The 114,995-nt window shown below is 70.5% G+C and carries 99 protein-coding genes, 1 pseudogene and 1 riboswitch; of the genes and pseudogenes, 44 read left to right on the top strand and 56 right to left on the bottom strand.

From position 1 onward, the window contains the following. The first annotated feature begins 901 nt into the window (after positions 1-901). On the top strand, positions 902-2,065 hold the full coding sequence (locus Afe05nite_RS34905) for a site-specific integrase (RefSeq protein ID WP_203821556.1): 1,164 nt from the start codon (positions 902-904) through the stop codon (positions 2,063-2,065). Positions 2,066-2,070: 5 nt separating this feature from the next. Here the strand turns inward: Afe05nite_RS34905 and Afe05nite_RS34900 are convergent, their stop codons facing one another. After that, on the bottom strand, positions 2,071-3,180 hold the full coding sequence (locus Afe05nite_RS34900) for a hypothetical protein (RefSeq protein ID WP_203821555.1): 1,110 nt from the start codon (positions 3,178-3,180) through the stop codon (positions 2,071-2,073). A 253-nt stretch (positions 3,181-3,433) separates the two neighbouring features. Here Afe05nite_RS34900 and Afe05nite_RS44195 point away from each other — a divergent pair, with 253 nt between their 5' ends. The 4 genes from Afe05nite_RS44195 (at position 3,434) to Afe05nite_RS34880 (ending at position 8,390) form a co-directional block, all read left to right on the top strand. Next, positions 3,434-4,438: an SRPBCC family protein gene (locus tag Afe05nite_RS44195; RefSeq protein ID WP_239118425.1), complete on the top strand. Its 1,005-nt coding sequence runs from the start codon at positions 3,434-3,436 to the stop codon at positions 4,436-4,438. Next, on the top strand, positions 4,435-5,610 hold the full coding sequence (locus tag Afe05nite_RS34890) for a zinc-dependent alcohol dehydrogenase (protein WP_203821554.1): 1,176 nt from the start codon (positions 4,435-4,437) through the stop codon (positions 5,608-5,610). Before Afe05nite_RS44195 ends, Afe05nite_RS34890 begins: the two co-directional genes overlap by 4 nt. Before the next feature lie 134 nt (positions 5,611-5,744). Then, positions 5,745-6,566, top strand: coding sequence for an ATP-dependent DNA ligase (locus tag Afe05nite_RS34885; protein ID WP_203821553.1), 822 nt, complete (start codon positions 5,745-5,747; stop codon positions 6,564-6,566). Between the two features lie 540 nt (positions 6,567-7,106). Further along, positions 7,107-8,390, top strand: a complete 1,284-nt coding sequence (locus Afe05nite_RS34880) for a multidrug effflux MFS transporter (protein ID WP_203821552.1) — start codon at positions 7,107-7,109, stop codon at positions 8,388-8,390. A gap of 89 nt (positions 8,391-8,479) precedes the next feature. Here the strand turns inward: Afe05nite_RS34880 and Afe05nite_RS34875 are convergent, their stop codons facing one another. The 3 genes from Afe05nite_RS34875 to Afe05nite_RS34865 form a co-directional block, all read right to left on the bottom strand. After that, positions 8,480-8,920, bottom strand: a complete 441-nt coding sequence (locus Afe05nite_RS34875; protein ID WP_203821551.1) for a hypothetical protein — start codon at positions 8,918-8,920, stop codon at positions 8,480-8,482. A gap of 368 nt (positions 8,921-9,288) precedes the next feature. Then, complete coding sequence (locus Afe05nite_RS34870) at positions 9,289-10,116, bottom strand: Bcr/CflA family efflux MFS transporter (RefSeq protein WP_239118423.1); 828 nt, start codon at positions 10,114-10,116, stop codon at positions 9,289-9,291. A gap of 60 nt (positions 10,117-10,176) precedes the next feature. Further along, positions 10,177-10,944, bottom strand: coding sequence for a hypothetical protein (locus Afe05nite_RS34865; protein WP_203821550.1), 768 nt, complete (start codon positions 10,942-10,944; stop codon positions 10,177-10,179). A 175-nt stretch (positions 10,945-11,119) separates the two neighbouring features. Here Afe05nite_RS34865 and Afe05nite_RS34860 point away from each other — a divergent pair, with 175 nt between their 5' ends. Genes Afe05nite_RS34860 through Afe05nite_RS34850 form a run of 3 tightly spaced genes read left to right on the top strand, consistent with a single transcriptional unit; the run spans position 11,120 to position 14,509 of the window. Beyond that, positions 11,120-11,929, top strand: coding sequence for a PrsW family intramembrane metalloprotease (locus Afe05nite_RS34860; protein ID WP_203821549.1), 810 nt, complete (start codon positions 11,120-11,122; stop codon positions 11,927-11,929). A 10-nt stretch (positions 11,930-11,939) separates the two neighbouring features. After that, positions 11,940-12,857 carry an aminoglycoside phosphotransferase family protein gene (locus Afe05nite_RS34855; RefSeq protein ID WP_203821548.1) on the top strand — a complete coding sequence of 306 codons (918 nt, stop codon included), beginning with the start codon at positions 11,940-11,942 and terminating at the stop codon, positions 12,855-12,857. Between the two features lie 47 nt (positions 12,858-12,904). Then, positions 12,905-14,509: a methyl-accepting chemotaxis protein gene (locus Afe05nite_RS34850; protein ID WP_203821547.1), complete on the top strand. Its 1,605-nt coding sequence runs from the start codon at positions 12,905-12,907 to the stop codon at positions 14,507-14,509. Here the strand turns inward: Afe05nite_RS34850 and Afe05nite_RS34845 are convergent. Then, complete coding sequence (locus tag Afe05nite_RS34845; RefSeq protein WP_203821546.1) at positions 14,503-15,480, bottom strand: methyltransferase domain-containing protein; 978 nt, start codon at positions 15,478-15,480, stop codon at positions 14,503-14,505. The genes Afe05nite_RS34850 and Afe05nite_RS34845 overlap by 7 nt on opposite strands. A 101-nt stretch (positions 15,481-15,581) precedes the next feature. Here Afe05nite_RS34845 and Afe05nite_RS34840 point away from each other — a divergent pair, with 101 nt between their 5' ends. Genes Afe05nite_RS34840 through Afe05nite_RS34820 form a run of 5 tightly spaced genes read left to right on the top strand, consistent with a single transcriptional unit; the run spans position 15,582 to position 19,197 of the window. Then, on the top strand, positions 15,582-15,983 hold the full coding sequence (locus tag Afe05nite_RS34840) for a TOBE domain-containing protein (RefSeq protein WP_203821545.1): 402 nt from the start codon (positions 15,582-15,584) through the stop codon (positions 15,981-15,983). Then, entirely contained in the window at positions 15,980-16,756 is a 777-nt protein-coding gene (modA, locus tag Afe05nite_RS34835; protein WP_203821544.1) for a molybdate ABC transporter substrate-binding protein, read from the top strand. Before Afe05nite_RS34840 ends, modA begins: the two co-directional genes overlap by 4 nt. Further along, positions 16,753-17,541 (top strand): ABC transporter permease, encoded by a 789-nt coding sequence (locus Afe05nite_RS34830; RefSeq protein ID WP_203821590.1) that lies wholly within the window; start codon positions 16,753-16,755, stop codon positions 17,539-17,541. The genes modA and Afe05nite_RS34830 overlap by 4 nt, the downstream gene beginning before the upstream one ends. Before the next feature lie 28 nt (positions 17,542-17,569). After that, positions 17,570-18,604, top strand: coding sequence for an ABC transporter ATP-binding protein (locus Afe05nite_RS34825; RefSeq protein ID WP_203821543.1), 1,035 nt, complete (start codon positions 17,570-17,572; stop codon positions 18,602-18,604). 17 nt (positions 18,605-18,621) lie between these two features. Beyond that, positions 18,622-19,197, top strand: coding sequence for a DUF1684 domain-containing protein (locus tag Afe05nite_RS34820; protein WP_203821542.1), 576 nt, complete (start codon positions 18,622-18,624; stop codon positions 19,195-19,197). Here the strand turns inward: Afe05nite_RS34820 and Afe05nite_RS34815 are convergent. From Afe05nite_RS34815 to Afe05nite_RS34805, 3 genes are all read right to left on the bottom strand, one after another. Then, the gene (locus tag Afe05nite_RS34815; protein WP_203821541.1) at positions 19,188-19,889 is read right to left on the bottom strand and encodes an adenosylcobinamide amidohydrolase; all 702 of its coding nucleotides are present in this window, start codon (positions 19,887-19,889) and stop codon (positions 19,188-19,190) included. The two genes, Afe05nite_RS34820 and Afe05nite_RS34815, sit on opposite strands and share 10 nt — an antisense overlap. Further along, entirely contained in the window at positions 19,868-21,076 is a 1,209-nt protein-coding gene (locus Afe05nite_RS34810) for an MFS transporter (protein ID WP_203821540.1), read from the bottom strand. Before Afe05nite_RS34810 ends, Afe05nite_RS34815 begins: the two co-directional genes overlap by 22 nt. A 92-nt stretch (positions 21,077-21,168) precedes the next feature. Beyond that, positions 21,169-21,699 carry a GNAT family N-acetyltransferase gene (locus tag Afe05nite_RS34805; protein ID WP_203821539.1) on the bottom strand — a complete coding sequence of 177 codons (531 nt, stop codon included), beginning with the start codon at positions 21,697-21,699 and terminating at the stop codon, positions 21,169-21,171. 103 nt (positions 21,700-21,802) lie between these two features. Between Afe05nite_RS34805 and Afe05nite_RS34800 the strand changes: the two genes are divergently transcribed. Next, positions 21,803-22,819, top strand: coding sequence for a hypothetical protein (locus Afe05nite_RS34800; protein WP_203821538.1), 1,017 nt, complete (start codon positions 21,803-21,805; stop codon positions 22,817-22,819). On the opposite strand, the gene Afe05nite_RS34795 is transcribed toward Afe05nite_RS34800, so the two are convergent. Then, on the bottom strand, positions 22,820-24,478 hold the full coding sequence (locus Afe05nite_RS34795; RefSeq protein ID WP_203821537.1) for a sulfatase-like hydrolase/transferase: 1,659 nt from the start codon (positions 24,476-24,478) through the stop codon (positions 22,820-22,822). Positions 24,479-24,539: 61 nt separating this feature from the next. Beyond that, positions 24,540-26,732: a putative bifunctional diguanylate cyclase/phosphodiesterase gene (locus Afe05nite_RS34790; protein ID WP_239118422.1), complete on the bottom strand. Its 2,193-nt coding sequence runs from the start codon at positions 26,730-26,732 to the stop codon at positions 24,540-24,542. A gap of 112 nt (positions 26,733-26,844) precedes the next feature. On the opposite strand from Afe05nite_RS34790, the gene Afe05nite_RS34785 reads away from it, so the two are divergent. From Afe05nite_RS34785 to Afe05nite_RS34775, 3 genes are read left to right on the top strand one after another with little or no spacing between them, the layout of a single operon-like run. Next, positions 26,845-27,447: a TetR/AcrR family transcriptional regulator gene (locus Afe05nite_RS34785; RefSeq protein ID WP_203821535.1), complete on the top strand. Its 603-nt coding sequence runs from the start codon at positions 26,845-26,847 to the stop codon at positions 27,445-27,447. A gap of 2 nt (positions 27,448-27,449) precedes the next feature. Then, positions 27,450-29,183 (top strand): ABC transporter ATP-binding protein, encoded by a 1,734-nt coding sequence (locus Afe05nite_RS34780; RefSeq protein ID WP_203821534.1) that lies wholly within the window; start codon positions 27,450-27,452, stop codon positions 29,181-29,183. 55 nt (positions 29,184-29,238) lie between these two features. Then, positions 29,239-31,197 carry an ABC transporter ATP-binding protein gene (locus Afe05nite_RS34775; RefSeq protein ID WP_203821533.1) on the top strand — a complete coding sequence of 653 codons (1,959 nt, stop codon included), beginning with the start codon at positions 29,239-29,241 and terminating at the stop codon, positions 31,195-31,197. A gap of 61 nt (positions 31,198-31,258) precedes the next feature. Here the strand turns inward: Afe05nite_RS34775 and Afe05nite_RS34770 are convergent, their stop codons facing one another. From Afe05nite_RS34770 to Afe05nite_RS34760, 3 genes are all read right to left on the bottom strand, one after another. Continuing rightward, positions 31,259-31,768, bottom strand: a complete 510-nt coding sequence (locus Afe05nite_RS34770) for a GAF domain-containing protein (RefSeq protein WP_239118421.1) — start codon at positions 31,766-31,768, stop codon at positions 31,259-31,261. 7 nt (positions 31,769-31,775) lie between these two features. After that, a complete protein-coding gene (locus Afe05nite_RS34765; RefSeq protein WP_203821532.1) occupies positions 31,776-32,093 on the bottom strand; it encodes a hypothetical protein in 318 nt (105 codons plus the stop codon). A gap of 196 nt (positions 32,094-32,289) precedes the next feature. Continuing rightward, positions 32,290-35,604 carry a Calx-beta domain-containing protein gene (locus Afe05nite_RS34760; RefSeq protein WP_239118430.1) on the bottom strand — a complete coding sequence of 1,105 codons (3,315 nt, stop codon included), beginning with the start codon at positions 35,602-35,604 and terminating at the stop codon, positions 32,290-32,292. A gap of 561 nt (positions 35,605-36,165) precedes the next feature. Between Afe05nite_RS34760 and phoA the strand changes: the two genes are divergently transcribed. Continuing rightward, positions 36,166-37,512, top strand: a complete 1,347-nt coding sequence (gene phoA / locus Afe05nite_RS34755) for an alkaline phosphatase (RefSeq protein WP_203821530.1) — start codon at positions 36,166-36,168, stop codon at positions 37,510-37,512. Here phoA and Afe05nite_RS34750 read toward each other — a convergent pair. From Afe05nite_RS34750 to Afe05nite_RS34730, 5 genes are read right to left on the bottom strand one after another with little or no spacing between them, the layout of a single operon-like run. Beyond that, positions 37,505-37,699 carry a ferredoxin gene (locus Afe05nite_RS34750; protein WP_203821529.1) on the bottom strand — a complete coding sequence of 65 codons (195 nt, stop codon included), beginning with the start codon at positions 37,697-37,699 and terminating at the stop codon, positions 37,505-37,507. The two genes, phoA and Afe05nite_RS34750, sit on opposite strands and share 8 nt — an antisense overlap. Beyond that, a complete protein-coding gene (locus Afe05nite_RS34745; RefSeq protein ID WP_203821528.1) occupies positions 37,696-38,853 on the bottom strand; it encodes an NADH-ubiquinone oxidoreductase-F iron-sulfur binding region domain-containing protein in 1,158 nt (385 codons plus the stop codon). Before Afe05nite_RS34745 ends, Afe05nite_RS34750 begins: the two co-directional genes overlap by 4 nt. Beyond that, complete coding sequence (locus tag Afe05nite_RS34740) at positions 38,850-39,440, bottom strand: ferric reductase-like transmembrane domain-containing protein (RefSeq protein ID WP_239118420.1); 591 nt, start codon at positions 39,438-39,440, stop codon at positions 38,850-38,852. The genes Afe05nite_RS34745 and Afe05nite_RS34740 overlap by 4 nt, the downstream gene beginning before the upstream one ends. Next, positions 39,437-40,351 (bottom strand): FAD:protein FMN transferase, encoded by a 915-nt coding sequence (locus Afe05nite_RS34735; RefSeq protein ID WP_203821526.1) that lies wholly within the window; start codon positions 40,349-40,351, stop codon positions 39,437-39,439. Before Afe05nite_RS34735 ends, Afe05nite_RS34740 begins: the two co-directional genes overlap by 4 nt. 1 nt (position 40,352) lies before the next feature. Continuing rightward, entirely contained in the window at positions 40,353-40,661 is a 309-nt protein-coding gene (locus Afe05nite_RS34730; RefSeq protein WP_203821525.1) for a hypothetical protein, read from the bottom strand. Positions 40,662-40,859: 198 nt separating this feature from the next. Here Afe05nite_RS34730 and Afe05nite_RS34725 point away from each other — a divergent pair, with 198 nt between their 5' ends. Next, positions 40,860-41,708 carry an alpha/beta hydrolase gene (locus Afe05nite_RS34725; RefSeq protein ID WP_203821524.1) on the top strand — a complete coding sequence of 283 codons (849 nt, stop codon included), beginning with the start codon at positions 40,860-40,862 and terminating at the stop codon, positions 41,706-41,708. Positions 41,709-41,713: 5 nt separating this feature from the next. Here the strand turns inward: Afe05nite_RS34725 and Afe05nite_RS34720 are convergent, their stop codons facing one another. From Afe05nite_RS34720 to Afe05nite_RS34705, 4 genes are all read right to left on the bottom strand, one after another. Beyond that, positions 41,714-42,328, bottom strand: a complete 615-nt coding sequence (locus Afe05nite_RS34720; protein ID WP_438869413.1) for a response regulator — start codon at positions 42,326-42,328, stop codon at positions 41,714-41,716. Between the two features lie 184 nt (positions 42,329-42,512). After that, entirely contained in the window at positions 42,513-43,646 is a 1,134-nt protein-coding gene (locus Afe05nite_RS34715; protein WP_239118419.1) for a sensor histidine kinase, read from the bottom strand. Continuing rightward, positions 43,643-44,458 carry an ABC transporter permease gene (locus tag Afe05nite_RS34710; protein WP_203821523.1) on the bottom strand — a complete coding sequence of 272 codons (816 nt, stop codon included), beginning with the start codon at positions 44,456-44,458 and terminating at the stop codon, positions 43,643-43,645. The genes Afe05nite_RS34715 and Afe05nite_RS34710 overlap by 4 nt, the downstream gene beginning before the upstream one ends. Further along, positions 44,458-45,291, bottom strand: a complete 834-nt coding sequence (locus Afe05nite_RS34705; protein WP_203821522.1) for an ABC transporter ATP-binding protein — start codon at positions 45,289-45,291, stop codon at positions 44,458-44,460. The genes Afe05nite_RS34710 and Afe05nite_RS34705 overlap by 1 nt, the downstream gene beginning before the upstream one ends. A gap of 116 nt (positions 45,292-45,407) precedes the next feature. Here Afe05nite_RS34705 and Afe05nite_RS34700 point away from each other — a divergent pair, with 116 nt between their 5' ends. Then, positions 45,408-46,133 carry a mycothiol-dependent nitroreductase Rv2466c family protein gene (locus Afe05nite_RS34700; protein WP_203821521.1) on the top strand — a complete coding sequence of 242 codons (726 nt, stop codon included), beginning with the start codon at positions 45,408-45,410 and terminating at the stop codon, positions 46,131-46,133. Positions 46,134-46,166: 33 nt separating this feature from the next. Here the strand turns inward: Afe05nite_RS34700 and Afe05nite_RS34695 are convergent, their stop codons facing one another. After that, on the bottom strand, positions 46,167-46,913 hold the full coding sequence (locus tag Afe05nite_RS34695) for an ABC transporter permease (RefSeq protein ID WP_239118418.1): 747 nt from the start codon (positions 46,911-46,913) through the stop codon (positions 46,167-46,169). Further along, positions 46,910-47,824 carry an ABC transporter ATP-binding protein gene (locus Afe05nite_RS34690; protein ID WP_203821520.1) on the bottom strand — a complete coding sequence of 305 codons (915 nt, stop codon included), beginning with the start codon at positions 47,822-47,824 and terminating at the stop codon, positions 46,910-46,912. The genes Afe05nite_RS34695 and Afe05nite_RS34690 overlap by 4 nt, the downstream gene beginning before the upstream one ends. Before the next feature lie 101 nt (positions 47,825-47,925). On the opposite strand from Afe05nite_RS34690, the gene rnhA reads away from it, so the two are divergent. Beyond that, entirely contained in the window at positions 47,926-48,378 is a 453-nt protein-coding gene (gene rnhA / locus Afe05nite_RS34685; protein ID WP_203821519.1) for a ribonuclease HI, read from the top strand. Here the strand turns inward: rnhA and Afe05nite_RS34680 are convergent. Further along, positions 48,361-48,768: a MarR family winged helix-turn-helix transcriptional regulator gene (locus Afe05nite_RS34680; RefSeq protein ID WP_239118417.1), complete on the bottom strand. Its 408-nt coding sequence runs from the start codon at positions 48,766-48,768 to the stop codon at positions 48,361-48,363. The two genes, rnhA and Afe05nite_RS34680, sit on opposite strands and share 18 nt — an antisense overlap. Before the next feature lie 59 nt (positions 48,769-48,827). Between Afe05nite_RS34680 and Afe05nite_RS34675 the strand changes: the two genes are divergently transcribed. Then, entirely contained in the window at positions 48,828-49,382 is a 555-nt protein-coding gene (locus Afe05nite_RS34675; protein ID WP_203821518.1) for a TIGR03086 family metal-binding protein, read from the top strand. A gap of 67 nt (positions 49,383-49,449) precedes the next feature. Then, positions 49,450-49,626 carry a hypothetical protein gene (locus Afe05nite_RS34670; protein ID WP_203821517.1) on the top strand — a complete coding sequence of 59 codons (177 nt, stop codon included), beginning with the start codon at positions 49,450-49,452 and terminating at the stop codon, positions 49,624-49,626. Between the two features lie 383 nt (positions 49,627-50,009). Here the strand turns inward: Afe05nite_RS34670 and Afe05nite_RS34665 are convergent, their stop codons facing one another. From Afe05nite_RS34665 to Afe05nite_RS34650, 4 genes are all read right to left on the bottom strand, one after another. Beyond that, positions 50,010-50,567 carry a DUF3558 family protein gene (locus Afe05nite_RS34665; RefSeq protein WP_203821516.1) on the bottom strand — a complete coding sequence of 186 codons (558 nt, stop codon included), beginning with the start codon at positions 50,565-50,567 and terminating at the stop codon, positions 50,010-50,012. A 124-nt stretch (positions 50,568-50,691) separates the two neighbouring features. Beyond that, the gene (locus Afe05nite_RS34660; RefSeq protein ID WP_203821515.1) at positions 50,692-51,039 is read right to left on the bottom strand and encodes an MmcQ/YjbR family DNA-binding protein; all 348 of its coding nucleotides are present in this window, start codon (positions 51,037-51,039) and stop codon (positions 50,692-50,694) included. 28 nt (positions 51,040-51,067) lie between these two features. Beyond that, the gene (locus Afe05nite_RS34655) at positions 51,068-51,430 is read right to left on the bottom strand and encodes a hypothetical protein (protein ID WP_203821514.1); all 363 of its coding nucleotides are present in this window, start codon (positions 51,428-51,430) and stop codon (positions 51,068-51,070) included. Positions 51,431-52,827: 1,397 nt separating this feature from the next. Next, positions 52,828-55,641, bottom strand: coding sequence for a helix-turn-helix transcriptional regulator (locus Afe05nite_RS34650; RefSeq protein ID WP_203821513.1), 2,814 nt, complete (start codon positions 55,639-55,641; stop codon positions 52,828-52,830). An 82-nt stretch (positions 55,642-55,723) separates the two neighbouring features. Here Afe05nite_RS34650 and Afe05nite_RS34645 point away from each other — a divergent pair, with 82 nt between their 5' ends. The 4 genes from Afe05nite_RS34645 to Afe05nite_RS34630 all read left to right on the top strand — a co-directional run bounded on the left by Afe05nite_RS34645 (position 55,724) and on the right by Afe05nite_RS34630 (position 58,460). Then, positions 55,724-56,011: an SCO4226 family nickel-binding protein gene (locus Afe05nite_RS34645; protein ID WP_239118416.1), complete on the top strand. Its 288-nt coding sequence runs from the start codon at positions 55,724-55,726 to the stop codon at positions 56,009-56,011. Between the two features lie 77 nt (positions 56,012-56,088). Beyond that, complete coding sequence (locus Afe05nite_RS34640) at positions 56,089-56,931, top strand: NAD(P)-dependent oxidoreductase (protein WP_203821512.1); 843 nt, start codon at positions 56,089-56,091, stop codon at positions 56,929-56,931. Between the two features lie 54 nt (positions 56,932-56,985). After that, positions 56,986-58,011 carry a LacI family DNA-binding transcriptional regulator gene (locus Afe05nite_RS34635; protein WP_203821511.1) on the top strand — a complete coding sequence of 342 codons (1,026 nt, stop codon included), beginning with the start codon at positions 56,986-56,988 and terminating at the stop codon, positions 58,009-58,011. Positions 58,012-58,118: 107 nt separating this feature from the next. Next, a complete protein-coding gene (locus Afe05nite_RS34630; protein ID WP_203821510.1) occupies positions 58,119-58,460 on the top strand; it encodes a hypothetical protein in 342 nt (113 codons plus the stop codon). A 146-nt stretch (positions 58,461-58,606) separates the two neighbouring features. Here the strand turns inward: Afe05nite_RS34630 and Afe05nite_RS34625 are convergent, their stop codons facing one another. The 4 genes from Afe05nite_RS34625 to Afe05nite_RS34610 form a co-directional block, all read right to left on the bottom strand. Further along, positions 58,607-62,791 (bottom strand): GH92 family glycosyl hydrolase, encoded by a 4,185-nt coding sequence (locus Afe05nite_RS34625; protein ID WP_203821509.1) that lies wholly within the window; start codon positions 62,789-62,791, stop codon positions 58,607-58,609. A gap of 494 nt (positions 62,792-63,285) precedes the next feature. After that, positions 63,286-63,837 (bottom strand): AAA family ATPase, encoded by a 552-nt coding sequence (locus Afe05nite_RS34620; protein WP_203821508.1) that lies wholly within the window; start codon positions 63,835-63,837, stop codon positions 63,286-63,288. Between the two features lie 102 nt (positions 63,838-63,939). Next, positions 63,940-64,590 carry a response regulator gene (locus Afe05nite_RS34615; protein WP_203821507.1) on the bottom strand — a complete coding sequence of 217 codons (651 nt, stop codon included), beginning with the start codon at positions 64,588-64,590 and terminating at the stop codon, positions 63,940-63,942. Further along, positions 64,590-65,675 (bottom strand): sensor histidine kinase, encoded by a 1,086-nt coding sequence (locus tag Afe05nite_RS34610; protein WP_203821506.1) that lies wholly within the window; start codon positions 65,673-65,675, stop codon positions 64,590-64,592. The genes Afe05nite_RS34615 and Afe05nite_RS34610 overlap by 1 nt, the downstream gene beginning before the upstream one ends. A 134-nt stretch (positions 65,676-65,809) precedes the next feature. Between Afe05nite_RS34610 and Afe05nite_RS34605 the strand changes: the two genes are divergently transcribed. After that, positions 65,810-66,337 (top strand): hypothetical protein, encoded by a 528-nt coding sequence (locus Afe05nite_RS34605; RefSeq protein WP_203821505.1) that lies wholly within the window; start codon positions 65,810-65,812, stop codon positions 66,335-66,337. Positions 66,338-66,370: 33 nt separating this feature from the next. Here Afe05nite_RS34605 and Afe05nite_RS34600 read toward each other — a convergent pair whose 3' ends face one another. Then, positions 66,371-67,327, bottom strand: a complete 957-nt coding sequence (locus Afe05nite_RS34600; protein WP_203821504.1) for a DNA polymerase domain-containing protein — start codon at positions 67,325-67,327, stop codon at positions 66,371-66,373. An 80-nt stretch (positions 67,328-67,407) separates the two neighbouring features. Here Afe05nite_RS34600 and Afe05nite_RS34595 point away from each other — a divergent pair, with 80 nt between their 5' ends. Further along, entirely contained in the window at positions 67,408-67,827 is a 420-nt protein-coding gene (locus Afe05nite_RS34595; RefSeq protein ID WP_203821503.1) for a PPOX class F420-dependent oxidoreductase, read from the top strand. Positions 67,828-68,465: 638 nt separating this feature from the next. Here Afe05nite_RS34595 and Afe05nite_RS44705 read toward each other — a convergent pair. Beyond that, positions 68,466-68,594: a hypothetical protein gene (locus Afe05nite_RS44705; RefSeq protein WP_275407533.1), complete on the bottom strand. Its 129-nt coding sequence runs from the start codon at positions 68,592-68,594 to the stop codon at positions 68,466-68,468. A gap of 186 nt (positions 68,595-68,780) precedes the next feature. Here Afe05nite_RS44705 and Afe05nite_RS34590 point away from each other — a divergent pair, with 186 nt between their 5' ends. From Afe05nite_RS34590 to Afe05nite_RS34570, 5 genes are all read left to right on the top strand, one after another. Further along, positions 68,781-71,546 (top strand): putative bifunctional diguanylate cyclase/phosphodiesterase, encoded by a 2,766-nt coding sequence (locus Afe05nite_RS34590; RefSeq protein ID WP_203821502.1) that lies wholly within the window; start codon positions 68,781-68,783, stop codon positions 71,544-71,546. Next, the gene (locus tag Afe05nite_RS34585) at positions 71,543-72,697 is read left to right on the top strand and encodes a type III PLP-dependent enzyme (RefSeq protein WP_203821501.1); all 1,155 of its coding nucleotides are present in this window, start codon (positions 71,543-71,545) and stop codon (positions 72,695-72,697) included. Before Afe05nite_RS34590 ends, Afe05nite_RS34585 begins: the two co-directional genes overlap by 4 nt. Before the next feature lie 138 nt (positions 72,698-72,835). Next, complete coding sequence (locus Afe05nite_RS34580; protein ID WP_203821500.1) at positions 72,836-74,044, top strand: MFS transporter; 1,209 nt, start codon at positions 72,836-72,838, stop codon at positions 74,042-74,044. Between the two features lie 159 nt (positions 74,045-74,203). Continuing rightward, complete coding sequence (locus tag Afe05nite_RS34575) at positions 74,204-75,943, top strand: discoidin domain-containing protein (protein WP_203821499.1); 1,740 nt, start codon at positions 74,204-74,206, stop codon at positions 75,941-75,943. A 95-nt stretch (positions 75,944-76,038) separates the two neighbouring features. Then, the gene (locus tag Afe05nite_RS34570; protein WP_239118415.1) at positions 76,039-77,085 is read left to right on the top strand and encodes a LacI family DNA-binding transcriptional regulator; all 1,047 of its coding nucleotides are present in this window, start codon (positions 76,039-76,041) and stop codon (positions 77,083-77,085) included. On the opposite strand, the gene Afe05nite_RS34565 is transcribed toward Afe05nite_RS34570, so the two are convergent. After that, positions 77,069-78,034, bottom strand: coding sequence for an NADP-dependent oxidoreductase (locus Afe05nite_RS34565; RefSeq protein WP_203821498.1), 966 nt, complete (start codon positions 78,032-78,034; stop codon positions 77,069-77,071). The genes Afe05nite_RS34570 and Afe05nite_RS34565 overlap by 17 nt on opposite strands. A gap of 100 nt (positions 78,035-78,134) precedes the next feature. Here Afe05nite_RS34565 and Afe05nite_RS34560 point away from each other — a divergent pair, with 100 nt between their 5' ends. Next, the gene (locus Afe05nite_RS34560; protein WP_203821497.1) at positions 78,135-78,704 is read left to right on the top strand and encodes a TetR/AcrR family transcriptional regulator; all 570 of its coding nucleotides are present in this window, start codon (positions 78,135-78,137) and stop codon (positions 78,702-78,704) included. A 32-nt stretch (positions 78,705-78,736) separates the two neighbouring features. Here Afe05nite_RS34560 and dinB read toward each other — a convergent pair whose 3' ends face one another. Next, complete coding sequence (gene dinB / locus Afe05nite_RS34555) at positions 78,737-79,921, bottom strand: DNA polymerase IV (protein WP_203821496.1); 1,185 nt, start codon at positions 79,919-79,921, stop codon at positions 78,737-78,739. A 132-nt stretch (positions 79,922-80,053) separates the two neighbouring features. On the opposite strand from dinB, the gene Afe05nite_RS34550 reads away from it, so the two are divergent. Beyond that, positions 80,054-82,006 carry a S53 family peptidase gene (locus Afe05nite_RS34550; protein ID WP_239118414.1) on the top strand — a complete coding sequence of 651 codons (1,953 nt, stop codon included), beginning with the start codon at positions 80,054-80,056 and terminating at the stop codon, positions 82,004-82,006. A gap of 105 nt (positions 82,007-82,111) precedes the next feature. Further along, positions 82,112-82,513, top strand: a complete 402-nt coding sequence (locus Afe05nite_RS34545; protein ID WP_203821494.1) for an Hsp20/alpha crystallin family protein — start codon at positions 82,112-82,114, stop codon at positions 82,511-82,513. Here the strand turns inward: Afe05nite_RS34545 and Afe05nite_RS34540 are convergent. The 9 genes from Afe05nite_RS34540 to Afe05nite_RS34500 form a co-directional block, all read right to left on the bottom strand. Beyond that, entirely contained in the window at positions 82,488-83,111 is a 624-nt protein-coding gene (locus Afe05nite_RS34540; RefSeq protein ID WP_203821493.1) for a carbohydrate-binding protein, read from the bottom strand. The genes Afe05nite_RS34545 and Afe05nite_RS34540 overlap by 26 nt on opposite strands. After that, entirely contained in the window at positions 83,111-84,172 is a 1,062-nt protein-coding gene (locus tag Afe05nite_RS34535) for an ABC transporter ATP-binding protein (protein ID WP_203821492.1), read from the bottom strand. Before Afe05nite_RS34535 ends, Afe05nite_RS34540 begins: the two co-directional genes overlap by 1 nt. 13 nt (positions 84,173-84,185) lie before the next feature. Continuing rightward, a complete protein-coding gene (locus Afe05nite_RS34530; RefSeq protein ID WP_203821491.1) occupies positions 84,186-85,274 on the bottom strand; it encodes an ABC transporter ATP-binding protein in 1,089 nt (362 codons plus the stop codon). Positions 85,275-85,306: 32 nt separating this feature from the next. Beyond that, the gene (locus tag Afe05nite_RS34525) at positions 85,307-86,284 is read right to left on the bottom strand and encodes an ABC transporter permease (protein ID WP_239118413.1); all 978 of its coding nucleotides are present in this window, start codon (positions 86,282-86,284) and stop codon (positions 85,307-85,309) included. Between the two features lie 116 nt (positions 86,285-86,400). Continuing rightward, positions 86,401-88,143, bottom strand: coding sequence for an ABC transporter substrate-binding protein (locus Afe05nite_RS34520; RefSeq protein ID WP_203821490.1), 1,743 nt, complete (start codon positions 88,141-88,143; stop codon positions 86,401-86,403). 32 nt (positions 88,144-88,175) lie between these two features. After that, positions 88,176-89,198, bottom strand: coding sequence for an ABC transporter permease (locus Afe05nite_RS34515; RefSeq protein WP_203821489.1), 1,023 nt, complete (start codon positions 89,196-89,198; stop codon positions 88,176-88,178). A 694-nt stretch (positions 89,199-89,892) separates the two neighbouring features. Further along, positions 89,893-91,335, bottom strand: coding sequence for an Hsp70 family protein (locus tag Afe05nite_RS34510; RefSeq protein WP_203821488.1), 1,443 nt, complete (start codon positions 91,333-91,335; stop codon positions 89,893-89,895). A 98-nt stretch (positions 91,336-91,433) separates the two neighbouring features. Beyond that, positions 91,434-92,147, bottom strand: coding sequence for a tetratricopeptide repeat protein (locus tag Afe05nite_RS34505; RefSeq protein ID WP_203821487.1), 714 nt, complete (start codon positions 92,145-92,147; stop codon positions 91,434-91,436). 21 nt (positions 92,148-92,168) lie between these two features. Beyond that, positions 92,169-92,870, bottom strand: coding sequence for an SDR family NAD(P)-dependent oxidoreductase (locus Afe05nite_RS34500; protein ID WP_203821486.1), 702 nt, complete (start codon positions 92,868-92,870; stop codon positions 92,169-92,171). A 113-nt stretch (positions 92,871-92,983) separates the two neighbouring features. Between Afe05nite_RS34500 and Afe05nite_RS34495 the strand changes: the two genes are divergently transcribed. Both Afe05nite_RS34495 and cobF read left to right on the top strand, forming a co-directional pair. Continuing rightward, complete coding sequence (locus Afe05nite_RS34495; RefSeq protein WP_203821485.1) at positions 92,984-93,829, top strand: helix-turn-helix transcriptional regulator; 846 nt, start codon at positions 92,984-92,986, stop codon at positions 93,827-93,829. Then, positions 93,792-94,547 carry a precorrin-6A synthase (deacetylating) gene (gene cobF / locus Afe05nite_RS34490; protein WP_203821484.1) on the top strand — a complete coding sequence of 252 codons (756 nt, stop codon included), beginning with the start codon at positions 93,792-93,794 and terminating at the stop codon, positions 94,545-94,547. Before Afe05nite_RS34495 ends, cobF begins: the two co-directional genes overlap by 38 nt. A 20-nt stretch (positions 94,548-94,567) precedes the next feature. Here cobF and cobN read toward each other — a convergent pair whose 3' ends face one another. Next, entirely contained in the window at positions 94,568-98,185 is a 3,618-nt protein-coding gene (gene cobN, locus Afe05nite_RS34485) for a cobaltochelatase subunit CobN (RefSeq protein ID WP_438869379.1), read from the bottom strand. 53 nt (positions 98,186-98,238) lie between these two features. Continuing rightward, a riboswitch (cobalamin riboswitch) is annotated at positions 98,239-98,311 on the bottom strand. Between the two features lie 129 nt (positions 98,312-98,440). On the opposite strand from cobN, the gene Afe05nite_RS44700 reads away from it, so the two are divergent. The 4 genes from Afe05nite_RS44700 to Afe05nite_RS34460 all read left to right on the top strand — a co-directional run bounded on the left by Afe05nite_RS44700 (position 98,441) and on the right by Afe05nite_RS34460 (position 104,162). Beyond that, the gene (locus tag Afe05nite_RS44700; protein ID WP_275407532.1) at positions 98,441-100,138 is read left to right on the top strand and encodes a ferredoxin-like domain-containing protein; all 1,698 of its coding nucleotides are present in this window, start codon (positions 98,441-98,443) and stop codon (positions 100,136-100,138) included. A 9-nt stretch (positions 100,139-100,147) separates the two neighbouring features. Further along, positions 100,148-100,765 carry a precorrin-8X methylmutase gene (locus Afe05nite_RS34470; RefSeq protein WP_438869411.1) on the top strand — a complete coding sequence of 206 codons (618 nt, stop codon included), beginning with the start codon at positions 100,148-100,150 and terminating at the stop codon, positions 100,763-100,765. Positions 100,766-100,770: 5 nt separating this feature from the next. Next, positions 100,771-102,270: a precorrin-2 C(20)-methyltransferase gene (locus tag Afe05nite_RS34465; RefSeq protein ID WP_203821481.1), complete on the top strand. Its 1,500-nt coding sequence runs from the start codon at positions 100,771-100,773 to the stop codon at positions 102,268-102,270. Positions 102,271-102,665: 395 nt separating this feature from the next. Continuing rightward, positions 102,666-104,162, top strand: a complete 1,497-nt coding sequence (locus Afe05nite_RS34460) for a glycoside hydrolase 5 family protein (RefSeq protein ID WP_203821480.1) — start codon at positions 102,666-102,668, stop codon at positions 104,160-104,162. Here the strand turns inward: Afe05nite_RS34460 and Afe05nite_RS34455 are convergent. From Afe05nite_RS34455 to Afe05nite_RS34415, 9 genes are all read right to left on the bottom strand, one after another. Continuing rightward, complete coding sequence (locus tag Afe05nite_RS34455; RefSeq protein WP_239118412.1) at positions 104,096-105,295, bottom strand: glycosyltransferase; 1,200 nt, start codon at positions 105,293-105,295, stop codon at positions 104,096-104,098. The genes Afe05nite_RS34460 and Afe05nite_RS34455 overlap by 67 nt on opposite strands. A 64-nt stretch (positions 105,296-105,359) precedes the next feature. Next, positions 105,360-106,592, bottom strand: a complete 1,233-nt coding sequence (locus Afe05nite_RS34450) for a glycosyltransferase family 4 protein (RefSeq protein WP_203821479.1) — start codon at positions 106,590-106,592, stop codon at positions 105,360-105,362. Further along, the gene (locus Afe05nite_RS34445) at positions 106,589-108,085 is read right to left on the bottom strand and encodes a lipopolysaccharide biosynthesis protein (protein WP_239118411.1); all 1,497 of its coding nucleotides are present in this window, start codon (positions 108,083-108,085) and stop codon (positions 106,589-106,591) included. Before Afe05nite_RS34445 ends, Afe05nite_RS34450 begins: the two co-directional genes overlap by 4 nt. After that, positions 108,079-108,849, bottom strand: a complete 771-nt coding sequence (locus Afe05nite_RS34440) for a hypothetical protein (RefSeq protein ID WP_203821478.1) — start codon at positions 108,847-108,849, stop codon at positions 108,079-108,081. Before Afe05nite_RS34440 ends, Afe05nite_RS34445 begins: the two co-directional genes overlap by 7 nt. After that, positions 108,846-110,705: a hypothetical protein gene (locus tag Afe05nite_RS34435; RefSeq protein WP_203821477.1), complete on the bottom strand. Its 1,860-nt coding sequence runs from the start codon at positions 110,703-110,705 to the stop codon at positions 108,846-108,848. Before Afe05nite_RS34435 ends, Afe05nite_RS34440 begins: the two co-directional genes overlap by 4 nt. Next, positions 110,702-111,823, bottom strand: a complete 1,122-nt coding sequence (locus Afe05nite_RS34430) for a glycosyltransferase family 4 protein (protein WP_239118410.1) — start codon at positions 111,821-111,823, stop codon at positions 110,702-110,704. The genes Afe05nite_RS34435 and Afe05nite_RS34430 overlap by 4 nt, the downstream gene beginning before the upstream one ends. Beyond that, a complete protein-coding gene (locus Afe05nite_RS34425) occupies positions 111,820-112,641 on the bottom strand; it encodes a glycosyltransferase family 2 protein (protein ID WP_203821475.1) in 822 nt (273 codons plus the stop codon). Before Afe05nite_RS34425 ends, Afe05nite_RS34430 begins: the two co-directional genes overlap by 4 nt. A gap of 90 nt (positions 112,642-112,731) precedes the next feature. Further along, positions 112,732-113,466, bottom strand: coding sequence for an L-type lectin-domain containing protein (locus tag Afe05nite_RS34420; RefSeq protein ID WP_203821474.1), 735 nt, complete (start codon positions 113,464-113,466; stop codon positions 112,732-112,734). Positions 113,467-113,638: 172 nt separating this feature from the next. Further along, positions 113,639-114,406, bottom strand: coding sequence for a glycerophosphodiester phosphodiesterase family protein (locus Afe05nite_RS34415; protein ID WP_203821473.1), 768 nt, complete (start codon positions 114,404-114,406; stop codon positions 113,639-113,641). Between the two features lie 359 nt (positions 114,407-114,765). On the opposite strand from Afe05nite_RS34415, the pseudogene Afe05nite_RS34410 reads away from it, so the two are divergent. Further along, positions 114,766-114,995: pseudogene (locus Afe05nite_RS34410) on the top strand (hypothetical protein); the annotation flags it as partial.

Genomic DNA, 114,995 nt, shown 5'->3' with positions numbered 1-114,995 from the left:
AACGCCGACCCGCGAATGCGCCGGCTGCGGGCAGCTGCGCCGCTCGACCATACGGGACCAGAACGCCTCGTGGCGGTGTCCGCGGTGCCGGTCGTTGCCGGAGCAACCCGACTGGGCAGCATTGACGTCCGCGGTTCGGGGCATCGACCCGGGCGCTGAACCGACCGTCGTACGGACGGCGGCGCGACGGGTGGCTCCGGGTCTGTTCCGGCAGTGGGCACTTGTCGCCGCGGTGACAGCAGATCCTGATCTGTTGCGCGGTCGGGCTGCTCATGCGCCGGTGCGGACGGTGCTACGACTGGTCGACTCGCTGACCGAGGCCGGTGTGGCGGGAATGGTCCGGCCGGGATGTCCGCACTGCGGCCGTGTCGTGGCGTTGGTGAAGTGGCACGCGGAGGCGTGGCTCTGTGCCCGGTGCGACCGGCAGGTGCGGGCCGCGCCATGCGCCCAGTGCGGCAAGGTCCGTGAGGTGAGCAGCCGCGACCGGCGAGGCCAGCCGCTATGCGGGCCCTGCCACAGCCGGAACCCGGCAAACGCCGAACGGTGCGTCGGCTGCGGGCACCTGCGCCCGGTCAACAACCGGACCCCGCAGGGACCGCTCTGCGCGTCGTGCCGCCAGTCGCCGCTGCTCACCTGCACCTTGTGCGGGGAACGGGCCCCCGGGAACCGGTCGGCGTTGACCGGGCAACCCCGCTGCCGGTCCTGCCACGCTCGGCGGCTGCGCTGTGGCGGCTGCGGCAAGATCCGAGCCCCGCACAGCGGAACCCTGAAGGATCCACGGTGCGCCTTGTGCACACCCGCGCAGCCCGGCACGCCGAGACGCCGGCGGCATAAGTGCCCGTCATGTGGTTCGGCCCAACCGACTGAAAGTGCCTGCCCGAGCTGTCGGCTCATCGCGATCGTGCAGCCGCTGCTGACCGTCGGCGACCAGGTACGACCCGAGTTGGTACCGCTTCTGGTGTGGTGGCGGAGAGTCGATCGGCCCGGCAGCGTCCGAACCTGGTTGGCCCGGCGCCCTGCCGCAAAGGCCCTGCTGCGAGATCTGGCCGCCGGCGCCGTGGAGCTATCCCATGAAGGACTGGACCAGATCCCGGACACCAAGACCGTCCGATATGTGCGGCGGATACTGGTCGCTGCCGGAGTGCTGCCGACGCACGACGAACACCTCCGGCGTCTCGAGCAGTGGATGAACCGGGCTGTCGCCGCCATCGCGGACCCGAAGCAACGCACCATCTTGTACCGCTACGCCGTCTGGTACCACCTACGCAAGCTGCGGGCCCGGACCGGCCTGCAGAAGCCGGCAACCGACGGACAAGCCGCACCCATCCGTAACCACGTCCGAGCGGCGGCCGCAGTCCTGGCCACCCTCGCCGAATCCGGGCACACCCTCGCCGACCTACGACAGGCCGACATCGACGAGTGGCTCGCCGGCCACCGCGTTGCTCGGCGCGCCGAGCTCGGCCTGTTCCTGCGGTGGGCCCGCCGCGAGCGACTCACCACCGTGGCCATCCCCGTGCAGCAGTGGGCAGGACCCGGCAGCCGCATCGATCACGACCATCGATGGGCTCTGGCTCGCCGCCTGCTGCACGACGATGCCGTGCCCACCGAAGACCGCCTCGCCGGCCTGCTCGTCGTGCTATACGCGCAGACCGCGGCACGGATCCGGCTGCTGCGGTTCGACCATCTCGACAGCGGCTCCGGCGGTGTCCGGATCACCTTCGGCACCACTCCGATCGACCTGCCACCGGCCGTGGCCGACCTCTTCGCCCGGCTTGTGGCCGAGCGTGCCGGCACCGATCGCGCCGCGACGCCGTGGATTTTTCCCGGCCGTCCATGGAACCAGCCGATCAGTGCGGGCATGCTGCGCAAACGCCTCGCTGCGCTGAGCATGTCCACCCACGCCGCCCGCACCGCCGCCCTGTTCCAGCTCGCCGTCGACCTGCCCGCGGGTCTGCTCGCCCGCTGCCTGGGCATTGACATCAGTAGCGCCGTGGACTGGCAACGCGCGGCCGCGGGAGACTGGCACGCCTACGCCGCCAGGACCGCCGGCATCGCGTCGCCCTGACGGGGTTAGCGAGCCTTCTGGTCCTGCCAGCCGTCGGGTTCAGGGTGGTATCCGTAGGCGGCGGCCCGGACCGTTTCCTCGTCTTCGAGTCCTGAGCCGATCGCACCGCCGACGGTGGCCAGGGAGCTGATGATCCAGGCGAGGGTCAGGTAGTCGGTGGCATGGGCCGGTCGTTGCAGGGTCTGTTCCAGCACGGAGTTGTCGATCAGTAGTGCCGCGGCGAGTGCCGTTCCGACGAAAAGCACAACGTAGGACACCGCGGTGGCCAGAGCGAGGGTGAGGACGGTGCCCCAGTTGAACATCCGGGCCAGCTCGGGCGACGTGTCCCGGTCCGGCTTCTCCCACAGGTCGTGCGCGATGATCAGCCAGGCCACCAGCGCGATCAGACCGAGCAGCATGATCACGGTGAGGCGTAGGGGGCCGAGGGCATCGCCCATCTGCCAGATGGTGCTGGTGGTGAGCGCGAACGCAGCTGTGCCGAACGCGCCGACCAGCAGTTTGGACAGGCCCAACAGAGCGCGCCCGGGGCGGTTCGCGCGGACCATTCCGGCCAGTAGCCGCATCCGGCCGGTCAGCCGGGAGGCGACGTAGCGCCACTCTCCGGAGTCGCCCTCGCCGTGCGCCCGGTGCACGGCGGTGACCTGGCTTGCCAGCTCGGCCGGTTCCCGAGCGGACGGCGGCACCCGCTCATCGGAGGCGTCGGTGAGTATCCGTCCCACGAGGTCCGGGACGACCGCGCGGACGGCAGGCAATTGGCGCAGCCCGAGCGCGGGCAACGATACGAGAACGGCTCGGCGCCGGGCGGAGGTCTGCGCGACCAGCGGCATCCGGTCGGTGTGCAACGGCAGATCGGTGAGACAGACCGCGACGTCCCAACCATCGTCGGTATGCCGCTGAGCCAAGTCGTCGAGCAGCGCGTCGGCGCCACCGTCACGGCGCGGCGCCACGTCACCCCAGCCTTCCCGGACAATCCAACGCGCGTCGGCGTCCACCCGCTCGGCGAGTCGGCCGGCCAGCTCGGCGCGCAGCTGCGCGGTGACCCGAGCTGGGTGGTCCGGCGGGGTTGCCACCAGTCCGACGACGATCTCCGGACGGTGCGGTCCACCATGGGTCATCGTCGCTCCTCGCCGTCAGCTCGCCCTCGCCCGGCGACAGTCCGGTCCGGGCACATGCCCCGGTCTACCCGGGAAGGACCTTGCGGTCAACTTCCGAAAAGTCTGTCCATTTCGGCTCAGCACCACGGATGGGTCACGAGAGGATGCATCCGTTTCGGTGGCATTCGGAGGGGTACGCGAGTCAAATCAGACGCGCCCCGGGTCACGGTGCACCGGGACGTTCGGCAGGGTGCGATCGGATACGGAGGCTGCCATGACGCAACTGGCAACTCGAGAATCAGAGGCACGGCAGGACGAGGTGCAGCGGCGTGGCCGCGGACTGGGCTGGATGAGTCTCGGTCTGGGCGTGGCCCAGCTGGCCGCGCCGGACACGGTGCGCAGGATCAGCGGGGTGGACGACTCCGCCACGTCGAGGACTGTCGTACCACTGGTCGGAGCCCGGGAACTGGTCCATGGGGCCGGGCTCCTGACGAGCCGGCGCAAGAACGTCTGGGCGTGGACCCGGGTCGCCGGCGACGCGATGGACCTCACCGCGCTCGCCATGGCCATCGCCCACCGCGACGGGCACCGCCGACGGCGGCTCCTCGCCGTCACCGGCGCCATCGCCGGGATCACGGCGCTGGACCTGCTGACCGCGGTGCGGGCAACCCAGACGAGCAAGACCGGCTCCGCGCCGACGGCGCGGAGCGCGCGCAGAGAACGCGAAGGAGGATCCATGGATCTGACAGCCACGACAACCATCCGCAGACCCGCGTCGGAGGTGTACGCATTCTGGCGCGACCTGCAGAACCTTCCGACGTTCATGGCGCACCTCGAGCAGGTGCGTACCACCGGTGACCGGACCAGCCATTGGTCCGCCTCCGCACCGTTCGGCTCCGATGTGGAGTGGGACGCGGAGATTACCGAGGAGACGCCGGGCGAGAAGATCGCCTGGCGCTCGACCGGCGATGCCAAGGTGCCCAATGCCGGCACGGTTCGGTTCGTGCCCGCCCCGGACGGGGTGAGCACCGAGGTGCACGTCGTGCTGGTCTACGACATTCCCGGCGGCGCGGTCGGCAAGGCGGTCGCGAAGTACTTCGGCGAGGAACCGCACCAGCAGCTCGACGACGACCTGCGCCGGTTCAAGCAGGTCCTGGAGACCGGCGAGGTGGTCCGCTCCGACGGCGCCCCGTGGGGCAAACGCGCCCGCAAGGAATTCCCGCAACGCCCGGCGCAACCGCTGTCGGACGCCGAGCTGGAGAAGGGAGCAGAGGCATGAGGGCGAACACCTGGGCCGGCCGTAACAAGGTCGAGGTCCGCGACGTGCCGGACCCCAAGATCCTGAACAACCGCGACGCCATCGTCCGGATCACCTCCACCGCGATCTGCGGCTCCGACCTGCACCTGGTCGACGGCTACGTCCCCACCATGCAAGACGGGGACATCCTCGGCCACGAGTTCATGGGCGAGGTGATCGAGGTCGGATCCGGGGTGTCCGCGGACAAGCTGCGGGTCGGCGACCGGGTCGTCGTACCGTTCCCGATCGCCTGCGGCGCCTGCGGCGCCTGCGCCGCCGAGCTGTACTCCTGTTGCGAGAACACCAACCCGAACGCCGGCATCTCGGAGAAGATGTTCGGCCACCCCACCGCAGGAATCTTCGGGTACTCGCATCTGACCGGCGGCTTCGCCGGCGGGCAGGCGCAGTACGCGCGGGTGCCGTTCGCCGACGTCGGCCCGCTGAAAATCGAGTCCGACCTCACCGACGAGCAGGTGCTGTTCCTGTCCGACATCCTGCCCACCGGTTACATGGGCGCCGAGATGTGCGACATCCAGCCGTCCGACGTGGTGGCGGTGTGGGGCGCCGGCCCGGTCGGGCAGTTCGCCATGGACAGCGCCCGGGTGCTCGGTGCCGCGAAGGTCATCGCCATTGACAAGGAGCCCTACCGGCTGCAGATGGCCGAACGGGCCGGCCACATCCCGGTGAACTTCGACGAGGTCGACGTGCGCTCAACGCTGCTGGAACTGACCGGCGGCCGGGGGCCGGACAAGTGCATCGACGCGGTCGGTATGGAAGCCACCCATGGCAGTGCGCACATCGCCGCCTACGACCGGGTCAAGCAGGCCGTACGCTCGGAGACTGAACGCCCGCACGCGTTGCGCCAGGCGATCATGTCCTGCCGCAGCGGCGGCGTCGTCTCCGTGATCGGCGTCTACGGCGGACTGATGGACAAGTTCCCCACGGGCGCCTGGATGAACCGCTCCCTGACCCTGCGCACCGGGCAGTGCCACGTGCAGCGCTACATGAAGCCCCTGCTGCAGCGCATCGAACGCGGCGAGATCGACCCGACCCGGATCATTACCCACACCCTGCCGCTCGACCAGGCCGAACACGGCTTCGACATCTTCAAGAACAAGCAGGACAACTGCGAGAAGATCGTCCTCAAACCCTGACCACCCAACCGCATCCGGCCACCGCTAGCTCTCGGGTGGCCGGATGCGAACTCCATCCGGTAGCCCGTAGCTAAGCACCACCCGAGTCGGCACGGCCATCACGCTTTCAACTCCTGTACTTCCGATATCCGACGTTGCCAGCAGATGTCGCCACCGCGGTACGCGAGAGCTTGCCGCCGGGCACCGTGGTCGACGGCGAGCTTGTCATTTTTGACACCGAGGCGGGCAGCACGGTGTTCCCGGCACTGCTGGGCCGGATCACCGCCGGGCGCCGCCTTGCCCGTGAGGCCGTAGCCCGGCCGGCGAACCTCGTGTTGTTCGACGTGCTCGCCGACGCCGGAGACGATCTCACCGGCCTGCCGCTGCGCCAGCGGCGGTCGCGACTCGAGGACCTGCTCACCGACGCGCCGCCCACCCTGACGCTATGCCCGCAGACCCTCGACGTCGAGCTGGCCCGCACCTGGTTCGACGAGCTCGGCGTGACCGGCGCCGAGGGCCTGGTCGTCAAGGACCTGGCCTCGGTCTATCGCGTCGGCGGCCAGGGATCCTCCTGGTGGAAATACAAGAGAAGGGTCACCGTCGAGGCGATCGTCGGCGGGATCACCGGTGCCCTCGAAGACCCGCGGGCCCTGCTGCTCGGCCGCATCGACGGCCGCAGCCGCCGGCTGCGCTACATCGCCCGGACCGTGCCGCTCGCGCTGAGCCAGCGCCAGGAGATCGCCCAACTGCTCACCACTCCGACCGGCGCCCACCCGTGGCCGCAGCCGCTGCCCGCGGCCTGGATCGGCCAGCTCGATCGACGCGAGCCACAGCCCTACGTCCAAGTCAAGCCGTTGCTGATCGCCGAGATCGTGGTCGACCAGGCGTACGACCAGGGCCGATACCGCCATCCCGTCCGGTACCTGCGCATCCGCGCCGACCTCAATACTGCTGACGTGGAGCCGTGGCAGCCGTAGGCGATCAGCCACCGTCGCCGAACGATTCGACCACCGAAGGGTCCCGGCCCGGCCACTAGTTGCCGCCTGAACGCAACCGCCGAGTAGAGAGGCGGCGGGGCTGCCGCTAGCGGGGGCAGACTCACCCTTGAACCGCCGGGCTCGGATGTGGTCGACCGGAGCGCGAACTGACTGCCGACTAGCCCGATCCGGGAGCTTGAATGACCGCCAGGCTCGTCTCGCAGGCCTCGACGAGAGGTCGCCACAACGGGTGAGGCGTTGCTGGAACGACGATGTGGGCTTGGTGGCGGGCGCGGGTCATAACGACGTACAGCAATCACGAGCCAGACAAGATCCGCCCCGGCGGGAAATGAACCGAGCCCGTGCTCGCCACGACATCTTGACCGCTGCGATCACCCAGACGGCGCGCGGAGAAGTCCAGCGGCGGCAGCGCAAGCGGAATATCAGCTGCTAGGAGGCCATACTCCCGGTCTTGTGACCGTTATTACCATGATGGGTCCGGGAGGAAGAAACTGAGCAAGCAACGACTTGCGCTGAGGTGTGGCTGAGACTCGCACCGTAACCCCGCCCGAAGCCGACCCTTCTCCGGGAGAGCTGCTCCCCTCGGGACGACGCTTCCGGATTGTCCTCGTGCTCGGCTTCCTCACCGCGCTCGGTCCGCTCACCATCGACATGTACCTGCCCGCGCTACCCACCATCACCGAAGACTTCGGAGCCACCCCGGCCGCCGTTCAGCTCACCCTGACCGGCACCCTCGTCGGCCTAGCCCTGGGACAGCTGCTGATCGGCCCGCTGTCCGACGCCGCGGGACGGCGGGCGCCGCTACTCGCCGGCGTCGGCGTGCACCTGATCGCCTCACTGCTGTGCGTGATCGCACCGAACCTCGCGATCCTCGGCTCCCTGCGCGTGCTGCAGGGCCTCGGCGCAGCCGCAGCCGCAGTGGTAGCGATGGCGATCGTCCGCGACCTGTTCAGCGGATTCGCCGCCGCGAAACTGTTCTCCCGGCTGATGCTCGTGGTCGGCGTCGCCCCGATTCTCGCCCCCACCATCGGCGGACAAACACTGCAGTTCACCTCGTGGCGCGGCGTGTTCGTCGTGCTCACCGTCGCCGCCGCCGCGATCCTGGCGGCCACTGCAATCGTGCTGCCTGAGACCCTGCCGTCCGAGCGTCGGCGCAACGGCGGGATCACCGGCACCGTCCGTGACTACGGAAGGCTGCTGACCGACCGGGTGTACTTAGGGCTGATCCTGGTCGCCGGCCTCGCGATGGCCGCCCTGTTCGCCTACGTCAGCGGCTCATCCTACGTTTTGCAAGACGGCTTCGGCCTCAGCGAACAACAGTTCGCCTACGTGTTCGCCGGCGGCGCTGTGGGTCTGATCGGCGCCACCCAGTTCAATGTGCGGCTACTGCGCCGTTGGACACCCCAGCAAATCCTCGCCGGTTCCCTGGTCGCTGGGCTCGGCTTCGGCCTCGTGCTGCTGATCCTCGCCGCCACCAAAACAGGCGGCCTGGTCGGCATCCTGATCCCGCTCTGGCTGGTCCTGGCCATGGTCGGACTCGCCATGCCCAACGCCCCCGCCCTCGCCCTGTCCCGCCACGGTGAAGCAGCCGGCACCGCCGCAGCCCTGCTCGGCGCCGTCCAATTCGGCGTCGGAGCCCTCGCCGCACCCCTGGTCGGCATCCTCGGCGTCGGCGCGGTCGCCATGGCAGTCGTGGTGTTCGGTGGCATGCTCGCCGCCACCCTCGTCTGCTTCCTCGTCGTCCAACCGCACCGGCTTCCCGCCGAGCAGCCGGAAACGGTCGTCGTGGCTGTCGCCCACTAAAGTTTCTCGGAATCCTCGCGACCGTGATACGCCCGCTCCTCATTTGAGTAGGAGCGGGCGTATCGTGAGCCCGCTGGGTCCGTCGCTTTCTAGCTGTCGCGGTCGTTCATGCGACGTTCGATCGCGGAAATTACGTCGTCGTACATTGCCTTGCGGAGGGCGAGCAGGAGCTCGGGCGACGGACTCGGAAACTGCCGGTCAGACTGGACGTTCCACTTCACTGCCTTACCGCGCTCGATGCCAACTGCTTCGGCGACGTCCTCGACGTTCGCGAGTTTGGCGATCTTCCGCCACTGGGGCAATTCGTACGGCGGTAGTAACGCGAGACGCCCGCCGAATTGCAGATCGAGGAGGATCGGGGCGTCCGCGATCTTCGGCCAGCGTTCGGCGTTGTCGTCGAACGACATGATCAGCTCGCGAAGTACTTCCAGCTCGAACGTCCGGCGCCGCTCAGCCCCGATCGCGTTCTGCGCGTCGTTCGACTTCTTGAGTGCCCATCCCGCTATTGCGAGCGAGATCAGCCCGATCAATACACCCGAGGTGACCGCCGCGACGTCCCACGGGTTCGTAGTGCTGTCCTCGACGATGTGTACGGGAGCGGTCGTCGGTACGCCTACGCTCCCAGTAATGGCAGGCATGCTCGGCGAGGAAGCCGGAGTAGCCGATGGGGCCTGGTGTGTTGAACCAGGGGCGAGCGAGGAGAGGGGAAACGAGGCGGTCGACGCGCTGGGTGTCGGCGTGATTACGAAATGCACGGGCTTGATGTTGATGTATTAGGTCAAACACGGAAAATATTCACTGTCGCCGGCTCCTCTACCCGTCGCGCAAGCACGTTGCGTTTGGTCAAGCCCCAATACCTGCCGGGAGGGGTGTCTTCCAGCGCTCGCCCCAGCTCAGATCAGGCGCTGGCGGCCGCCAGCCCCCATGCCCGCGGCCCGGCGAGCTTCTGCACTTTGAAATCCTTCACGAAGCTGGAGCCGCTGACGTAGGCGAAGAGCGCCGAGAAGGCGAACCCGGCCACCAGGATCAGGCCGACGTAGGCCCGGTCGGTGAACATCCGCCCGTAGTCGCGCAGCACCTGGCCGCCGCGCCGGGCCGCCGGCGGCAGTGTTTCCGGCAGCACGAGCGCGGTCGCCGCCAGCCGCACGACGCCGATCACGGTCAGCACCACGAACACGCCGTGCCAGGACGTCCACTCCAGAACCAGTCCACCGACGGTCGGCGCGAGGATCGGCGCCACCCCGACGACAAGCATCAGCCGGGAGAACAGCCGGGCCGCCGCCAGCCCGTTGAACAGGTCACGCACGATCGCCATCGCGACCACGGAGGCCGCCGCCGCGCCGAGCCCCTGCAGCACCCGAAGCGTGCCGAGGAGGGGCAGGTTGGGCGCGATCACGCACAGCACCGACGCGAGGATGTGCACCGCGATGCCGGCCAGCAGCGGCAACCGCCGGCCGAGCGAGTCGGAGAGCGGCCCCACGATCAGCTGCCCGAGCGCCAGCCCGATGAGCGTGCCGGTCAGCGTGAGCTGCACCGAGGCCGCGCTCGCGTGCAGGTCGGTGGTGATCGTCGGCAGCGACGGAAGGTACATGTCGATCGTGAGCGGTCCGAGCGCGGTCAGGAACCCGAGCACGAGCACGATGCGAAAACGGCGCCCCCGGGGGATCAGTTCCCCCGGGGAAAGATCGACGGCGGGCAGCTGGGTGGGAGTCTCAGTCTTTGCCACGACTGGTGACAAGTCCGCCGGCCCGCGCGAGATTCCGCCCGGTCATCCTCCTCACAATTCCTATTTCCGCATGACGTACGGGCGGAACAGCTCGTACAGCTGCCGGTCGCTCACCGTCGACGCCAGCGGCTCCCCGCCCACCAGGAAGGCCACGCTCGGGCAGTCCTGGTCGGCGCCGTCGACCGCCGACTTGTCGAGCAGCTTCCGGCCGGTGGCCGTCTCGAAGAGCCGGACCCGGTAGGTCGCCTTCCGGAGCGCCGGCGTCTTCGGCTCCGGGTCGTCGAACTTGCAGGTCCGCACCGTCTCCCCGACGCCGGCCAGGTCGACACAGCCGACCAGCTGGGTCCGGGCCGGGTCGGCCGGGGTCCAGGCCCGCCAGTTCCGCAGGTCGGGCACGTCGACCGACGACTTGACGTGCCGGCTGGGCAGCGCCTTCGAATCGACCACCCCGACTGTGATCTGGTGCGGCGCCTTACCGGCGAACCTGGGCGACGTCGGGTAGAACCACCCGTCGCAGACCCGGCCGAGATCGTCGTCGCCACGAACCGCACCGGCGCCGGCCCGCGGCCCCACCGGGGTGGCCGACGCTCCGGGCGACGCCCCCACCGGCGGCGCCGACGGCACCGAGGCCACGCCGGCCGGCCCGGCCCGGCCCGCCTCGTCCCGCTCGGCCCCGAACGCCACCACCCGGGTGACGGCGAACGCCCCGCCACCCCCGCAGAGCAGCACCCCGGCCACCGCCGCCACCACGACCATCCACGGCCGGGCCTTGGCCCGTCCCGCCGGCTCGGTGCCGCCGGCGGGCGGCTGAGGGCTTTGCTCTTCCATGTGACACGGTCCCTGTTCGAAAAAGTGGACCGTGACTGTATCGAACCGGAGCGCCGGTGTCCGCGGCAGTCATTTTATTGCTGATGGCAACTGTTGCACCACGCACAGGTGTATCGAGAGCAGAACGAGGCGATCACCGATTGACGGGAGCGCCCCCGGCAAAAAGACTTTGGCCATGCGCGATCGTTCTCGCCGGTGGGCGTGGCTCGGTGTCCTGATCACCGGGCTGATTCTCTATGTCGTGGTGTTGCGGACCCTGGTCCACACGCAGAACCCCAACTTCGTCCCTGCCCTCATCCTGCTCGGCGCGACGGTCGTGCCGCTCTCCTTCCTCACCTTCGCGCAGGCGCGCACCGGGCGCTGGGAGGTGCCGGCGTCGGCGCTGGTCACGGCGGCGTTCTTCGGTGGGGTGATCGGCATCGTGGTGGCCGGCACGCTGGAGTACAACACCTTGCGCGGGCTCGGCGTGCTGCCGATGGTGCTGGTCGCGGTCATCGAGGAGTCGGCGAAGCTGATCGTGCCGGTCGTGCTGCTCTTCTGGATCCTGTCGCGGCATCAGCGCCGACTGCCGTCGGACGGGCTGATCATCGGGGTGGCGTCGGGCATGGGGTTCGCCGCGCTCGAGACCATGGGGTACGCGTTCACCGCGTTGCTCTCCTCCCAGGGCAACATCGGCGACGTCGAGGAGACGCTGTTCGTACGCGGCCTGACCTCGCCGGCCGGGCACACCGCGTGGACCGGGCTGACCGCGGGCGCGCTGTGGGCCCTGATCGCCGCCCCGAGCGGCAAACGACTGGTCCAGTTCCTGCTCACCTTCGTCGGGGCGGTCGCGTTGCACACCTGCTGGGACACGTTCAGCGGGCTGTGGGCGTACATCATCCTGGGTCTGATCAGCCTCGGCTGGCTGTTCATCGAGCTGGCGCGCTACCGCGCCTTCAGCGAGCACACGCTCGGCGGGCGATTCGGGCAGCCGGTGACCGTCTAGATTCACCAGCATGCGTAGCCCCACCCAGCCCGTGCTGTCCGAGACGGACATCGCCGCCATCGTCTCGCGGGGTCTCGGCGCCGGCCTGGCCGGCGCCGAGGAGCTCAGCGGGGGCACGTTCGCCTCGGTCTGGCGGGCGGACCTGGCCGACGGGCGGCCGGTGGTGGTCAAGGTGGCGCCGCCGGCGACGGCTCGCCTGCTCCGGTACGAGGCCGGGCTGATCCCGGCCGAGGCGGATTACTTCGCGTCGGTGGCCGCGGGGGCGCCCGGTGTGCCGGTGCCCGAGGTGCTGGCCGTCGAGCCGGGCTGGATCATCACGTCGATGCTGCCCGGCTCGCCGCTGGCGGGCCACGACTCGGTCCGCGCCCGCACCGAGCTCGGCGCCGCGATCCGCCGGGTGCACACGATCACCGGCCGCCACTTCGGCTACACCGGCGAGCGGGCCAGGGGCGACGACTGGCCGACCGCGTTCGCCGCGATCATCGACGACCTGCGGGCCGACGCCGCCGACTGGGACGTGCCGCTGCCCGCACTGGACGGGGTCGTCGCCCGCCACCACGACGTGCTGGCCGCGGTGACCCGGCCGGCGCTGCTGCACTTCGACCTGTGGGACGGCAACGTGCTGGTCGGCCCGGACGGCGCGCTGACCGGGCTGGTCGACGGCGAGCGCCACCTCTACGGCGATCCGCTGCTCGACTTCGTGTCGCCGGCGCTGTTCCACCGCATCGAGGAGGTCCCGGACCACCCGTTCCTGGCCGGCTATCAGCCCGAGCCGTTCGACGACTCGGCCCGCGTCCGGCTCGCCCTCTACCGGGTGCACCTCTACACGCTGATGATCGCCGAGGGACCGAGCCGGGGCATCGAGCGCGCCGACGGCCGGCACGACTATCTGACCGGCCTGCTCGAGCGGGAACTAGCCGACCTTTAAACACCTCTACCTCTCATCCGGCGCCATACGCGACCGAAGAGACGCATATGCAGACCCCCGCCGTCGCCACCCGCCGACGCACGTTCGCCGACCTCGGAGTCAACACCAAGATCATCGCCAGTGTGAGCGTGGCCGCCGCGGCGGCGGTGACGATCGGCGTCACCGGCATGCTCGAGCTCCAGGTGCTCAGCACGAACACCCAGTCGCTCTACACCGACGACGTGGCCCCGCTGACCAGCCTGTCCGCGGCCCAGCGCACCTTCAACGGCCTGCGCGCCCGCTACCTGGAGTACGGCGGGGCGTCCACCGCGACCCGTAAGGTCCTGCTCGACGAAATCGCCACGAAGAAGGCGACCCTGTCCGCGGACATTGCCTCCTACCAGCCCCTCGCGGCGAACGCCGAGGCGGTCGCGACCTTCACCACCAAGTCGGCCGCCCTGGTGCAGGAGGCCGAGCAGACGCTTCTGCCGCTGGCCGACAAGGGTGACGTCAACGGGTTCTACCGGGCCTACCGCTCGGACGCCAAGCCGTTGGTCGACGCGGCGGCCGACGCCATCGACACCGAGAACGCCACCGTGCTCGCCGAGGCGAAGCAGGCCGCCGAGACGAGCGCCGCCGCCGCCTCGACCGCCCGCACGCTGGTGCTCATCGTGCTGATCGTGGGCGTCCTGCTGGCCCTGGGCCTCGGCCTCTACGTGGCCCGGCTGATCGTGCGCCCGCTCGAACGGGTCAAGCGCTCGCTCGCCGCCCTCGCCAAGGGTGACCTGACCGTCGAGGCGGACGTCCGCCAGCGGGACGAGGTCGGGCAGATGGCCGTCCTGCTGAACGACGCCGTCCGGCAGACCCGCGACGTCATCGCGACGGTCGGCGCGGCGTCGCAGAGCCTGGCCGCGGCGGCCGAGGAGACCTCGACGATCGCCAACCAGATCAGCCGGAACGCCGACGACGCCTCGGCGCAGGCCCGCACCGTGTCCACCGCCTCCGAGGAGGTCTCGCAGAGCGTGAGCACCGTCGCGGCCGGCTCCGAGGAGATGGGCGCGGCGATCGCCGAGATCACCCAGAGCGCGAACGCGGCCGCCCAGGTCGCCGGCGAGGCGGTGGTGGTGGCCGAGGCGACCAACCAGACGATCGCCACGCTCGGCGAGTCCAGCCGGCAGATCGGCGACGTGATCAAGGTGATCACCGCGATCGCCGAGCAGACCAACCTGCTCGCGCTGAACGCTACCATCGAGGCGGCCCGCGCCGGCGAGATGGGCAAGGGCTTCGCCGTCGTCGCCAGCGAGGTCAAGGACCTGGCCCAGGAGACGGCGCGGGCGACCGAGGACATCTCCCGGCGGGTCGAGGCGATCCAGGCCGACAGCGGCCAGGCGGTGACCGCGATCGAGCAGATCGCCGACGTGATCGGCCGGATCAACGACTACACCACGACGATCGCCTCGGCGGTCGAGGAGCAGAGCGCGACCACCGCCGAGATGAACCGGAACGTGGCGGAGGCGGCCGGCGCCACCATCCAGATCAACTCCGGCATCGAGACGGTCGCCTCGAACGCGCGGCTCACCGCCGACTCGGTGGAGGACGCCAAGCGCTCCGCGGCCGAGCTCTCCCGGATGTCCCAGGAGCTCAACGTGACCGTGGCGCGGTTCGTCTACTGAGCTCGGATCCGCTCGGCGAGGGCCAGGAAGTGATCTTCCTGGTCCTCGTAGCGGGTCAGGTGCCAACCGGCCCCGGCCAGCAGGGGCGTCAGGATCTCCCGGTCGAGCGTCTCGTCCGGGCCCAGCTTGCGACCGTGCCGGGCGGCCAGCGCGGCCCGGCCGGTGGGGTGGAAGATCAGCAGCTTGCCGCCGGGCCGGGTCACCCGGGCCAGCTCGGTCAGGCCCGCACTGGGGCTCGGCAGGTGATGCACGAGGCCGGCCGCGAAGACCACGCCGGCCGCCGCGTCGGGCACGGGCAACCGGCGCGCGTCGGCGATGACCAGGTCGGCCACCTCGTCGCGGCCGGCGTCACGGGCGGCCCGCAGCATCGCGGGGGTCAGGTCGAGACCGAGCACCCGGCCGCCCGGTCCAACCGCGGCGGCCAGGGCGGGCAGGGCGCGGCCGGTGCCGCAACCCACGTCGAGGGCGAGGTCGCCGGGGCGCGGCGCGGCCGTTTCGACAGCCATCGCGTACGCCGGCAGGTCGTCGCCGAACTTCCTGTCCCACCCGGCGGCGCGAACGGCGAAGAACGCGCGACTCTCGGCCAAATACCACCGCTCGCGGTCGGCCAGGCGCGGGTGCACGTGCCGGATGACCGGCCACTGCGGATCGTGGTGGTCGATCACCACCTGGGCGCGCCGCTCCCCCTCGCCGTTGGCCGTCGAGCGGCCGCGTAGATAGACGAAGACCCGGTCGGCGGCGGGCTCCAGCACGTTGAGCGCCGAGTCGGAGCGGCCGCCCGACGGCCCGCTGAGTCCCAGCACCGCGTCGACCGTCCAGGCGCGGGCGGACGGCGGGAACGCTTCGGCGAGCCGCGCGGCGAACCGGGCGGCGGCGCCGTGGTCACCCCCGTCGACGATGACGGTGAGCGGGGCGCGCGGGGTCAGCACCTCGGCGAGAAACGCGGTTACCTCGTGGATCCGTTCCGGCACCCGACAAGCATGACGGCGCCGATGTGACGAGTGCAACGCTTGGGCACTTGCGGGGCCAGGGACCTTCCTCGCCTGGCTTTTGCGGCCCTAGAGTGGACGGGGTGACGACCTACCGCATCGGGGAGGCCGCCGAGCTGCTCGGCGTCAGCGTGGACACAGTGCGGCGCTGGGTCGACGCGGGCCGGCTCGCCGCCGCCCGCGACGACCACGGACACCGCAGCATCGGGGGCGCCGATCTCGCCGGCTTCGCCCGGTCGCTGGCCGACGAGCCCGATCCGGGGGCCCGCCGGTCGTCGGCGCGCAACCGGCTGCGCGGCATCGTCACCGCCATCACCCGCGACTCGGTGATGGCCCAGGTCGACATCCAGGCCGGCCCGTTCCGGGTGGTCTCGCTGATGAGCCGGGAGGCCGTCGACGAGTTGGGCCTCGAGGTCGGCTCACCGGCGGTCGCCGTGATCAAATCAACCACGGTGGTCGTGGAACGAGGGGACGCCGACAAATGAGGAAAACCCTGATCGGGGCGGCACTGGCGGCCGTCCTGGCGGTCTCCGGCTGCGGCGACTCCGCCTCCCCGGCGGCGTCGGCCTCGGCCGGCGCGGCGTCGGGCAACCTCACGGTCCTGGCCGCGGCGTCGCTCACCGAGTCGTTCAACCGGATCGGCAAGGACTTCGAGGCGGCGAACCCCGGGGTCAAGGTCACTTTCTCGTACGGGGGCAGCTCCGGTCTCGCCCAGCAGATCATCGCCGGTGCCCCCGCCGACGTCTTCGCGGCGGCCAGCCCGGCCACCATGAAGACCGTCACCGAGGCCGGTGACGCCGCCGGGGAGCCCCGCACGTTCGTCCGCAACCAACTGGTCATCGCGGTCGCCAAGGGCAACCCGAAGGGCATCCGGACCCTCGCCGACCTCACCCGCCCCGGCCTGAAGGTCGCGCTCTGCGCCGAGCAGGTGCCCTGCGGCTCGGCCGCCGCGAAGGCCCTCGCCGCCGCCCCGGTCGAGATCACCCCGGTCACCCTGGAGCAGGACGTCAAGTCGGCGCTGTCCAAGGTCAAGCTCGGCGAGGTGGACGCCGCCCTGGTCTACCGCACCGACGCGAAGGCCGCGGCCGGCGACGTCGAGGGGATCGAGTTCCCCGAGTCCGCCGGCGCCGTCAACGACTACCCGATCGTGGCCCTGAAGAACGCCCCCGACCCGGCCGCCGCGGCCGCGTTCGTGACGTTCGTGCGGAGCGGTCCGGCGCTGGACGTGCTCGTCGACGCAGGGTTCCAGAAGCCATAAAGAGGCGGCGGACGAAGGTTCCCCCGGCCCTGGCGATCCCCGCGGTCGCCGGGCTGGTGTTCCTCACCCTGCCCCTGTTCGGGCTGCTCTGGCGGGCGCCCTGGTCGACCCTGCCGCAACGGCTCACCGAGCCCGGCATCCTCGCCGCGCTCCGGCTGTCCCTGCTGACCGCCACCCTGGCGACCGCGGTCAGCCTGGTCCTGGGCGTGCCGCTGGCGTGGCTGCTGGCCCGCACCGAGTTCCCCGGCCGCCGGCTCGTGCGCGCCCTCGTCACCGTGCCGCTGGTGCTGCCGCCGGTGGTCGGCGGGGTGGCGCTGCTGCTGGTGTTCGGGCGGCGCGGCCTGCTCGGCTCGTGGCTCGACACCACGTTCGGGGTGAGCCTGCCGTTCACCACCGCCGGCGTCGTCGTGGCCGAGGCGTTCGTGGCGATGCCGTTCCTGGTGATCAGCGTGGAGGGGGCGTTGCGCGGGGCCGACGCCCGCTACGAGGAGGCCGCCGCCACGCTCGGCGCCGGCCGGTGGACGGCGTTCCGGCGGGTCACCCTCCCGCTGATCGCGCCGGGGGTGGCCGCGGGCGGGATGCTGTGCTGGGCGCGGGCCCTGGGCGAGTTCGGGGCGACGATCACCTTCGCCGGCAACTTCCCCGGCCGCACCCAGACCATGCCGCTCGCCGTCTACCTCGCCCTCGAACAGGACGTCGACGCCGCCATCGTGCTCAGCCTCGTGCTGCTCGTCGTCTCGATCGCGATCCTGGCGGCCCTGCGCGACAGGTGGGTCGCGGCGTGACCGACCGGCGGCCCGACGGAGGCCCGAGATGACGCTCGACGCCCGGCTCGTGGTGAATCGGCCCGGCTTCGTGCTCGACATCGAGCTCACCGCCGCACCGGGCGAAGTGGTCGCGCTGCTCGGCCCCAACGGCGCCGGCAAGACCACGGCGCTGCGTTCGCTCGCCGGCCTGACCGCGCTCGACGACGGCCACGTCACGCTCGACGGCCGCCGGCTCGACCACGAACCGCCCGAACACCGCCGGATCGGCGTGGTGTTCCAGGACTACCTCCTGTTTCCACATCTCACGGCGCTCGACAACGTGGCTTTCGGGCCCCGCTGCCGGCGCGTGCCGCGCCGGGAAGCCCGGGACAAGGCGCGGGAATGGCTGGCCCGGGTCGGTCTGTCCGAGCACGTACGCAAGAAGCCGCGCCAACTCTCCGGCGGCCAGGCCCAGCGGGTCGCCCTGGCCCGCGCCCTCGCCACCGACCCGAAACTGCTGCTGCTCGACGAGCCGCTGGCCGCCCTCGACGCCCGCACCCGCCTCGACACCCGGGCCGCCCTGCGCGGCCACCTGGCCTCGTTCCCCGGCGCGACGGTGCTGGTCACCCACGACCCACTGGACGCGCTGATGCTCGCCGACCGGCTCGTGATCGTCGAGGACGGGCGGATCGTGCAGATCGGCGACGCCGCCACCATCACCGCCCAGCCGCGCACCGACTACGTGGCCCGCCTGGTCGGACTCAACCTCTACCGGGGCCGGGCCGAGGGCACGACGGTCCGGCTGCCCGACGGTTTTTCACTGGTCACCGCCGTACCCCAGGAAGGTCCGGCGTTCGTCGCCTTTCCCCCCGCCGCGGTCTCGCTGTTCGCCTCCCGGCCCGCCGGAAGCCCCCGCAACACCTGGCCGGCCACCGTCACCACGGTGGCCCGGCACGGCGACGCCCTCCGCATCGAGCTGAGCGGGCCGATCCCGGTCGCCGCGGACGTCACCCCGGCCGCCGCGGTGCAGCTCGAACTCGAACCCGGGCGGGCGATCTGGGCCACCGTGAAGGCCACGGAAACGACCGCCTACCCCGCGTGACGGCTAGCGTTGATCGCATGGACGCACTCGAACTGGCCGACTACCGCGCCGCGAACGCCCGCCTGTATCTCGAGGCCGGGGACCTCGAGGACTTCCGCACCCGCCGCGACGACCTCTTCGCCACCCACCCGCAGTCGCCCATCCCGGCCGGCTCGTTCACCGGGCTGCGCTACTACCCGTTCTCGGCCGACGCGATAGTCGAGGCGTCCCTGCGCGAGGCCCCCGGCGAGATCGACATCGACACCGGCGGCCCCGACGGCATCGTGCACTACCGGCGAGCCGGCATCCTGTCGACACCGTTCGGCGAGCTCTCCCTCTGGTGGATCGCCGCCTACGGCGGCGGCCTCTTCCTCCCGGTCCGCGACGCCACCTGCGGCAAGACGACGTACGGCGGGGGCCGCTACCTCACCGACACGGTCAAGGGCACCCATGGCCGCGGCCTGGAACCGTTGGACGGCAACCGGGTACGCCTCGACTTCAACTACCTGTACAACCCGTCCTGCGCCTACGACGACGCCTGGCTGTGCCCCCTGGCCCCGCCGGAGAACCGCGTCGGCACCCCCATCGAAGCCGGCGAACTCACCTACCACTGACCGCCACCCGAACGGTCGGGTGCGGGAGCCTGGCGCTCGCTCCAGGATCGGGGGCCGGTCAGGTTGACCTCGCCACCCCGGCGAACCGCCCGGTAAGCGGCGGCGGCCAGCGGAACGCCCCACCGGGAACGCGGACCCCCGTAGGGCGCCTCGCAACCGCTCGCCGGGCAGAGCACGCAGACCGCGTCGGTTGCCGTGCCGGTCGCGGCCAGACCCAGGTCACGCAGGGCCTGGGTCTTCGCCTCGGTGATCGTGGCCACCGCGTTGACGAGGGCGCCGTCGGCGAGTCGCTGCGGCACCCACGCCACCACGTTGATCGTCCCCGGCCGTTCCGCAGGCGGGCGAGCCCGGGGTTCGTGGGCCTGGGTCGGGGCGCCCAGGCCCACCGTCGCCCAGAGCTGGACGCCGTCGTCCGACTCCGCGACCACGTCGGCCACGTCGACGCCGGTCAGCAGGCCGACGCCCCGGCCGGTCAGGCCGAGGCCGGCGGCGATCTCGGTGAGGTGGGTAGCCGGGTCGGCGCGGTGGTAGGACATCGGGACGGTGGCGTTGAGCAGCCAGTGGCACTCCCCGACGCCGCCGCCCAGGGTGGCCGACGAGATCGCGGTGAGCGGGGCCGGCAGGTGCCAGACCAGCAGCGGGATGTCCTGGCCGTACTCGTGGCGGCTGGTCAGCGTCGGTTCGGGGAACACCGGACGACACTAATCCCGGTCAGCGCCAGCACCACCCCGGCCGCCAGGAATGCCGTGGCCGGGCCCCGTACCTCGGTGAGCAGGCCGGCCGCCCCGGCGCCGGCCGCGTTGCCGGCGTTCGCGGCCACGTTGACCCAGGTGCCGGCCTCGGTGCTGTGCTCGGGCGGGGTGAGATCGTCGGCGGCCAGATAGGCGACCACGAACAGCGGCGACACCGCGACGCCGGCCAGCGACATCACCACGCCGAGCAGGAGCAGGCCGGGGACGGCCGCGGCGGCCAGCAGACCGGCGGCGAAGATCGCCAACAGGCCGGCGAGGTGCCACCATCGCGACCGGGTGTGCCGGCGTCGCGCCCAGAGCAGACCGCCGACCACGCTGCCCGCGCCGACGCCGGCCTCGAGGAGTCCGGCGGCGCCCGGCCGCCCGGCGTTCTGCGCGGTGGCCGCCATCGCGGTGTAGGCGACGCTGATCCCGACGCCGGCGACCAGCAGAACGGCGAGCACCCGGCGCAGTTCCCCGATGCGGAGCGGCCCGGGATCGAAGGTGCGGCGGAGCAGGGCCCGCACCCCCCTAGCCCGCAAGTCCGAAATATCGGACTCGACGGCCGGGCCCCCGGGCTCCGGGCCGACAACAGCGCGGGACGCGGCTGTCATGCCGAGCGTGCCGGCCAGCAACAGGAGCGCGGTCACGAGCAGCGCCCACCGGGCCGGAGCCACCGCGATCAGCAAGCCGGCCAGCAACGGGCCGGTCAGGTAGAGCGTTTCCTCGGCGATCGCGTCCAGCGCGTACGCCCGCTGTTTGAGCGAAGAACCCTCGGTGAGCCGGCGCCAAGCCGCTCGCATGGCCGGGCCGAGAGGCGGAGCCGCGAGGCCGGCCAGCCCGACGAACGGGACCGGCCAGGGGACAAAGGCGGCGCACGCCAGGAAGGACGCACACGCCACCGCCAGCCATGGCAGCAGTGCGGGATAGCGGGCCTTGAGCGGGAGGGTGATCGAGGTCAGGCCGAAGAGGGCGAGCGCGAGGCCGGCGGCGGCGAAGGAGCCGGTGGTGTCGCGGACAGTGAACAGCGTGGCGAGCGGGAGGAGACCGTAGGCGAGCCGGCCACCGAGCGCGGGCGCGAAGATGCGCAGCGCGTGGGGCAGCCGGAGGACGGCACGGTAACTTCCCGCCTCGACGGAGGCAGGCATGGGAGAAAGCTCCTTGGAATGTCCAGACAGACGGGCAGGGGCGGCCTATGCGAAGGGGCCCCTACGGTGGTGTCTGTGACATGCGCGGAATCCTACTCCGAGGCGAGCAGCGACCAGATCTCCGTGTCGTGTCGACCGTTCCAGGCGTAGTTCTGCCGCAGCGTGCCGTCGAGCGTCATGCCGAGCCGGCGCGCGACGTTGGAGCTGGCCTTGTTGTCGGGACGGCAGTGCCACTCGACGCGCTGCAGACCCCGCGTCCGGAAAGCCCAGTCGAGCAGCACCCGGATGGCGGCGGTGACCAGGCCACGGCCGGTGGCGGCCGGTTCGAGCCAGCAACCCACCTCGCCGTTGCCCGACCCGGCGTCATAGGTCACGAACATGACGCCGCCGACCAGGGTGCCGTCGAGCCAGATGCCGCAGATGCGGCCGGTGTCGGCGGCCTGTTTGTCGGCGTAGCGCTGCAGGGTGGCGCGAGCCGAGGCGAGATCGGAACTGATCGACGCCCACGGGATCCACGGATCGACCGTTTCGCGCGCGCGGTCCATGTGGGCCAGGAATTCCTCGGCCTGCCAGGGCTCCAGTGGCCGCAGCGCGGCGCCGCCCCCGAGATCGACGCTGTACACGCAGGAAGCCTACGTCTGCCGTCCAGGCAGTTTTCGCCTCCGGTCCACCCGCTGCCGACGATCTCCCAATAGATTCAGCTCGGTCTATCTCGAGGGAGCGGGCATGCGGGGCAAGATCGCGGTTGCGCTGGCGGCCGGAATCATCGCGACACCGGTTCCGGCGTACGCGGCGCCGTCACGAGCGGACGTGGCGCTGCGCTGGGCGCCGATCCACTACCAGGACGTGGACGCCACCGGAAGTCACGCCTTGGCCGGCAAGTCGGACTTCATCACGCGGTACGACTACGACAACAACCTGATCGGCACCGACAACTGGGACCACGCGGGGCAGCACACCGGTGCCGCCGTCTATTACGACGTGGTCGAGACCAGCAGCCACTGGTTCATCACGTACTTCTTCTACCACCCGCGGGACTGGGTCGATCACCCGTTCTTCGAGACCGAGCACGAGAACGACGGCGAGGGCCTCACCGAGATCATCGAGAAGAACGGTACGGACTACGGCGTGCTGCGCGCGGCCGTGACGGTTGCCCACAGCGACTTCTACTCGTACACGCCGAGCGGGAGCACCTGGACCAACGGCAAGGAGACGATCGACGGGACGCTGCGGCTGGAAGCGTCCACACACGACTCGTACCAGCATCCGGTGACCGCGCAGGAGGCCAAGGGGCACGGCTTGAAGGCGTGGCCGCAGTACGACATCAACGGCGACGGCATCGTCTACTACCCGTCGCTGACCGCGTCGGAGTCGCCGAGCGGGGCGGACGACCGGGACGTGCGGTATCAACTGATCGACATCTTCGGGTCGGGCGGCATGTGGGCGCAGCGCACCGACGCCAACCTGTTCGCGTCGCTGGGCACCTTCAAGGGCGACACGTCGGGCGACTGCGGGGTCGGCACCTACTCCTGCTCCACCAACTCGGCCAACGCGCCGTGGGGCTGGGACGACGGCAACGACGTACCGGCCCGGGGCGAGATCGCGACCGATCCGGCGCGGCTGGCGGCCGAGTACTTCACGGTGCCGGGAACGCTGTCGCGGACGTACACCTACAACCCGTACAACAGCGCCGCGGCCGCCCTCAAGAAGGCCGCCGCGACGCTGCCGCGCACCGTCGATTGATCAGTGCAGCCCGCCTTGCGGGCTGAACGCGGTCAGGAACTGATCGCGGAAGGTGTTCATGGGCCACACCGGCGCCGTCGGCGCCGGTGTGAGCCCCGTGGTCCAGCCCCAGCTCGCGATGCGGTCGAGGACCTTCGGGTCCTTGGCGACGATCGAGATGGGTACGTCCTTGGAAGCGTTCTGCCCGACCACGATCGAGGCCGGCTGGTGGTCGCCGAGGAACACCATCACCAGGTTGTCGTCGGCGTACTTCTCGACGTACGAGGTGAGCGAGTCGATCGAGTAGGCGATCGACTTGGCGTACGCGAGCCGGATGCTGTGGTCGTTGCTCCACACCTTGCCGGCCCCGTCGGCCGCCCCGATGATCGGGCCGTAGACCGACCCGTCGCCGATCTGTTCCCACGGCAGCTTGGTGGGCAGCGGCGCCCACGGGGTGTGACTGGAGGTCAGCGTGATCTCGGCGAGCAGCGGCCCACGGTTCTTCTTGCCGTACTCCAGCTGCTGGAACTGCTTCATCACGAACTGGTCGGGCATCGTCGACCAGCTCAGTTTGGGCCCGTGGTAGTCCAGCGTGTGCGAGTCCCACACCTGGTCGTAGCCGTAGAACTGGCCTTCCGGCCACGCGTAGGTGACGCCCGGCTCCATCCCGACGGTGCGGTAGCCGGCCTGGCTGAACGCCCGGGTCAGGGTGAGCCGGTCGGTGTTGACCAGGCTGCGGTAGCGCTGCTGGTTGTCGATCCACAGCCCGGACAGGAACGTGGAGTGGGCCAGCCAGCTGCCGCCGCCGAAGGTCGACGAGGTGAGGAAGCCGCTGCGGGCGCTGAAGCCCTTGGCCGCGAGGTCGGCGTCGTCGGCCTTGAGCTGGGCGAGCACCGGGGAGTTGAACTCCGGGTTCTCGACCGCGTCCCGTCCGTAACTCTCCACGAAACCGATGATCACGTCCTTGCCGCGCAGTGCGTTGAGCAGCTGGGCGGCCGGCATGTCACGGAACGCGTCGACGCGTACCTCCTGCTCGAATTTCTTCCGGTCGGCGAGGTCCTGCGGCACCTTGAGCGCGGTGTCGTGAGCCAGGTTGACGGCCGCCTGCGAGGCGATCGGAATACCGCCGATGATCTGGATGCCGAGGACCGTGAGCACCACCCAGGCGCTGGCGAACGCGAAGACGGCGTGCCGGGTGGGCCGGGCGTGCGCGGCGAGCAACCGCGACAGGCGCCGCACCGACAGGGTGGTGAAGATCAAGATCGAGAGCGCGAGGAGTACGGCCCCGGCCGCCACCCCGAACGCCCCGAGCTCGCCCATCGAGTCCTCGAGGAAGTGGTAGCCGTCGGTGAACAGCACCCAGTCGAGAACCGGGTCGAACTCACGGGCCAGCACCGCGTAGAAGCCCATGTCGATGATCTTCACGATGGTGAGCAGGCCGAGCGCGAAGCCGAGGACGGTGGCGCCGATCCGGCGGGCGCGTGCGGGCAGGGCGAGCAGCAGGGCGATCGCGACGATCGCCTCGAGGGGAATACGGACGAATCCGTTCAACCAGAAGTTACCCGGCGGCAGCCGGGTGATCTGGTCGGGCATGACGAGCTCGAGGAAGACCAGGAGCGCGGCGAGTGTGGTGACCACCGCGCCGCCGACACGGCGCAGATGGTGCTGTTTCTGGGACAACTCGGGTTCCTAACCGCCGATTGTTACCTCCTCTAGGAAACGGCGGGCCCCCGGCTTCGGTTCAAGAAACTGTCGTGACCGACAACATCCCCAGGATTCCCTCAGGCTCGGACGGGCGGCCGAACAGGTATCCCTGGCCGTGGTCGATGCCGATGCGGCGCAGCGTCGCCCACTGCTCGTCGGTCTCGATGCCTTCGGCCACGGTCTTCATCTTGAGCGCCGCGCCGAGGCCGGCCACCGCGTCGACCAGGGCCACGTCGTCCTCGTCGATGTGCACCTCGTCGACGAACGTCTTGTCGATCTTGATGACGTCGACCGGGAGCTGCTTGAGGTAGCTCAGCGAGGAGTAGCCGGTGCCGAAGTCGTCGATGGCCAGCCGGACGCCGAGCCGGCGCAGCGCGTGCAGGGTGTCCTTGGCGGTCTCGATGTCGGCCATCAGCATCGACTCGGTGATCTCCAGGGTGAGCGACGCGGCGTCGAGGCCGGCGTCGGCGAGGGCGGCCGCCACATCGTCGACCAGACCGGCGTACTGGAACTGCCGGGCCGAGAGGTTGACGTTGACGTGCAGGCCGGCGGCGGCCGGCGTTTCGGCCCGCCAGCGGGCCAGCTGGGCGCAGGCCTCCCGGAGCACCCACCGGCCGAGCGGAACGATCAGGCCGTTCGCCTCGGCGCCGGCGATGAAGTGGTACGGGCCGAGCAGCCCGTCGCGGGGGTGCTGCCACCGGACGAGCGCCTCGACGGCGGTGAGCTCCTGCGTGTTCATGTCGACGACCGGCTGGTAGAGCACGCGGAACTCGTCGTGCTCCAGCGCGTGCTCGATGTCGGCGCGCTGCTGCGCCTCCTCCAGGACGGACAGGGTCATCGTCGGGTCGAAGACCGCGTACGCGTTGCGGCCGGCCCGCTTCGCCGCGTACATGGCCAGGTCGGCGTTGCCGAGGAGCTGCTCGGCGTTGATCTCGTCGCCGATGGTGCTGGCGATGCCGATGCTCAGTGAGCAGGTGACGTCCCGGCTGCCCAGCCGGATCGGCTCGCGGGCGACCGTCAGCAGCCGCTCGGCCAGACCGGAGGCGTCCGCCGGGTCGAGGTCGCGCAGCAGGAAGACGAACTCGTCGCCGCCGAGCCGGGCGAGCATGTCCGCCGGGCGCACCTGGGCGCGCAGCCGGTCGGCGATGGTGGTGAGCAGTTCGTCCCCGGCGCTGTGCCCGAGGTTGTCGTTGACCAGCTTGAAGTCGTCGAGGTCGAGCAGCAGCACGGTGACCTGCCGGTCGCCGCCACCCTCGACCGCCTCGGCGAGCTTCTCCCGGAACTTCACCCGGTTGGGCAGCCCGGTCAGCGAGTCGGTGAACGCCTGCCGGCTGAGCTGCTGCTCCAGCTCGCGGCGCGCCCCGACGTCGCGCAGGCTGACCACGATGGCCTGCACCTCCGGCTTGTTCAGCCAGTTGGTGCCCATGATGTCGACGTAGACCCAGTCGCCGGCCGCGTTGCGCAGCCGGCTCTCCAGTCGCAGGCTCTGCCCGATCGGCAGATCCACCATCCGGTTCATGAAGTCGTGCAGCTCGGCGAGCCGGTCGACGCTCATCACCTTGGCGATGACCTGCCCCTGGAAGTCGGCCGCGGCAAAACCGAGCAGCCGGCGGATGGACGGGCTGACGTACTTCAGGGTGCCGTCGCGACCGATCGCCAGGACGGTGTCGGCGGAGGCCTCGAGCAGGGTCTCGGCGCGCTGTTCGGTGGCCTCGCGGCGGGCGTCGAGGCGGCGGCGGCTCTGCGAGTTGATCGCGATCAACGCGGTGACGCAGCCGAACATCGCGGACACGACGAACGTCAGTCCGGCCCCGACGTGGGCGTGCACCGGCAGCAGCACCATGTAGCCCAGGCCGGAGAGGACGCCGAACAGCACCACGACACGCGGCGCCCAGAGGGCGGCCGCCGACATCAGCAGCAGCACCGCGGCCGGCATATACAGGTACGCCCCATCGGGGTCGGCGAACCCGAACAGCAGCAGGATCGGCAGTTCGGCGAACCACCAGATGAGAAGCTGGCGCCGGAACGCCGCATTGCGGACCAGCCGGTTCCAGGGCAGGCGGAGCAGGAACGCCTGGGCCACGACGGCCAGCACGACGGGAACGGCCCACCACCGGCTCGCGCCCGGCCAGCCCATGATCCGGACGGCCCCGATCGAGGTCACCACGGCCGCGATCGTGGCACCGATACGGATCTGGCGAGCCCAGTAGTCGGCTTTGTGATCATCCATCGGTGTGTTCCGCACGAGCGCTTCATCGTCCGGACGGCCGTTTTTTTGAGGGGAAAGAAACCATGACAAATGTCAGTGGCTGAGTGAGTGCTCGCTCAGTTAGGGTCTCCTCGTGGAGAACAGGCGCAGAAGGGTTCCGGCGCTCGCCCCTGAAGAACGCCGCGCGGCCCTCATCGCGGCCACCATTCCCCTGCTGCACGAGCACGGCCTCGAGGTCAGCACCCGGCAGATCGCGGTCGCCGCCGGCGTCGCCGAGGGCACCATCTTCGGCGTCTTCGAAAGTAAGAACTCGCTTGTCGTGTGTTCGATCATCCAGGCACTCGACCCCCAGGTCACCCTCGACGGGCTGGCCGCGATCGACCGGTCGCTGCCGCTCCGGGCCCGGATGACCGAGGCGGCCGAGCTGATCCACGACCGGATGGCGGAAAACGCGGCACTGATGACCGCCGCGCGCAAGCTCATCCTGGCCGCCCAGAGCGACCCGGAGACCCGGCACCGGATGGCGTCCAGCCGGGAACGACTCAAGGACGCGCTCACCGAGATCATCGCCCCGGACGCGGCCCACCTGCGCCGCTCCCCCGAGGCGGTGGCCACCACACTGCTGCTCTTCTGCGGCGCCAACACCTACGGGCCGTTCGGCGACCCGGACAACTTCCGCGGGGCCGAGTTGGTCTCGCTCCTCTTAGACGGCTTCTATGAGCGGGGGGCTCAGTAGACGTGCTCATCCAACTACTCAGGGTCCATCTCCGGCCTTACCGGAGCATCATCGCGCTGGTCGTGTTCTTCCAGTTCCTGCAGACCCTGGCCACCCTCTATCTGCCCACCCTCAACGCCGACATCATCGACAACGGGGTCATCAAGGGCGACACCGGTTACGTGATGAAGATCGGCGGCTTCATGCTGGCGATCACGGTGGCCCAGATCGCCACCCAGATCGTCGCGGTGTATTTCGGCGCCCGGACCGCGATGCTCGCCGGTCGTGACATCCGGGCCTCGATCTTCCGTCAGGTACAGAGCTTCTCGGCCCGCGAGGTCGGCCAGTTCGGCGCTCCGTCGCTGATCACCCGCATCACCAACGACGTGCAGCAGGTGCAGATGCTGGTGCTGCTCACCTTCACGCTGATGGTCTCGGCGCCGATCATGTGCCTCGGTGGCATCGCGCTCGCCCTGCACCAGGACGTCCCGTTGTCGGCGCTGCTGCTGGTCATCGTGCCGCTGCTGATCGGCGTGGTCACCCTGATCGTGAGCCGCATGCGGCCGCTGTTCCGCTCGATGCAGGTGCGCATCGACAAGGTCAACCGGGTGATGCGCGAGCAGATCACCGGCATCCGGGTCATCCGCGCCTTCGTCCGCGACGAGCGCGAGCAGGAGCGTTACGCCGGGGCCAGCGCCGAGCTGACCGACGTGTCGATGCGCGCCGGCAAGATCATGGCGATGATGTTCCCGACCGTCATGCTCATCGTGAACCTCTCCAGCGTCGCCGTCCTGTGGTTCGGCGGCCACCGCATCGACTCCGGGCACATGCAGGTCGGCGCGCTCACCGCGTTCCTCAGCTACCTCATGCAGATCCTCATGTCGATCATGATGGCCACCTTCATGTTCGTCATGATCCCGCGGGCGGAGGTCTGCGCCGAGCGCATCGAGGAGGTGCTCGGCACCGACTCGACAGTGGTGCCGCCGCTCAACCCGGTCACCACCCTCAGCCGGCACGGTTACCTCGAGCTGCGCGACGTCGATTTCCATTACCCCGGGGCCGAGGCGTCGGTGCTGCACGACGTCAACCTCACGGCGCGGCCGCGTGAGGTCACCGCGATCATCGGGAGTACGGGCAGTGGCAAGACCACGCTGCTCAACCTCATCCCCCGGCTGTTCGACGCCACCGACGGTGAAGTGCTGGTGGACGGCGTCGACGTGCGCGACCTCGAACCGGCGCTGTTGTCCAAGACGGTCGGCCTGGTGCCGCAGAAGCCCTACCTGTTCACCGGCACGGTCGCCAGCAACCTGCGCTACGGCAACCCGGACGCCACCGACGAACAGCTGTGGGAGGCGCTCGAGATCGCCCAGGCCAAGGGCTTCGTCGAGCGGATGGAGGGCGGCCTGGAGGCGTCGATCGCGCAGGGCGGCACGAACGTCTCCGGCGGGCAGCGGCAGCGACTCGCGATCGCCCGGGTGCTGGTGCACCGGCCCGAGATCTACCTGTTCGACGACTCGTTCTCGGCGCTCGACTACGCCACCGACGCGGCCCTGCGGGCGGCCCTGACCAGCTACATCGCCGACGCCACCGTGATCATCGTGGCCCAGCGGGTCAGCACCATCCGCGACGCCGACCGCATCGTCGTGCTCGACGACGGCAAGGTGGTCGGAACCGGCACCCACCACGAACTCATGGACACCGACCCGACGTACCGCGAAATCGTCCTGTCCCAGCTCACTGCGCAGGAGGCGGCGTGAGCGAGTTCGGCGTGCGCGTTTCTCGGACCACCTCGCGGGCTTTTGGAGGCACAGCATGACCGCTCCGGTAAGGCGACCCGGGCCGCCGCCCGGCGGGCCGGGCGCTCGGATGATGATGGCCGGTGGCAAGTCCACCGAGAAGATCGAGGACTTCCGCGGTTCGACGCTGCGCCTGCTCGGCATGCTCAAGCCGCACCGGAGGCTGGTCGCGATCGCGGTGCTCTTCGGCATCGGCAGTGTCGGGCTGACCGTGTGGGGGCCGAAACTGCTCGGCAAGGCCACCGACATCATCTTCGCCGGCGTCATCGGCCGGCTGATCCCGGTCGGCGCCACCAAGGCCGAAGCCATCGCCGCGATGCGCGCCCAGGGCAACAACACCCAGGCCGACCTGCTCTCGGCGGTCGATTTCACCCCCGGGCAGGGCATCGACTTCACCGCGCTCGGTCACCTGCTGGCCTGGGTCGCGGTGGTCTACGTGGTGGGCTGGGTCTTCGGCGTCATGCAGGGCCGGCTCATCGCGACGGTCGTGCAGACGAGCGTCTCCCGTCTGCGGCAGGACGTCGAGGTCAAGCTGTCCCGGCTGCCGCTGTCCTATTTCGACAAGCAGGCGCGCGGCGAGGTGCTCAGCCGGGCCACCAACGACACCGACAACATCGCGCAGACGATGCAGCAGACGTTCGCCCAGCTGCTCAATGCGCTGCTGATGATCATCGGCGTACTCGCTTTCATGTTCTGGATCTCCTGGCTTCTCGCCCTGATCGCCCTGGTCACGGTGCCGGTCTCGATCCTGGTGACGACCCAGGTGGGCAAGCGGGCGCAGCCCAACTTCGTGTCCCAGTGGAAGACCACCGGCCAGCTCAACGGCCACATCGAGGAGATGTTCACCGGCCACACGCTCGTCAAGATCTTCGGGCGGCAGGACGAGGCCCAGCGCACCTTCGAGGAGCACAACGACAAGCTGTTCGCGTCGAGCTTCCGGGCCCAGTTCATCTCCGGGCTCATCCAGCCGGCCATGATGTTCATCGGCAACCTGAACTACGTGCTGGTCGCGGTCATCGGCGGGCTGCGGGTGGCCAGCGGCTCGCTGTCGCTCGGTGACGTGCAGGCGTTCATCCAGTACTCGCGGCAGTTCAGCCAGCCACTCACCCAGGTGGCTTCGATGGCCAACCTCGTGCAGTCCGGCGTCGCCTCGGCCGAGCGGGTGTTCCAGCTGCTCGACGCCGAGGAGCAGAGCCCCGAGCCGCCGGCGAGCGGCATGACGCGGGTGGTCGGGCGGATCGCGTTCGAGGACGTGTCGTTCCGCTACCTGCCCGACAAGCCGCTCATCGACGGCCTGTCGCTGGCCGTCGAGCCGGGCCAGACCGTCGCCATCGTCGGACCCACCGGCGCCGGCAAGACCACCCTGGTCAACCTGCTCATGCGGTTCTACGACGTGAACTCGGGACGCATCACGCTCGACGGCACGGACATCAACGCGATGCCGCGCGAGGAACTCCGCGAGCACATGGGCATGGTCCTGCAGGACACCTGGTTGTTCGGGGGCACCATCGCGGAGAACATCGCGTACGGGGCGGACTCGTTCGACCTGGAGGCGGTCAAGCGGGCGGCCGAGGCGGCCTATGTCGACGCGTTCGTCAAGACGCTGCCCGACGGCTACGACACGGTCATCGACGACGAGGGTTCGAACGTCAGCGCCGGCCAGAAGCAGCTGATCACGATCGCCCGCGCGTTCCTCGCCGAGCCGAGCATCCTGATCCTCGACGAGGCCACCAGCTCCGTCGACACCCGCACCGAGGTGCTGATCCAGCGGGCGATGAACACCCTGCGCACCGGCCGGACCAGCTTCGTCATCGCGCACCGGCTGTCCACCATCCGCGACGCCGACGTGATCCTGGTGATGGAGCACGGCAGCATCGTGGAGCAGGGCAGCCACGACGAGCTGATCGCGGCGGACGGGGCGTACGCCCGCCTGTATTCCGCCCAGTTCGCTCAGGCCGTCGCCGAGGTCGACTGACCGGCTCACCGGCAGTGGCCCGCCGCCCGCCCCGGCGGGCTACTGCCTCATCACCGCGCGCTCATCCGGGACCGAACTTCTCGCGCAGCAGCGCGGTGATCTCCTCGGCGGTGCGGGCGAGCTCGTCGAGGTCCGCTTCCGTGTATGCGTGCGGGCTCGTGCCGAGCACACAGTGCGTGCCGATGACCTCGCCGCCGATGATGATCGGCACACCCGCGTAGCTCTGCATGCCGTCCTCGGTGACCAGCGGGTTGCTCGACTGCCGGGGGTCGGTGCGGGCGTCGGGCACGATGTACGGCCGGCGGGAGACGACGGCTTGCCGGCAGAAGGACCACTCCACCGGGGTGCCCCGCGCGTCCTCCATCCAGCCGCTCAGCCCGTAGGAGCCGATGAAGTCCTGCGCCACATGCGACACGACGGTCACCAGGCTGATCGGCATGCCCAGCCGGCCGGCGGTGCGTTCGGTGAGCACATTGAGCTTCCGCCGCAGTTCCGGGTCGGCGAGGTCGAGGGCAGCCAGCACCCGGAGGCGATGGATGTCCGCCAGCGGCGCGTCGGTTACCGGGTGCACGTTACTCCTAGCGTGATTCGCGCTGGTCCTGCGCCTTGGCGGCGAGGCTGCGGTAGGCGCTGACCCGGACCTGCAGGCCACGCGCGCACAGCTGGACGAGCGGTTCGGCGGCCTGCATCACGGCGACCATGCGGTCCATTGCCGCGGAAGACGTCTCGTTCCCGGTCAACCCCGCCGTGAACAGCAAGTTCTGCCAGATGTCGCCGGTGTGCGGGCCGTACAGCGAGTGCACCGCGGCCCGGGCGTCGTCCAACGACGGTCGGGCCAGCCGGTGCCCGCCGGTGGCATCCTGCTCCGGCGTCGTAGCCGCGGCTCTCATGGTCATCCGGTTTCCTCGGCGGTCGGTGGTGCGGCCGTGCCTACGCGTCGTGCAGTGGGCGCCGAACCCGACCGTACGCCTGGCCTCGCGTCCTGGACGGCGGATCGGCGAGTCGGCCGCGGTGGATCCAGGCAATGGCGACGGGGGCGGCCGGATGGCCGCCCCCGTCTTCGTCGGGTCAGATGGTGCTCAGCTCAGCTGGTCACTTGATGGTGACCTTCTTGGTGCCGGAGTAGCCACCGTTGATGCCGTTCGCGGGGTAGCCCTGCACGAAGGCCCGCAGCGACCAGGCGGACTTGGACGGTGCCTTGACCATCGCACGCCACTGGTTGTTGCTGCCGGTCGTGCCCTTCCAGGCGGTGACCCACTTGCCGCCGACCCACTTCTCGACGACGACAGCCTGGCCGACACCACGCGGGGTGCCCTGAACCGCGAGGCTCAGCATGCCCTTGCTGGGCGAGCCGACCACGAAGACCGGAGCCTGGGTGACCATGACCCGCTTCTCGGCGGAGATGACACCCTCGGAGGCGACCTTGAAGCGGTAGCCCTGGCTCAGCGTGCGGGTGAACTTGTATGTTCCGTCCGCGCCGGCCTTGACCCACGCGAGCTTGGCCAGCGGAGCGGGCTTGGCGGAGATGGGAGCGCCCCAGAGCTCGACCGTGGCGCCCGGGGCGGTCTTGCCCCAGATCGGCGTGTTGATGCCGCCGACGACGGTCGGCGCCACCATCAGCGTGACGCTGGTGTCGACCGTGTCGTCCGACTTGATCGTGATGGTCGAGTCGGAGTAGAGCAGCGAGGCGCCGAGCGGACCGGGGGTACCGAGGCGGACCGTGAAGGTCTCGTTCGGCTCCTTCGTGTGGTCGTCCATGATCGGCACTTCGATCCAGGCCCGCATGGTGCCCGGCTTGATGTACAGCGTGCCCTTGCTGGACTTGTAGTCCTGTCCGGCCTTGGCCGTGCCGTCCTGCGTGTACCACGGGATCGTGACGGTCTGCGTGGTCGAGGTCGCGTTCGAGTTGAACTTCAGGTCGACCGGCAGCTTGGCGACGTGGTCGTTCTCGCCGACCGTGAGGTCATCGACCCAGGCCGCGGGCGGCAGATCGTTCGGGTCGTCGTTGATCCGCACCAGGGTCGAGGCCGAGGTGAAGCCCTTCAGGACCGTGGTGACCTCACTCACAGTGACCTGGAAGGTCTCGGTCGGCTCGTCGATGTCGTCGTCGAGCAGGGCGAACGACGGAAGGGACAGCGGCACGGCCATCCGGCCCAGCGGTCCCGTGTAGCCGGCCGCAACCGGCAGCACGTAGTCGGCGAGGTCGTCCGGAACCGTGTAGTCCTTGTCGAGAGTGGCCGGGAACTCGCCGCCGGGAGCGACGCTGAAGCCCAGTTCGTACGCGTACTGCGACTCTCCGACGATGGTCGGGGTGACCGTGACCTTGCCGCCCTCGGTGCCGCTGGCCGTGGCGAACGTGGCCGTCGGCTGAGCGTCGTCGTTGCCGATCGTCACCTTCGAGCTGAGCTGGCTGTCGATCGTGGCCCGCACGATGTCGGTCGGCGCGCCGTTGGTGAAGTCGACGGTGAAGAACTCGTCCTTCTCGAAGATCTTGTCGCCGTTGACCGGCACCTCGAACCACCCGGCGGTGGCACCGGCCTTGATCGTGGTGGTCATCGTCTTCGGCAGGTCGTAGTCGTCGCCACCGGGCGTGCTGGCGTTCTCCTCGGCGCTGCCGTTGGTGACGGTCGCGGTGAACTTGGCGTCCACCCCGGCCGGCGTGTTCAGCTTCAGCGGGATCTTGGCCATCATCTGGCCGCTGTTGCCCTCCTGCACCATGACGTCACCGGTCGTCCAGACCGGCTTCGCGTCGTCGTTGTTGATGGTGAAGGTGACCTCGCCGTTGACCGGTAGCTCGGCGACCCCGTTCGGGTCGGTGAGCACCAGGTTGAAGGTCTCGCTCGGCTCCCAGACCCGGTCGCCGATGATGGTGACCGGGATCGCGACGTAGTTCGTCGGGGCGGTGTTGGCGGGAACGGTGACGCTCCCGTCCTTGCCGATGTAGTCCGAGCCGTTCTTGGCCTCGACGTCGACGAACTTGTAGTTCAGCGTCGTCGGCAGCGTCGTGCCGGCCTTGAACCGCACGTAGATCTTCTTCGCGACCGGGCCGCTGTCGCCCTCGTCCCACGACTGGTCCCACGTGTTGTTCCACGGGTCGTCGGTGTCACTCCACTGGAGGTCCTGCCCGTTGCCGGTGTCGGTGATCGTGCCGTCGCCGTAGGTCTGGGTGTCGAGAGTAGCGTTGGCGCCCATCGGCAGGCTGACCGTGGCCCGGGCGTTCTCCGGACCCTCGAACACCGGGTTCATGCTGCCGTCGACCGGCAGGGTGGTCGTCGTGACCATGGCGTTGGTGGTCTTGGCGTACTTCGGGAACACCAGGTTGGTGCTGTCCCAGTGCGCGGGCGGGATGTTCGTTCCGCCTGCGCCGCCGAAGATGAAGTCGGCGTCGGGGTCGGGTGTGACGTTACCGACGTAGTCGCCCATGGCGGCCTTCGCCGGGGACTTGTCGACACCGCCGACGCTGAGGTTGTAGGTCACGCCCTTCTCGGACGGGTTTGTCAGCGTCACCGGGTAGATGAGGGGCGAGCCCTCCTTCACCGTCTTCGCGTCGCCGACGCTGATCTTCGGCTGCGCGTCGTCGTCCCGGATGCCGAGCTTCAGGCTGTCCTGGCCGCTGGTGACGTCACCGCCGAGGGTGTAGCGACCGGGGCCGGTGTCCTGCTGGACCAGGAAGTACTGGGTGTCGGTCTCGTCCGACGTGTCGTCCCAGAGCCACACGGTGACGGAACCGGAGGTCGAGTTGGCCGGGATGACGATGGCCGCGTCGGCCGCCAGCTTCGAGTAGTCCCGGTTGTCACCACCGTTGGGAGTGGCCGAGCCCGTGGTGAAGTTCGGCGCGTCGGCGACGTTGTCGCTGTTGGTGTCGTCGACGAGGAAGTCGGCCGTCTTGACCGGGATGGTGACGTCGTGCTGCTGCGGGTTCGTCGAGGTCGCGGTGATGGTGAACGAGTTCTGGACGCCGTTGGCGGCGGTCTCCGGAAGCGTCGTCGCACTGCTGCTCAGGACGATGTGGTTGGTGGCGTCGAGGTCCCAGATCACGCCGTTGCCCAGCGACGCAGCGCCCGGCGCACCGGCGGTCCCGCCGGGGACGGCACGAAGCTTGAACCGCTCGGTACCCTCCGTACCGCCCGTGGTGGTCGCGTGCACGGTGACCTTGGCCGTACCGGGCGCGGTCGTGCTCGACGCCGGGAAGGTGATGTTGGTGTCGGACGCGCCGAAACTGGGTGACGTCGGATCGGTGTAGTCGCTGGCCGGCGTCGTGGTGTCGTCGACGACGTCGAACGCGAACTCCTGCTGAACGGTGCCTGTGTAGGTCACCGTGAATACCAGGTCACCGCCCTCCCAGTTGGCGGCGTCCGAGATCGTGAGCAGGTCGATCGGGGCCGCCTGCGCGGGCGACGCGATCATCACCGTCGGGACGAGACCGACGGCCGCAGCGGCGAGGCCCGCGAGAACGTTCCGGATCCTCCCCGGTCCCCAGAGAGTGAACGGCACTCGCTCGGGCGGCGCCGTTTGGATTGGTCGATGACGCATTCTCTTCCTGTCTCCTTCGGCGGCTGGGCAACCTCTCCAGCGGGGAGGCCCCTGGCTTCGCGTCCTCGTCGGCCTGTCCGGTCGGCGAGGGTTGCCTGTTCAGTACCGCACCTTGGGGCGGTCGGGGCACCGGTCATACCGGTCCTCAGCAGCGCGAACGCGCCGATCGAAGATCCACGCGAGGCGCCGCCTTCCGTAATCTAACCGGCATATCGGGGCTTTTTTGGCGGAACGCCTTTTTTGCGGCGAGATACCTTCACAAGACCGCGCCTCATCGCCTTGACCTGGGGAAACATCTCAGTATGACGGTTGTCGAGGCGTCGCGGAGGCTGATTGCCGAGTTCGCCGACACGTCAGTGCGCAGCCACCCGTACGTCACTCGGACCTGATGGGTTGGTGGCGACCACTCATTCACAGATATTGGAGTGCGCATCAATGAATGTTCGTGGACGCGTGGCCCTGGCCGTCGCCGCGGCCGCCATCGTCGCGGTGCCGACGGTCGCCCTGGCCTCCGACGCGCACCAGGACCGCACCCAGGCCGCCAAGCAGGCCATCAAGGGTGGCAAGGCCCGCAACGTCATCCTGCTCCTCGGTGACGGCATGGGCGACAGCGAGATCACCATCGCCCGCAACTACCAGGTCGGGGCGAACGGCCGGCTGGCCATGGACAAGCTCCCGCTGACCGGTGCATACACCACGTACGCCGTGCAGAAGGCCAACCCGGAGCTGCCGGACTACGTGACCGACTCGGCCGCGTCCGGTTCCGGCTGGGCCACCGGGCACAAGACCTACAACGGCGCGATCTCGGTGCTGCCGAACGAGAAGCCGGTCCCGACGATCCTGGAACTGGCGAAGGCCGCCGGATACCGGACCGGCGACGTGTCGACCGCCGAGCTGCAGGACGCCACCCCGGCCGTACTCGGCTCGCACGTGATCAGCCGGAACTGCAAGGGCCCGGACGCGATGACCGAGTGCGCCGTCAACGACAAGCTCAACGGCGGCGCCGGCTCGATCGCCGAGCAGCTCGTGCAGACCAAGCCGGACGTCCTGCTGGGCGGCGGCAAGCAGTACTTCGACCAGACCGTCAAGGCCGGCAAGTACAAGGGTCTGACCGTCACGCAGCAGGCCCAGGTGAACGGCTACCAGATCGTCACCGACGCCGCCGGGCTGGCCGCCGCGAGCCCGAACAAGCCGATCCTCGGCGCGTTCGCCAAGAACAACATGGATCTCGAGTGGGTCGGCCCGACCCCCACCAAGACCGGCACCGCCCCGGCGAAATGCGCGACCAACACCGCGCGTACGGCGAGCCAGCCGCACCTGGTCGAGATGACCACCAAGGCGCTCGACGTGCTGGACAAGCAGACCCGACACGGCAAGAAGGGCTTCTTCCTGCAGGTCGAGGGCGCCTCGATCGACAAGCAGGACCACGCCGCCAACCCGTGCGGCCAGATCGGCGAGACCGTGGCCTTCGACGCCGCGATCAAGAAGGCCCTCGACTACCAGAAGAAGAACCCGGACACCCTGGTGGTCGTCACCGCCGACCACGGCCACACCAGCCAGATCGTGGAGACCACCACGCTCGGCTACACCGCCACCCTGGTCACGCACGACAACGCCAACATGACGATCTCGTACGCCACCTCCGACATCACCGGCTCGCAGCAGCACACCGGCACCGAGGTGCGGATCGCCGCCGGCGGCCCGCAGGCGGCCAACGTGCTCGGCGTGACCAACCAGACCGACCTGTTCTACACGATGAAGCGGGCCCTGGGTCTCAAGTAACGAGCCGCAGCGCCAGCATCGGACACCTGTCGACGGCCCGTCTCGCCGCTCCATCCAGGGGCGGCGGGACGGTGTCGCCGTTGCGCAGCACCGGAAAACCCCAGTCGTCCTCGGTGAGCATCTCGGTCAACAGTTCGGTGCAGACGCCCCGCCCGTCACACGCGGTCCAGTCGATGTGCAGTCTCATCGGGGCCCCTCCACCGCCAGGCAGCGCCCGTTCAGGTGCGCCGCGACATCCGCCTCGAAGGCCCGCATCGCGCTGAGCACCAGCCGGGCCGTACCGTCCGGATGCCGGCAGGCACCCCGCCCGGACACCAGCCGGGCCAGCCGTTGCGCCTCGGCCGCCAGCCCCGGCTCGGGGCGCCGGGCGGCCAGGTCGGCGAGCGTACCGGCCATCCGGGGCAGGCCGTTGACGCAGGGCCCGCACTGCCCGGCCACCTGGTCGGCGAGATAGCCGACGATCCGGGCCGTCTCGCTCAGCCCACAGGCGTTGCGGGGCAACGCCACGATGACGCCGGCACCGGGTGCCGCCCCGTACGGTTCGAGCGCCCGCCGGCTCACCGGGAGCGCCGGATCGGCCGGCACCCAGCCACCGTGGTAGCCGCCGATCAGCACGGCCCGCAGTTCCGCGGCCGGTCCACCGGCGGCGGCGATCAGCTCACCGAGGCGTACGCCGTACCCCGCTTCGACCACCCCCGGACGCCGCACCGCACCGCTCACCGTGGCCAGGAACGTGCCCGGCTCGTCCGCCGTTCCGGCGGTGCGGAACCAGCCGGGGCCGTGCCGCGCGATGAGCGCGAGATGGGCGAGCGTCTCGACGTTCTGCACCAGGAATCCTTTGTCGACGGTCCGGATCCGTTTGTCGGACGGCACCGCCGCACGTCCGCCGATGGCCGACACCACCGCCGTTTCCTCGCCGGAGACGAACGCGTCGGGCGCGGCGTGCAGGGTCACCGGCAAGCGGTCGTGCCGGGCCGCGAGCACCGCTCGCAGCGGCGCCAGCGCGGCCTTCGGCGCATAGAGATGAGCGGTGCCGGCCCGCGCCGCCATCCCGATCAACTGCAACCCGTCAAGGACCAGATCCGGCTGGTACGCAAGGAGAGCGCGGTCCTTCCCACTGGCCGGTTCACCCTCCGCCCCGTTCGCGATGACGACGCTACCGGGCGCGACCGCGGTGAGCTTGCGCCACACCGGGAAGCCGGCCCCGCCGCGCCCGGTGAGCCCGGCATCCCGCGCCATCCCGATGATCTGGCTCGGATCGAGGACCGGAAGCCGCCCGGGTCCCGCCGCACCGGTGCCGGCGAGCAGCCGGCGCTCCACCTGTTCCACCACGCTCGTCACTTGACCTCCTCCAGGTGGGGTCGCAGTCGCGGGGCGACCGCCCGGTCGGCCCGCGCCGGAAAACGGCTGAAGTTCGGCGAGATCCGCCACGCCAGGGCCGCGACGACCACCACGACGCAGGCGATCGAGATCGCCCACAGCCACCAGGTGCCGTTGTCGGTGCCGGTGCCCAGCCCGTGCAGGAGGGCCACCGGCCAGCACAGGTAGGCCAGCCAGTGCACGGTCCGCCAGACCCGGGCGCCCAGCCGGTGCCGCAGCAGGCTGGTGCCGACGAGCGCGACCAGCAGATCGAAGCCGAGCGTGCCGAGCCCCTGCCAGACCGGCCGGTAGTGGCCGGCGAACGGCAGCACTGTGTCGAGCAGCCGCAGTTGCGCGTACGGGTCGAACAGCAGGCTGAGCACGTGACCCACGAGGAACACGATGGCGAGCAGGGCGGCGTTGCGGTGCAGCAGGCTGACCGCGAACCGGGGCAGCCCGAACGCCGGCCGACCCGACCGGGAGCCGATGCCCAGCGCCACGACGACGGTGAGCAGGAGCAGCGAGACGACGCCACTGCCCCGGGCGAAATACCAGAGCGCGTCGGTCATGCCGGCCACCCGCCGCGCCGCACCACGTCCAGCGCGGGCGTGACCAACCGACTCGGCGCCTTGCCGAGCACCCCGGGAGCGGCGTGCCCGCGGACGATCGCAGCGGTGCTCAGGGTGTTGGCGCGCAGACAGCTGTAGGCGGCCACCGACACCGTGCGCCACACCGGCACCGCCGGCCGCCCGGTGGCCGGATCGACGATGTGGTGCAGCATCTCGCCGGGCCGGCCCCAGGTGCGTCCGGCCGTGCTCGACGTGGCCAGCGCCGCGCCGGCCGGCAGTTTGATCGTGTCGGCCGGGTCGCCGGGCCGGTCCCGCACCAGGATCTGCCAGCCGCCCGCCGGTCCCGGCCCCGCGGTGGCGATGTCTCCGCCGAGCGCGACCAGCACGCCGACGCCGAGCTCGGTGGCGATCCGCGCGGCCGCCCGATCGGCGGCGGCCGCCTTGGCGGTGGCCCCGAGATCGAGCAGAACCCCATCAGGCACGGTCAATTCGCGTACGGCCAACTTCACCGACCGCCAGTCCGGGGTGGGAAAGACCCGCACCGCCGGCGCCACCTCGCACCCGGCCAGGGCCGCGAAGTCCCGGTCGTAGCCGAGCCCGCACAACACCCCACCCACGGTCGGGTCGACGGCCCCTTCGGTCTCGCGAGCCGCGTCCAGTGCCGCCGCGACGAGATCGGCGAGCAGCGGGCTGATCGACACCGGCCGCCCACCGGCCCGGCAGGCGTAGCGCAACTCCGAGTCCTCCCGGAACCGGCTGCACGCCTCGTCGACGGCCGCCAGCTCCGCCCTGAGCATCGTTTCCGCCTCGGCCAGCCGGGCCGGCGCGGTGACCACGATCCGGGCGACGGTTCCCCAGACGTCCCACTGCGCGGTGTCCGCGCCGACCGGCAGAGTTTCCGAGAGCGGCATGTCACGACCCGCCCGAGGTGGCACTGCTGCCGCCACCGCTCGTCCCGCTGCTGTCGCTCGTCCCGCTGCTGTCGCTCGTCCCGCTGCTGTCGCTCGTCCCGCTGCTGTCGCCGGCACCGGACAGCGACGGGTAGTCGCCGGTGCTGCTCGATTGGTCGGAGGTGGTCGATTGGTCGGAGGTGCTCGTCGTGGTGGCCGACTGGTCGGACGCATAGGCCGCCACGCCGATCCCGGCCGTTCCCGCCAGTGCGGCCGCGGCCAGCGCACCGGTGAGCATCGCCGTCCGCCGTAGTCCGGTCTCCCGTTTCATCCGCGCTCCCCCTTCGTTGATGGCTCAACAAAGCGTGCGCGGCAGTTCTCGCCCTGACCTGTGCGGATCCTTCGCGGTTCCTGTGAGCGTCGACCTAAGTCGCGGCCCCCAGCCAGAACACAGCCGAATGACTGTATCGGCCCCGGGGCCCGGATCCCTATGTTGGACAACAGAATCCGCTGATCGAAGGAGCCGGGAATGTCAGAAATTCCGCAGCACACCCTCGACGACATAGCCGCAGTCAACGAGACCGGGCTCACGCCGGTGGTCTTCATCCACGGCCTGTGGCTGCTGCCGAACAGTTGGGAGCGCTGGGCCGACGTCTTCAAAGCGGCCGGCTACGCCCCGATCACCCCCGGCTGGCCCGACGACCCGGAAACCGTCGCGGAAGCCAACGCCCACCCCGAGGTGATGGCCGGCAAGACCGTCGGCCAGGTCGCCGACCACTACGCCGACATCATCGGCAAACTCGACAAGCAGCCCGCCGTGATCGGCCACTCCTTCGGCGGCCTGCTGGCCCAGATCATCGCCGGCCGCGGCCTGTCCAACGTCACCGTCGCCATCGACGCCGCCCCGTTCCAGGGCGTCCTCCCGCTGCCGATCTCGGCGTTGCGCTCCGCCTCACCCGTGCTGACCAACCCCACCAACTACCACAAGGCCATCCCCCTGACGTACGAGCAATTCCGGTACGCCTTCGCCAACACCGTCGACGAGGTCGAGGCCCGCAAGCTCTACCAGGAGTTCGCCGTCCCGGCCCCGGGCGCCCCGCTGTTCCAGGCCGCCGTGGCCAACTTCAACCCGTGGTCCGAGGTGAAGGTCGACCACGACAACCCGTCCCGCGGCCCGCTCCTGATCATCGCCGGCGAGAAGGACCACACCGTCCCGCAGGCGATCTCGGAGTACAACTTCAAAATCCAGCAGAAGAACAGCGGCACCACCGAGTTCGCCTCGATCCCCGGCCGCGGCCACTCCCTGACCATCGACAGCGGCTGGCTCGAGGTCGCCAACACGTCACTGGCCTTCGTGCAGCGTTTCGCCGAGCGCTGACCGCCTCACAACAGCCCGTGCCGCATCGCCGTAGTCACCGCGGCGGTGCGGTCAGCGACATCCAGCTTGTTGAAGACGCGCAGCAGATGCGTCTTCACGGTCGCCTCCGAAATGAAGAGCCGCCGCCCGATGTCACCGTTGGTCAGCCCGTCCGCCACCAGCCGCAGCACCTCGACCTCCCGCCCCGACAACGCCGGCCGCGCGGGCTGCCGCACCTGCCGCACCAATGTGGACGCCACGCTGGGCGCAAGCACCGTCTCCCCGCGCGCCGCCGCCCGCACCGCTTCCGCCAACTCCCGCGGCGACGCATCCTTGAGCAGATAGCCACTGGCCCCCGCCTCGATGGCCCGCAGAATGTCCCGGTCCGACTCATAGGTCGTCAGCACCATGACCCGAGTCCCGGGCACCGTGGCCAGAATCCGCTCGGTAGCCGAAACCCCATCCCCACCCGGCATCCGCAGATCCATCAGCACGATGTCCGGCCGCTCCACCGCGGCCAACTCGACACCCGCGTCCCCGGACCCCGCCTCCCCCACCACCACCAGGTCGGGCTCCGCGTCAAGCATCCCCCGAAGCCCATGCCGCACCACCGGATGGTCATCCACCAGCAGAATCCGAATAGTCACCAAGCCCCACCCCTCATCGCCCGCCCACGGATCACAACAGCTAACCCCGTTCCCCGCAGCCCGCCCCTCTCCACCCCACACCCCACACGAACGCACGCGCGGCGGATGGGCGGGGCGGACTCGGCGGGCGGGGCGGACTCGGCGGGCGGGGCGGACTCGCGGGCGGGGGAAGGGAAGGTCAAGCCGGCACCTCGAGCTCGACTGTGGTTCCGGAGTCGGGGTGGCTGCGCACGGTCAGGTTGCCGGCTACCTGGTCGGCGCGGGTTCGCATGCCGGTCAGGCCGAAACCGTTGGCGGCGGCGGGGTCGAAGCCGCGGCCGTCGTCGCGTACGACCAGGCGTACCGAGGTGGGGGTGTAGGCGAGCAGGACTGCGGCTTCGTGGGCGGCGGCGTGGCGGCGGACGTTTGTCAGGGACTCCTGGGCGGCGCGGAGCAGCACGACTTCGACGTTGGTGGGCAGCGCCCGTTCCTCGCCGGTTATCCGGACGGGGGCGGCGACTCCGGTTTCCTCGGTGAATCGGCGCGCTTGACGGCGTACGGAATCAGGCAGTGAGCCCTCGGACAACGCCGCCGGCGTCAGCGCGGCGAGCAGGGCCCGCGATTCGGCCAGGTTTTCCTTCGCGGTGCGGACGGCGAGCGCCAGCCGTTCGTCGCGCAGCGCCGGGTCGGCCGCCTGGAGCAGAGTGATGATGCTGGTGAAGCCCTGGGCGAGGGTGTCGTGGATCTCGCCGGCGAGGCGGGCTCGTTCGGCGGCCACGCCGGCTTCGTGGGAGAGGCGGGTCACCTCGACCTGGGATGCTTCCAGGGCGGCGATCAGTTGGCCGCGTTCGACGTTCTGCTCGATCACCCGGATGATCCAGAAGCCCAGCCAGATGCCGGTGGCCGCGGAGATCACCGCGATGAGCAGGTCCCATTTCACGGCCGACGGGTTCTGGACGACGTCGATCGCGGGGGTGATCAGGTTGATCACGATGACCAGGATGATGGCGCCGCGCAGGGAGGCCATCTGGAAGATCATCGGGGTCATCGCGAAGAGCAGCCAGGTGGTGAACGGGGCCGCGACGACCGCCACCGCGAAGAGGGCGATCTGCCCGACGAGGACGGGATGTGCGACGGCGTTCCGCCGGATCAGCCGGCGGCCCAGGGTCAGGTGCAGCACGGTCATCGCGGCGATGGCGCCGACCGCCAGCCAGCGGCGTCGGAGGTCGTGGCTGTCGCCGAGCAGGACCGCGGTGGCGACGGCCACCGCGACCACTCCGAAATAGGCGTCCCACCACTGCGCGTAGCGGGAATGGGCCTCGCTGCCGGTCACTGATCCTTCTCGGACCAGCGGAACGTCAGCAGGCACAACACCAATCCGATCACACACCAGGCGCCGAGAACCATGGCGGTGCGGCCGAGCTCCCACTGGCCGGCGGCTTCGTACCGCTTCATCGAGTCCGGCAGGAAGACGTACCGGAAGCCCTGGCTCATCCATTTGACCGGGAAGAACGACGCGACCGTGATCAGCCAGGCGGGCAGCTGGGTGATCGGGTGGATGAAGACGCCGGAGATGAACTGCAGGGCCACCACCGGCACGTTGAGGATCGCGCCGGCCGTGCGGGCGTGCTTGACCAGGGCGCTTACCGCGATGCCGCACAGCGTGCAGGCGATCACGGAGAGCAGGAACAGCCAGGCGAACGTCACCCAGTGCGACGCCTCCGGCATCGGCATGTCGTAGACCAGGACGCCGACGAGGAGCAGGGTGGCCACCTCGGCCACGCTCAGCACGAACACCAGGATCAACTTCCCGAGGAGGTACGCCGTGGAAGTGATCGGTGTGCCGTGCAACCGTTTGAGCGTCCCGTCCTCCCGGTCGAGCGCGAGTCCCGAGCCCATGGTGATGAAGCCGGTGTTCAGGATGCCGTACGCGATCATGCTGGCCGTGTAGACCTGGGCGACGCTGATCCCGCTGTTCTCGTAGTCGTCGCCGAAGATGGTGCCGAACAGCAGGAGCAACATGGCCGGGAACGCGAACGTGAACACCACGGCGGTGCGGTCGCGGAGGAACTGGACGATCTCCACCCGGCCCCGCGCCACGCCGTTGGCGAAGGTGCCGGGCAGCACGGCGGCAGCGGCGGTCATCAGTTCACTCCGATCAATTGAAGATAGGTGTCCTCGAGCGTCGGCCGGGTGACCGTCAGCGTGGTCAGGTCGGCTTCCTCGGCGACGAGCTTGCGGATCAGCTCGGTCGGGTCGGTGACCTGCTCGGTGTGCTGCACGCCCCCGTGGCGCCAGCTCACCTTCGCCCCGGCGGCGGCTCGTCCACCCAGCGTGGCGGGGGTGCCCTCGGCGACGATCAGACCACCGGCGAGCACCGCGAGGCGGTCGGCGAGCGCCTCGGCCTCCTCGAGATAGTGGGTGGTCAGCAGGATCGTGGTGCCCTCGGCGGCGAGGGTGCGGATCAGGTCCCAGAACTGGCGGCGGGCGGCCGGGTCGAAGCCGGTGGTGGGCTCGTCGAGGAAGAGCAGTTCGGGCCGGCCGACCATGCCGAGGGCCACGTCGACGCGGCGGCGCTGACCACCGGACAGGGCTCGGATCTTGCTTTTCCGCTTCTCGGTCAGGCCGACCAGGTCGATCACTTCCTCGACCGGGCGCGGGTCGGGGTAGAAGCCGGCGATGTGCCGCACCATCTCGGTGACGGTCAGGTCGGCGGCGTCCTCGGCGTCCTGGAGCACCACGCCGATCCGGGCCCGCCACGCCCGGCCGGCCGCACCCGGGTCCTCGCCGAGCACGCTGACCTCGCCGCCGCTGCGCTTGCGGTGACCCTCGAGGATCTCGACGGTCGTGGTCTTGCCCGCCCCGTTCGGGCCGAGCAGCGCGAACACCTCACCGCGGGTGACGCTGAGGTCGATACCGCGGACGGCGTCGTGCCCGCGATAGGTCTTGCGAAGTCCCCTGACTTCAATGGCGTCCATGCCCGCCATCGTGCACGTTGCGCACGGTCGGCCGATAGGACCGGTGAGCCGTCATCCGCTGTCCATCGTTCGGTGGACGGCGCCGGCCACGCCACCTGTGCGAGCAGTATTGGCTCATGAGCGACGAGAGTGACATCAACTTCTACTTCGATCCGATCTGCCCGTTCGCGTGGATGACGAGCAAGTGGATCCGGATCGTGCAGGAGCAACGGGACTACACCGTCGACTGGCGCTTCATCTCGCTGCGCCTGATCAACTCACATCTCGACTACGACAGTCATTTCCCGCCGGAGTACGACGCCCAGCACACCGCCGGACTACGGCTGCTCCGGGTCGCCTCGGCGGTGCGGGAGCAGCACGGCCGGGCGGCGATCGGCCCGCTGTACGCCGCGTTCGGCGCCCGCATCATGGAGACCGGCCCGGACGAGGACCGCAAGCCCGGCTGGCAGGGCACCGCCGAACTGGCCGCGGCCGCCCTCACCGAGGCCGGGCTGCCGGCCTCGCTGACCGAGCACCTCGAGGACACCTCGCGGGACGCGGAGATCCAGGCGGAATCGGATGAGGCGCTGTCGCTGACGGGCAAGGACGTCGGCACGCCGATCGTGCACTTCGAGCCGCCCGCCGGGGTCGCCTTCTTCGGGCCGGTGATCAGCCGGCTGCCGGACGAGGATCAGGCCGCCCAGCTCTGGGACCACGTCGTCGGCCTCGCCCGGTTCCCCGGATTCGCCGAGCTCAAGCGCAGCCTGCGGGAGCAGCCGCAACTGCCGTCGTTCGGGGTCACCACGCAGGAGACCGGCAAGGTCGAGGACTGGCACGCCGGAAGCCGGCGGCTGCGGAAGTAGACACCGCGGCCGGCCACGACGCCGGCCCCCGGCCTATTCCCAGCGCATCTTCTTGATCGCCGCGGTCACGCAGACGACGGCCCAGGCGGCGAGGCTGATCCAGTCGCCGCCGGGCACCGCGGCGGCGTGCGAAAGCGTCGCGCGCAGGGCGTCGGCGTGGGCCGCCAGCGGCAGCACGACGGCCGCGGCGGGAGTGGTGAACATGATGCCGCCGGCCGCCAGCATCAGCACGTAGAGCAGGGTGGCCGCGCCGGTCGTCGTCTCCGGCTTGAGCACGCTGGCCAGCAGCAGCGCCAACCCGCTGTAGGCGGCGGTGGCCAGCACCGTCACCCCGATCGCGGGCAGGATCTGGCCGCCGTGCGGGCGCCAGCCGACCGCGACGCCGACCGCCGCCAGCACCAGCAACTGCACCACGATCAGGCCGAGCACCGCGGCGGTCTTCGAGACCAGCAGGCCGGGACGGGTCAGCGGGGAGGCCCCGAGTCGTTTGAGGACGCCGTAGCTGCGCTCGTAACCGGTGGTGATCGCCTGACCGGTGAACGCGGTCGACAGCACGGTGAGCGCCAGCACGCCGGGAACCACGAACGCGAGGCGATCATCGCCCGGCACGGTGGTGACATGGGTGAGGCCGGCGCCGAGCAGAACCAGCAGGGGTACGCCCATGGCCAGCACCACGGCTTCGCCACGGCGCGCGGTGAGGGTCAGCTCCATCCGGATCTGGCTGCGCAGGATCGCCCGCATCGGGGCGCGGGCCGGGGCCGGGGCGAAGGTCCCGCTCATCGACTGACTCCTGCCTTGTTGTCCGCGGTCAGCGCGAGGTAGACGTCCTCGAGGGTGCGCCGGCGCGAGTTGACCGCGGTGACCTGGGCGCCCGCCGTCGCGAACCACGCCAGGGCCTCGGCCAGCGCGGCCGCGTCCAGGCGACCGGTGATCACGTACTCCCCCGGGGTCTTCTCCTCCGCGCTGAAGTGCGCGCTCCGCGGTTGGAGACCGGCCTCCGCGCGTACCTCCAGCAGGTCGATGCCGGCCGCGGCCGTGAGTTCCGCCGGGGTTCCGGTGGCCGCGACGCGGCCGGCTCGCATTATCACCACGTCGTCGGCGAGCTTCTCGGCCTCGTCCAGCAGGTGGGTCGTGAGCAGGACGCTCACCCCGTCGTCGGTCAGTTCCTCGATCAGTTGCCACGTGGTGTGCCGGGCCTCGGTGTCCATGCCCGCCGTGGGCTCGTCGAGGAAGACCAGCTCGGGCCGCCCGACCAGGGCGATCGCCAGGGAGAGCCGCTGCTGTTCGCCGCCGGAGAGCCGGCGGAACCGGGTGCGCTCGAACTTGCGCAGGCCGAGGCGGTCGATGAGCATCTCGGGGTCCAGCGGGTTGGCCGAGAACGACGCGAACAGGCGGAGGATCTCACCGGCCGTCGCCCACGGGTAGATGCCGCCGGACTGCAGCATGATGCCGAGCCGGGGCATCAGCTCGTCGTGGTCCTCGATCGGGTCGAGGCCGAGCACCCGGCACTCGCCGGCGTCGGCCGGCCGGAAGCCCTCACACACCTGGAGCAGGCTGGTCTTGCCGGCGCCGTTGTGCCCGAGCAGCGCCAGGACCCGGCCGCGCGGCACGGTCAGCGACACCTCGTCGACGGCGGTCGTGGCGCCGTAGCGCACGACGACGTCCCGCACCTGGACCGCGTCGTCACTCACCCTTGAGACCCCTTCCGACCCCGGCAACCTTACGTGCCGGCCACCGACACCCCGCCCCGGCATGGCCGACCTCACTCTGCACCCGTCGGTAGGGTGCACGCATGACCGTGGTGGAGATCTACACCGACGGGGCGTGCGTCCCCAACCCCGGCCCGGGTGGCTGGGGTGCCGTGCTGCGTTACGGCTCCCGCGAGAAGGATCTCTGCGGCGGGACGGCCGAATCCACCACAAACAATCGTATGGAACTGCTCGCGCCGATCAGCGCCCTGGAGGCCCTCAACCGCGCGCCGATGACAGTCATGCTCTACACCGACAGCACATACGTGCGTAACGGCATCACCAAGTGGCTGCCGACGTGGAAGCGCAACGGCTGGACCACGTCCGGGAAGCAGCCGGTCAAGAACGTCGACCTGTGGCAACGGCTGGAGGCCGCGGCCGCGCGCCATGAGGTGCAGTGGCACTGGGTGAAGGGCCACGCCGGTCACCCGGAGAACGAGCGCGCCGACCGGCTGGCCGCCCGCGGCCTGCAGGAAGCCCTAACCAAGGTCTCGTAACGCCCGCACGAAGGCCTCGCGGTCGTCGATCGAAGCCAGAAGATCATTTTCTGCGGTACGGATCTCGCGCTGGATCGCGCGCTGCTTCTGCACCCCCTTCTCGGTGAGGCGAAGCAGGCGTACCCGACGGTCGGCCGGGTCGGTCTCGCGCTCGATCAGGCCACGTTTCTGCAGGTCGTCGAGGGTCGGAATGAGCCGGGTCTTGTCGGCGCCGATGCTCTGCGCCAGCGCCGCCTGAGTGCGGACCGTCCGGCTCCCCCGCAGCGCGTTCAGCACGACGTAGCCCCACATGGTCACGTCGTGCCGCGCCAGGATCGGCTCCTCCATGGCGATCAGGCGGCGTCCCAGCCGCATCACCATCGCGCCCAGGTCGGGCCGCTCGCTCTCCACCCCCCGATCTTCCTACCCTTGCCAAACCATAAGCACATGTAGATGATAAGCAAGTGCATATGGATTTGCTGACCGCCGACCGGACCGCCGTGTCCCGCACCGTCGACCTCGTCGCCCGGGCCACCGACCGGTCGCTTCCCACCCCCTGCGCCGGGTGGGACCTGGGTGCGCTGATCGCGCACATGACCGAACAACACCGGATCTTCGCTTCCGCGGCGCGGGGCGGAGCCCCAGTTCCTGAAGTACGCACGTACGCCGCGGCCGCCGAGCTGGTTCTCGACGCGTTCGCGCAACCGGGAGTGCTCGACCGGCCGGTCCAACTCACCGAGATCCACCCCACCGCCACCTTCCCGGGCCGCCAGGCGATCGGGTTCCACCTCGTCGACTACGTCGTGCACGGCTGGGACGTGGCGGCGACGCTCGGCATCGCGTACCCCTCGTCGCCGGAAATCCTCGCGCTCACCCTGCCGATCGCCCGCGCCGTGCCCGACGGCGCGGCGCGGCAGGGGCCGCGGGCCGCCTTCGCACCCGCCCGCGCGATCCGGGCCGGCGCCTCACCGCTCGACGAGATCCTGCTGCTCCTCGGCCGGGACCCGGCGTTCGGCGGGTCGTGACCGCCGGCCGGCCCGGTGTCGTGTCGGCCGGCCGGTCCGGTGTCGGCCGGTCCGGTTAGGAAGGTCGATGGCCCTCGACTACGGGGTCATCCTTCCCGGCGACACCGCGACCGAGCAGCTCGAGCTGGCGGTGCTGGCCGACGAGTCGCGCTGGGACGGTGTCTCCGTGTGGGAGGCGGGCTACGGCGTCGACGCCTGGTCGCTGCTCAGCGCGCCGGCCGGCCGCACTAGGGCATCGACCTGAGCCGGGCGGCGTGGTCGGGTTCGCCCTCGTATGCCGGCGCCCACTGTTCGTTCGAGCTGACCCGCCTCAAGTCGATGCGCCGGGTGCTGCGCTGCGACGGCGTCATCCCCGGCCACGCCCCAGCCCCGCCGCCGTCCGCGAGATGCGCGAATGGTTCGCCCAGGGTGCCGCCCCCGACATCCCGGCCGAGGGCGAGACCCCACCGACAGGCGGCGCCGAACCGGTCGCGCCGTGGGCCGCGGCCGGCCGCCCCTGGTGGAGGGAAATCCGCTGGCCGGCCGCCGACCACGCCGAGCTCCCCGCTCGCATCGCCGCCGGCCCACCCGCCCGAGGCCGGCCGGTCAGATCCGGCCGGTCAGATCCGGCCGGTCAGATGCAACCGGTCAGATCCGGGGCATCACGGCCTCGACGATCTTCTTCGAGTCAGCCAGGTTCCGCTCGTCGGTGCCACCGCGGGAGTAGACGTCGATCTGGACGGTGCCGTAAAGCACGTACAGGTGGCCGGACAGCTGGAACGCGTCCTCGCCCACCCCACTCACCTTCTGGGCGCCGGAGATCTGCAGGTTGAACTCGTCCTCGGTGGTGCGGCCCAGGAAGAGCACCAGTTGCCCGCTGTCCTGCTGCCACTGGCAGTACCGGGTGGCGTCGCCGGGCTTGGCGTCGTCCTTGTCGACCTGGGTGATCTGCCGGCCGGTCAGGGCGGTCACCTCGGCCTTGCTGAGCAGTGTGCACGGATCGGGCAGGTCGCCCTTGTCCTTCGCCGAGCCGACCCCGCTCACCGCCGACCCGGTGGGCGTCGGCTGAGCCGTACCGCTGCCGCTTGTCGGCTGACCGCCGGCAGCGGACGCGGAGTTTCCGTCGGTCTTGTCGTCGAGCAGGCCGCAGCCGCTGAGCGCGACGACGGCGAACGAGACAACGACCATTGCGCTGAGGCGCTTCATCTTCTCCCCTGGGGTGGTGCCCGGAACCCTGTGTCTGAACAGGCTCGCGGGTCACCGGGGCCGCGCCAATGACCTGACGGCCTAGTTGACACGTTGGCGGTGGAACTTCCCTCGTTCGGATGCCCTAGGCCAACCGCGAGTGGTAAGCCGACCAGACCTTTTTGGGCACCACCATTCGCCAGGCGTCCACCACCAGTTCGGTCATCCGCTCCTCGTCCAACCGGGACAACCAGGCCTGCACCCAGTTGAACCGCATGTCGGACTCGCCCGGCAGATGAAACAGCTGAGGCTCGGCCGCGACCAGATCGTCGCGCTCCTCCTTGGGAAAGGCGAACCCCATGACCGTCTCGTCACGCGAGAAGGCCACATAGACGATCGCGCCGACCCGGAACTTCACCCGGTCGTGGATCAGGTGCTCGGAACTGCGCGGCAGCTCGCGGCAGACCCGGCGAACACCCTCGACAGTGACCATGCCGAGACCGTACGCCGGGGGTACGACATCACGCCTGACGCGGCTTCGGCACCGGCAACCGCGTCGTGGAGTCCTCCGGCAGCGGCGGCAGCGATCCAGGCACCCGGGCCCGGAAAACCCGGTCCGGCGGCAGCCGATAGGTAGCCGCCTGGACAAGCTCATCCGGAACGGTATGCCGCCCGGTCGACTCCGGCTCCGGCTCCGCCCCCGACTCCGCCCCGCCCCGCGCCCCGGACTCCGCCCCCGTGCTGACCGACGCATTCCGGGCGGTCTCGGCGGCCAGCCGGGCCTCAGCGGCCAGCCCGGCCTCGGCTCCGGGCGCGCCGACGACGGCATCCGGCATCCCACTGCCCGGCCCCGGCATCCCGAAGCCGTTCACTCCCCCGAACATCACTCCCTGCTCCGACCCCCGGGAAGCGCTCAGCCCCCGCCACAACCGACTCCCCCGGCGCCGCCCGGCCCCGACATCCCTCGCTGCCCCGCCGTCCCTCGCTGCCCCGACATCCCTCGCTGCCCCGACATCCCTCGCTCCGGCCGCCGCCGAGCCGAACCGCCCCGGCCCCCGATCGCGCCCGGCACCGTCCGATACGGAGAGCGCTTCGCCGGAGCCGACTCCCGCCGCCGCCGAGGACACCCCGCCCGCCTCACCCGCTCCCGAGATGGGTTCAGCCGTGGTCGCCGAAGCGGCCCCGGGCAGTGCGGCAAGGTCCGCCCCGGGCGCCGCGTCCGGACCCCCCACGACGGAAAGGCCGTGATCCGCTCGGCCGTTCTCCGGAAGGGCGGGATCGGGTGTGGAGACGATTCTTTCCGCTTTGCCGGACGACGGCATCGGGGTCGGACGAGGTATCGCCCGCGGTTTGGAGGGGGCCGAACCCCTGTCGAGAGGTGCGTCGTCAGGGGACCTCGGCACGTCGCGCGGGGAGTTCGGGTCGGGGAACGGCCGGTAGACCACTCCGCCGACGGCCGACGGCTCGGCTACGACCCGCGGTGACGGCGGGGGTGGGACCGGGAAGCCCAGGGAGGTCGCCTCGTTCTCGCCGGCGGAGGGCCTCCGGGACGAGGGAATCGGCGACGAGCCCGGGGTCGCCGAGCGACGCAGCAGTGCCGACTGGCCGACCGGCTCCGACCGCCGGCGCTTCTGGTCCGGAAGCGGTCCGCCACTCACTGCGGCGGCACCGCCCAAGGAGGTGCCGACGCCAGGGGCGGCACCGCTCGAGGGGGCCAGGAGGTCAGGCCCGGCACCGCTCGAGGGAGCAAGAAGACCGGGCGCGGCGGCACCGCCCGCGGGAGAGACGAAACCCGGCGCCGCGGCACCGGCCGCGGAGGAGACCGGGCCGGAGGCCGCCGCGCTGCCCGCGGGAGAGACCAGGCCGGGCGCGCTGCCCGCGGGAGGGGCGAGGCCGGGCGCGCTGCTCACCGGCGGGACGGGGCCGGGGGCGGGGGCGTTACGCCGGGACGGGCCGGGACGGGCGGCTGGGGAACGGCCCACCACGGCGCCGGAGCGGTGGGCTCGACGGCCGGAGACGGCGCGGGCGGCCAGGCTGAAGACGCTGCGGGTGCCGGTCTCGTAGCCGTCGCGGTAGGCCTCTTCGCGATCGTCGGCCGTCTGCCGCCGCTGGTGCGTCCGGCCGGCGAAGTAGCCGCAGCAGGTCACGAACACGGCCAGCAGGGTGAAGATCAGCACTGAGTTGCCGGGGGCGTCCATGGTGACGATTTTGACGGAGTTGATCGATCATCAGCTATGGCCCGTTTGACGTACCCCGATGGAAGTAGAACGGCCGGCACGGTTCAGCCAAGGGTGGCGACCCACGCGGCGATCTGGGCGCGCCGGGAGACGCCGAGCTTGGTGCGGATGTGCTCGACATGGGCGGCCGCGGTCTTCGGGGCGATCACCAGTTTGGCGGCGATCTCGCGGTTGGTCAGGCCGGCCGCGACCAGATGGGCGACCTCGACCTCGCGCGGGGACAGCGCGGGCAGGGCCGGCAGCGCGGGCGACCCGGGGGCAATCGCGGAGTCGATCGGGTCGTCCGGCGACGACAGATATCCGGGCACGGGAACGCCGACCCCGGCGTACGCCTGTCTGGCCGTTGCCAGCAAGGCCGCCGCCTCGCCCGGCCGGCGGCTGCGCGCAGCGCACCGTGACTGGTCGACAAGCGCGGCCGTGCCCTCCCAGAATCGCTGCCGGCCGGTCCAGAACCGGGCCGCCTCGGCCAGTTCCGAGCGGGCTTTGCCGGTTTGGCCCTCGTGGAGATGGATGAGGCCGCGGGCGTGGGTGAGGGCGCCGAGGGTTCCCGGGATCCGGCGTTCGGCGAGCAGTTCCGCGGTCCGGCCGAGCCATTCCCGCGCGGCCGTCGAGCCGGCGCGGGCGAGGTGGGCGCGAACTCCGGTGATCACGTACGGGAAGAGGTAGGCGGCGTCGCGGACCCGGGCGGACGCCTCGAAGCCGTTCTCGCAACGCCGCACCGCGGTGGCGTGGTCGCCGCTGACGAGAGCGACTTCGGCGAGGCCCCACCAGGCCGGCGACACGCGTTGGAGTTCGCGCATGCCGGAGCCGAGCGAGGCTGCCTCGCCGAGGTGTTCGGTGGCGGTGGCGACCGCCCCGCGCCCCATCGCGAGGAATCCGAGCACGTGCAACGCGGTGATTCGGGTGGTGATGCCGCCGCTGTCGGCGACGGCCTGCCGGGCGGCCGATTCCGCGCCGAGCCAGTCGCCGGTGGCCCAGCGGACGTGCGCGAGATGGGCGGTCAGGTAGTTGCGGTCGTTGATCTGCTCGACCCGTTCGGCGTAGGCGATTCCTTCGGGCAACCATCGCAGCGCCGACGCGTACTCGACGAGCACCGACATGCTGGAGCCGATCATCCGGTAGCCGCGCGCGGTCTGCCCCTCGAACCGCCAGCCCTGTGCGCGCGTGATGGACCCTTCCAGGAGCTGTGTTCCTTCGTCGAGCCGGCCGGCGAACAGCAACACCGACCCGAGTGTCGCGTCGAGGTTGCAGCGCATGGCGCGGTCGCAGTCCTCGACCGCGATGGACCTGGCGAATTCGCCGTCCTCGATCGCCTCGGCCAGCCGCCGGTCGAGCATGTACGCCGCGGCCAGGGCGGCGTGGATGTTGCCCCGCACCTCCTGGGCCGCGGAGTCGTCGCGGAACGCGATGAGCGGAAGGGCTCCACGCAGGGCCGCCGCCCGCTCCTCAAGGCCGGCGCCGAGCAGGTGCCGGGTGGCCACCCAGTCGGGCACGAGCGCGGCCGCCGCGAGCCGGTCGTAGAGCGACATCCGTAACCGGTAGGCCTCCGCGTAGGCCGACGACGCGCCCGCGTTGTCGTCGATCGCGGCGAGTTCCGCGGCCAGGGCGGTCAGCAGCGCGGCCCGGGTCTCGATCGGCATCGTTTCCGCCGCCGTGCGCTGGGCCCGCCGGTAGAGTTCCGCCGCCTCGCGGTGGGCCGACATCTCGGCCGCCGAGCGGGCCGCCTCCATCGCGTTCGCGAAGGCCGGCTCGCGAAGCGCGGCCCGCTCGTACTGATCGCTCACGAAGGCGGCCGGGAAGCCCGCCTCGACGGCCGCCGCGGCGGCGCGGGCGTGCAGTTCGCGCCGCCGGTGCGGGGCGAGGTCGGCGTAGAGCGCGTCGCGGATGAGCGCGTGCCGGAAGTCGAACGTCGAGCGGTCGGCGTGGGCCTGCACGAAGAACCGGTCACTGAGTTCGCGCAACCCGTCGTCGACGGCGGCCGGCCCGTCGCCGGTGATGGCCGTCAGCAGGTCGAGGTCGAACGAGCGGCCGAGCACCGAGGCGACCCCGGCCAGTTCACGGGCCGGCTCGGACAGGGCGAAGGCACGAGCCAGGACGGCGTCGGCGAGGGTGTCCGGAACGCTTTCCCGGGACGCCAGGAATTCCTCGACGTGCAGCGGGATGCCGTCGCTGCGGGCGAACACGTCGCCGGTCACCGCACCCGGCAACGCGGACCCGGCGATGGCCGCTGCCATGGCCGCGGTGTCGGCCCGGCTGAGCCGGGTGAGCCGCACCTCCTCGGCATGCCGCTGGGTCAGCAGCCGGGTCCGCCACGACCGCATCGGAACCCGCGGGTAGAGCTCGTCGCTGCGGTAGGTGCCGACCACCAGCAACGGCAGGGTGGCGGCCCGGCGGCCCAACCGGGCCAGCACGTCGAGCGTCAGGTCGTCGGCCCAGTGCAGATCCTCGGCCGTGATCAGGGTCGGCCCGGTGACCGCGGCGGCGATCAGTTCGGCCAGGTCGGCCACGAGCAGACGCCGCTGCCGGGCCGCGTCGCCGTCGGCGAACTCCCGGAGCCGCCGGGAAACGCCCGCCCCGGCCGCCAAGGTCACCGGATTTCGCAGCAGTTCGGCGCCCAGATCGGCCAGAACCGCGCCGGCGACCTCGCTGTCACCCGGCGACGCTCCGGCGCCCACCACGGTGAAACCGGCCGCCCGCCGGACGATCTCGGCGAGCAGCCGGGTCTTGCCGATGCCCGCTTCGCCGGCGAGGAACAGCAGTTCGCCGCTCCCCCGCGCGGCCAGGCCGAGCCGGCGCGCGGCGAGCGCCACCAGATCGTCGCGCCCGACGAGGATCGGGCTGCTGAGCGCGCTGTCCACGCTCGCGACTTTAGGTCACCCCGGGGGGCCTTCCTAGGTGCAATGACCGATGTCCGACTGCCCGGCTCACGGCAGTCTTCCCATGTCAGCAACATCGCGACAGCAGGAGGAGCGCCACCTGATGGCCAAGTTCATGGACGTGCACAGCGGATTCCACGGCGTCACCCCGGAGCAACTCGCCGACGCCCACGAAGCCGACCTGAAGATCGAGGGCGAGGAGGGGGTGCATTTCGAGCGGGCCTGGCTCGACCCGGAGTCGGGCAAGGTCTTCTGCCTGAGCACCGGCCCGAGCAAGGAGGCCGTGATGCGGGTTCACGAACGCGCCGGGCACCCGACGACGGAGGTCTACGAGTTGACCACCGAGGTCTGAGCTCCGGAACAGGCGGTTCGCGGTGACCGAGGGGGGCACCGCGACCACCACGGGCCGTGGCGGGGTAGACATTGGCCATGCCGATCGTCGGAATTCTGAGCCCCGGACAGATGGGGGCGGGCCTCGGCGCCGCCTTGCGAACCAACGGCGCTCGCGTCGTCACGACGGTGGCGGGGCGTTCGCCCCGCACCGCTGGACTCGCCGCCGAGGCCGCCCTCGAGGTCCTGCCGACGGTGGCGGACGTGCTGAGCACGGCTGACGTCGTGCTCTCGGTGACGCCGCCCGGTGCCGCCCGGGAGGCCGCCCGGCGGATCCGGGAGACCACCAGAGGCGGGCAGATCATCGCCGATCTCAACGCGGTGTCACCCGAGACGATGACCGCGATCGCCCAGGACCTGCCCGGCCTGCGGGTCGTCGACGGCGCGATCTCCGGGCCGCCGCCGCACCGGGTCGGCGGCACCTTTCTCTACCTGGCCGGGGCGGATGCGGGTGAGGTCGCCGGACTTCCCTGGGGCGACACCGTCGTTCCGGTCGTCGTCGGCGATCGGATCGGGGCGGCCAGTGCGGTGAAGATGTGTACGGGCAGCGTCTACAAGGGTTTGACGGCACTCGTCGCCCAGGCCATCCGGGTGGCCGGCGCGCACGGCGTACTCTCGCCGGTTCTTCTTGATCTGGAGCGCAACGATCTCGCGCGGACCGCGGCCGTCGCGACGTCGGCGCCGAAGGCGCATCGGTTCGTCGCGGAGATGCTCGAGGTGGCCGCGACGCAGGAGGCGGCCGGGTTGACGCCGCACCTGTTCACGGCGATCGCCGAGGTCTATGCCGAGATCGCCGGCACCCGCCTGGCCGAGGGCTTTCCGGAGACCGCCACCGACCTCGCACCCGACGACATCGTGGCGCGGCTGGACGTGCGGCGATGACCGATATCGATGTCATACTTGCTCCGTTTCCGGCCGCCCTACCAGCGGAGCGACATGCCCTCCGACGAATCGACCGTCCGCCGGCCGACACTCACCGAAGTGGCCGCGCTCGCGGGAGTCAGCCTCAAGACGGCGTCCCGCGCCCTCAACCGTGAGCCCAACGTCGCGCCGTCGACCGGCCGGCGCGTGCAGGACGCCGCCGACCGGCTCGGCTACCGGCTCAACGGCATCGCCCGGGAGCTGCGGCGAGGCGCCACCTCCGCGCTTGTCGGGCTGGTCAGCGGCGACCTGGCCAACCCGTTCTACTCGGCGGTGGCCAGCGGCATCGAGCGCGAGCTGCGCCAGCACGGCCTGCTGCTGATCACCGCGAACAACGACGAGGACGCCGAACTGGAGCGCAGTCTGGTCGACGCGTTCCTGGAGCGGCGGGTACGGGCGTTGCTGGTGATCCCGAGCGGCGACGACCACGAATACCTCGCGATCGAGGGCAACCGGGGCGTCCCGTTCGTCTTCCTGGACCGGCCGCCGGACGGGCTGGCCGCCGACGCCGTGCTCATCGACAACGCCGGCGGCGCCCGCAGTGCCGGCGAGCATCTGCTGGCGTACGGCCACCGGCGCATCGCGATGGTCGCCGACCTGGCCCGGCTGGCCCCGCAGCGCGGCCGCATCGACGGCTTCGTGAGCGCGATGCGGTCGGCCGGCAACGCGGCCTGGGAGCCCTATCTGCGCACGGACGTGCACGATGTGCGACACGCTGAGCGCACGATCCGCGAGTTGCTGACCCTCGACGATCCGCCGACCGCGATCTTCACCACCAACAACCGCCTGACCACGGGGGCTCTGCGCGCCCTGCGCGACCGGATCGAACCGCCCGCGCTCGTCGGGTTCGACGATTTCGACCTGGCCGATGTGCTCGGCACGACGGTCGTCGCGCACGACATGAGTGCGATCGGGCGAGAGGCGGCGAGGCTCGCCTATCAGCGCATCAGCGGCCATAACGGCCCGGTCCGGACCATCGTCATCTCGACGTCCTTGATCGCCCGCGGCTCCGGCGAACGTCAACCACACCGGCCACGGTAAAGAGCTGATCTCATTTGCCCGGCACGTCGTTAACGACGTGCCGGAGACGGGTGAATTGTCCGTTCCGGGTGATGCGCCCGGCGGGCCGGGTCAATAGGGTTCGCCGGGTGACCACCAAGGACCAGCCGGCCCCCGCCGGCTATGCCGCGCGCATGGCGTTCGCCCTGCAGAAGGACCCGGCGGAGCCGGGCCGGCGCACCCACCTGCATCTGAAACTGACGGCGGTCACGCTGGGCTGGCTGGTCACGGTCCCGCTGCTTCTGCTGTACGGCCTGACCGGCGCCCGCCGCGGCGACGACATCTTCGACGCGGCCGCCTTCGCCACCCTGCTGGGCCCGTTCGTCGCCGCCGTGATCTCCACCCGCAACCACCGCTCCGGCCTGGGCGGCGCCTATGTGGTTCTGACCCTGCTGATGCTCCTCCCGGCGGTCGCGATCACGCGCCTCTGACGGGGCAGCGGGGAGCGCGCGCGGACCCTAGTGGTCACCTCGGTCAAGTCGGTCTACGCGGTGGGCGATGCCGTCACCATCGAGGCGAGCGCCAGCAACGCCGGCCGGGCGTGACTGACCGCCCGGCCGGCTCGCCTTCCCCGGGCCTACAACTCGGCGCACTGGCCGAGGCGGGGGCCCGTCCCGGCGTTCTTCAGGCCGTTGTCGACCGGTGGGGGCTCGTTGGCCGTACACGTCAAGGAGCCGTTGATGGTGTTCGCCGCCACCACCGTCGAGCCGTGGCCGGAGGTCAGCGTGACCCGGCCGCGGATCGTGTTGTGTTCCAGGGCCACCGGGCCCGACCCGGTCGCCGTGACGATGCCGCCGATCGTGGTGTTGAGCAGCGACAAGGTGCCCGCCCCGGTCGCCGTGACCGCCGCCTTGAGGGTGGCGCCGGTGGCGTGGAGCGACGCCCCCTTGGTCACCGTGACCAGACCGGTCACGGTGGCGCCGGGGGCCAGGCAGGTGACCCCCGACTTGATCGTCAGGGCGCCGGTCACCTGGTCGGCGATCGTGGTGGTGCAGGCCAGGGCGGGCCGGCCGAGCAGTTCCACCTCGGCCAGCGAGCCATTCAGGTCGAGGGCGTAGTACTTGTACCGGCCCGGGTTGGCGATCTTGAACGGCCTGGTCTGGAGCCGCCAGTCGAAGGTCTGCGCGGTTCGGCTGTCGACGGTGGTCCAGGTCGTCCCGTCGTAGGAGCCGCGCAGCGTCCACGACGCCGGGTCGGTCCCGACGGTGTCGGCCGAGGTCAGTGTGTAGAAGGTGGCCTGTTCCCCGGCCGACGCGAACTGGTAGGTGAAGGTCCCGGCGACCGCCGACCGGGTGGCCGAGGTGTCGTCGACGAGCGCCGGGATCGACGCCGTGCCCTGGCCGGCACCGGTCAGGTCGCGCAGCGGGGCGGCCACGGCCGACCCGGTGGTCAGCGACGGCGGCGGCGAACCGGCACCCCACTTCGAGGGCTGCGGGCCCATGTCGAAGTCGAGCGTCGCCCCACCGGCCAGCAGTGCGTGCGGGAGCGAGGTCTGGTCGTAGGCGGCGCCGTTGACCTCGAGGCCCTGGACGTAGACGTTGGCGGCACTGTTGCGCGGGGCGTTGATGACGATCTTCTTGCCGTTCTCCAGGTTGACCGTGGCCTTCTTGAAGAGCGGCGAGCCGATCGCGTACGCCGGGCTGCCCATCTGCAGCGGATAGAAGCCGAGTGCCGAGAACACCTGCCACGCCGACATCTCGCCGTTGTCCTCGTCACCGGGGTAGCCCTGGCCGATCTCGCTGCCCGGATAGAGCCGGGACGTCGCCTCCCGGACCAGGGCCTGGGTCTTCCAAGGCTGACCGGCGAAGTCGTACATGTAGGGGATGTGGTGCGAGGGCTGGTTGCTGAAGCCCCACTGACCCATCCGTACGTCGCGGGCCTCGAGCATCTCGTGGATGGTGCCGCCGTAGGAGCCGGGGAAGCCGGCCGTCTCCGGGGTGGCGAAGAACTTGTCGAGCTTGTCGGCCAGCGCCGCCTTGCCGCCGTAGAGGTTGGCCAGCCCCTGCCCGTCCTGCGGCACGTGGAACGCCATGTTCCAGCCGTCGGTCTCGGTGTAGTCGTAGCCCCAGACGCGGGGGTCGTAATCCGATCCCCACCGCCATCGGCCGGCGGAGTCCTTGCCCTGGAAGAAGCCGACGCTCGGGTCGAACATGTTGACATAGTTCAACGCCCGATCACGGAAGTACTCCGCCTCCTCGGTTTTGCCGAGCGCGCCCGCCATGTTCGCGATGCCGAAGTCGTTGATGTAGCCGTCCATCGCCCACGACATCGCCTCCCCGGTCGCGTCCGACGGGGTGTACCCCTTGAAGATCGAGGTCGTCAGCCCCTTGCGGCCCACGTTCTGGTTGGGCGGTGCCACCGTCGCGTTCTTCAGCGCCGACCGATAGGCCGCGTCGGCGTCAAAACCCTTGACCCCCTTGAGGTACGCGTCCGCGAAGGCCACATCGGAGCTGGTCCCGACCATGAGATTGGCGTACCCCGGCGACGACCAGCGGGAGATCCAGCCGCCGTCCTGGTACTGCTGCACGAACCCACCCACCATCTCGCCGGCCTGACCCGGTGTGAGCAGCGAATAGGCCGGCCACGTGGTGCGATAGGTGTCCCAGAACCCGTTGTTGACGTAAACCTTGCCGTCCTTGACCGGGGCCCCGGTCTCGGTGGGCGTGCTGCCGGGTGAGCTCACCGCGGACTGCACAGTGTGCTTGTAGACCGGCGTGTCAGCCGTCCCGGTGTTCTCGTAGCCCGAGTTCGGGTAGAGGAACAGCCGGTACAGGTTCGAATAGAGGGTCGTGAGCTGGTCCTCCGACGCCCCCTCGACCTCGACCGTCGTCATCTTGGCGTCCCAGGCGTGCAGGGCCTTCTGTTTCACCGACTCCAGCGACTCGTCCGCGCCGACCTCCAGTTCGAGGTTGTGCTTGGCCTGGGCCACGCTGATCAGCGACGTGGCGATCCGCAGGTCGACGGTCCTCGCGCCGAGCTTGAGATAGCCGGTGGACGGCCGGTTCCCGCTGGTCAGCATGCCGCTCGCGGTGATCGGGGCGTCCACCGTGGCGTACATGAACATCCGCGTCCAGCCGGCCGACAGGCTACCGCTGTTGACGTCGGACCAGCCGGAGAACGACTGGTTGGCGGCGTCGATGGTCAGCCCCGTGTTGCCGTTGACGTTGTCGAGGATCAGGTTGGCGTCGTCGCCGGGAAAGGTGAACCGCATCAGCGCCGCGTGATCGGTCGGTACGAGCTCGGTCGTCAGCCCGTTGTCGAACGTGACCCCGTAGTAGTAGGGCTTGGCCACCTCGTTCTCATGGCCGAAGGCGAGCGCCCGGTTGCCGCGGTTCGCGTCCGGGACCCCCGCCGCGAGCGACGGCATCACCTGGAACGTCTGCCGGTCACCCATCCACGGCGACGGTTCGTGGCTGGCGGAGAACGCCTGGATCGTCGGGCGGTTCGCCGCGTTGTTCTGCCGCGACCACTGGTAGAGCCAGTTCGTCGAGCCGGCATCGGTCACCGGCGTCCAGAAGTTGAATCCGTGCGGCACAGCGGTGGCGGGGAAGTTGTTCCCCCGGGAGAAGTCGCCGGACGACTGGGTCCCGCGTCGCGTCTCCGCGTACTCGGCCAGGTGGGCCCGGGGTTTCGCGGGCGCGACGTTCGCGATGGAGATGTCGTCGAACCAGGCCCGGAAGCTCGTCGGCCCGCTCGGCTTGTCGTACCCGACGAGGATCCGGTCGATGGTCTTGCCCGCCGCGACCTTGCCGATCCGCGCCGTCCGCTGGTTCCACTGCGCGGTGTAGAGCGTCTTGGCGGCGCCCTGCGCGGCCGGGCTGACCACCACACCGTGCTGGTCGGTGGCCTTCAGATCGGACAGATAGGTCCCGTCGGTGAAGGCGAGATCGACAGCGGTGTAGGTCGCCGGATTGCTCAGGTCGGCCCGATTGAATTCCGGGAAGACCAGATAGGCGAGCTCGGTGTCGTCGCGCACGCTCAGATCAACGTCGAAGACCTTGCTGTACGCGTAACCGCGCCCGTCCGTGGTGTGCCGCCCGGCCAGCTGGAAGGCCTTGAGCCCGGAGTAGCCGGCGTTCGCCTTGGCGGTCGGTGAGCCGGCCGGACCGCTGCCGATCCGGCTCTGCGCCGGGCCCTGCTGCGGGGGCGTGGTGTCGGCACCGGCCAGTTCGAGGTCGGCGAGCTGGGTGAGGTTGCCCGACGGGTGCGCGGTGACGGTGAGCCGGTAGACGCTCCAGCTTCCCGGCGCCGCCACCTCGTAGGTGTTGGTGGTGAACGGGTCGGCGAACGTCTGGCCCGCCCGCGAGTCGACAGTCGTCCAGTTCGCGCCGTCGGTCGAGCCCTGCAGCGTCCAGTCCTGCGGATCCCGTTCCGGTGCGTCGTTCGCGCTGGTCAACGCATATCGCACGACGGTCGCCGGGGCGTTCAGGGTGTACTGCGCCCAGCTCGGCGACGTGTCCACCAGCCATTTGGTGGCGGCGTCGCCGTCGTTCAGGTTGGCGCCGTTCTCGCTCGAGTTGGGCTGGGCGTTCACCGCGATCGCGGTGACGTGCGAGCGCAGGCTGCCGGGCATGCCGGAGCTGATCTCGCCGTCGACTCCGCTCGCCCGTTCGACCGTGTCGGTCCAGTCCGGCTGTGGATCACCGATTTCGAACGACGACGCGAACGCCGCGGGCTCGGCGGCGTGCGCCGGGCTACCGATCAAGATCGCTCCCAGCAGACTCGATGACGCGGCGGCGACTACCCATCGTGGATGGTTCATCCGGGCTCCTCACTTCGTTCCCGTTACCTCCGCAACACATCGTTACTTGTAAATCTATAAATAGGCAAGACTCTTTCAAACAGAATCGCGCATGACTGACATCGATGTCATTGACCACCTTGCCCCGGCTCCATGCATGGCATATGGTTCGAGACGGACAGGTCGGGCCTTCACCGCCATGTTTAATCGTGTGCGTTTCCTGATGCTGCCTGAATGGCTTTCCGGGTGGTGCCGCGAGCATCTCGGCGTGGCGCCCGCCACCGTGCCGCACTCCTCGGCGCACATGTCCGAGGTGCCGCCCCACTGGCCGCGATGGTGAACTGGCCGCCGACCTCGAGGTCGGCGGCGACGCGCCCGGAGCGGTCGAACCCCCACTGCCCACCCCCGAGTGGACCAGATGGGACCACGGCGAGCCCGGCCCGTGGCCCCGCATCCCCTACCTGGCGGGCCACGGCCACGGCACCGCCGCGGTCTCGGAACAGGCTGGGGAACGCCTACGCCGGGCCGGCGCCTGATCGCCGCTGGTCGGGCAGAGCGGCGACCCAGCACTCCACCTCGGCCGGGCTGCGCAGCAGAACAAGTCGAGGGCGAAACTCCGGGTCGGCGTGCCAGGCCCGCATCCGGCGCTGCTTACGCTTGAACGACCGGAAGTGCCAGACCAGAATCGACTCCCGGCTGAGGAAGGCGTTCCGCCACGTCTCGTAGTTGCCGTTGCACGTCGGCGTGCGCCGCAGCGCATGCCCGACTGTTCGGCGCAGAAGTCGCGAAAGACTCAACCACCGAGGCAGATCGAGCGCCACCACCACCTCGACCCGCGCGAACGGAACGTCGGCCCACTTCGAGTACGCCGAGTCGATCACCCAGGCGTCCCCGGCACAGACCGCGCGCACCCGTTCCCGCTGCACCTCGTCACTGACCGGGACCCACCCCGGCTCCCACGTCAGATCGTCGATCGCGTGATAGGGCAGGCCAAGCCGCTCCCCGATCCGCTGCGCCAAAGTGGACTTGCCCGACCCGGTCACCCCGTAGACCAGAATCCGCCGCATCCCGCCACCCTACGAGCGCCCCTCGCCACCTGTCGCCGCCTTTCCCCGGCCCGCCTACCCGGCGCCGGCCGCACCAGGCACCACCTCGGGCCGCGGGGTCGGTCAGGAGCTGACGAGGCCGTCCTCGAAGGCGATGATCACCAGCTGGACGCGGCCGCGGACGCCGAGTTTGGTGATGGCGCGGCCGATGTGGGTCTTGGCCGTCAGCGGGCTGATCACCAACTTGCGGGCGATCTCCTCGTTCGACAGGCCGGTGGCCACCAGGCGGACGACCTCTCGTTCGCGGTCGGTGAGCACGGCGAGGCGGTCGGCTCCGGGGGCGGCGGCCACGGGACGGTTGGCGAACTGACTCACCACTCGCCTGGTCACGCTCGGCGACAACAGGGCGTCACCGGCTGCGACCACCCGAACCGCCTGCCGGAGGCCCTCGGGGTCGATCTCCTTGGTCAGAAAACCGCTGGCCCCGGCGGCCAGGGCGGCGAACACATATTCATCGGTCTCGAACGTGGTCAGGATCAGGACGCGGGTCTGGAGTTCGGCCAGGATCTCGCGGGTGGCGGCGATGCCGTCGAGGCCCGGCATCCGGATGTCCATCAGGATCACGTCCGGCTTGAACTGCCGGGCGGCGCGCACCGCCTCGTCACCCGAGGCGGCCTCGCCGACGACGGCTATCTCCCGGTCCCGGCGGAGCAGGCTGCGGAAACCGGCCCGGACCAGGTGCTGGTCGTCGGCGAGGAGAACCGTGATGGTCATCAGTCGTCCTGGGCCGCGATCGGGATGGTCGCTCGTACGGTGAAACCGTCCTTGGTGGGGCCCGCCGTGAGGGCGCCGCCCAGCGCGGCCACCCGCTCGCGCATGCCGGAGATGCCGTAACCGTCGGCCGGGTCGTCCGCACCGCCGCCGTCGTCCTGCACATCGACGAGGACGCCGGCGGGAGAGTAGCGCAGCGTCACCGCCGCCCGGCTCGCCGCCGCGTGCCGGACCGTGTTGGTCAACGATTCCTGGACCACCCGGAAGATGGCGGTGGCAACCGGCGCGGGCACGTCGACCGGTTCGCCGAACTCGTTGAGTGTCACGTCGAGGCCCGCGGCCCGCACCTGCTCGATCAGCCCCGCCAGGTCGGACAGGTGCGCGACCGGCCCCGCCCGTAGTACGCCGACCAGGGACTTCAAGTCGGTCATCGCTCTTCCGCGTACGTCCTGGGCCAGCCGCAGCGACTCCCTGGCCTCCCCGGGATCGGTGTCGAAGGCGTCCATCGCGACATTGAGGTGCACCCCCACGACGGCAAGCGTGTGCGAGACGACATCGTGCAGATCGCGGGCGATCTCGACGCGCTCCTCGGCCCGCCGGCGCCGGGCGTCCAGTTCCCGCTCGTGGTCGTCCTGCTCCAGGCGCCGCGCGACCTCGGTCCGCCAGAGCAGTGTGTTGCGGTACGCGGTCGCGGCCGCGAGTACGGCGGCGGCCCACAACGCCTCGCCGCCGACGTGCGCCAGCGACCAGCTGACGTCATGGTCGAGGTCGACGAAACCATCCCAGGCCAGCCCGTACGCAAGTCCGCTCCCCGCCGTGATGATCGCGGCCCGCAGCCGTCCGCTCAGCGCGAGCGCCACCAGCCCGGCCGTCGCCGGCCACACCCAGCCGGACCCGATCAGGCCGGCGGTGTGGAACGCCACCACCGAGAGCACCGACAGAATGACCACGCTCAGTGGCCACCGCCGCAGGAAGAGGGAGAAGAGGGCAAGCCAGAGAGCGAGCGTGGCAGTCATGACCGTCTGCGTGTTGCCGCCGGTGATCGCGAGCCCAGCCGGCACACCCAGCAGAGTGAGAATGAAGTTCATGGCCGGAACGTTAAATTTCCCGACCCGCCGGCCGCGTCGTCTCCCCGCCGTCACCTGCACCGACGCCTCCTGACGTACCGACTACACCAATTGACGTAGTTCGCTCGGGACGCTCACCCCGATAAGGTAACCGGGTGACCGCCGCGGAACTACTCGCCGCTTCCGGCCGATTCCCGATCGCCGCCGGACTCTCCGAATCGGAGCTGTCGGCGATCGAGCACGAGTTCGGCTTCACCTTCGCCCCCGACCACCGCGAGTTCCTCGCCGCCGGCCTGCCCGCGGGCCGCGGTTGGCCGGACTGGCGCAGCCCCGACCGCGCGGCCCTGCGCGAACGCCTGGCCTGGCCGGTCGAGGGCGTCATCTTCGACGTCGCGGAGAACAAATTCTGGTACGAGGGCTGGGGTCCACAGCCCGACAACCCGGTGGCCGCCATGGAAGTGGCAAAACGCTACCTGGTGACCGCCCCCCGAATGATCTCGGTCCATTCCCACTGCTATCTGCCGGCGGCCATTGCCGGCCACCCGGTGCTCTCCGTCTACCAGACCGACGTCGCCCATTATGGAAACGACCTCAGCGATTGGCTCAGCCGCGAGTTCGCCCTCGGCGCGCCCGCGGAACAGCGGGTGCGCGCCACAGTCCCGTTCTGGCGAGACCTTTTGTAGCCCCGGCGAACGGCAAGGCCCCCGGCTGGGTGGTTACTCTGCCTCGCGACGGGCTTTGGCGCGTCTCTTGCCCTCGTGCATGGCCTGCACTCGGGCTACCGGGATGGTGTGGCCCTGTTCGATCAGGCCGGGGTCGAGTGTCTGCGGGACGGGCATGGCTGACGCCCACGGGTCGCGGCTGCCCAGCAAGGCGGGGACGGTGTGGATGGTGAAGTCGGCGGGGTCGACGCTGTCGGCATCGTCCCAGCTGACCGGGAAGGAAACGGGCAGACCGGGCCGGATTCGGGGGCTGTAGGCGGCCACGATGGTGGCGCCGCCGGAGCGGGTCGCGTCCAGGAAGACTTTGCCGTGGCGGTCGTCGCGGATGAAGGCTGTGGTGGCGAGTTCGGGGTCGAGCTTCTCCGCTCGCACGGCGACGGCGCGGGTGGCGGCGGCCACCTCGTCGGCCGGGGATCTGCCGTCGAGGGGGACGAACACGTGCACGCCCTTGGAGCCGCTGGTCTTGAGTGCGCCGGCCATACCGAGATCGTCCAGGACCCGCTTGACGAGTTTCGCGGCCGCGACCGCCGTGTCGAATCCGCCACCCTCGGGCGGGTCCAGGTCCATGATGAGGTGCGTCGGGTGCTGGTCGCCGGCCAGCATCAGTGCCGGGTGGTACTCGATGGCTCGCTGGTTGCCGAACCACAGCAGCGTCCGGCGATCGTTGCACAGGCCGTAGGTGACCTTGCGATGCGAGGCCTCCGCCCACATCTCGGTGCGCGGCACCCACTCGGGCGTGTATTTCGGCAGGTTCTTCTGCATGAACTGGTCTTGCCCGCGGAGCAGCCGGATCACCGACAACGGCCGGTCCCGGAGCACGCCGACGAACCGTTCGCCGACCGCGTCCAGATAGTCGATCAGGTCGCGTTTGGTCGCGCCGGCCCCCTCGTACAGCTCCTGGTCGAGGTTGGTCAGTTTGACCCCGTCCCGTTCCTCAGCAGTCTGCGCCACCCCGCCATCCTCCCCCGTTTCGGGGCCGCCCGCTGAGTTCCGGGCGTCGCGGGGGACGGCTGCACAGTAGATTCGTAGGCATGTCCGAAGAGCAGCTGTGGAGTGTCATCACTGCCGGGAGTCTCGGCACCGTGGCGACGATCAAGAAGGACGGGCGGCCCCAGCTGTCCGACGTCAGCTACACCGCCGGCGACCGCCTGGTTCGGTTCTCCACGCGCACCGCGCTCGCCAAGGTGCACAACCTGCGTCGCGATCCGCGGGTGAGCATCAAGGTGACGGCGCCGGACGGCTACGGCTACGCGGTGGCCGAGGGCACGGCCGAGCTGACCCCGCCGTCGTGGGCCGAGGACGACGCCACCGTCGAGGAGCTGATCGAGATCTACCGGCTGATCGCCGGCAAGGAACACCCGGACTGGGCGGACTACCGGCGCGCCATGGTCGCGGACGGCCGGCTGGTCGTCCGCATCCACGTCGAGCACCTCTACGGATGGACCCAGTAACGGCTCCCTGACGACCAGGCTCGCCGTCGCAACCACCGGCTGGGCGCCGGTCACTTCCATCGAGATCGGGTACGCGGCGAGCGCCGTCCCCGCCGGAGCCGAGACCGTCGCCGCCGCCTCGGACCAAGCCGGCGGCTTGTGAGATATCCGAGACCGCGGCGGCCGCACCGAAACGGCCCGCCCGGTCGACCGACGGCGGCCGGCCGCCGGCCGCGCCGCCCCAGCGGGACGGCTGGTCACCGCGGGTGTGCTCGATCGTCCCGCCCGGCCCCCGGCCGACCAGGGGATGCAGTTCTGGCCGAGCCAGGGTGCGGTACCACCGGCCGCGCCCCGCGAGCAGCTGGGCATCGGTCCGGTGACCGAGCTCGGCGGCCGTTGTCGCCGCCCCCGGCCACCCAGCCGGTCCCGAGTCGCAGCGAGGACGGGACGTAACCGCGGTCGAAGTAGTAGGAGACCCCGGTACGCCCGGGGTAAGGCGAGTCGGCCGGGGGTGACCGGATCGCCGGTCATGATGCTTGGTTGCGCTGTCGACCAGTGCCCACCGCGGCAGCCATCCGCCGTGCCGCCCGGTCGAAGCCGGCGTACGACCCGGCGGCGCCGGCGAAGCTCGGGTGCAGCAGGGAGCGGTGAAGCGCTTCTCACGACGCCCGCAGCGAGTCGCGGACCTGACGCGCGCGGTCCCCCACCCCGCGGATCTTGGAGTCGAACACCGGCTGGTCGGCCCGGCCGGTGCGGAACAGCGCGTCGGCGGCGTCGGTGGGCGCCAACCGGACTGCCGGTATCGAAGCTGTCAGGTGCGTAGGAAAGTTACGTACGTCTATGTCTTGGCAACCGATTTGCACCTGAAGGAACCACCTTTGCGCCGGGTTTTCCTCAAGCGACCGGCTGATATCCCGATCACCCGTACGGCCGTCCATCTCGGGACGACCACCACCGGACCGGAGACACAGCTGATGGCTGCGACCCAAGCGCGGGGAAGAACCCCGGTCACTCCCGCGATCTGGTCGCGGCTGTGCATCGGGGTGGGCGTCGCCTTCGTCCTGTTCGCCGTGCTGCTCAGCACCGGCGCCGCCGGGCCGTGGGCGACTCAGAAGGTGGCCGGTTACGGCCTCTGCTACGCCGCGTTCTCGGCCGCGATCGCGTCCATGGAGTGCGCCCGGTGGTATCGCGGCCGGTCCCGCGGCGGCTGGCTGCTGATCGGGCTGGGGGCGTTCAGCTGGGGTGCCGGCCAGGTCGTCGACATCTACCGGACGGCGCCGGGCTTCTCCTCGCCGGCCACCCTCGGCTACCTCGGCATGATCGTGTTCACCTCGACCGGCCTGCTCGTCCTGCCCAGCGCCCAGCAGGCCCTGGCCAACCGGATCCGCAGCGTGCTCGACGGCCTGATGGTGGCGATCTCGCTGGTCCTGATCGCGTGGATCTTCCTGATCTCGCCGCTGCTGGCCTCCGCCGGCCGCACGCCACTCGAGCTCTACACCGGTCTCAGCTACCCGCTCGGCGACGTCGTGATCATCACGATCGTGCTGTACATGCTCGCGCAGCAGCGCCGGCACGGCCGGGCCTTCGGCTCCCTGTTGCTGATCGCCGGCGGGATGGCCGCGTTCGCCGTCGCCGACGTCTGCTACGCCTACTTCCACCTCGTCGGGACGTACCGGCCCGGGCAGATCAGCGACATCGGCTGGTTCGCCGGCTTCGGGCTGATCCTGCTGGCCGCGATGAAACCGCTGCCGCCCGCTCGGCCCGCTGGGGAGGTGGCTGAGAGCAACCAGCCAGTCGGCATCCTGCTGCCCTACGTCGCGGTGCTCGCGGCCCTGCTCACCACGATCGTCTGGTATGCGAAGACCGGCCACAGCAACCTCTTCATCGCGTACGCCCGATCGCTGCTGATCCTGCTGATCATCGGCCGTCAGCTGTTGACGCTGCGGGAGAACCGCAACCTGACGAAAAACCTCGAAGGGCGGGTCGCCGACCGGACCGCCGAGCTGTTCGCCAGCGAGCAGCGCTTCCACGCGCTCGTGCAGCACAGCTCCGACGTCGTCACCGTGGTCAGCCCCGAGGCCGACGTGCTCTACCAGAGCGAGTCGGTGCAGCGCGTCTTCGGCTACCCGGCCCGGTCGTTCAGCGGTCGCCGGCTGACCAAACTGCTCGACCCGGAGTCGAGCATGCGGCTCGCCCAGGCGCTGCGCCAGGTGGCCGGCCGGCCGTACGCGACGACCGTGCTGGAGCTGCCGGTACGGCACCGCGACGGCCGCAGCCGGCACGCCGAGGTGACGATCACCAACCTGCTCTCCGACCCGAGCGTGGCCGGACTGGTGCTCAACACCCGTGACATCAGCGAGCGCAAGGACCTGCAGGACCAGCTCGTCCACGAGGCGTACCACGACGCGCTCACCCAGCTCGCCAACCGGGCGCTGTTCCGGGAGCGGGTGTCCGAGGCGCTGCGCACCCGCGGTCCCGCCGACGACGTGACCGTGCTCTTCCTCGACCTCGACGGCTTCAAGGAGGTCAACGACAGCCTCGGGCACCTGGCCGGCGACCAGCTCCTGGTGCAGGTGGCCGACCGGCTGCGGGCCTCGGTGCGCGAGGACGACGTGGTGGCCCGGTTCGGCGGGGACGAGTTCGCCGTACTCGTGCGGGCGCTGCTGACCGCCGACGACGCCGAACAGGTGGCCCGGCGCATCGTCGAGGTGCTCGAGCAGCCGTTCGGCAGCGACACCCGGGACATCCACGTGCAGGCCAGCATCGGCCTCGCCGCGGCCAGCGCGCTCGGCGAGAGCGAGGGCGACGGCGCCGAGCAGCTCATGCGCAACGCCGACCTGGCCATGTACAAGGCCAAGTCGGCCGGCGGGGGCTGCTACGCCGCCTACCACCCGGACATGCTCGCCGGCCTGGTCGAGCGGCTCGAGCTGGAGGCCGACCTGCGCGTCGCCCTCGAACGTGGCCAGCTGCAACTGCACTACCAGCCGACGGTCGACCTGGTCACCAGTGAGGTGATCGGCTTCGAGGCGCTGGCCCGCTGGCAGCACCCGCAGCGCGGCCTGATCCCGCCGGCCGAGTTCATCCCGATCGCCGAGGCCACCGGGCTGATCGTGCCGCTGGGCCGCTGGGTCCTCGAGGAGGCGTGCCGGCAGGCCGTCGAATGGTCCGCGCAGTCGGACGGGCGATCGGTCAAGATGGCGGTCAACGTGTCGGTGCGTCAGTTCGACCGGGCCGAACTCGCCGACGTCGTCGCCCGGATCCTGGCCGAGACCGGCATGCCGGCCGCCCAGCTGTGCCTCGAGATGACCGAGAGCGTGCTGATGACCGACACCGACGACAACCTGGAGCAGCTGCTGCGGCTCAAGGCCCTCGGCGTCACGCTGGCCATCGACGACTTCGGCACCGGCTACTCGTCGCTTGCCTACCTGCGCCGCTTCCCGGTCGACACCCTCAAGATCGACAGGTCGTTCGTGGAGCGGCTCGGCGCCCTCACCGACGACACCGCCCTCGCCGACACCATCGTGCAGCTCGGCAAGAGCCTCGGCATGGCGACCGTGGCCGAGGGCATCGAGGAGTTCGGTCAGCTCGCCGCGCTCCGCGAGATGGGCTGCCACTTCGCCCAGGGCTACTACTTCTCCCGCCCGGTTCCCGCGTCGGAGGCCGGGGCGTTGTTCCTGGGTTCCGCACCCGCCGTCGCGCCCACCGCCACCCCGCCCGTTTCAGTCGAAGGAGTCGCATGATCTCCAGCGCCGTCGCGTCCGTGCTGTCCGCGGACATGTTGCGGGTGATCGACGTCCCGACCCCCTACCTGGTCACCGACCTCGACACGGTCGCCGACCGCTATGCGGCCTTCACCACGGCCCTGCCCGGTGTCCGCGCCCACTACGCGATGAAGTGCAACTCCTCCCCCGAGATCCTGCGGACCCTGGCCGACGCCGGCGCCGGCTTCGAGATCTCCTCCATCGCCGAGCTGCGCATGCTCCAGGCGCAGGGCGTCGACCCGGCCGGCGTGCTCTACAGCCACCCGGTCAAGGCGCCCGGCATGATCGCGGCGGCGGCCGGGGCCGGGCTGTTCCGGTTCGCCTTCGACTCCCCCGGCGAACTCGCCAAGATCGCCGAGAACGCCCCTGGCGCGGCCTGCTACGTGCGGCTGCGCGTCGACGACAGCACGAGCGTCTTCCCGGCGGGCAACAAATTCGGCACAGACCTCGACGAGGCGTACGACCTGATGCTGCTCGCCCGGCGGATGGGTCTGCGACCGTACGGCGTCACCTTCCACGTCGGCTCGCAGTGCCAGAGCACCGGGGCGTGGCGGTCGGCGATCCGGCAGGCCGGGGCACTGCTGGAGCGGCTCCTCGACGAGGGCATCGAGCTGACGATGCTCGACCTCGGCGGCGGTTTCCCGGCCCGGTACGGGGCCGGTGAGCCGTCCATCGAACAGCTCGGCGAGGTCGTCGAGCAGGAGATCGCGCTGCTGCCGTACCGGCCCGCGCTGCTGACCGCCGAACCGGGGCGCTTCCTCGTCGCCGAGGCGTCGGTGCTGGCTGCCAAGGTCATCGGGCGTGAGCTGCGTGGCACCGAGCACTGGCTCTACGTCGAGGTGGGGGCCTATCACGGGCTGATGGAGCCGATGCAGTCACCGGGCGGCTGGGACTACCCGATGTCCTCGTCGGTGGCGGAGCACGCGGAGCAGCCCACCCTGCCGTTCACGATCGCCGGGCCGAGCGGCCATGCCACCGACGTCGTCGGCTACGCCATCCCGCTGCCGGCCGGCCTCACCGTCGGCGACGTGCTCTACTTCGGGTCGGCCGGGGCCTACACCCTGGCGTACGCCTCCAACTTCAACGGCTTCGCCCCGCCGACGCCCGTTTTCGTCGGCGGGGTGCGGTAATCTGCCCGGCATGAGAACCCCTTGCGGCATCGTGCCCATCTCCGGTGTCGTGCGTCGCCTGCCGGGCTGATCACCCTCTAGGAAGCAGCGCCGCACCTCGGGCACCGGGCGCCCTCTCGGCCCTCGGGATGCTTCCGCATGTCTGCGTACCGTCTTTATCTGCTCATCTGCGGCCTCGGCTCGTTCGCCGCCCGCACCGCGTTCACGCTCAACCTCATCTATCAGGCGAGCATCGGGCTCTCGCCGCTCCAACTCGTGCTCGTCGGCACGCTCATGGAGACCGTCTGCTTCATCGCCCAGGTGCCCACCGGCGTCATCGCCGATCTGCGCAGCCGCCGCCTCTCGGTGCTCCTCGGCTACCTCCTGATGGGCGCCGGGCTGCTGGTCTGGGGTCTGCTGCCCTCGTTCGGCGCGATCCTTCTCGCCAACGTCATCTGGTCGATCGGCGCGGTCTGCGTCGACGGCGCCGAGGAGGCGTGGGCGGCCGACGAGATCGAGCCCGCGCTGGTCACCAAGGCGTTCCTGCGCGGCGGCCAACTCGGGCAGGCCGGTTCGCTGCTCGGCATCGCCGCGGCCACCGGACTGGCCCTGTTCGGCCTGGCGGTGCCGATCGTCGCGGGTGGGGTGCTCACGCTTGCTCTCGGCGTACTCCTCGTGGTCTTCATGAAAGAGCAACGCTGGTCGCCGGCCGAGACCCGCGGCTCGTGGCGGTCGATGGGCCGGCAGATCGCCGACGGCGTCGGCGCCGTCCGGCGCAGCACGCTGCTCGCCGGGATCGTCGCCGGCACCCTGTTCGCGGGCATGAGCAGCGAGGGCTTCGACCGGTTGAGCCAGCCGCTGCTGCTGCCGTTCACCTCCTTCGACGAGACGCTCGTCTTCGGCGGGCTGGCGATGGCGGCGGCGCTCGGCTCGATCGCGCTGACCGGCCTGATCGGACGGTACGTGGACACCACGCACCCGCGCCGGGTCGGTGAGCTCATGACCGTCCTGCAGGTCGTCACCGCGGCCGGCATGATCACCTTCGGGCTGGTCGGGCAGTGGTGGGCGGCGTTCGGTCTCTACCTGGTGGTGCGGCTGCTGCGCGACACCGCCGCCCCGATCATGACGATCTGGATGGTGTCCGCCACCTCGGCCGAGTCACGGGCCACCGTCTTCTCGATCCAGGCGCAGGCCGACGCGCTCGGGCAGGTCGTGGGCGGGCCGCCGGCCGGCGTGGTCGGTTCACGCGTGTCGATCGGAGCCGGGATCTCCGTGGCCGGAATCTTCCTGCTGCCGGCCGCCGTCCTGTTCTCGCTGGCCGCTCGCCGTTCTCCGTTATCGGCCGAGCGTTCCTCCGTCTCCCGTTAGAACGGTTCCGGAACCGGGAGCGACCTGGGAAGCGCTTCCCGAGCCCCCTACCAGGCATTGACAGGGGTTCGGGGGGCGGTTCACAGTGTGTTTCAAAAGAGCGCTTTCACGTGACATCCCCGACGTGAATCCGTAATCCCCGACCCAGGAGTCAACCCCATGACATCCCCGATCCTGGCCCGCAACCGACCTCTCGCCCTGGCGCTGGCCCTTCTCGGGCTGCTCGCCACCTATTTCGTGGTCACCATGACCCGGGCCGACGCCGCCGAGGTGGTCGTGTCGCAGGGCAAGCCGGCCACCGCGTCATCGTCCGAGGTGGCCGGCGCCTACCTGGCGGCGGAGGCCAACGACGGCAACAACGGCACCCGCTGGGCCAGTGCCTGGTCCGCCGCGCAGTGGTGGCAGGTGGACCTCGGCACGGCCACGGCGGTCTCCCGGATCGCCGTCAACTGGGAATCGGCGTACGCGAAAGCCTTCTCGATCCAGTTCTCCTCGGACGGCTCCACGTTCACCCAGGCCTACGCCACCACCACCGGTACGGGCGGGCAGCAGAGCATCCCGGTGAGCGGCACCGCGCGCTTTGTGCGGATCAACCTGACCGCTCGCGCCCTGGACACCTACGGCTACTCGTTCTGGGAGTTCCAGGTCTACGCCGGCGGGACGACCACGCCGACCACGCCGCCGCCGACCACCGCGCCGACCACCACCCCGCCGGCCTCCGGCACCGCCCGGCTGCTCTCCTACAACAAGCCGGCGGCCGCCTCCACCTGGCAGAACGACGTCAACTGCAACCCGTGCAGCCCGGACAAGGCGTTCGACAACGACCCGGCCAGCCGCTGGGCCACCAGCTCGACGAACGGCTGGGTCGACCCCGGCTGGATCTCGGTCGACCTCGGGACCACCGCCCAGATCAGCCAGGTGATCCTGCAATGGGACCCGGCGTACGCGAAGGCGTACCAGATCCAGGTTTCCGGCGACAACGCGAACTGGACCACGATCTACAGCACCACCACCGGTGACGGGCTCAAGGACGTCATCAACGCCACCGGCACCGGCCGCTACGTCCGGATGTACGGCACCGCTCGCAGCAGCGCCTACGGCTACTCGCTGTGGGAGTTCAGCGTCTACGGCACCGGCGGCGCGCCACAGAACCCGCCCGCCAAGCCGGCCGACCCGTCCTTCCCGGCGTCCCGTCTCGTGTTCTCCGACGAGTTCAACGGCGCGTCCGGCAGCCGGGTCGACACCTCGAAGTGGACGCTCGACCCGGGCACCGGCCAGAACGGCGAGCAGCAGTACTACACCAACGGTGACAACGCGGCCATGGACGGCCAGGGCCACCTGGTGATGACCGCCCGCAAGGAGACCGTCGGCGGACGTGACTACACGTCGCACCGGATGAACACCGGTGGCAAGTTCACCTTCCAGTACGGCCGGGTCGAGGCCCGGGTCAAGGTGCCCAAGGGTCAGGGCTTCTGGCCGGCGTTCTGGATGATGGGCGCCGACTTCCTGACCGGCCGCCCGTGGCCGTACAACGGCGAGATCGACATCATGGAGGTCCTCGGCAAGGACACCACCACGGCGTACTCGACGCTGCACGCGCCGATGTACAACGGCGGCGGCGGTTACGGCCAGTCGTACAAGGCGGCCGACCTGTCCACCGACTTCCACACCTGGGCCGCCGAGTGGGACTCCAAGGGCATCAAGTTCTTCCTCGACAACAACCAGGTCTTCTACGCCAGCAAGGAGACGGTGGAGAACACCCGGGGGGCATGGGTCTTCGACCACCCGTTCTACCTCATCCTGAACCTGGCGGTCGGCGGTGACTGGCCCGGCAACGTCGACGCGACCACGCCGTTCCCGTCCCAGATGCTCGTCGATTACGTACGGGTCTACCAGTGAGCACCGGCGCCGCCGCCGCTTTTCCGGGCGGCGGCGCCACCACCCGGCCGTCCGGCGGGGGGCCCTCACTCAGCGTGCCTGCTATAACAGACCGCATGAATTCCCGGCCGGCTCGCGGTGGCCAGCACCCGACGATGGACCAGGTGGCCGAGGCCGCCGGCGTCTCCCGGGCCACGGTCTCCCGAGTGATCAACGGCGCCCCGAGCGTGGACGCCAAGATCCGCGAGATGGTCCAGCGCGCGATCGCCGACACCGGCTACGTCCCCAACGTCGCCGCGCGCAGCCTGGTCACCCGCCGCTCCAACTCGGTGGCCCTGGTGATCAGCGAGCCCGACCGCCCGGACAACAACAGCTTCCTCAACCGGATCTTCACCGATCCGTACTTCGGCCGGATCACCGCCGGCGCGACCAGCGCCCTGCGCCCGCACGACATCCACCTCGTGGTGATCCCGACCGACTCCACCGACCATCACCAGGTGGTCCGCTACCTGCGCCAGGGCCACGTCGACGGCGTCCTGCTGATCAGCAGCCACGAGCAGGACACGCTCCCCCGCCAGGTGCACGACCTCGGCATCCCGGCGGTGGTCGCGGCCCGGCCGACGGCACCGATCGCGGTCAGCTATGTCGACGTCGACCAGCGCCTCGGCGCCCAGTTGGCCGCCGAACACCTGCTCGACCGGGGCTGTCGGACCCTCGCCACGATCAGCGGCCCGCTCGACATCCCGTCCGGCCTGGACCGCCTGAACGGTTACCGCGACTATCTCACCCGCCGCGGCTTCTCCTCGGTTCCGTCGATCGAGGGCGACTTCACCCGGGCCGGCGGCGAGTCGGCCGCCCGCGAACTGCTGGCCGCCCACCCGGCCATCGACGGACTTTTCGTGGCCAACGACCTGATGGCCGAGGGCGCCCTGCGCACCCTGCAGGACCTGGGCCGCCGCGTCCCCGACGACATCGCGGTGGTCGGCTTCGACGACAGCAGCGCCGCCCTCGACTGCCGGCCTCTGCTGACCACCGTCCGCCAGCCGGTCGAGGAGATGGCCGCCGAGATGGCCGAGGTCCTGATGGCCCATATCGCCAGCCCCGGCCGCCTGCCCCGCTCGGTGACCTTCCAGCCCTCCCTGGTGATCAGGGAGTCCGCCTGAGCCGCCCCTGGCGACGGCCGAGATCGATCACGATCTTGCCCGGCACGTGCCGGCCGGCCTGCAGCTCGACCGCGGTGCGGATCTGCTCGACCGGAAAGCCCGCCGCGATCGGCACCCGGAGCCGGCCCGCGGCGATCAGGCCGGCGATCTCCGCCAGGGCACCGGCGGGGGCGTTGGCACCGTTGGCCGCCGGCACTCCGTCGAGTTGAGCGGCGATGGTGCAGATCCGCTCAGCCGGGACGCCGAGTTCGCGGGCCGCGGATGCGGTCTCCGTCCCATGCAGGTCGATCGCGGCATCGACCCGGCCGGCCGCGACGGCCCGCACCCGGTCCGCCAGGCCGGTGCCGTAGGTGACCGGCTCGGCCCCGAGACCGCGCAGGAAATCGGCCGACGTCGCCGATCCGGTGCCGATCACCCGCGCCCCGGCGAGCCGGGCCAACTGCACCGTGAACACGCCGACCCCGCCCCCGGCCCCGCCGATGAGCACGGTGTCACCCGGGCCGGGGTCGACCACGGCGAGGGCGGCGGCCGCGGTGCGACCCGCTATCGCAAGGGTGGCGGCGGTGCGGTCGTCGACCTCGTCCGGGGTGTGATGGGCCTCGTTCGCCGCCGTGTCCCCGGCCGCCTTCACCACCACGAAGTCGGCGACCGCGCGGGACAGGGCGCCGCCGAACACCCGGTCTCCCGGGGCGAACCCGGTCACCCCGGCACCGACCTGGTCCACCATTCCCGCGTAGTCGGTCCCGAACCCGGCCGGCAGGTTCAGCCCGAACCGGGTCGCGGTGGCCGCGTCGGCGACCATGATCCAGTCCATCGGGTTGAGCCCGGCCGCGCTGACCCGCACCCGGAGTTCCCCCGGTCCGGCCTGCGACGCGGCCACCTCTCGAAGGCGCAGCACCTCGGGGCCGCCGAAGGACTCCAGCCTGACCACCCTGCTCGTCTCGGACATCTCCCGCTCCATTCCGCCGCACCTCACTCCGGCAAGCCGAAACGGACTATGCTCCGTTTGCTCGACCGAAGCTAGCACAACCGGAGCGTGATCCGTTTTGATGGAGCCGGAGACCCGTACGCCGAGGGCCGACGCGACCCGCAACCGCGACCAGCTGCTCGCCGTGGCCACCCGCGTGTTCATGGCCGCCGACACCGAGCCGTCGATGCGCGCGATCGCCCGCGAGGCCGGTGTCGGCATCGCCACCCTCTACCGGCACTTCCCGACCCGCGAATCCCTGGTCGACGCGGTCTATCGCGACCAGGTCGTAAGGCTCACGGCAGGCGCCCGTGACCTGCTCGCCGAACTCCCCCCGGCCGCCGCGATGCGACGCTGGATGGACCTTTTCGGGGACTGGATCGCCACCAAGAACGGCATGCTCGACACCCTGCTGTCGATGGTCCAGGCAGGCGAGATCGCCCACGCGCAGACCCGGACCGAACTGCTGACCGCCATCACCACGATCCTCGACGCCGGCGGCGGCGCGGGTGACCTGCGCCCCGACGTGACCGCCGAAGACGTCGCCGCCGCCCTGGTCGGCATCTTCACCGTGGCACCCCGGCCGACCCGCGAAGCCGGCGCCGCCCGCCTGCTGAACCTGCTGATGGACGGCCTCCGACCACCGCGCTGACCCGGCAAGCGGAGCGCGCGGAGCGGTGGCGGCTAGTCGGGGAGGAGCGGCACCGACGGGTTGAGGTAACGGCCCAGCGTGGCGGCCCGGGTCAGTGCGGTCGAGCCGAACCGGTCGCGGACCGCGTCCATGGCGACGTCGAGGCGGTCGTCCGACACGTCGTCGAACAGCGACGGCTGACTGGTGCCGTCGGCGTCGAGGTTGCTCATGGCCAGGCCGACCAGGGTCAGGCCGCGGGTCTCGATAAGCGGGCGGGCCTCGGTGAGCAGGGCGCGGGCGGTGTCGAGCACGGTCCGGGTCTGCATGGTGGCCTTGAGCAGGCTGCGGGAGCGGGTGGCCCGGCTGAAGTCGTCGAAGCGCAGGCGCAAGGTGACGGTGCGGCCGGGTCGGTTGGCGGCGCGCATGCGGCGGGTCACCCGGTCGACGAGGGCGGCCAGGGTGGCGTCGATCTCGGTGAAGGGGCGGGGGCGGCGGCCCAGGGCGCACTGCGAACCGATGGAGCCGCGGCGGTGCCCGACCCGGACACGTCGCGGGTCACGGTTCTGGGAGAGCGCGTGCAGGTGGCGGCCGCCGTGCGGGCCGAGCATGGTGGCCAGGGCCGCCTCGCCGACGCGGGCCACGTCGCCGACCGTGTTGATGCGGTGTTCGCGCAGTTTGGCCGAGGTGACCGGGCCGACGCCCCAGAGGCGCTCGACCGGCAACGGGTGCAGGAAGTCGAGTTCGGTGCCGGGGAGCACTTCGAGCAGACCGTCCGGCTTGCCGACCCCGCTGGCGACCTTGGCGAGGAACTTGGTGCCGGCGATGCCGACCGTGATCGGCAGGCCGACCCTGTCGCGCACGTCGGCGCGGAGCCGGGCGGCGATGTCCCGCGGCGAGCCCCGGATCTTGCGGAGGCCGGTGACGTCGAGGAAGGCCTCGTCGATGGAGAGTCCTTCGACGAGCGGGGTGGTGTCGCGGAAGATCTCGAACACGGCTTTGCTGGCGGTCGAGTAGGCGGCCATGCGGGGCGGCACCACGACGGCACGGGGGCAGAGCGCGCGGGCCTGGCCGAGCCCCATCGGGGTGCGGACGCCGCACGCCTTGGCCTCGTAGCTGGCGGCCAGGACCACGCCCATGCCGACGAGCACGGGGCGCCCGCGCAGCGCCGGGTCGTCGCGCTGTTCGACCGACGCGTAGAACGCGTCAAGATCCGCGTGCAGGATCGCCACGCAGAGCATATTAGAACACGTGTTCGATCGGTAGCAAGGCTCTGAGCTGCGAAGACATCCATCAATGCAGGCGCTGGGTATTGACCGATGGACATCGACGGGCGTTATGTGGGGTCGTTCATCCGTTTCACTGGAGGCAACGTGAATAGATCCACGCGGTCGGGGCTGGCGTTGGTTGTCGCATTAGGCACCGCCGCCGCCTCGATCCTCGGAGCCGGTCCGGCCACCGCCGCGGCCCGTCCCGGACGGCACCTCCTCAACGGCAGCCAGCCGCGCTGGCTGGCTCGGGCGAAGGCGACCGGGGGCGCGCCCGCCGCCGCCGAGTCCATCCCCTTCGGCATCCTTCTCAAGCTGCGTGACGGTGCGTCGGCCGAGGCCACCCTCGCCAAGCTGTCCGACCCGTCGAGCGCCAGCTACGGCCAGTGGCTCACGACGGCGCAGTTCAAGTCCCGCTTCGCGCCGGCTCAGACCGATGTGGACGCGGTTCGCACCTGGCTCCAGGGGCAGGGTTTCGCACTGCGAAACACCGTCGGCGGCATGTACGTCGAGGCGTCCGGCTCCACCGCACAGATCAACAAAGTCTTCGGTACGACCGTGAAGGACTACTCGTACCTGGGCAAGACCGTGCACGCGAACAGCACCGAACTGTCGCTGCCGGACAACACCCCGACCTCGGTCGTCGGGGCCGTCTCCGGCGTCCTCGGCATCGACCAGGGCCAGGCGCTCAAGACCCCCGGTGACACCCTGCCCGGCCCGGACACCGGTTTCCGGCCCGGCCGGCCCTGCTCGTCCTACTACGGCCAGAAGACCGCGACCGGGCAGCCCGCTTCGAACGGCAAGAAGCAGCCCTACGTGGTGTGTGGTTACCAGCCGAAGCAGTACCAGTCGGCGTACGGCGTGAGCGACCTGATCAAGCGGGGCGTCGACGGCCGTGGCATCACCGTGGCGGTCACCGACGCGTTCGCCTCGCCGACGATCGTGCAGGACCTCAAGACGTACAACAAGAAGCATGGCCTGCCGGCCTTCGGCCGTCAGCAGTTCTCCCAGATCACGCCGGCCCCGGACGGGTACGACCTGATCGACGAGTGCGGCGGCGCCGGATGGTACGGCGAGCAGACCCTGGACATCGAGGCCGTGCACTCGATGGCCCCGGGCGCGAACATCGTCTACGTGGGTGGCGCCGACTGCTCGACGGGCCTCGACGAGGCGTGGGCGGCCACGATCGACAACCACGTGGCCGACATCGTCACCAACTCGTGGGGCAACGGCACCGACAAGGTGGCCGACCTCGGCGCCGACTACATCGCGTTCTACCAGCAGTTCTCGCTGGAGGCCGCGCTGACCGGCATCACCGTCGACTTCTCCAGCGGTGACAACGGCGACGAGACCAAGGGCGGCACCCAGCCCGCCCTCAAGACCGTCGACTTCCCGGCCGACCTGCCCTACGTGACCGGGGTCGGCGGCACCAGCGTCGGCATCGACAAGAACGGCAAGCGGGTCTGGGAGCACGGCTGGCAGTCGGCCTACTCCCCGCTGTCCACCGACGGCAAGAGCTGGGGCGACGCGGCGTACTCGTCGGGTGGCGGAGGCGGCACGAGCATCCTGTTCGAGCAGCCGTTCTACCAGCGCGGCATCGTGCCGGACTCGATCTCGAAGTACTTCGGGGCGACCCGGATGCGTACCGTCCCGGACATCGCGATGCCGGGCGACCCGAACACCGGTTTCGTGGTCGGCCAGACCCAGACGTTCACCGACGGCACGTACTACGACGAGTACCGCATCGGCGGCACCAGCCTGGCCTCGCCGCTGCTGGCGGGCTTGCAGGCGGTGCAGGGTCAGAAGCTGCACCACCCGGTGGGCTTCGCCAACCCGGCCTACTACCGCCGGGCCGGCACCGCCGCGATCACCGACATCGTCGCGCCGAAGCGGCCGGTCCAGCAGGTCCGGGTCAACTTCGTCAACACCGAGGACAAGTCGGGTGGCCTGCAGTACCTGCTGCAGACGGTCGACGTGCAGACGACGACCATCCACAGCACGCGCGGTTACGACGCCGAGACCGGTGTGGGTGTGCCGGGTCCGGCCTTCTTCAAGTAGGGCTTTCCCCGGGGTGGTGTGTCGCGCCACCCCGGGGAATTCCGGCGTCGGACTCCAGGTTTCTCCGACTTGAGCGCAACCGGCTCACCTCGAGAGGAACCATCCATGCTGCCCCGTAGCGCGACTGTCCGTGACCTCAACCAGCTCACGGCCCGCGTCTTCGATTCCACCGGTAACGGCGCGCGCCTCGACGCGTACCGGATCGACGAAACCTTCCACATCGACATCGACCTGCCCGGCGTCGACCCGGCGGGCATCGACATCACGGTGGACCGCAAGATCTTGACCGTGCGCGCCGAGCGCAAGCAGCTCGAGGGCGACGACGTGCACTGGGATGTCGCCGAGCGCCCGACCGGCCCGGCCAGCCGCCAGGTCTTCCTGTCCGACACGCTGGACACCGACCGCCTCGACGCCCGCTACGAGAACGGCGTGCTCACGCTGAGCATCCCGGTCAAGCCGAAGGCCGAGCCGCGCGTCGAGGTCAGTGCTGGAACAGCAGCCAATTGATGTTGAGGAACTCGCCCCCGTCGTCCCGGGCGAACGTCAGATAGACGGTGTGCGTACCGGTGACGGGGGTGAGGGTCACCTCGTCGGTACGCCAACTCTGCCAGCCACCGGTCTTGGTGACACGCATCGTGCCGATCGGCGGGGCGGTCGCGTTGTCGAGGCGTACGTCCATCCGCCCGTTGTCCGCGTCGGTGGCCACCCGCACCAGCAGCTTGGTCGCCGCGACCGGACCGAATTCGATGTTGTCGAAGCGCATCGAGTCGCCGGCGGCGATCCAGCCGACGTTCTTGCCGCCGCCCTGGTCCTCGGTGTCCTGCGAGTCGATGCCGGACAGGGCGCTCGCGTTCTCGGCCTGGAGCGTCCGATAGACGGTCGGGGCCGGTGGTGCCGACGTGGCCGGCGCCACCGACGGAGCAGCGGCGGACGTCTGCGGCGGCGCGGGCACGGCGATGGCCGGCGCCGGCGTGTCCTGCCAGCGGCCGATCAGATAGCCGAGCAGCACGAGGCCCACCGCACCCAGCGCGAGGAGAACGCGCTGGCGGGTGCGGTAGGCCCGGGTGCGATAGACCGACGGGGGCGGCGGGGGCGGAACTGCCACTAGACCACTTCGGCGACGATCGATTCGACCGGCGGCTCGGCGAAGTGGCAGGCCACGGTGGTCGTGCCGGTCGGCTTGACCTCCAGCGCCGGGTCCTGGGTGGCACAGATGTCCTGCGCCTTCCAGCACCGGGTGCGGAAGCGGCAGCCGGACGGCGGGTCGACCGGGCTGGGCACGTCGCCGACGAGCCGGATGCGGGTCTTCGGCGGCACGCCGCGAACCACCGCGATGTCCGGCACAGCGGAGAGCAGTGCCTGGGTGTACGGGTGCTGCGGCTGCTCGTAGAGGTCGTTGCGCGGCCCCTCCTCGACCATCCGCCCGAGGTACATGACCGCGACCCGGTCGCAGAAGTGCCGGACCACGCCGAGGTCGTGGGCGATGAAGACGAACGCGATGCCCAGTTCCTTGCGGAGGTTCTCCAGCAGGTTCATCACCTGGGCCTGGATCGACACGTCGAGCGCCGAGACCGGCTCGTCGGCCACGATGATCTTCGGCCGGGCGGCCAGGGCCCGGGCGATGCCGATGCGCTGCCGCTGACCGCCGGAGAACTCGTGCGGGTAGCGGTTGTAGTGCTCCGGGTTGAGGCCGACGACCTCGAGGAGCTCCTGCACCCGCTTCAGCTCGCCGCCCTTGGCCACCATGCCGTGGGTCCGCAGCGCGGTGCCGACGATGGTGCCGACGGTGTGCCGCGGGTTCAGCGACGAATAGGGGTCCTGGAAGATCAGCTGGATCTCGCGGCGGTAGGGGCGGAGCTGCCGCTCGGACATGTGCGCGATGTCCACGCCCTGATATTTGATCTTGCCGGCGGTCGGCTCGAGCAACCGGGTGATCAGCCGGGCGGTGGTCGACTTGCCACAGCCGGACTCGCCGACCAGGCCGACCGTCTCGCCGGGTTGCACGGTCAGGCTGACGCCGTCGACGGCCTGCACCCACTTGGTGCCGCGGGCCAGGAGGCCGTCGCCCTTCGTGCGGAAGTGCATCTTGACGTCTTCGAGCTCGAGCAGCGGGGCACCCGGGACGCTCTTGACGCCCGACGTGGCGGGGTTGGTAGCAGCGGTCATCGTGACGATCCTCTTACGGCAGCCGGGGCAGGACTTCGGTCTCGAACACCCGATCGGGTTCCTTCAGGTGGCACCGCGAGGAGCGGCCCTGGTCAGCGGTCCGGGGGATCAGTTCAGGCTTGAGGGTGCGGCACAGGTCGCCGGCCACCCGGTCCTTGAACTCGCAACGCGGGTGGAAGGCGCAGCCGCTCGGCATGGCGAGCAGGCTGGGCGGCGAGCCGGGGATCGGGTGCAGCGGACCGGGCGTGCCGGACACCGCCGGGATGCTCTCCAGCAGGCCCCACGTGTACGGCATCAGGGGCGTACCGAGGATCTTGTCGACCGGGCCGTGCTCGACCGCGTTCCCGCCGTACATCACCAGGATGTCGTCGGCGATCTCGGCCACCACGCCCAGGTCGTGCGTGATGAACACGACCGCCGAACCGAAGTCGCGCTGCAGGTCGGCGATCAGGTCGAGGATCTGCGCCTGCACGGTCACGTCGAGGGCCGTGGTCGGCTCGTCGGCGATCAGCAGCTTCGGGTCGTTGACCAGCGCCATCGCGATCATGGCGCGCTGGCGCATGCCACCGGAGAACTCGTGCGGGTACTGATCCACCCGGCGCGCCGGGTTGGGGATGCCGACCCGGCCGAGCATGTCGATCGCGCGTGCCTTGGCCACCCGCTTCGAGACGTTGTGGTGCGCCCGGTACGACTCCATGATCTGGTCGCCGATGGTGAAGAACGGGTGCAGCGACGACTGCGGGTCCTGGAAGATCATCGCGGCGTCCGCACCGCGGTAGTCCATCAGGTCCTTCTCCGACATGCCGACGACCTCTTTGCCGCCGACCTTGATCGACCCGGAGATCCAGGTCGACTTGCGGTCGTGCAGGCCGAGGATGGCCATGCTGGAGACGCTCTTGCCGGAGCCGGACTCGCCGACGATCGCGAGCGTGCGCCGCAGCGGCAGGGCGTAGCTCAGGCCCTGGACCGCGTTCACCTTGCCGTCCGCCGTGGGGAACTGGACGTGCAGGTCGGTGACCTCGAGGTAGGCCTCTTCGCCCTCGGCGCGGGTCCGTGGCGTACGGGCGACGGTCTGGGGGGACCGGACAGTCTGATCGGTCATGTTGCCGCCTTGGGGAATGTTCGGGTCGGTGCTCATCCCAGCCGCACCCGGGGGTCGAGGACCGTGTAGAAGATGTCAACCGCCAGGTTCATCAGTACCAGGACCGTCGCGCCGACGACCACACCGCCCATCAGGACCGGCAGGTCGTACTGGTTGAACGCGTTGAGCAGGCGCATGCCCAGCCCGGGGAGCTGGAAGATGCGCTCCGTGAAGATGGTGTTGACCAGCTGATAGGCGACGTCGACACCGAAGATCGTGATGACCGGGGTCATCGCGGCCCGCAGGCCGTGCCGGTAGACCACGCGCCGTTCGGAAATGCCCTTCGACCGGGCCGTCCGGGTGAAGTCCTGGCCCAGCGCCTCGATCATGGAGGCGCGGGAATACCGGGTGTACGAGGCGGAGTTCGTCAGGCCCAGACAGAGCCAGGCCGAGAGCAGACCGCCGGCCCACGCGATCGGGTTGTCGAAGAACGGTACGTACTGCGACTTGGGCAGGAACGTGGCGTACAGGGCGATGATCAGAGCGACGACGAAGTACGGCACCGAGCCGATCACCAGCGAGGTGCCGACCGCTGCCTTGTCGAGAGTCGTTCCTCGAACACGTGCCGCGAGTGTTCCGATCAACACCCCGAACAGCAGGTAGATGGTGGCGCCGCCGACGACGATCGACAGGGTGACCGGGACCGCGTTCGCGAGCAGCTGGGTCACCGGGACACCGAGCACGTACGAGTAGCCCAGGCAGGGCGCGGCGCAGTGCCGGGTCACGCCGCCGGTGCTGTAGTCGCGGCCGACCGCGATGCCCTTGAAGTAGAGCAGGATCTGCTCGCTCGCGGGCTGGTCCAGGTCCAGGCTGCGGGTGATGTCGGCCAGCCGGTCGGGCGTGCACTTCGGGCCGCAGATGACACCGGCCGGGTCGGTCGGAGCGACGAAGAACAGCAGGAAGCTGGTCACCACCGTGACTATCACGACCGAGATCGCGCTGACCACGCGTCGCAGGATGTAAAACAGCACGGCGGCACCTCGTGTGGATTGAGATCGGGGCAGGTGAGGAGAAGAAACGCGCTGCGGAGAGTGAGCGGTGGCCCGGCCGCCGGAGCGGCCGGGCCACCGGCCGAGAACTGACTAGGTCAGCTCTTCAGGTACAGGTCCGGGAAGAACGGCATGCCCACGGTCGCGTCGCCGACGGCGCCACCGATGTTGGTGCCGGACACGACGGCCATCTTGGTGTAGTACCACGGCAGGGCGACGTACTGGCCCATGATCTCCTGGTCGAGGCCGGCCCACTTGCCGGTCGCCTGGTCGGTCGGCAGGTTCGCGACGTCCTCGATCTTCTTGTCCAGGGTCTTGTCCTGGAGGAAGCCCCAGGCGGTACCCTCGGCGATCGCCTTCGACTCGAACATGACGGGCAGCCACGACGAACCGGTCGGCCAGTCCGAGCACCAACCGCGCGGGCCCTGAGCCAGGTTCACCGGAGCGTCGTAGTCGGAGATCTTGGCACGCTGGTCGGCGGTGGTGACACCGATCGCCTTGACCTTGAAGCCGGCCTTGGTGAGGGCGTCGGCGCGGATGTTGGAGATCTGCTGCGAGATCGGCTTGGTGTTGTCGTAGTACCAGCTGAGCTCGAAGCCGAGCTTGCCCGCGTCGGTCAGCAGCTTCTTGGCGCCGGCCGCGTCACCGGCACCCGTGCCGGTCAGGTCCGGGAACGGGGTGTACTTGGTGTGGCCCGGAACGCCCGGAGGCAGGAAGGTGCTGGCCGGCTCGGCGGTGTAGTCGTTGTTGCCGTTCGCCTTGGACAGCGCGTCGTACGGGTACGCCTTGGCGATCGCCTTACGGACGTTGATGTCCGGGATCTTCCGCGTGTCGATGTTGAGCACGTAGAGGCAGGGGCTCTCGCCCTTGATCAGCTGCTTGGCCTTGTCGCCGGTCAGCTGCGGGACCAGGGAGGCGTCGACCTCGTCGTAGGCGAGCGAGTTGGCGTCGTCACCGGCCGAGTTGAGCACCTTCTGCTGCAGCGAGACGAGCTCGCCGCCCCACTTGAAGCTCCACGCGTCGGCGTACTGGTGGCGGACCGGGTCGGTCTTGGCGTCCCAGTACGGGTTCTTCTTCAGCGTCAGCGAGGTGCCGGCGACGTACTGGTCGAACATGTACGGACCGGTCGAGATCGGGTGGTTCTTGTAGTCCTGCTTGGTGTCCTTCGCCTTGGGGATCGGCGTGAACATCGCGAAGGTCATGTAGAACGGCAGGTCGGCGAACGGCTTCGCGAGGTGGATGATCAGGGTGTCGGTGCCCTGGGTCTCCACACCGGCGTAGGTGTCACCGTCGGCGTACGGGCCCTTGTACTTGTCGCCGTCCTTGAAGTAGGACAGCTGGTACGCCGGGCCGTTCGGGTACACGTCGTGGGCGAAGGACCGCTTGATCGCGTACGCCAGGTCGTCGACCTTGACGTCGGTGCCGTCCTCGTACTTGAACGTGCTCGTCATCTTGAAGGTCCAGGTCAGCTTGTCCGCCGAGACCGTACCGAGGTCGGTCAGGTCGGGGACGAGCACCGGCTGGCCGTCACGGATGTCGTACTGCGTGGGCGTACGGAACGTCAGCTTCTCGATCTCGTTCGAGTCGGTGTAGTACGTATCGGTCGGGTCGAGGGTCGACGGCGTGGTCTGGGCGACGATCGAGATCGTGCCGCCCTTCTTCGCGTCCTTCGCCTCCTCGGCCGGGCCCTTGGCGTTCGGGTCGGTCGCGGCCTGCTGGGCCGAGATCTTGCCGGTGTCCGCCTTACCGGTGTCGCTCTTCGATGACGGGCTGCCACAGCCCGACAAACCGATCGCCACGGCGGCTGTCGCCGCCACGGCCACCTTGAAGCGCCTTGCCATATCTCCTCTTCCTAAACAATGCGTCGACGGGGTCACCGTCGGGTGCGGGGATCAAAAGCGTCTCGGATCGAGTCACCGAGGAGGCTCAGCGCCAGCACCAGGATGCTGATCGCCAGGACGGGCAGCCACAGGTAGAGCGGGTCGGCCCGGTAGTACGTCGTGGCGTTGCTGATCGTTAGCCCCCACGACGGGGTCGGCTCGACCAGTCCGACGCCGAGGAAGGTCAGACCCGCCTCCGCGACGATGTAGCTGGGAAGAGCCAGCGAGGTGGAGATGATGATCGGCGCCACCAGGTTCGGCAGCAGTTCCTTGAACAGGACGTTGCGCGTGGGCACACCCAGCACCTTGGCGGCCGCGATGAACTCGCGCTCACGGAGCGACAGAACCTCGCCGCGGATCAGCCGGGCCAGGCTGGCCCAGCCGAAGAAGGAGAGAACCAGGATCAGCGAGAAGAACCGGGCCCGGGTGACCTCTGAGGTGTCGGCCGTCGTGGCGTCCTCGACGAACAGCGTGAGGATCACCGCCGGCACCGCGATCGCGAACAGCAGGTAGGGCAGGCTCAGGACGAAGTCGATGACCCAGGAGATGACGCGGTCGATCCAGCCGCCCATGAAGCCGGCGAGCAGGCCCATGACCACGCCGACGAACGCGGTGATCACGGTGACCGTGACGGCCACGATCAGTGACGGCCGGGCGCCGTAGACGAAGCGGGCGAACAGGTCGCGCCCGAGCCGGGGCTCGATGCCGAACCAGTGCTCACTGGTGGCGGAGATGGTCGGGAACCCGTAATCGTCGAGCAGGTCCTGGTGCAGTGTTGTGGTGTCCTGGCCCTCGAGCTTCGCGAGAAGCGGGGCGAACACCGCGATGAGCACGAAGAAGGCGAAGATCCCGAGGCAGAGCATCGCGACCCGGTCCTTGCGCAACCGCGCAAGGGCGATCTGGGTCGGCGACCGGTGCTGGGTCTTGACCTTCTTGGCCTCGCCTGTGGGCGCGGTCATCGCGTCGAGCGATGCGCCCTTGTTCTCCAGCGCGGCCTCTTCGATCAGCGGTTCCACGACCAATCACCTCCATCGAACGACACACCCTCACATGCGCCGTGCGCGAGAGGTATTCGGATGCTGCGGTTGGGAAGGTAGCCCGGAAATCGTCCGTAGGAAATGAGTTGACGCATCGAATGAATAACAGCCAGCTGAAAGCCCCTGGTCATCCATATCACCGAGGGCATGCTCTCCGCGGTGCATGAACTACCATCCGCCGGGCAAAAACGCCCTTTCCGGCGATTATTCGAGTCCTATTTGTCCGTTATCACAACTCAAAGGGCAATCGTACTGTTGCGCAAAGTTATCAAACTCGCGACCGTGGGCTGAACGCCAGCTGTTTCAGTCCGGTTTCACCTAGATGTCGATCTTGGCGAGGCGGACCGGGGCGCCCTTCGGTTGTGAGCGCTCTCACAAGGAAGATCTACGGCGGAACGGTCGGGAGGGGGCGGGATCGTCGGTCCGAGGGGGCCGACGGGCACGGTTCTCCGGTGATCTTCGCTGCCGGGCGCGCCCGTTCGATAGGACCCGCCGCCGGACACCCGGCCATTCCGATTACGAATCGGGTGCCATTCCCGGCCATTCCGAGGACTTAGACCGACGTCTTCCCTACGTTACGAAGCCGGTCGGAGCCGGATCGGTGATGATCTCTGCGGTCCGCTCCGGCACCCACCCGGGCCGGCTCCGCACCCCGCCGGTCCACGGGTCCCGTTCAGCTCGGGTCAGCGGGCTCGCGGTACTCGGCCGACAGCCGCTCCCCCAGCTCGGCCAGCCGGCTGTCCGGCGCCGCCGCCTGGATGGCGCCGACGAACGCCAGGTAGGCCGCCCGCAACCGGACCCGGCCGCCGTCAAGCGTGGTGGCCAGCAGGCCGTACGCGGCGACCGCCACCGGACGGAAATCGGCCGGGGTCTCGGCCGGCACCCCGGGCAGCAGGTCGAGCGGGCCCGGCTCGGCGTTGTCGGCCACCGCCGGGGACGGGTCGGCCATCTCGGCCCGCAGCCGCAGGTTGGCGCTGAGCAGGCCGGGACGCAGACCCTCGAACGACAGCGCCGGTTGATATTCCCGGGCGATCAGGCCGGCCCCGCGCGCGTTCAGCTCGGCCGGGTCGAGGTCGGCCCGCACGCCGTCCGCCGGCAGACCGAAATAGTCGGCCAGCCGGGCCCGGATCGACGGGATGCGTGTCGAGCCGCCGGAGAGGATGACCTGGTCCACGCCGGTCCGGCGGATGCCGTGGTCCAGCTCGGCCGCGGCCAGCGCGGCGGTCAGGTAGCCCAGCGACTTGGTCACGTCGGCCTCGATCATCGCCTCGAACGCCCGGCGGGACAGCGGCACCCTCGCGCTGACCGTCGCGGTCAGCAGCGGCAACTCCAGGACGGTGGTCTCGGCCGTGGACAGCTCCCGCTTCCGGCGCTCGGCCTCCCGCCGGATCCGCCGGCGGACGTGCTCGTCGCGGCTCAGGTCGACGTGGTGGCGCTCGCGGATCTGGCGTAACGCGTACCCCACGATGTGCTCGTCGAAGTCGTCGCCGCCGAGCCGGGGGTCGCCGGCGGCGCCGAACACCGCCACCCGCTCGCGCCCGATCCGCACGATGGCCGTGTCGAAGGTGCCGCCGCCGAGGTCGTAGATCGCGTAGGTGCGCTCGCGGTCGCCGGTGCCGAGCGCCACCGCGGCCGCCACCGGGTCGTCGAGCAGCCGCCGGACGTTGAGCTGGGCGAGGCCCGCCGCTTCCCGGATCGCCCGGCGCTGCGTCTCGCCGGCCGAGCCGGAGACGGTGATCACCGCGTCGTGCACCAGGCCGCCGAGATACGCCTCGGCCTGCCGTTTCAGCTCGATCAGCAGGAACGCGCAGATCTCCGGCGGGCGGTATTGCCGGCCGCGCAGCCGGAGCCGCTCGGTGCTGCCGAGCTCACGTTTGATCCCGTCGATCTGCGGCCGGGCGTCGCCGCCCGCGAGTCGCCCGACGACGATCTGGCCGGCCTGGTTCTGCCCGACCACGGCCGGGAGCGTGGACATGCCGTCGACCGGGATGACGATCAGCTCGGCGCCGTCCCAGACGGACATCGTGCACGAGGTGGTGCCGAGATCGATCCCGATCACCGGATGGTAGGCACCGGCCGAGTCTCGGTGCCCGACCAGATCACTGCGCTCGGTCAAGGCCGCCCCCTATGACCCGCTCACTGTCAGTCAACGTACCGAGCCGCCCACTGGCCACCATCGATCCGTCGGCAATCCGACCGACGCTGGACAGCCGCTCAGGACGCGCGGACCTCGGCGTCGTGCCGCGCGCGCTCGGCCCAGCCGATGCGCTGCTCGCTCAGGCCGGCCGCACGCGCCTGGTGGACCGCCTCGTGCAGCAGCCGCATCGCCTCGGCCCGGTTGCCGCCGGCCAGTTCGGCCTCGCCCAGCGCGAGGGTGCCGGTGGCGATCCGGCGCGGATCGCCGTAGCGCTCCCGCAGGACCTGGGACAGGCGCAGATGCCGCAGGCCCCGCTCGGGGTCGCCGGCCACGTAGACGTGGAAGAAGCCGACGTGCCGGTGCACCTCCGAGCGCACCATCTCGTCGGCGTAGCGCTCGGCCAGCTCGAGGGCCTCGGCGTAGAACGGCATCGCGGTGGCCCAGTCGCCCCGCAACACCTGGTGCACCAGGCCCAGCCCGAACAGCGACTCGGCCGCGCCGGCCGGGTCGTCGGCCTCCCGCTGGATCGCCAGGGCCTGCTGGAACAGTCGCTCCTCGGCGGCCCAGTCGGCCCGGCTCAGGTCCTCGCCGATCGCGGCGAAGTGCGCCAGCATGCCGAGGCCGGTGAGCGCCGCCGCCTCGGTGACCCGGTCCCGGCTGTGCTGGGCCCGCTCGCGAGCGGCCGTCAGCAGTTGCCGCGCCGGGAAATAGTCACCGGTGCGGAACGCCGCCTCCAGCATCGCCTCGTTGCCCGCGGCGAGTAGTGCCCCGGCGGTCGGCTCGCTCCCCATGGGCATTGACGATACTGAAAGTCACCACGGCATGGTGGTCCCGTCCCAGGAGAAGAAACCACCGGTGGGACCGTCGTCGGCGAGCAGCGCCAGCCGCACCGCGCCCGCCGCCGCCTCGGCCGGATCGCCGTCCGCGGACTTCGCCCGCTCGTTCAGGTCGGTGCGGCGCAGGCCCGGAGCCAGCGCGTTGATCCGGAAGGACGGCAGGGCCTGGGCGTAGAACAGGGTGAGCGCGTTCAGGGCGGTCTTCGACGAGCGGTAGGCGGCGCCGGAGCCGCCCGGGAACACGCCGGCCGCGCTCTGGGTGAGCGAGCCGGTGCCGGACGAGATGTTGACGATCCGCGGGTGGGCCGAGCGGCGCAGCGCCGGCAGGAACGCGTTGGTGACCGCGAGGACGCCGAAGACGTTGGTCGCATAGGTACGCCGGAAGTCGTCGACCGTCGCCGCCACCGGATCCTCGCCACCCACCATCACCCCCGCGTTGTTGACGAGGATGTCCAGCTCACCGACCCGCGCCGCGGCGGCCTCGACGCTGTCCGGGTCGGTCACGTCAAGCTGCAGGAACCGGACCTCGCCGGCGATCCCGGCGGCGGCGGGGCGGCCTCGATCGGCGTCCCGGGCGGTCGCGTACACCAGCAGCCCCGCCTCCGCCAGAAGCCGCGCGATTTCCCTGCCGATTCCCTTGTTGGCGCCGGTGACGAGCGCCGTGGAAGTGTTGGTCATGCCTCGACGATCGCCCGGCGGCGGAATCGCTGCCAGGGACAACCGATACCAGGCACGAGCGGGACCAGGGCACGAGCGGGACCAGGGCACAAGCGAGACCAGGGAGGCCGGCGGTGGCGAGAGCGGAGCTGGCTCGGTTCCTGCGGAACCGGCGCGAACGGCTGCGTCCGGCGGACGCCGGACCACGACGCACGCCCGGACTTCGGCGCGAGGAGGTGGCCGCGCTCGCGCACATGTCGGTCGACTATTACGTACGGCTGGAGCAGGCGCGCGGGCCGCACCCGTCCCCGCGGATCCTCGACGGCATCAGCCACGCGCTCGGCCTCGACCCCGCCGAGCGCCGGCACCTGTTCCACCTGGCCGGCGCCACCCCGACGGCCCCGGCCGGCCCGTCCACCCGGGTCCGCCCGCACGTCGCCGCGCTGCTCGACCGGATACCCGGCACCGCCGCCGTGGTCACCGCCGCCAACTACGACGTGCTCGCCTGGAACCCGCTGGCCGGCCTCCTGCTCGGCTATCCCGTCGCTGCCGCCCGGACTTCGGCGCGGCCCAACCTGGCCCGGCGGCGCTTTCTCGGTTCCGGCGAGCCACCCGCCGAGAGCTCGGCGACCGAGGAGTTCGGCGTGCTCGCGGTGGCCCGGCTGCGCGCCGCCGCCGACCGCTACCCGCGCGATCCCGGGCTCGGCGGGCTGCTGGCCGAACTACGCGCGGGCAGCCCCGAGTTCGTGGCGCTGTGGGACACCGATCCGGTGCGTTCCCCCGGCCACCGCCGCAAGACCATCTCGCACGCCGAGCTCGGCGACCTGGAGGTCAACTGCGACGTACTCACCGTGCCCGACGACGATCAGCAGGTCGTCTTCATCACCGCCGACCCCGGGAGCCTGTCCGAGCGCACCCTGCGACGGGCTACCCTGCTGAATCGTGCGGAAGATCTACGTGATCGGGATCGGTGCGGGTAACCCCGACCACCTGACCCTGCAGGCGGCCAAGGCGATCGGGCGGACCGACGTCTTCTTCGTGCTCGACAAGGGCGAGGCCAAGGAGAGCATGATCGAGCTGCGGCGGCGCCTGATGAAGGCGTACGGGCGGCCGTCCCGCCGCATCGCCGAGGGCGTCGACCCGGCCCGCGACCGCACGCCCGCCGATTACCAGGGCACCATCGCCGACTGGCGGCACCGTCGTTCCGAAGTCACCGAGGCCTTGATCAGCGAGCATCTCCTCGACGGCGAGACCGGCTCGTTCCTGGTGTGGGGCGACCCGTCCCTCTACGACTCGACGATCGCGATCCTCGACGAGATCCTGGCCCGCGGCCAGACCCTCTTCGAGTACGCGGTGATCCCCGGCGTCAGCAGCGTCTCGGCACTGGCCGCCAAGCACCGGGTGCCGCTCAACCGGGTCGGCCGCCCGTTCCAGGTGACCACCGGCCGCCGCCTCGCCGACGAGGGCTTCCCGGACGGCGTGGACGACGTGGTGGTCATGCTCGACGCCCAGCAGGCGTTCACCGCCCACCCCGACGCCGACATCTACTGGGGCGCCTACCTCGGCACCGAGGACGAGATCCTGCGCTCCGGTCGCGTGTCGGAGGTCGCCGACGACATCCTGGCCACCCGCGCCGAGGCCCGCGCCCGGCACGGCTGGATCATGGACACCTACCTGCTGCGCCGCCCCGAGCGCTAGGCCCCGGGGCGCACGCTGCCTCAGCTGTCCTCCAGGTCGCCCTCGGTGGCCAGGAAGACTTCCCGCAGGGCGGTCAGCGTGTCCGGGTCGGGGGCCGCCCACAACTTGCGGTCGGCCGCCTCCAGCAGGCGCTCGGTGATGCCGTGCAGGGCCCACGGGTTGGACTCCTGCATGAACTTCTGGTTGTCGGGGTCGAGCACATAGCTCGCGGCCAGCTGCTCGTACATCCAGTCGGTGACCACGCCCGCGGTCGCGTCGAAGCCGAACAGGTAGTCGACGGTGGCGGCCAGTTCGAACGCACCCTTGTAGCCGTGCCGGCGCATGGCGGCGATCCAGCGCGGGTTCACCACCCGGGCCCGGAAGATCCGGGCGGTCTCCTCGGTCAGGCTGCGGGTGCGGGGGTTGTCCGGGTTGGTGGAGTCACCGACGTACGCGGCGGGGGCTTTCCCGGTGAGTGCGCGCACCGTGGCGATCATGCCGCCGTGGTACTGGAAGTAGTCGTCCGAATCGGCGATGTCGTGCTCGCGCGTGTCGATGTTCTTGGCGGCCACGTCGATCCGCCGGTAGGCGTTCTCCATGTCCGGCCGCGCGGGCACCCCGTCCAGGCCACGCCCGTACGCGAAGCCGCCCCACACCGCGTACACCTCGGCCAGGTCCTTGTCGTCCCGCCAGTTCCGGCTGTCGATGAGCGGCAGGATGCCGGCGCCGTAGGCGCCCGGGCGGGAGCCGAAGATGCGCATGGTGGCCCGCCGCCAGTCGCCGTGCCGGTCGTTGTCGCGCTGAGCGTGGTCGCGCACGTAGTTGTCCGGCTCGTCGAGCTCGGCGACCATCCGGAACGCGTCGTCGAGCATGGCCACCACGTGCGGGAACGCGTCCCGGAAGAAGCCGGAGATGCGAACCGTGACGTCGATGCGCGGCCGGTTGAGCTCGTCCCGCGAGATCGGCTCGAGGCCGGTGACCCGGCGCGACGCGGCGTCCCAGACCGGGCGCACCCCGATCAGGGCGAGGATCTCGGCGATGTCGTCACCGGCCGTACGCATGGCGCTGGTGCCCCACGCCGACAGCCCGACCGAACGCGGCCAGTCGCCGTAGTCGGCCCGGTAGCGCGAGAGCAGCGACTCGGCCATGGCCTGGCCGGTCTCCCAGGCGAGGGCGCTCGGGATGGCCTTGGGGTCGACCGAGTAGAAGTTGCGCCCGGTCGGCAGCACGTTGATCAGCCCGCGCAGGGGCGACCCACTGGGGCCGGCCGGGACGTAACCGCCGTCGAGCGCGTGCAGCACGTGCGTGAGCTCGTCGGTGGTCTTCGCCAGCCGAGGCACGATCTCGGTCGCGGCGAACGCCAGCACCCGCCGCACGTCCGCCAGACGCTCGCCGCCGCCCGCGCCGCCATCGAGGCCGCCGGCCGGGCCCTCCGCGCCGCTCGGCGTCGCCGCCATCCCGGACAACTCCGAAATTTCGGCAATTCTCGCGGGATCGGACGGCCAACCGGCCTCCTCCATCGCGGCGACCAGAGCCCGCGCCTTCTCCTCGACCGCGTCGGTCTCGGCGGTGGACGCCTCCTCGGGCAGCCCGAGCGCCTCGCGCAGACCCGGCAGAGCGGCCACCTTGCCGGCCCACATCTGCCGGGCACGCAGCATCGCCAGCACCAGGTTGACGCGTGCCTCGCCGGCCGGGGCCGCGCCGAGGACGTGCAGGCCGTCGCGGATCTGGACGTCCTTGACCTCGCACAGCCACCCGTCGACGTGCAGGATGAACTCGTCGAAGTCGTCGTCGCCCGGACGGTTCTCCAGGCCCAGGTCGTGGTCCATCTTGGCGGCCTGGATGAGGGTCCAGATCTGGGCCCGGATCGCCGGCAGCTTCGCCGGGTCGAGCGTGGCGATGTTGGCGTGCTCGTCGAGCAACTGCTCGAGCCGGGCGATGTCGCCGTACGACTCGGCCCGCGCCATCGGCGGGATCAAGTGGTCGACCAGCGTGGCGTGCGCGCGGCGCTTGGCCTGCGTGCCCTCGCCCGGGTCGTTGACCAGGAACGGATAGATCAGCGGCAGATCGCCGAGGGCCGCGTCGGTGCCGTCCGAGGCGGACATGCCGACGTTCTTGCCCGGCAGCCACTCCAGGTTGCCGTGCTTGCCGACGTGCACGACCGCGTGCGCCCCGAACTCGTCGGCCACCCAGCGGTAGGCCGCCAGATAGTGGTGGCTCGGCGGCAGGTCGGGGTCGTGGTAGATGGCCACCGGGTTGGCACCGAACCCGCGCGGCGGCTGCACCATCACCACGATGTTCTCGTCGCGCATCGCGGCCAGCACGATGGCGCCGTCGTCCACATAGAGCTCGCCCGGCGGCGGCCCCCAGTGCTTGATCATGCCGGCGCGCAGGTCCTCAGGAAGCGTCGCGAAGAACGAGGCGTAGGCGGCGCCGCTGATCCGGACCTTGTTGGCCGACAGCTGGTCCTCGGTGAGCCAGTCCGGGTCCTGCCCGCCCGCCGCGATCAGGGCGTGGATCAGCCCGTCGCCGTCGTAGTCGGTGAACGACCCGGTGCGGTAACCGGCCGCCGTCAGGGCGGCGAGCAGCGCCACCGTCGAAGCCGGGGTGTCGAGGCCGACCGCGTTGCCGATCCGGGAGTGCTTGGTCGGGTAGGCCGACAGCATCAGCACGATCTTGCGCTCGGCCGGCGGGATGTGCCGCAACCGGGCGTGCGCGACCGCGATGCCGGCGACCCGGGCCGCCCGCTCCTCGTCGGCCACGTAGACCGACAACCCGTCGGGGTCGATCTCCTTGAACGAGAACGGCACCGTGATGATCCGCCCGTCGAACTCGGGGATCGCCACCTGCGTCGCGGCGTCCAGCGGCGACAGCCCGTCGGCGCTGGCCTCCCACGAGGCTCGGCTGCTGGTCAGGCACAGCGCCTGCAGGATCGGCACGTCCAGTCCGGCGAGAACCCCGACGTCCCACGCCTCGTCGTCACCACCGGCTCCGACGGTGGCCGGCTTCGTGCCGCCGGCGGCGAGCACGGTCACCACCAGGGCGTCAGCCTTGCGCAGCTCGGCGAGGAGCTCTTCGGACGCCGTACGCAAGGAAGCCGTGAAGATCGGCAGTGGCCGTGCCCCCTTCGCCTCGATCTGCTCGCAGAGCGAGTTGACGAACGCGGTATTCCCGGCCATGTGGTGAGCGCGGTAGTAAAGCACCGCGACAGTCGGCCCGTCGACGGTCGCCGCGGCCCGCGTCAGCAGCCCCCAGTCCGGCGCGGCCACCGGCGCGGCGAACCCGAAGCCGGTCAGCAGCACCGTGTCGGACAGGAAGTTGAAAACCGCGGCCAGGTTGTCCCGGCCGCCCTGCGCGAGGTAGGTGTGCGCCTCGGCGGCCACGCCCGCCGGCACGGTGGAGAGCTTCATCAGATCGGCGTCCGGCGCCTGCTCCCCGCCCAGCACCACCACCGGCACCGGCCCGGCGAGCAGCGCGTCGAGCCCTTCCTCCCAGGCCCGCCGCCCACCGAGGATGCGCACCACGACGAGGTCGACCCCGTCGAGCAGCCCCGGCAGATCGCGCACCCCGGTGCGGGCCGGGTTGGCCAGACGCCAGTCGGCGCCGCTCGCCCGGGCACTCAGCAGGTCGGTGTCGGAAGTCGACAGCAGCAGAAACACGCGCACTCCCCTCGGGGTCCGCGCCCCGGGTAGACGGAATTCACGGCGACTCGGAGTTCCTGGCTCCCAGACCTGCCGGCCTGGTGACAGTGGCGGGACCGCGCCGGACTTCGCACCGGCTTCCTCCGCGGCGTCGCCGCTCGTGAGGCTTCAGACTCCAGGGCTGCGCCAGCCGCCGTCAAGCCGGTGTATCCGGTGTGACGATCCCGACCCGAGGATGCGTTCATGTCGGGGGCCCTACGTAGTATCCGGCAGGTGCCCCACCCGATCCGCCAGTCCGAGACCGACGCCTGCCCCGGCGCCCTCCGGTTGCACCCCGCCGCCGACGGCCCGCTGGCTCGCGTCCGTCTCCCCGGCGGCCGCCTGACCGGCCGCCAGCTGGCCACCCTGGCCGACCTGGCCGACCGCCTCGGTGACGGCGGCGTGGAGCTCACCTCGCGGGCCAACGTCCAACTGCGCGGCCTGACCCGGACCACCCCCACCGAACTCGCCACCCGCCTGGCCGCCGCCGGCCTGCTGCCCGCCCTGTCCCACGAGACGGTCCGCAACATCGCCGCCCCGCCCCTGGCCGACGCCGAGACCCGCACCCTGATCGCCCGGCTGGACGCCGCCCTGTGCGCCGACCCCGGCCTGGCCGCGCTGCCGGGCCGCTTCCTGTTCGCGATCGGCAGAGTCCCGTTGATCCCCGACGTGTCCGCGGTCCGCACCGCCGACGGCTACGCCATCCTGTTCGCCGGCCAGGACGAGGGCCTGGAAGTCCGCCTCGACCAGGTCGTGCCCGCCCTGCTGACCGCCGCCCACGCTTTCCTGACCGCCCGCCCCACCACAGCCCCCGCCACCACAGCCCCCGCCACCGGCATTGCTGACGGCGTCCCCACCCAGCGTGCCGAATCGGCCCCGAGCGTCACCGCTCCGGCCGGGGGTGAGAACGCCACTCTCCGGCATTCCGGAAATGTCGCCCTGGGCGCGGCCCACCGCGCGATCAGCAGCAACGTCGTCGCCGCCGTCGCCAGCGAAAGCCGGCGCAGCACGGGCGCCGAGGCGGACCAGCAGCCAAGGCCGGGATCGGAGCCGGGGCCGGGATCGGAGCCGGGATCGGAGCCGGGATCGGGGCCGGGCTCGGCGCAGGCACCGGAGCGGGCGCCGGTTGCGTGGCGAATTTCGGAGTTGCCCGGCGGTGGGCGGCTCATCGCGGAGCGGACGGCCGCCGCAATCGGGCTGGGGCTGCGCACCCCGCCGCCGTCCGGGTCCGCGCTGAACTCGAGCGACCCCGCGCCAGGCATATCCGACAAGTCCGGCTCGTCAGGCGCGCCGGAAAAGCTGGGCTCGCTGGAAAAGCCGGGCTCGCTTGACACGCCGCGCTCGCTGGACATGCAGGGCTCGCTGGACATGCAGGGCTCGCTGGACATGCAGGGCTCGCCGGTGGGGCTGGTGACGCAGGCGGATGGGCGGGTCGCGGTGGGGGCGATCGTGCCGTTGGGGCGGCTCACCGGCGTCCAGCTGCGGGTGTTGGCGGAGGCCGAGGAGCTTGTCGTCACCCCCGGGCGGGGGGTGGTCGTGGTCGACCTGGCACCGGAGCGGGCGGCGGAGTGGCAGCGGCGTCTGCACGAGGTCGGGCTGGTCGCCGAGCCGGACTCGCGGTGGGCCGGGGTGACGGCGTGCGCCGGGCTTCCGGGGTGCGCCAAGTCGCGGGCTGACATCCGGGCCGACGCCCTCGCCACCACTCGCTTCGTCGACGGCTTTCCGGTGCACTGGCTCGGCTGCGAGCGGGGCTGCGGATCGCCGGCCGGGCCGCACGTTCGCGTCGAAGCCACCCCCACCAGCGTTGAAGCCACCCCCAGCAGCGTTGAAGCCACCCCCAGCAGTTACGCCGTCACCAGACCCGACGGCGTGGTCGTCCACCCCGAGGCGGCGGATCTGGCCGAGGCCGTCGCCACCGCGCGCAGGAGCTGAGCAATGGAAATCGAGTACGAGCGGGACGGGGCCGAGATCTATCGGCGGTCGTTCGCGACCATTCGGGCCGAGGCGGATCTGTCGGGGTTTCCCGAGGATCTGAGCCCGGTCGTGGTTCGGATGATCCATGCGTGCGGGATGGTCGACCTGACCGGTGACGTCGGGTTCAGTCCGTCGGTGGCGAGTGTGGCCCGCAAGGCTCTGCTCGGCGGGGCACCCGTCTTCTGCGACGCCGAGATGGTCGCCTCGGGGATCACGCGTAAGCGGTTGCCGGCCGGCAACGACGTCGTCTGCACGCTGCGGGATCCGCGGGTTCCGGAGCTGGCGGCGAAGTCGGGGACCACTCGCAGTGCGGCGGCGCTCGAGCTGTGGGGTGATCGGCTCGGCGGCAGTGTCGTGGCGATCGGGAACGCTCCGACGGCGCTGTTCCGGCTGCTCGAGATGATCGCGGCGGGGGCGCCTCGGCCCGCGGCCGTGCTGGGTGTGCCGGTCGGGTTCATCGGGGCGGCCGAGTCCAAGGACGCTCTCGCGGCCTCCGACCTCGAGCACCTGATCGTCCGGGGCCGGCGCGGGGGCAGTGCGATCACCGCGGCGGCGGTCAACGCGCTCGCGTCGGAAACGGAGTGACGGCGATGGCCGGGAAGCTTTACGGGGTCGGGGTCGGGCCGGGTGACCCCGAGCTGATGACCGTGAAGGCGGTGCGGCTGATCGAGGCCGCCGACGTGGTCGCCTATCACGCGGCCCGGCACGGGCGCAGCAACGCGCGCGCCATCGCCGCCGCGCACCTGCGGGAGTCGCAGATCGAGGAGGCGTTGATCTACCCGGTCACCACCGAGACCACCGATCATCCGGGTGGCTATCAGGGGGCGATCGACGACTTCTACGCGGAGGCGGCCGGGCGGCTCGCGGCCCACCTGGACGCGGGCCGCGACGTCGTCGTACTCGCCGAAGGTGATCCGTTCTTCTACGGCTCCTACATGCACATGCACAAGCGGCTCGCGGATCGTTACGAGGCCCTGGTCGTGCCCGGGGTGACCTCGGTGAGCGCCGCGTCGGCCGCGCTCGGGCGGCCGCTCATGGAGCGCGACGAGGTGCTGACGATCCTGCCGGGGACGCTGCCCGCGGGTGCGCTGGCCGCGCATCTGGCGTCGACCGAGTCGGCCGCGATCATGAAGCTGGGGCGGACGTTCCCGAACGTGCGGGACGCCCTGGAGCGGGCCGGGCGGCTCGACGACGCCTGGTATGTCGAGCGGGCCTCCACGGCCGGCGAACGTACCGTTCCGTTGGCCGAGGTCGACCCGGCCGGCGTTCCGTACTTCTCGCTGGCCCTTCTGCCGAGCCCGGCCGCGGCCGCGTTCAACGTCGAGGCCGAGCCCGACGAGCCGGGCGAGGTGACGGTGATCGGTCTCGGGCCGGGTGATCCGCGGTGGCTCACCCCGGAGGCACGCCAGGCCATCGCCGCCGCCGACGACCTGGTCGGTTACGGGCCCTACCTCGATCGGCTCACCGCCCGCGCCGGGCAGCGCAAACACTCCTCGGACAACCGGGTCGAGGCGGAGCGGGCCGCGTTCGCGCTCGACCTCGCCAAGGGCGGGCGCCGGGTCGCGGTGATCTCGGCGGGCGACCCGGGGGTGTTCGCGATGGCCGCCGCCGTGCTGGAGGTGGCCGAGGACCCGCAGTGGAAGGACGTGCCGGTGCGGATCGTGCCGGGGCTGACCGCCGCGCAGGCGGTCGCGGCGCGGGTGGGTGCGCCACTCGGGCACGACTTCTGTGTGCTGTCCCTGAGCGACCGGCTCAAGCCGTGGTCGGCGATCGAGTCGCGGCTGGTCGCGGCGGCGGGCGCCGACCTGGTGATGGCAATCTACAACCCGGCGTCGAAGTCGCGGACCGAGCAGTTGGTGCGGGCCCGTGAGGTGCTGCTCGCGCACCGTTCGCCGGAGACGGTCGTGGTGATCGGCCGGGATGTGGGCGGCCCGACCGAGTCGGTCCGGGTCACCACGCTGGCCGGCCTCGACCCGGCCACGGTGGACATGCGATGCCTGCTGCTGATCGGATCGAGCCGGACCAGGGCGGTCACCGGTGCCGACGGAACGACTCGCGTCTATACCCCGAGGCATTACCCGCCGGCCTGACCCCGATGGGGGGTTGTTCAGGGTGGTGCGGACCGAGCCGCTGACGTGCGGCACGGTGCTCCTTGAGGCCGGCCCTGAATAACCCTCAATGGCAACCCCGGCCGAGGTTTGCCCGGCCGGGGGGCTTTTCGGTGCCCGCGAACCGGGCCCGGCCGGTGCTGCCGGGCTACCGGACGACAACCGTTCCGCCGCGCCGCGAATTGCCCCGCTGATCGGCATCTGCTCAGCTCAGAGGGCTTTTAGGAACGAAACGATCCGATGTTTCGGGTGCCGACAACTCGGCTGCCACCCGAGAACTCCATCAATGCAATCAGTGGAACCTGACGCCTCGAAAGCAACTCTGCCGAAGGGAGGGCCGCTACGAACTGATACCTCGTCCCACGGAAGGGACCGCAGTGCCTTTCTCTCGCCGCCGCGCCGCCGTCATCGCCTCGACGGTCCTGCTTGGTCTTCCCTTCGTCAGCACCCCGGCCCAGGCCGCGACGCCCGTCGCGACGGCGCCCGTCGCGACGGCGCCCGCGCTGCCCACCCTGGCCTCCCGGCTGGCCGCGGTGAAGGCCGCCAAGACCATCAACTACTACCCGGCCAACGCCGGCTGGTCGAAGATGTGGACGAACTTCAACGCCGCCACCGTCGACGCCGACATGGCCAAGGCCGACGTCCTCGGCGCCACCACCGCGCGGGCGATCATCTTCCCGGCGACGTTCGGCTTCCCGGCCCTCAAGCCGGAGTTCACCGCCAAGCTGGCCACTTTCGTCGACATCGCCGAGAAGCACGGGATGAACGTCAAGTTCACCCTCTTCGACTGGTGGGGTCAGTACAGCGAGGTCGCCAACAGCTTCAACTGGGCGAACAACATCCTCAAGCCGTACCGGGACGACCCCCGCGTGATCTCGGTCGAGTTGCAGAACGAGTTCGACGTCGATGACCCCGGTGCGCTCGTCTGGGCCAAGAAGATCGTCCCGCTGGTGCGTACCGCGTACCCGGCGATGCCGTTGACCTTCTCGGTGAACGGCGAGGCCGGCGCGGCCGGTATGGGAAAGATCAAGGCGGCCCTCACCGCCAACCCGATCGACTACTACGACTACCACTACTACGGGAACTCGGAGCGGGCGCTCCAGACGATCCGGCAGGCGCTCGCCACCGTGGCACCCACGCCCATGGTGATCGGTGAGACCGGCCTCAACACCCTGCAGAACACCGAGGGTGAGCAGGCCGCGTTCCTGGCGCGGGTGTTCAAGGCCGCCTCGACCGCCGGCGTGCAGTCGGTGGCGCCGTGGACGCTGACCGACTTCGCCACCGGCTCGATCCCCGACTCCGGCGTCGGCAAGATCCCGGCCCAGTACAACTACGGCCTCTACCGCACCAACGGCACCGCCAAGGCCGCCGCCGCCGTGGTGCGGTCGGCCTGGACCGGCTCCGCCATGCCGGCCACGCTGATGGACTGGGGTTTCGAGAATCCGGTCGGACTCACGCCGTGGCGCGCCTACCTGCCCGAGCTGGGCCAGGCGGTCAAGACGCAGACGCAGGCCCGCACCGGCAACTGGTCGGTCACGCTCGCCAATACCGGCAAGTCCACCGCCGGTTCGCCGTCGTTCCGGGTCGCCCCGATCGCGCCGGTCTACTCGTACCAGAAGTGGCACGCCGAGGTGTGGGCCCGGGGCAACGCCGCCACCGGCACCACCCAGATCTCGCTGAGCTGGTTCGACCTCCAGGACAAGTGGCTGGGTGGCGCCTCCTCGGCGACGCTGCCGGTCGGCACCACCAACTGGACCAGGCTGACCGTCGACGCGGTCGCCCCGGCCGGTTCGGCCAGCATGCAGATTCACCTCAAGTCGGGCGAGAACAAGGGCACGGTCTGGTTCGACGACATGCTGGTGACGGCGGGCTGAGGCGGCGTCACCCCGATCCGCGAGAGCAGTTCGGCGTACGCCGCCACCGTCTTCTCCCACGAGGACGGGTCCGGGTGCCGGCGGCCGACGAGCCGGTCGGCGTCGTGGATCGCGGTGGCCAGCGCGGCCGGGTCGCCGGCTGGCACGAACACCGCGCCGGAGTAGTCCTCGGCCGCTTCCACCAGGCCGCCCACCGCGGTCACCACCACCGGCAGGCCGTGGCTCATCGCGATGTGCAGCGGGCCGCTCGCCGAGCTCCGCCGGTACGGGAGCACGACCAGGTCGGCGTCCGCGAAGTAGGCGTCCACCTCGGCGTCGGCCACGTAGCGGTTGACGAATTCGATGCGGGCGGCGGCCGGCGAGGTGGCGATCAGGTCGGCCGGCAACGTCCAGCCCTCCCAGGTCTCGCCCACCACGGTCAGGCGGTAGTCGCCGGGCAGGGTCGCGAAGGCTTCGATCAGGTCCTCCAGCCCCTTGTACGGGCGGATGGTCCCGAAGAACAGGATCCGGCGCGGGCCGCCGGGAGCGCGTGGGCCGGGGACGGTGGCCTCGTGGTGGTCGAACGGGCCGTGTTTGGCGACCACCGACGGGACGTCACGCAGGCCGTACGTCTGCCGCAGGCTCTCTTGATCGAAGCGCGAGTGGACCACCACGCCGTCGGTGCGCCGCAGCAGCGGCTGGATGAATTTGCGCACGTAGGCGGCGGCCAGGCGATGCTGCGCCTCGCCGGTGTCCTGCACCTCGTGGAACTCGACGATCACCTTCACGCCGGTGAGGCGGGCGGCGAGGACGAGAGTGAGGTACGAGTGCAGCACGGTGCCTGTCCACCACTGCAGCACGAGCACTTCAGGACGAAATTTACGCATAAATTGGACTGCTCGCGCGAGACTGGGCAGCCCCCACCAGTCGATGCCGTCAAAGACCGGGATCCGGTCGGCATAGCGCAGATCGCAGAGCTGCTTGCCGACCCGCTCCCGGCCCGGATAGAGCCGGGACGGCAGCAGTTGCCGCATGAGCAGGGCACCGACGTCGAAGCGGGAGTCGAGCGCGTTGGCGAGCCGGCAGGTGTAATAGCTGATCCCGGAGAGAAACCGCCAGCCGGAGCCCACCACGAGCACGCGCGGCCGAGGCACTTCGAACAGGCTTTCCGGATGAATCGGACCGGGAACCGGTGGGCGGACGGCGGGGACGCGGGTCTCAGGCGACGGCACGGTAGACCTCCTCGATCTGCGGGACCACTCGGGCGGCCGTGAAGTCGAGGCCGCGCCGGTAACCGGCGGCTCGGAGCCGGTCGGCCAGGGCCGGGTCGGTCAGCACCCGGGACAGGGCCGCATGCAGGGCGTCCGCGTCGCCGGGCGGGATGTGCAGGCCGCTCTCGCCGTCGCGGATCATGTCGGCGAGGCCGCCCACCCGGGAGGCGATCACCGGCGTACGCGCGAGCAGCGCCTCCACCGCCACCTGCCCCATCGCCTCGTTCAGGGACGGCACGACGCCGGCCGCCGCGCCGTGCCAGGCCGCCATCACCTGCGCGTGCGGCACGTCATGACGCACCAGCACCCCCGGCGGGATCGGCGGGGTGTCCGAGCGCGGGGTCCCGACGCAGACCAGCGCGGGGGCGGGCGCACTGCCGCGCCATTGCGCCACCAGCTTCCGGTACGCGGTGAACAACACGTCCACGCCCTTGTGCGGTCCGAGAGCGCCGACGAACAACAGGTACGGCCGGTCCGGCAGCCAGTCCGGCCGCTCCGTGGCCCGGGCCAGCTCGTCGAGCCCGTCCGGAACGAGGCTGCTCACCACCCGTACCGGTAGGCCCTCGGGTAGTTTCGCCTGTTCCAACGCCCGCGCCACGGAGGGCGAGATGGCGGTCAGGGCGTCGATCCCCCGATGCCGGTGGGCGCGCAGGGCGGCGGTCAGCACGGCGGCTCGGGGCCGGCCGTACTGGCTCGACGCGCACGGCAGGCAGCGCGACAACCTCGGCCCGGTCGTGCAGCCCCCACCGTCCCGGGCGAACGTCTTCTTCACGCAGGCCAGCCCGAAGTCGTGGGCGGTGTGCACGTGCGGCAGGCCGTCCGGGCCGAAGCGCAGCGGCAGATAGCTGTACATCAGCCAGTCGTGGCTGTGCACCACGTCGTACCGCCCGGTTCGCAGCTCCCGCCGGATGTCGGCGAGGGTCAGCGGATCGGGCGCGGTCGGGTGGAACGGCTTGCCCGGGTCCTGGTTGAGGCCGGGCAGCACGGTGTTGGCGATGCTGCGGACGCGCAGGACGCGTACGCCGTTGCGGGTCTCGGGGCCGGCCGCCTTGGCGGTGGCCAGGGTGAGCACGGTGACCTCGTGGCCGCGCCGCACCAGTTCCTCGCTGCTGGTGGCGATGCTGCGTTCGAGCCCGCCGATGACGGGCGCGTAGAGGTTGGCCAGATGCAGGATCCTCACGGGACTCTCCAAGATCGCGAACGGGGGCGGGAGTGCGGCGAGGGGCGGCGCGAGCCGGCGGGCAGCCGCAGGTCCGGCCGCCCGCGGACGGCCGGCTGGAGGAGCGGGCGCGCGCCGCCGCGGGGTTGCCGGGGCCGGGGTGCGATGCGGCCACGCAACGACCCGGCCCGGCGGACCGGATCGACGAAGAAGTCGTGCACGGCCAGTGCCGTCGACCGGGGCCAGGCCCGGATCCGGCCGGCGTACCGGTCCCCGCCGGCCAGGACGGCCACCAGCAGGGCGCCCAGCGACTGACCGGACAGCCAGGCCAGGCCGGCCGCCTCGATGCCCCACGACGGGAGCCACCACCAGGTCAGGGTCAGGCAGCTGACCGCCATCACCAGGTTGAGGCGTACGCAGCGGCGCAGCCGGCCGGTCGAGCGCCAGTGCGCCACCGCCAGGTTGGTGATCGCGTCCGGGATCGCGGCCAGCACCAGGATCTTCAGCAGCAGACCGCCGGCGACCGCGTAGGCCGGACTGAACAGGCTCAGGATCCAGCCCCCGGCCAGGAACAGGACCACCGCCGGGCCGCCGATCACGACCAGGACCACCAGCGACGCCCGCGGCAGCGAGGCCGAACGGGCGTTGGCGTTGGTGCGTTCGGCGTAGAGCGCCGCCGCCACCGCGGGCGAGACCATGAACAGCACCGACGCGGTCATCCAGGCCACATAGAAATGGGCGTTCTCGGCCGCCCCCAGCCGGGCGGTGACCAGCACCGGGAGCACCGCGGCCGGCCCGGCCTGGGCCAGGTTGACCAGGTGGTGGCCGGTCATCGAGCCGCGCACGTGCCGGAGTTCGGCGCCGAGACCGCCGCCGCCGAGCCGCCAGCCGGGACGCAGCCGGCGCAGGCTCCAGCGCAGCGTGTAGATCGAGACGAGCAGCGACGGCACGGTCCACGCGAGCACCACCGCCGACGCCGACGCCCAGCCCGCCGCGGTCAGCCCGGCCAGCGCGGTCAGCTTGCCGGCGGCCAGGGCCAGGTTGCGCCAGAGCATGCCCTGGCTGGCCCGGTGGGCGACGAAGACGTAATCGAGCAGCATCGAGGCGGTCAGCGCGACCGCCGTGACGATCAGGGCCGCCGCACCCGACAGGCCGTCCAGAAAACCGAAATTGCCGGCCAGGCGCGGCAGCACGAGCACGGCAGCGGCCGACGCGAAGGCGGTCGCCGCACACCCGATCAACAGCCCCGCACTGACGATCCGCGACCACGCCGCCGACCCGCCGACCGCGCCGGACGCGGTGGACGGCAGGCGCTGGATGAACATGTGCCCCAGCCCCAGGTTGGCGATCATGCTCACCACCGTGGCCGCCGAGATCAGGGCGGTGGCGGTGCCGATCGCCGGCCGGGGCAACTCCCGGGCGGCCACCATCCAGTAGAGATAACCGAGCCCGCTCGTACCGACCGTGCTCAGCATGATCAGAACGCTGTTACGCGCCAGCGAGTCCTTCAGCACGCGGCCGGCCCCCGCCCGTAGAAGACGGTGCTCGCCCCGCCCACGCTGATCTCGATGCGGGTCAGGCAACCGGTCAGCGGTGACGGCACGTGCACGGTGAACGAGCGGGTGGTGTTCGCCTCGACCGGCACCTCCCGGGGCGCGCCGGCCGGGCGGTCGCCCACGCTGACCCGCAGCCGCGCGACCGCGCCGGGCCGGCCGGAGCTGCGCACCTCGACCGGCACCTCGAGACCGCGCCGGGGGAACGTCACCGGGTGGCCGATGCCGGCCGCCCAGCCACCGAGGGCCAGGCTGGTGAAGCCGGGCTGCGGGGGGTGCGGCAGCCGGACGTACGCGATCGCCGCCGAACCGCCGACGATCAGCGTGACCACCGCGGGGATCGCGATCGCCGCGAGCGTCCGGGCGAGGCGCGGGTCGTCCGGCGCCCGGCCGGAGCGTTCCCGCCGGAGCGCGCCGCCACCCAGCACCGCCGCCAGCAGAGCGAGGCCGGCCACGGTCGGCCCGGCCCGCACCGGCACCGCCAGCAGGTGCAGGACGAGGGTGACGAGCGGCAGACTGACCAGGCCGCAGACCGCGTCGATGCCGATCCGGGCGACCGGGGCGACCGCCTCGGGGATCAGCACGCGCAGCCACAGTTCGCCGGTGGCGAGCAGGACGAACAACAGCAGGGGCGACAGCCACCAGCGCATTCCGGGATGGCCGGCGCCGAGGGCGAGCAGGCCGAGGGCCGCGAGGTCTGCGGCGATGATGCGGATCGTTGTCATTTGAGCACCGAGAAGTCGAAGCGGTAGATCGCGATGTCCCCGCTGTCGTAGATCTTGATGGTCCACGGCATCCGGTCGAACTTGGCGAGCTGGCCGATCGTGAAGCCGGGCTTGCCGTTGTGCGCGATCGGTTCGTTGTTCTCGAAGTAGATCTGGATCTCCGGAACCTCCCGGGCCATCCGCCGGTCGACCACGAGATAGCTGAACCGCCATCCGCTGAGTTGCGCGATGAGCTGCGGCGACACCGGTTTCCCGGGCTGCGCGAGGTAGACGTCGTAGGTGGGGAAGGTGACCGAGCCGGTGACCGGTTCCTGCCCGCCGAACGAGCCGAAGATCAGCCCGGAGTAGCGGTCGGCGACGATGCGCAGGTCGCGTCCCTGGGTGGCGCGCAGCCACTGCGAGGCGGCGACCACCTCGGGGGTCATGGCGCGGGTGTCCGAGCCGTAGACCGGCGGGCCGGGAAACCGGTAGGACGGGTTCATCCCGGCGGCGGTGTTGCCCACCAGCACGATCGCGAACACGGTGAGCAGGGCGACCGCGGCCTTGGCGGCCCAGCGGTCCAGCAGCCGGACCGCGAGCGGCGCCACCACCAGCGCGATGCCGAGATAGCTGAACGCCCAGGAGCGGCGCGCCCCCTCGGCCCCGGACGGGGTCAGGATGAGCACCGCGGCCGGGAAGTAGCAGGCGCCGAGAACCAGCATGGCGAGCGCGGCGGGCTCGCGCTCCCCCCGCTTGAAGAAGCCCTGTTTCCAGAAGTTCACCGCGGCCGCGGCAACGAGGACGAGCGCGCAGATCTGGGCCGCGAACGCGGTCTTCTGCTCCCACCACGGCGCGATCGACTGCTTGAACAGGGTGCGGCCGCTCTCGCCGTTGTCGGCGAACATCGCGGCGAACTGGTTGAGCGCCCTACCGAGGTAGGGGTCGAGGTAACTGGCCGTCTTCGGGGCCACCCAGAGGAGCCAGCCGGTGGTCATGGCCGCCGCCCCGAGGGCGAGCCCCCACGCGACCCACGCCCGCGGATGACGACTGACGGTGAGCACGACCGCGATGATCAGCATGGTGGCGAGCAGACCGAGCGCGGTCAGGTGGTGGGTGACGACGGTGGCGAGGGTCAGCAGCAGGGCAAGACCGGCCATCCGGGGCGAGCGCACCGCCCGGAACACGCCGACCAGCGCCCACACCCAGAGGGTGATGGCCAGCGACTCGTAACCGAACTGCGTGTCGAAGAAGAGGAACGAGCTGTTCAAGCCGTAGATCAGGGCGGCGATCGCGGCGATCCGCCCGTCCCGCCAGATCTCCTGGGCGAGCACCGCCACCCCGAGCACCAGCAGCACGTGCGAGGCGATCAGCACGGCGAGCGCGGCGTGCCAGACCGAGAAGCCGGTGAGCGACGACACCGAGGCGACAAGCGAGTGCAGCCCGGGGAAGTCGCCGATCACCCGCACGATCGGGTTCGTCTCGAACAGGCGCCCGTCGAAGAGGATCTGGCGGCTCTGCCGCCAATGCGCGAATTCGTCGTGGTACAGCGGGCCGGTCGGGTTGCGCAGCAGTTTCGGCAGATAGGAGAAGCTTGCGTACGCGATGAGCACCGCGAGCCGCAGCCGGGATGCCGTGGCTCGGCGGCCCGCCCAGTACGCCGCCGGCAGGGTGAAGACCAGCATCCCGAGCCAGAACAGCTCGAACGGGCGGCCCCGCCCCCACTCGGCGGCCCGATCCGCCGCGACCAGCGCCACCGCGCCGGCCACCCCCGCGACGGTCAGCGACAAGGCGCACCAGAGTGAGCTGCGGTCCCGCTTCGGCTCGACGCGGGGTTCGGTGGTCTCGGACCGGACGGGGGTGGGCGCGATCAAGGTCATCGTTCGGTTGCTCCCGCCCCGCTCTGCTCGATCAGTCGCGCCCGGGGCACCACGCCGGCGTAGACCTCGCGGGTCTCCAGCACCACGTCGCTCCAGGTGGGCAGGGGGTGGCGGCCGAGGTCGATGCGCTCGGTGGCGGACGCGACCCGCAGCGCGTCCGCGAGCGCGACCTCGTCGTCCGGGTTGACCAGCCACAGCGGCACGCCGGACCCGGCCATCACGGCGAGCTCCCGGTGGGCCGGGATGAACGAGGCCACGGTCGGCAGGCCGGCCGCCAACGCGTCGGCGACCGCCATCCCGAACGCCTCGTGAGCCGAGGCCGAGACCGCCGCGGCGGCCACCGTCATCCGGGTCGCGAACGTGTCCTCGGCCAGCCGCCCGTGGAAGCGCACCCGGTCGTCGCCGAGCCCGAGCCGCCGGGCCAGCTGCTCGAGCTCGTCGCGGGCCGGTCCGGCGCCGACCACGTCGAGCCGGTGCTCGTCGCTGAGCCGCGTCATCGCCCGGATCACCCGGTCGACCCGTTTGTAGCGTTCGAGTCGCCCGACGCAGAGGATGCTGCGGCCGGGCTCGTCGGCGACCTCGATGTCGAAGCGGACCGGGTCGGTGCCGTTCGGGATGACCACGATCCGGTCGGCGGCCTCAGGGAAATGCCGTACCAGCAGCTCCCGCTCGGCGTTGGTGACGGCGATGAGCCGGCTCGACCGGGCGATGATCCGGCGACCCACCGGGCGGTAGATCGGGTGCAGGGCCCGGCGCACCCGGCTGTGCCCGGTCCCGTGGTAGTGCGGGGTGAAGACCAGCGGAGTGTCGTTGGTCAGCGCGGCCGGCAGGGCCGCGAGAGCGTGGTAGCTGTGCGCGTGCAGCAGGTCGTAACGGCCGGCGTGCCCGCGCAGGTAGCTCCACAGGGCGGCGGAGAACCGGTAGTTCCGCGCGGCCACGGTGAGTGGGAAGCGCCGGACCAGCACCCCGTCGATCGTCTCGTCGGCGCCCACCGCGTGCTGGGTGAGCACTTCGACCTCGTCGCCGGCCGCGACGAGCGCGGCGCAGAGGCGGCGGGCGTGCGTCTCCACCCCGCCGACGTCGGGGTGGTAGGCGCCGGTGACGACGCCGATCCTCACCGGGCGCGCTCCACGGCGTTGATCGCCGTACGGCGCCGCGGCCACTCCCGGGCGATGGTCCGCAGCACCCGGATGCCGTCGGTCAACGCGTTGAGGTTGCTCTCCCCGTGGATCCGGGCCTGCTCGAAGCTGGGCACCTCGACGATACGCAGCCGGCCCCGGGCGGCCCGCAGGTTGAGCAGGGTCTCGATCTCGAAGCCGTCGCCCCACAGCCGGCCGTCCCCGCCCTTGGGCGCCGGGGAGGTGCTGTCCAGGTCGAAGACGTCGAGGTGCCGGGCCCAGAACGCGTTGTAGCCGTAGCACAGATCGCTGTAGCGGGTCCGGAACATGGTGTTGACCAGCAGGCTCAGGCACTTGTTGCCGGCGCTGCGCAGGCGGGTGATGTCGGCGCTGCCGCCGGCACCGTGGAACCGCGAGCCCTTGGCGAAGTCGGCCCCGGCTCGCAGCGCGGCGATGAAGCTCGGGATCTCCCGTGGGTCGGTCGACCCGTCCGCGTCGATCATCACCAGGATGTCCCCGGTGGCCGCCGCGAAGCCGCAGGCCAGGGCGTTGCCCTTGCCGCGGCGGTTCTGAGTGACGACGCGGATGCCGGGCATCAGCCGGCGGGCGACCTCGACCGTGTCGTCGACGGAGCCGCCGTCGACGAGGATGACCTCGTCGACCTCGGGAAGAGCGGCCATCACATGGGGCAGGTTCCGCGCCTCGTTGAGGGCGGGGATGATCACGCTGACCAGTGGCTCACTCGCGTCCACCAGCGCGGGCGGAGGCAGCTCGGTTCCCGTTCCAGCCGATGGCTCAACGTAGGGGACCGTGGACATGACAGTTCTCCAAGGCTCGAGTGCGGAGGCGTACGGGCAGGCACGGCCGGTACCGCGAAGATCCGCGGCACCGACGGCGCCGTCGTTCGGTCAGGCCCCGGAGGCCGAGACCGACCACGAATAGATGTCCTGCTTCGACAGCGCGCTGCCGGTGGCGGCGGTGAAGCCGACCCAGGCGCTCATCGCACCGGCCTCGGCGGCCAGGTCCACGGTGTCCTCGAGCGCCAGCTGCTCCTTGGAGCCCGCGCGCAGCGACTTCACGTAGACACGCAACCGGTTGGTGTCCGCGTCGTAGTGGACCCGTGCCATGAACGGCCGCCCGAACAACGGGATCGACGGCTCACCGACGCTGTGGTGCGAGTCGGGGTTGCCACCGAGCACCACCGCGAGGTGGTTGCTGCTCGGGTCCGGGGTGTTCTGGAACGTGTCGAACTCGATCGCGACGCTCCGCTTGATGCCGCGGTAGCCGAGGCCGCCGCCCCATCCGCCGAGCGCCCGCGGGCCCTCGGTCTGGACCAGGAACGCGATGCCGTCCGCGCCCGGCCGTCCGTGATGCAGGTAAACCTTGAAGGACGACTCGAACGAGTCGGTCAGGTCGATCTTCTGGCGATCCCAGGCCGACCCGGTCTGCCGGAAGCCGCCGGCGGTCATCCGCAGGATGCGCTGCCGGAGGTGCCCGGTCGAGACGACGATGTCGGCGGTGCCGTTCCGGTCGAGCGTCGTCGACGAGCCCGAGAACGTCTTGTAGTCGATCAGCGGCTCGTCGTCGGCGAACGCGGTGGCAGGCGCTACGACGACCGCTATGGAAAAGGTCAGAGCGGCCACGAGGCCGCCGCGAGCAACTCGCGAAGAACGTGAAGAGAACACGGTTCTGCGCTCCAATTCGGATGATTTGTCCCACTTGAACGTGCCCCAAGGTAGGACAGTGCGCAGACCCTCGTAAGCGAGTCTCGGTAAATTACCTCAAATTGGACTTCCTGGGACAAAGACCGTGTGTCTACCAGGTATGCCAGGCTCCACGAGCGACGTACGTGTCCCGCAGTGCCTCGAGATCGTCGGTCATGATGCCGTCGACGCCCAACTCGAGCAGCCGGGCGATCTCCGCCCGATCGTCCACCGTCCACACGTGCACCTGCAGGCCCGACCGGTGGCAGCAACTGAGAAAAGCCCGGTCGACCACGGTCAACCCGGCATGCCGCGCCGGGACCTGAGCCGCGACCACCGACGGGTGCGGGCGCACCTTGCGCCCGACCAGCGAGGCCAGCCGCAGCCGCAGCACCGAGCCCAGGCCCATCGAGGTGGCGACGGACGGACCGGCCAGGTCTCGGAGCACGGCGAGGCGGGCGTCGCTGAACGAGGCGAGCAGCACCCGGTGCTCGGCCGAGGCCCGCCGGATCGTCTCGACAGCGGGTGCGGCCCCCGAGTCGGCTTTCACGTCGATGTTGAACCGGATGGCCGGCCAGGACGCCAGGGTCTCGTCGAGGCGCGGGATCACGGCCGCCCCACCGACCCGCACGGTGGCCAGATCGGCCCAACCAAGGTCCTCGACCCGGCCACTGCGGCCGGTCAGCCGGACCAGCGTGTCGTCATGGAAGATGACCGGCACACCGTCGGCGGTGGCATGCACGTCGGTCTCGACGTAGCGATAGCCGAGCCGCACGGCCCGCCCGAACGCCTCCGCGGTGTTCTCGTCGCCCGCCGCCGCACCGCCCCGATGGGCGAACGCCAACGGAACCGGGGCCTCGAGATAGGCGTGAGCAGGCACCTGCCAATCGTATTGAATAGCTGGCCGATTTCAACTCATAGCTACTTCTCAGCTTCGCCGGGTCGTGAATGGTTTACATTTCTTCCCAGCGGCGGCGGCGAGGCCGCGTACGCGAGGCGCTACGGTGAGCGATATCGATCCACGCAGGTCAGCGAAATTTATCGTGATCTTGTTGAACTCCGGACATCCCCCGTTCGGAGGATGCTCGGAGTTCGAGCCACCCCCATATCTTTTCTTTAAGAATGGGCCAAGAATTCATCAAATTCGCTTCTTCAATTGCTATTACGCGCGCTTCCTTTTACCGTCTGGGAGCCGGCTGTCAGGGGACCGGTCAGATTCTTCGAAGAAGAGGTACGCGCATGCGTAGGTCGGCTTACCGCCGTGCGACCGCCCCCGCAGGGGGCAACCGGCGGCTCCTCGCGGTCGGGGCGGTGGTCGCCGCACTGGGCCTGGTCGTCGGTGTCACCACCATCTCCAGTGCCGCCGAGACCAGCAAGCCCGCGGGTAGCGGCGCCGGCAAGGTGGTCAACGGCCAGGTGATCCTCACCGACACCTGCGTCGACTCCAAGCTCACCCCGCACGACGGCTT

This window comes from Paractinoplanes ferrugineus, from assembly GCF_016862195.1.
In the GTDB taxonomy this organism is placed as follows: domain Bacteria; phylum Actinomycetota; class Actinomycetes; order Mycobacteriales; family Micromonosporaceae; genus Actinoplanes; species Actinoplanes ferrugineus.
The sequence above is the reverse complement of the archived record's forward strand: the minus strand, read 5'-3'. Positions and strand labels throughout refer to the sequence as shown.

What these genes read in the sequence shown, in the direction of transcription:
- Afe05nite_RS34890 (WP_203821554.1), top strand. Translation starts at nt 4,435, where the DNA reads ATGAGGGCGAACACCTGGGCCGGCCGTAACAAGGTCGAGGTCCGCGAC.
- Afe05nite_RS34735 (WP_203821526.1), bottom strand. Translation starts at nt 40,351, where the DNA reads ATGCCGCTCTCGGAAACTCTGCCGGTCGGCGCGGACACCGCGCAGTGG.
- Afe05nite_RS34640 (WP_203821512.1), top strand. Translation starts at nt 56,089, where the DNA reads ATGCCGATCGTCGGAATTCTGAGCCCCGGACAGATGGGGGCGGGCCTC.
- Afe05nite_RS34705 (WP_203821522.1), bottom strand. Translation starts at nt 45,291, where the DNA reads ATGGACGCCATTGAAGTCAGGGGACTTCGCAAGACCTATCGCGGGCAC.
- Afe05nite_RS34635 (WP_203821511.1), top strand. Translation starts at nt 56,986, where the DNA reads ATGCCCTCCGACGAATCGACCGTCCGCCGGCCGACACTCACCGAAGTG.
- Afe05nite_RS34665 (WP_203821516.1), bottom strand. Translation starts at nt 50,567, where the DNA reads ATGAAGCGCCTCAGCGCAATGGTCGTTGTCTCGTTCGCCGTCGTCGCG.
- Afe05nite_RS34500 (WP_203821486.1), bottom strand. Translation starts at nt 92,870, where the DNA reads ATGACCAACACTTCCACGGCGCTCGTCACCGGCGCCAACAAGGGAATC.
- Afe05nite_RS34505 (WP_203821487.1), bottom strand. Translation starts at nt 92,147, where the DNA reads ATGGGGAGCGAGCCGACCGCCGGGGCACTACTCGCCGCGGGCAACGAG.
- Afe05nite_RS34855 (WP_203821548.1), top strand. Translation starts at nt 11,940, where the DNA reads ATGCGTAGCCCCACCCAGCCCGTGCTGTCCGAGACGGACATCGCCGCC.
- Afe05nite_RS34850 (WP_203821547.1), top strand. Translation starts at nt 12,905, where the DNA reads ATGCAGACCCCCGCCGTCGCCACCCGCCGACGCACGTTCGCCGACCTC.
- Afe05nite_RS34615 (WP_203821507.1), bottom strand. Translation starts at nt 64,590, where the DNA reads ATGACCATCACGGTTCTCCTCGCCGACGACCAGCACCTGGTCCGGGCC.
- Afe05nite_RS34660 (WP_203821515.1), bottom strand. Translation starts at nt 51,039, where the DNA reads ATGGTCACTGTCGAGGGTGTTCGCCGGGTCTGCCGCGAGCTGCCGCGC.
- Afe05nite_RS34865 (WP_203821550.1), bottom strand. Translation starts at nt 10,944, where the DNA reads ATGGAAGAGCAAAGCCCTCAGCCGCCCGCCGGCGGCACCGAGCCGGCG.
- Afe05nite_RS34625 (WP_203821509.1), bottom strand. Translation starts at nt 62,791, where the DNA reads ATGAACCATCCACGATGGGTAGTCGCCGCCGCGTCATCGAGTCTGCTG.
- Afe05nite_RS44195 (WP_239118425.1), top strand. Translation starts at nt 3,434, where the DNA reads ATGACGCAACTGGCAACTCGAGAATCAGAGGCACGGCAGGACGAGGTG.
- Afe05nite_RS34425 (WP_203821475.1), bottom strand. Translation starts at nt 112,641, where the DNA reads ATGTCCACGGTCCCCTACGTTGAGCCATCGGCTGGAACGGGAACCGAG.
- Afe05nite_RS34765 (WP_203821532.1), bottom strand. Translation starts at nt 32,093, where the DNA reads ATGACCATGAGAGCCGCGGCTACGACGCCGGAGCAGGATGCCACCGGC.
- Afe05nite_RS34825 (WP_203821543.1), top strand. Translation starts at nt 17,570, where the DNA reads ATGACGCTCGACGCCCGGCTCGTGGTGAATCGGCCCGGCTTCGTGCTC.
- Afe05nite_RS34700 (WP_203821521.1), top strand. Translation starts at nt 45,408, where the DNA reads ATGAGCGACGAGAGTGACATCAACTTCTACTTCGATCCGATCTGCCCG.
- Afe05nite_RS34590 (WP_203821502.1), top strand. Translation starts at nt 68,781, where the DNA reads ATGGCTGCGACCCAAGCGCGGGGAAGAACCCCGGTCACTCCCGCGATC.
- Afe05nite_RS34610 (WP_203821506.1), bottom strand. Translation starts at nt 65,675, where the DNA reads ATGAACTTCATTCTCACTCTGCTGGGTGTGCCGGCTGGGCTCGCGATC.
- Afe05nite_RS34620 (WP_203821508.1), bottom strand. Translation starts at nt 63,837, where the DNA reads ATGCGGCGGATTCTGGTCTACGGGGTGACCGGGTCGGGCAAGTCCACT.
- Afe05nite_RS34575 (WP_203821499.1), top strand. Translation starts at nt 74,204, where the DNA reads ATGACATCCCCGATCCTGGCCCGCAACCGACCTCTCGCCCTGGCGCTG.
- Afe05nite_RS34725 (WP_203821524.1), top strand. Translation starts at nt 40,860, where the DNA reads ATGTCAGAAATTCCGCAGCACACCCTCGACGACATAGCCGCAGTCAAC.
- Afe05nite_RS34710 (WP_203821523.1), bottom strand. Translation starts at nt 44,458, where the DNA reads ATGACCGCCGCTGCCGCCGTGCTGCCCGGCACCTTCGCCAACGGCGTG.
- Afe05nite_RS34730 (WP_203821525.1), bottom strand. Translation starts at nt 40,661, where the DNA reads ATGAAACGGGAGACCGGACTACGGCGGACGGCGATGCTCACCGGTGCG.
- Afe05nite_RS34740 (WP_239118420.1), bottom strand. Translation starts at nt 39,440, where the DNA reads ATGACCGACGCGCTCTGGTATTTCGCCCGGGGCAGTGGCGTCGTCTCG.
- Afe05nite_RS34570 (WP_239118415.1), top strand. Translation starts at nt 76,039, where the DNA reads ATGAATTCCCGGCCGGCTCGCGGTGGCCAGCACCCGACGATGGACCAG.
- modA (WP_203821544.1), top strand. Translation starts at nt 15,980, where the DNA reads ATGAGGAAAACCCTGATCGGGGCGGCACTGGCGGCCGTCCTGGCGGTC.
- rnhA (WP_203821519.1), top strand. Translation starts at nt 47,926, where the DNA reads ATGACCGTGGTGGAGATCTACACCGACGGGGCGTGCGTCCCCAACCCC.
- phoA (WP_203821530.1), top strand. Translation starts at nt 36,166, where the DNA reads ATGAATGTTCGTGGACGCGTGGCCCTGGCCGTCGCCGCGGCCGCCATC.
- Afe05nite_RS34530 (WP_203821491.1), bottom strand. Translation starts at nt 85,274, where the DNA reads ATGACCGATCAGACTGTCCGGTCCCCCCAGACCGTCGCCCGTACGCCA.
- Afe05nite_RS34775 (WP_203821533.1), top strand. Translation starts at nt 29,239, where the DNA reads ATGACCGCTCCGGTAAGGCGACCCGGGCCGCCGCCCGGCGGGCCGGGC.
- Afe05nite_RS34860 (WP_203821549.1), top strand. Translation starts at nt 11,120, where the DNA reads ATGCGCGATCGTTCTCGCCGGTGGGCGTGGCTCGGTGTCCTGATCACC.
- Afe05nite_RS34545 (WP_203821494.1), top strand. Translation starts at nt 82,112, where the DNA reads ATGCTGCCCCGTAGCGCGACTGTCCGTGACCTCAACCAGCTCACGGCC.
- Afe05nite_RS34465 (WP_203821481.1), top strand. Translation starts at nt 100,771, where the DNA reads ATGGCCGGGAAGCTTTACGGGGTCGGGGTCGGGCCGGGTGACCCCGAG.
- Afe05nite_RS34675 (WP_203821518.1), top strand. Translation starts at nt 48,828, where the DNA reads ATGGATTTGCTGACCGCCGACCGGACCGCCGTGTCCCGCACCGTCGAC.
- Afe05nite_RS34790 (WP_239118422.1), bottom strand. Translation starts at nt 26,732, where the DNA reads ATGGATGATCACAAAGCCGACTACTGGGCTCGCCAGATCCGTATCGGT.
- Afe05nite_RS34560 (WP_203821497.1), top strand. Translation starts at nt 78,135, where the DNA reads ATGGAGCCGGAGACCCGTACGCCGAGGGCCGACGCGACCCGCAACCGC.
- Afe05nite_RS34900 (WP_203821555.1), bottom strand. Translation starts at nt 3,180, where the DNA reads ATGACCCATGGTGGACCGCACCGTCCGGAGATCGTCGTCGGACTGGTG.
- Afe05nite_RS34435 (WP_203821477.1), bottom strand. Translation starts at nt 110,705, where the DNA reads ATGACCTTGATCGCGCCCACCCCCGTCCGGTCCGAGACCACCGAACCC.
- Afe05nite_RS34655 (WP_203821514.1), bottom strand. Translation starts at nt 51,430, where the DNA reads ATGTTCGGGGGAGTGAACGGCTTCGGGATGCCGGGGCCGGGCAGTGGG.
- Afe05nite_RS34440 (WP_203821478.1), bottom strand. Translation starts at nt 108,849, where the DNA reads ATGACAACGATCCGCATCATCGCCGCAGACCTCGCGGCCCTCGGCCTG.
- Afe05nite_RS34695 (WP_239118418.1), bottom strand. Translation starts at nt 46,913, where the DNA reads ATGAGCGGGACCTTCGCCCCGGCCCCGGCCCGCGCCCCGATGCGGGCG.
- Afe05nite_RS34820 (WP_203821542.1), top strand. Translation starts at nt 18,622, where the DNA reads ATGGACGCACTCGAACTGGCCGACTACCGCGCCGCGAACGCCCGCCTG.
- Afe05nite_RS34565 (WP_203821498.1), bottom strand. Translation starts at nt 78,034, where the DNA reads ATGTCCGAGACGAGCAGGGTGGTCAGGCTGGAGTCCTTCGGCGGCCCC.
- Afe05nite_RS34670 (WP_203821517.1), top strand. Translation starts at nt 49,450, where the DNA reads ATGGCCCTCGACTACGGGGTCATCCTTCCCGGCGACACCGCGACCGAG.
- Afe05nite_RS34645 (WP_239118416.1), top strand. Translation starts at nt 55,724, where the DNA reads ATGTCAGCAACATCGCGACAGCAGGAGGAGCGCCACCTGATGGCCAAG.
- Afe05nite_RS34750 (WP_203821529.1), bottom strand. Translation starts at nt 37,699, where the DNA reads ATGAGACTGCACATCGACTGGACCGCGTGTGACGGGCGGGGCGTCTGC.
- Afe05nite_RS34585 (WP_203821501.1), top strand. Translation starts at nt 71,543, where the DNA reads ATGATCTCCAGCGCCGTCGCGTCCGTGCTGTCCGCGGACATGTTGCGG.
- dinB (WP_203821496.1), bottom strand. Translation starts at nt 79,921, where the DNA reads ATGCTCTGCGTGGCGATCCTGCACGCGGATCTTGACGCGTTCTACGCG.
- Afe05nite_RS34800 (WP_203821538.1), top strand. Translation starts at nt 21,803, where the DNA reads ATGCGGGGCAAGATCGCGGTTGCGCTGGCGGCCGGAATCATCGCGACA.
- Afe05nite_RS34760 (WP_239118430.1), bottom strand. Translation starts at nt 35,604, where the DNA reads ATGATCGCGTCGCCCGCGCAGGCGGCCCCGATCGACCTGCTCACGATC.
- Afe05nite_RS34810 (WP_203821540.1), bottom strand. Translation starts at nt 21,076, where the DNA reads ATGCCTGCCTCCGTCGAGGCGGGAAGTTACCGTGCCGTCCTCCGGCTG.
- Afe05nite_RS34595 (WP_203821503.1), top strand. Translation starts at nt 67,408, where the DNA reads ATGTCCGAAGAGCAGCTGTGGAGTGTCATCACTGCCGGGAGTCTCGGC.
- Afe05nite_RS34535 (WP_203821492.1), bottom strand. Translation starts at nt 84,172, where the DNA reads ATGACCGCTGCTACCAACCCCGCCACGTCGGGCGTCAAGAGCGTCCCG.
- Afe05nite_RS34520 (WP_203821490.1), bottom strand. Translation starts at nt 88,143, where the DNA reads ATGGCAAGGCGCTTCAAGGTGGCCGTGGCGGCGACAGCCGCCGTGGCG.
- Afe05nite_RS34580 (WP_203821500.1), top strand. Translation starts at nt 72,836, where the DNA reads ATGTCTGCGTACCGTCTTTATCTGCTCATCTGCGGCCTCGGCTCGTTC.